105 protein-coding genes and 2 riboswitches (1 of these 107 running past the window's edge) are annotated in these 114,089 nt (G+C 68.2%); of the genes, 58 read left to right on the forward strand and 47 right to left on the reverse strand.

The features are described from left to right. Positions 1-380: 380 nt before the first annotated feature. Complete coding sequence (locus tag AB0M14_RS32430; protein ID WP_365002077.1) at positions 381-920, reverse strand: hypothetical protein; 540 nt, start codon at positions 918-920, stop codon at positions 381-383. 283 nt (positions 921-1,203) lie between these two features. Here AB0M14_RS32430 and AB0M14_RS32435 point away from each other — a divergent pair, with 283 nt between their 5' ends. Further along, positions 1,204-1,647, forward strand: a complete 444-nt coding sequence (locus AB0M14_RS32435; RefSeq protein ID WP_365002080.1) for a hypothetical protein — start codon at positions 1,204-1,206, stop codon at positions 1,645-1,647. Between the two features lie 175 nt (positions 1,648-1,822). Here the strand turns inward: AB0M14_RS32435 and AB0M14_RS32440 are convergent, their stop codons facing one another. Continuing rightward, entirely contained in the window at positions 1,823-2,293 is a 471-nt protein-coding gene (locus tag AB0M14_RS32440; RefSeq protein ID WP_365002083.1) for a hypothetical protein, read from the reverse strand. 307 nt (positions 2,294-2,600) lie between these two features. After that, complete coding sequence (locus tag AB0M14_RS32445; RefSeq protein ID WP_365002085.1) at positions 2,601-3,137, reverse strand: TetR/AcrR family transcriptional regulator; 537 nt, start codon at positions 3,135-3,137, stop codon at positions 2,601-2,603. Positions 3,138-3,292: 155 nt separating this feature from the next. Here AB0M14_RS32445 and AB0M14_RS32450 point away from each other — a divergent pair, with 155 nt between their 5' ends. Then, entirely contained in the window at positions 3,293-3,760 is a 468-nt protein-coding gene (locus AB0M14_RS32450) for a DUF4383 domain-containing protein (protein ID WP_365002087.1), read from the forward strand. 175 nt (positions 3,761-3,935) lie between these two features. On the opposite strand, the gene AB0M14_RS32455 is transcribed toward AB0M14_RS32450, so the two are convergent. The 3 genes from AB0M14_RS32455 to AB0M14_RS32465 form a co-directional block, all read right to left on the reverse strand. Next, positions 3,936-4,556: a hypothetical protein gene (locus tag AB0M14_RS32455; RefSeq protein ID WP_365002089.1), complete on the reverse strand. Its 621-nt coding sequence runs from the start codon at positions 4,554-4,556 to the stop codon at positions 3,936-3,938. Positions 4,557-5,323: 767 nt separating this feature from the next. Next, the gene (locus AB0M14_RS32460; RefSeq protein WP_365002092.1) at positions 5,324-6,244 is read right to left on the reverse strand and encodes a helix-turn-helix transcriptional regulator; all 921 of its coding nucleotides are present in this window, start codon (positions 6,242-6,244) and stop codon (positions 5,324-5,326) included. Positions 6,245-6,328: 84 nt separating this feature from the next. Continuing rightward, positions 6,329-6,643: a multidrug efflux SMR transporter gene (locus AB0M14_RS32465; RefSeq protein ID WP_365002095.1), complete on the reverse strand. Its 315-nt coding sequence runs from the start codon at positions 6,641-6,643 to the stop codon at positions 6,329-6,331. A gap of 9 nt (positions 6,644-6,652) precedes the next feature. Then, positions 6,653-6,720: riboswitch (guanidine-III (ykkC-III) riboswitch) on the reverse strand. 153 nt (positions 6,721-6,873) lie between these two features. Between AB0M14_RS32465 and AB0M14_RS32470 the strand changes: the two genes are divergently transcribed. Both AB0M14_RS32470 and AB0M14_RS32475 read left to right on the forward strand, forming a co-directional pair. Continuing rightward, positions 6,874-7,158, forward strand: a complete 285-nt coding sequence (locus AB0M14_RS32470; protein WP_365002097.1) for a hypothetical protein — start codon at positions 6,874-6,876, stop codon at positions 7,156-7,158. A gap of 114 nt (positions 7,159-7,272) precedes the next feature. Then, complete coding sequence (locus AB0M14_RS32475) at positions 7,273-8,715, forward strand: MFS transporter (protein WP_365002100.1); 1,443 nt, start codon at positions 7,273-7,275, stop codon at positions 8,713-8,715. Positions 8,716-8,745: 30 nt separating this feature from the next. Here AB0M14_RS32475 and AB0M14_RS32480 read toward each other — a convergent pair whose 3' ends face one another. Further along, the gene (locus tag AB0M14_RS32480) at positions 8,746-9,960 is read right to left on the reverse strand and encodes an MCE family protein (protein ID WP_365002103.1); all 1,215 of its coding nucleotides are present in this window, start codon (positions 9,958-9,960) and stop codon (positions 8,746-8,748) included. A gap of 102 nt (positions 9,961-10,062) precedes the next feature. Here AB0M14_RS32480 and AB0M14_RS32485 point away from each other — a divergent pair, with 102 nt between their 5' ends. The 3 genes from AB0M14_RS32485 (at position 10,063) to AB0M14_RS32495 (ending at position 12,623) form a co-directional block, all read left to right on the forward strand. Continuing rightward, the gene (locus tag AB0M14_RS32485) at positions 10,063-11,427 is read left to right on the forward strand and encodes a cytochrome P450 (protein ID WP_365002105.1); all 1,365 of its coding nucleotides are present in this window, start codon (positions 10,063-10,065) and stop codon (positions 11,425-11,427) included. Between the two features lie 100 nt (positions 11,428-11,527). Next, positions 11,528-12,013 carry a DUF1579 domain-containing protein gene (locus AB0M14_RS32490; RefSeq protein ID WP_365002109.1) on the forward strand — a complete coding sequence of 162 codons (486 nt, stop codon included), beginning with the start codon at positions 11,528-11,530 and terminating at the stop codon, positions 12,011-12,013. A gap of 136 nt (positions 12,014-12,149) precedes the next feature. After that, positions 12,150-12,623 carry a hypothetical protein gene (locus tag AB0M14_RS32495; protein ID WP_365002112.1) on the forward strand — a complete coding sequence of 158 codons (474 nt, stop codon included), beginning with the start codon at positions 12,150-12,152 and terminating at the stop codon, positions 12,621-12,623. A gap of 54 nt (positions 12,624-12,677) precedes the next feature. Here AB0M14_RS32495 and AB0M14_RS32500 read toward each other — a convergent pair whose 3' ends face one another. From AB0M14_RS32500 to AB0M14_RS32535, 8 genes are read right to left on the reverse strand one after another with little or no spacing between them, the layout of a single operon-like run. Beyond that, positions 12,678-13,904 carry a cytochrome P450 gene (locus AB0M14_RS32500; RefSeq protein WP_365002114.1) on the reverse strand — a complete coding sequence of 409 codons (1,227 nt, stop codon included), beginning with the start codon at positions 13,902-13,904 and terminating at the stop codon, positions 12,678-12,680. 35 nt (positions 13,905-13,939) lie between these two features. Beyond that, on the reverse strand, positions 13,940-15,520 hold the full coding sequence (locus AB0M14_RS32505) for a succinic semialdehyde dehydrogenase (RefSeq protein WP_365002118.1): 1,581 nt from the start codon (positions 15,518-15,520) through the stop codon (positions 13,940-13,942). A 50-nt stretch (positions 15,521-15,570) separates the two neighbouring features. Then, on the reverse strand, positions 15,571-17,154 hold the full coding sequence (locus AB0M14_RS32510; RefSeq protein WP_365002120.1) for an acyl-CoA synthetase: 1,584 nt from the start codon (positions 17,152-17,154) through the stop codon (positions 15,571-15,573). A gap of 19 nt (positions 17,155-17,173) precedes the next feature. Further along, positions 17,174-18,409, reverse strand: coding sequence for a hypothetical protein (locus AB0M14_RS32515; RefSeq protein ID WP_365002123.1), 1,236 nt, complete (start codon positions 18,407-18,409; stop codon positions 17,174-17,176). Beyond that, positions 18,403-18,951, reverse strand: a complete 549-nt coding sequence (locus AB0M14_RS32520) for a nuclear transport factor 2 family protein (RefSeq protein WP_365002126.1) — start codon at positions 18,949-18,951, stop codon at positions 18,403-18,405. Before AB0M14_RS32520 ends, AB0M14_RS32515 begins: the two co-directional genes overlap by 7 nt. Next, entirely contained in the window at positions 18,951-19,157 is a 207-nt protein-coding gene (locus AB0M14_RS32525; protein ID WP_365002129.1) for a ferredoxin, read from the reverse strand. The genes AB0M14_RS32520 and AB0M14_RS32525 overlap by 1 nt, the downstream gene beginning before the upstream one ends. 21 nt (positions 19,158-19,178) lie before the next feature. Continuing rightward, positions 19,179-19,964, reverse strand: coding sequence for an SDR family oxidoreductase (locus AB0M14_RS32530; protein WP_365002132.1), 786 nt, complete (start codon positions 19,962-19,964; stop codon positions 19,179-19,181). Further along, positions 19,965-21,170 (reverse strand): cytochrome P450, encoded by a 1,206-nt coding sequence (locus tag AB0M14_RS32535; protein WP_365002135.1) that lies wholly within the window; start codon positions 21,168-21,170, stop codon positions 19,965-19,967. It lies immediately after the preceding gene. A gap of 238 nt (positions 21,171-21,408) precedes the next feature. On the opposite strand from AB0M14_RS32535, the gene AB0M14_RS32540 reads away from it, so the two are divergent. From AB0M14_RS32540 to AB0M14_RS32565, 6 genes are read left to right on the forward strand one after another with little or no spacing between them, the layout of a single operon-like run. After that, on the forward strand, positions 21,409-22,878 hold the full coding sequence (locus AB0M14_RS32540; protein ID WP_365002138.1) for an aldehyde dehydrogenase: 1,470 nt from the start codon (positions 21,409-21,411) through the stop codon (positions 22,876-22,878). Between the two features lie 13 nt (positions 22,879-22,891). Then, positions 22,892-23,641: an SDR family oxidoreductase gene (locus AB0M14_RS32545; RefSeq protein ID WP_365002141.1), complete on the forward strand. Its 750-nt coding sequence runs from the start codon at positions 22,892-22,894 to the stop codon at positions 23,639-23,641. Next, positions 23,638-24,561: an NAD(P)-dependent oxidoreductase gene (locus tag AB0M14_RS32550; protein ID WP_365002143.1), complete on the forward strand. Its 924-nt coding sequence runs from the start codon at positions 23,638-23,640 to the stop codon at positions 24,559-24,561. Before AB0M14_RS32545 ends, AB0M14_RS32550 begins: the two co-directional genes overlap by 4 nt. After that, positions 24,558-24,989, forward strand: coding sequence for a carboxymuconolactone decarboxylase family protein (locus AB0M14_RS32555; RefSeq protein ID WP_365002145.1), 432 nt, complete (start codon positions 24,558-24,560; stop codon positions 24,987-24,989). The genes AB0M14_RS32550 and AB0M14_RS32555 overlap by 4 nt, the downstream gene beginning before the upstream one ends. Positions 24,990-25,037: 48 nt before the next feature. Next, complete coding sequence (locus AB0M14_RS32560; RefSeq protein ID WP_365002147.1) at positions 25,038-26,543, forward strand: FAD-dependent oxidoreductase; 1,506 nt, start codon at positions 25,038-25,040, stop codon at positions 26,541-26,543. A 44-nt stretch (positions 26,544-26,587) separates the two neighbouring features. Beyond that, on the forward strand, positions 26,588-27,148 hold the full coding sequence (locus AB0M14_RS32565; RefSeq protein ID WP_365003024.1) for a TetR family transcriptional regulator: 561 nt from the start codon (positions 26,588-26,590) through the stop codon (positions 27,146-27,148). Positions 27,149-27,151: 3 nt separating this feature from the next. Here AB0M14_RS32565 and AB0M14_RS32570 read toward each other — a convergent pair whose 3' ends face one another. Continuing rightward, on the reverse strand, positions 27,152-27,901 hold the full coding sequence (locus tag AB0M14_RS32570) for an SDR family oxidoreductase (RefSeq protein ID WP_365003027.1): 750 nt from the start codon (positions 27,899-27,901) through the stop codon (positions 27,152-27,154). A gap of 311 nt (positions 27,902-28,212) precedes the next feature. Next, complete coding sequence (locus tag AB0M14_RS32575; RefSeq protein WP_365002149.1) at positions 28,213-29,100, reverse strand: sigma-70 family RNA polymerase sigma factor; 888 nt, start codon at positions 29,098-29,100, stop codon at positions 28,213-28,215. A gap of 112 nt (positions 29,101-29,212) precedes the next feature. On the opposite strand from AB0M14_RS32575, the gene AB0M14_RS32580 reads away from it, so the two are divergent. After that, positions 29,213-29,560 carry a DoxX family protein gene (locus AB0M14_RS32580; protein ID WP_365002151.1) on the forward strand — a complete coding sequence of 116 codons (348 nt, stop codon included), beginning with the start codon at positions 29,213-29,215 and terminating at the stop codon, positions 29,558-29,560. A 149-nt stretch (positions 29,561-29,709) separates the two neighbouring features. Then, complete coding sequence (locus AB0M14_RS32585; protein ID WP_365002154.1) at positions 29,710-31,299, forward strand: GMC family oxidoreductase N-terminal domain-containing protein; 1,590 nt, start codon at positions 29,710-29,712, stop codon at positions 31,297-31,299. A gap of 6 nt (positions 31,300-31,305) precedes the next feature. On the opposite strand, the gene AB0M14_RS32590 is transcribed toward AB0M14_RS32585, so the two are convergent. Both AB0M14_RS32590 and AB0M14_RS32595 read right to left on the reverse strand, forming a co-directional pair. Then, positions 31,306-31,656: a DoxX family protein gene (locus AB0M14_RS32590; protein WP_365002158.1), complete on the reverse strand. Its 351-nt coding sequence runs from the start codon at positions 31,654-31,656 to the stop codon at positions 31,306-31,308. A gap of 111 nt (positions 31,657-31,767) precedes the next feature. Beyond that, positions 31,768-32,244 carry an HAD-IIIC family phosphatase gene (locus AB0M14_RS32595; RefSeq protein ID WP_365002160.1) on the reverse strand — a complete coding sequence of 159 codons (477 nt, stop codon included), beginning with the start codon at positions 32,242-32,244 and terminating at the stop codon, positions 31,768-31,770. A gap of 309 nt (positions 32,245-32,553) precedes the next feature. Between AB0M14_RS32595 and AB0M14_RS32600 the strand changes: the two genes are divergently transcribed. Next, positions 32,554-33,774 (forward strand): helix-turn-helix domain-containing protein, encoded by a 1,221-nt coding sequence (locus tag AB0M14_RS32600; protein ID WP_365002163.1) that lies wholly within the window; start codon positions 32,554-32,556, stop codon positions 33,772-33,774. A 3-nt stretch (positions 33,775-33,777) separates the two neighbouring features. Here AB0M14_RS32600 and AB0M14_RS32605 read toward each other — a convergent pair whose 3' ends face one another. Beyond that, positions 33,778-34,773 (reverse strand): alpha/beta hydrolase family protein, encoded by a 996-nt coding sequence (locus tag AB0M14_RS32605; RefSeq protein WP_365002166.1) that lies wholly within the window; start codon positions 34,771-34,773, stop codon positions 33,778-33,780. 385 nt (positions 34,774-35,158) lie between these two features. Between AB0M14_RS32605 and AB0M14_RS32610 the strand changes: the two genes are divergently transcribed. The 4 genes from AB0M14_RS32610 to AB0M14_RS32625 are packed head-to-tail and all read left to right on the forward strand — an operon-like array spanning position 35,159 to position 46,172. Next, positions 35,159-41,545: an SDR family NAD(P)-dependent oxidoreductase gene (locus AB0M14_RS32610; protein ID WP_365002169.1), complete on the forward strand. Its 6,387-nt coding sequence runs from the start codon at positions 35,159-35,161 to the stop codon at positions 41,543-41,545. A gap of 45 nt (positions 41,546-41,590) precedes the next feature. Beyond that, positions 41,591-43,174 (forward strand): MFS transporter, encoded by a 1,584-nt coding sequence (locus AB0M14_RS32615; RefSeq protein ID WP_365002172.1) that lies wholly within the window; start codon positions 41,591-41,593, stop codon positions 43,172-43,174. Beyond that, on the forward strand, positions 43,171-44,748 hold the full coding sequence (locus AB0M14_RS32620) for a glycosyltransferase family 39 protein (protein ID WP_365002175.1): 1,578 nt from the start codon (positions 43,171-43,173) through the stop codon (positions 44,746-44,748). The genes AB0M14_RS32615 and AB0M14_RS32620 overlap by 4 nt, the downstream gene beginning before the upstream one ends. Before the next feature lie 35 nt (positions 44,749-44,783). Then, positions 44,784-46,172 (forward strand): condensation domain-containing protein, encoded by a 1,389-nt coding sequence (locus tag AB0M14_RS32625; protein ID WP_365002178.1) that lies wholly within the window; start codon positions 44,784-44,786, stop codon positions 46,170-46,172. A gap of 1 nt (position 46,173) precedes the next feature. Here the strand turns inward: AB0M14_RS32625 and AB0M14_RS32630 are convergent, their stop codons facing one another. Beyond that, the gene (locus AB0M14_RS32630; protein WP_365002180.1) at positions 46,174-47,229 is read right to left on the reverse strand and encodes an alpha/beta hydrolase family protein; all 1,056 of its coding nucleotides are present in this window, start codon (positions 47,227-47,229) and stop codon (positions 46,174-46,176) included. 210 nt (positions 47,230-47,439) lie between these two features. Further along, positions 47,440-48,657, reverse strand: a complete 1,218-nt coding sequence (locus AB0M14_RS32635) for a lipase (protein ID WP_365002183.1) — start codon at positions 48,655-48,657, stop codon at positions 47,440-47,442. Between the two features lie 304 nt (positions 48,658-48,961). On the opposite strand from AB0M14_RS32635, the gene AB0M14_RS32640 reads away from it, so the two are divergent. Next, positions 48,962-49,558, forward strand: a complete 597-nt coding sequence (locus tag AB0M14_RS32640) for a YdcF family protein (protein WP_365002186.1) — start codon at positions 48,962-48,964, stop codon at positions 49,556-49,558. A gap of 14 nt (positions 49,559-49,572) precedes the next feature. After that, a complete protein-coding gene (locus AB0M14_RS32645) occupies positions 49,573-50,532 on the forward strand; it encodes a MaoC family dehydratase N-terminal domain-containing protein (RefSeq protein ID WP_365002189.1) in 960 nt (319 codons plus the stop codon). A gap of 70 nt (positions 50,533-50,602) precedes the next feature. Here AB0M14_RS32645 and AB0M14_RS32650 read toward each other — a convergent pair whose 3' ends face one another. Together AB0M14_RS32650 and AB0M14_RS32655 are read right to left on the reverse strand one after the other, a co-directional pair. Further along, positions 50,603-51,655, reverse strand: coding sequence for an alpha/beta hydrolase family protein (locus tag AB0M14_RS32650; protein WP_365002191.1), 1,053 nt, complete (start codon positions 51,653-51,655; stop codon positions 50,603-50,605). Beyond that, the gene (locus AB0M14_RS32655) at positions 51,652-52,602 is read right to left on the reverse strand and encodes an acyl-ACP desaturase (RefSeq protein WP_365002194.1); all 951 of its coding nucleotides are present in this window, start codon (positions 52,600-52,602) and stop codon (positions 51,652-51,654) included. The genes AB0M14_RS32650 and AB0M14_RS32655 overlap by 4 nt, the downstream gene beginning before the upstream one ends. 425 nt (positions 52,603-53,027) lie before the next feature. Here AB0M14_RS32655 and AB0M14_RS32660 point away from each other — a divergent pair, with 425 nt between their 5' ends. After that, entirely contained in the window at positions 53,028-54,578 is a 1,551-nt protein-coding gene (locus AB0M14_RS32660) for an acyl-CoA carboxylase subunit beta (protein ID WP_365002197.1), read from the forward strand. A 383-nt stretch (positions 54,579-54,961) separates the two neighbouring features. Here the strand turns inward: AB0M14_RS32660 and AB0M14_RS32665 are convergent, their stop codons facing one another. From AB0M14_RS32665 to AB0M14_RS32680, 4 genes are all read right to left on the reverse strand, one after another. Then, on the reverse strand, positions 54,962-55,087 hold the full coding sequence (locus tag AB0M14_RS32665) for a hypothetical protein (protein ID WP_365002199.1): 126 nt from the start codon (positions 55,085-55,087) through the stop codon (positions 54,962-54,964). A 32-nt stretch (positions 55,088-55,119) separates the two neighbouring features. Then, entirely contained in the window at positions 55,120-56,505 is a 1,386-nt protein-coding gene (locus AB0M14_RS32670) for a lipase family protein (protein ID WP_365002202.1), read from the reverse strand. A gap of 253 nt (positions 56,506-56,758) precedes the next feature. Beyond that, positions 56,759-57,916 carry a lipase family protein gene (locus AB0M14_RS32675; RefSeq protein ID WP_365003029.1) on the reverse strand — a complete coding sequence of 386 codons (1,158 nt, stop codon included), beginning with the start codon at positions 57,914-57,916 and terminating at the stop codon, positions 56,759-56,761. 237 nt (positions 57,917-58,153) lie between these two features. After that, a complete protein-coding gene (locus tag AB0M14_RS32680; protein WP_365002205.1) occupies positions 58,154-59,275 on the reverse strand; it encodes a lipase family protein in 1,122 nt (373 codons plus the stop codon). Between the two features lie 106 nt (positions 59,276-59,381). Between AB0M14_RS32680 and AB0M14_RS32685 the strand changes: the two genes are divergently transcribed. Then, the gene (locus AB0M14_RS32685; RefSeq protein ID WP_365002208.1) at positions 59,382-59,855 is read left to right on the forward strand and encodes a DUF2599 domain-containing protein; all 474 of its coding nucleotides are present in this window, start codon (positions 59,382-59,384) and stop codon (positions 59,853-59,855) included. Positions 59,856-60,334: 479 nt separating this feature from the next. Beyond that, positions 60,335-60,562, forward strand: coding sequence for a hypothetical protein (locus AB0M14_RS32690; RefSeq protein WP_365002211.1), 228 nt, complete (start codon positions 60,335-60,337; stop codon positions 60,560-60,562). 410 nt (positions 60,563-60,972) lie between these two features. Here the strand turns inward: AB0M14_RS32690 and AB0M14_RS32695 are convergent, their stop codons facing one another. Both AB0M14_RS32695 and AB0M14_RS32700 read right to left on the reverse strand, forming a co-directional pair. Then, on the reverse strand, positions 60,973-61,860 hold the full coding sequence (locus AB0M14_RS32695; RefSeq protein ID WP_365002214.1) for a helix-turn-helix transcriptional regulator: 888 nt from the start codon (positions 61,858-61,860) through the stop codon (positions 60,973-60,975). An 89-nt stretch (positions 61,861-61,949) separates the two neighbouring features. Next, a complete protein-coding gene (locus tag AB0M14_RS32700) occupies positions 61,950-62,174 on the reverse strand; it encodes a DUF397 domain-containing protein (protein WP_365002217.1) in 225 nt (74 codons plus the stop codon). 322 nt (positions 62,175-62,496) lie between these two features. On the opposite strand from AB0M14_RS32700, the gene AB0M14_RS32705 reads away from it, so the two are divergent. The 4 genes from AB0M14_RS32705 to AB0M14_RS32720 all read left to right on the forward strand — a co-directional run bounded on the left by AB0M14_RS32705 (position 62,497) and on the right by AB0M14_RS32720 (position 65,727). Next, a complete protein-coding gene (locus tag AB0M14_RS32705; RefSeq protein WP_365002219.1) occupies positions 62,497-63,294 on the forward strand; it encodes an SAM-dependent methyltransferase in 798 nt (265 codons plus the stop codon). Between the two features lie 222 nt (positions 63,295-63,516). Next, positions 63,517-63,744: a hypothetical protein gene (locus tag AB0M14_RS32710; protein WP_365002222.1), complete on the forward strand. Its 228-nt coding sequence runs from the start codon at positions 63,517-63,519 to the stop codon at positions 63,742-63,744. Between the two features lie 190 nt (positions 63,745-63,934). Beyond that, a complete protein-coding gene (locus tag AB0M14_RS32715; protein ID WP_365002224.1) occupies positions 63,935-65,194 on the forward strand; it encodes a helix-turn-helix domain-containing protein in 1,260 nt (419 codons plus the stop codon). Positions 65,195-65,292: 98 nt separating this feature from the next. After that, positions 65,293-65,727, forward strand: coding sequence for a CBS domain-containing protein (locus tag AB0M14_RS32720; RefSeq protein WP_365002226.1), 435 nt, complete (start codon positions 65,293-65,295; stop codon positions 65,725-65,727). Here the strand turns inward: AB0M14_RS32720 and AB0M14_RS32725 are convergent. Then, positions 65,724-66,155, reverse strand: a complete 432-nt coding sequence (locus tag AB0M14_RS32725; protein ID WP_365002228.1) for a pyridoxamine 5'-phosphate oxidase family protein — start codon at positions 66,153-66,155, stop codon at positions 65,724-65,726. The two genes, AB0M14_RS32720 and AB0M14_RS32725, sit on opposite strands and share 4 nt — an antisense overlap. A 112-nt stretch (positions 66,156-66,267) precedes the next feature. Here AB0M14_RS32725 and AB0M14_RS32730 point away from each other — a divergent pair, with 112 nt between their 5' ends. The 7 genes from AB0M14_RS32730 (at position 66,268) to AB0M14_RS32760 (ending at position 73,649) form a co-directional block, all read left to right on the forward strand. Continuing rightward, entirely contained in the window at positions 66,268-67,518 is a 1,251-nt protein-coding gene (locus AB0M14_RS32730; protein ID WP_365002231.1) for an aminotransferase class V-fold PLP-dependent enzyme, read from the forward strand. Continuing rightward, positions 67,515-68,780: a heavy-metal-associated domain-containing protein gene (locus AB0M14_RS32735; protein WP_365002234.1), complete on the forward strand. Its 1,266-nt coding sequence runs from the start codon at positions 67,515-67,517 to the stop codon at positions 68,778-68,780. The genes AB0M14_RS32730 and AB0M14_RS32735 overlap by 4 nt, the downstream gene beginning before the upstream one ends. Beyond that, positions 68,777-70,408 (forward strand): decarboxylase, encoded by a 1,632-nt coding sequence (locus AB0M14_RS32740; protein WP_365002237.1) that lies wholly within the window; start codon positions 68,777-68,779, stop codon positions 70,406-70,408. Before AB0M14_RS32735 ends, AB0M14_RS32740 begins: the two co-directional genes overlap by 4 nt. Then, entirely contained in the window at positions 70,408-71,730 is a 1,323-nt protein-coding gene (locus tag AB0M14_RS32745) for a pyridoxal-phosphate dependent enzyme (protein WP_365002240.1), read from the forward strand. Before AB0M14_RS32740 ends, AB0M14_RS32745 begins: the two co-directional genes overlap by 1 nt. A gap of 179 nt (positions 71,731-71,909) precedes the next feature. After that, entirely contained in the window at positions 71,910-72,317 is a 408-nt protein-coding gene (locus tag AB0M14_RS32750; protein ID WP_365002243.1) for a hypothetical protein, read from the forward strand. Between the two features lie 68 nt (positions 72,318-72,385). Continuing rightward, complete coding sequence (locus AB0M14_RS32755) at positions 72,386-73,009, forward strand: TetR/AcrR family transcriptional regulator (RefSeq protein ID WP_365002246.1); 624 nt, start codon at positions 72,386-72,388, stop codon at positions 73,007-73,009. 91 nt (positions 73,010-73,100) lie between these two features. After that, on the forward strand, positions 73,101-73,649 hold the full coding sequence (locus AB0M14_RS32760; RefSeq protein WP_365002248.1) for a hypothetical protein: 549 nt from the start codon (positions 73,101-73,103) through the stop codon (positions 73,647-73,649). Here AB0M14_RS32760 and AB0M14_RS32765 read toward each other — a convergent pair. Next, positions 73,637-74,320: a TetR/AcrR family transcriptional regulator C-terminal domain-containing protein gene (locus tag AB0M14_RS32765; RefSeq protein ID WP_365002251.1), complete on the reverse strand. Its 684-nt coding sequence runs from the start codon at positions 74,318-74,320 to the stop codon at positions 73,637-73,639. The genes AB0M14_RS32760 and AB0M14_RS32765 overlap by 13 nt on opposite strands. 86 nt (positions 74,321-74,406) lie before the next feature. After that, positions 74,407-74,577: riboswitch (M-box (ykoK) riboswitch) on the forward strand. Between the two features lie 215 nt (positions 74,578-74,792). Between AB0M14_RS32765 and AB0M14_RS32770 the strand changes: the two genes are divergently transcribed. The 5 genes from AB0M14_RS32770 to AB0M14_RS32790 all read left to right on the forward strand — a co-directional run bounded on the left by AB0M14_RS32770 (position 74,793) and on the right by AB0M14_RS32790 (position 80,451). Then, positions 74,793-75,506, forward strand: a complete 714-nt coding sequence (locus AB0M14_RS32770; protein ID WP_365002253.1) for an MgtC/SapB family protein — start codon at positions 74,793-74,795, stop codon at positions 75,504-75,506. Positions 75,507-75,508: 2 nt separating this feature from the next. Continuing rightward, entirely contained in the window at positions 75,509-77,245 is a 1,737-nt protein-coding gene (locus AB0M14_RS32775) for an ABC transporter permease subunit (RefSeq protein WP_365002254.1), read from the forward strand. 29 nt (positions 77,246-77,274) lie between these two features. After that, entirely contained in the window at positions 77,275-78,603 is a 1,329-nt protein-coding gene (locus tag AB0M14_RS32780) for a nitrate/sulfonate/bicarbonate ABC transporter ATP-binding protein (RefSeq protein ID WP_365002255.1), read from the forward strand. Positions 78,604-78,692: 89 nt separating this feature from the next. Continuing rightward, positions 78,693-79,838 (forward strand): acyl-CoA dehydrogenase family protein, encoded by a 1,146-nt coding sequence (locus AB0M14_RS32785; RefSeq protein ID WP_365002258.1) that lies wholly within the window; start codon positions 78,693-78,695, stop codon positions 79,836-79,838. Next, on the forward strand, positions 79,822-80,451 hold the full coding sequence (locus AB0M14_RS32790; protein WP_365002260.1) for a TetR/AcrR family transcriptional regulator: 630 nt from the start codon (positions 79,822-79,824) through the stop codon (positions 80,449-80,451). Before AB0M14_RS32785 ends, AB0M14_RS32790 begins: the two co-directional genes overlap by 17 nt. A gap of 1 nt (position 80,452) precedes the next feature. Here the strand turns inward: AB0M14_RS32790 and AB0M14_RS32795 are convergent, their stop codons facing one another. Then, positions 80,453-80,824, reverse strand: coding sequence for a hypothetical protein (locus AB0M14_RS32795; RefSeq protein ID WP_365002263.1), 372 nt, complete (start codon positions 80,822-80,824; stop codon positions 80,453-80,455). Between the two features lie 203 nt (positions 80,825-81,027). Here AB0M14_RS32795 and AB0M14_RS32800 point away from each other — a divergent pair, with 203 nt between their 5' ends. Then, positions 81,028-81,774, forward strand: a complete 747-nt coding sequence (locus tag AB0M14_RS32800) for a hypothetical protein (RefSeq protein ID WP_365002266.1) — start codon at positions 81,028-81,030, stop codon at positions 81,772-81,774. Here AB0M14_RS32800 and AB0M14_RS32805 read toward each other — a convergent pair. Both AB0M14_RS32805 and AB0M14_RS32810 read right to left on the reverse strand, forming a co-directional pair. After that, positions 81,771-82,829, reverse strand: coding sequence for an ATP-dependent DNA ligase (locus tag AB0M14_RS32805; RefSeq protein ID WP_365002269.1), 1,059 nt, complete (start codon positions 82,827-82,829; stop codon positions 81,771-81,773). The genes AB0M14_RS32800 and AB0M14_RS32805 overlap by 4 nt on opposite strands. Further along, on the reverse strand, positions 82,826-83,908 hold the full coding sequence (locus tag AB0M14_RS32810; protein WP_365002272.1) for an ATP-dependent DNA ligase: 1,083 nt from the start codon (positions 83,906-83,908) through the stop codon (positions 82,826-82,828). Before AB0M14_RS32810 ends, AB0M14_RS32805 begins: the two co-directional genes overlap by 4 nt. A 142-nt stretch (positions 83,909-84,050) precedes the next feature. Between AB0M14_RS32810 and AB0M14_RS32815 the strand changes: the two genes are divergently transcribed. Next, positions 84,051-84,206, forward strand: a complete 156-nt coding sequence (locus tag AB0M14_RS32815) for a hypothetical protein (RefSeq protein WP_365002274.1) — start codon at positions 84,051-84,053, stop codon at positions 84,204-84,206. A gap of 12 nt (positions 84,207-84,218) precedes the next feature. Here the strand turns inward: AB0M14_RS32815 and AB0M14_RS32820 are convergent, their stop codons facing one another. From AB0M14_RS32820 to AB0M14_RS32835, 4 genes are all read right to left on the reverse strand, one after another. Continuing rightward, complete coding sequence (locus AB0M14_RS32820; RefSeq protein WP_365002277.1) at positions 84,219-84,614, reverse strand: cold shock domain-containing protein; 396 nt, start codon at positions 84,612-84,614, stop codon at positions 84,219-84,221. A gap of 38 nt (positions 84,615-84,652) precedes the next feature. Then, positions 84,653-85,753 carry an SPFH domain-containing protein gene (locus tag AB0M14_RS32825; protein WP_365002280.1) on the reverse strand — a complete coding sequence of 367 codons (1,101 nt, stop codon included), beginning with the start codon at positions 85,751-85,753 and terminating at the stop codon, positions 84,653-84,655. An 11-nt stretch (positions 85,754-85,764) separates the two neighbouring features. After that, positions 85,765-85,992, reverse strand: a complete 228-nt coding sequence (locus AB0M14_RS32830; protein WP_194818556.1) for a hypothetical protein — start codon at positions 85,990-85,992, stop codon at positions 85,765-85,767. Positions 85,993-86,086: 94 nt separating this feature from the next. Next, positions 86,087-86,776, reverse strand: a complete 690-nt coding sequence (locus AB0M14_RS32835; RefSeq protein WP_365002283.1) for a TetR/AcrR family transcriptional regulator — start codon at positions 86,774-86,776, stop codon at positions 86,087-86,089. A 188-nt stretch (positions 86,777-86,964) separates the two neighbouring features. Between AB0M14_RS32835 and AB0M14_RS32840 the strand changes: the two genes are divergently transcribed. The 5 genes from AB0M14_RS32840 to AB0M14_RS32860 all read left to right on the forward strand — a co-directional run bounded on the left by AB0M14_RS32840 (position 86,965) and on the right by AB0M14_RS32860 (position 91,725). Beyond that, positions 86,965-87,885 carry an alpha/beta fold hydrolase gene (locus tag AB0M14_RS32840; protein WP_365002286.1) on the forward strand — a complete coding sequence of 307 codons (921 nt, stop codon included), beginning with the start codon at positions 86,965-86,967 and terminating at the stop codon, positions 87,883-87,885. Between the two features lie 146 nt (positions 87,886-88,031). Beyond that, positions 88,032-88,247 carry a hypothetical protein gene (locus AB0M14_RS32845; protein WP_365002289.1) on the forward strand — a complete coding sequence of 72 codons (216 nt, stop codon included), beginning with the start codon at positions 88,032-88,034 and terminating at the stop codon, positions 88,245-88,247. Further along, a complete protein-coding gene (locus tag AB0M14_RS32850) occupies positions 88,244-89,761 on the forward strand; it encodes a hypothetical protein (RefSeq protein WP_365002292.1) in 1,518 nt (505 codons plus the stop codon). The genes AB0M14_RS32845 and AB0M14_RS32850 overlap by 4 nt, the downstream gene beginning before the upstream one ends. Before the next feature lie 135 nt (positions 89,762-89,896). Next, a complete protein-coding gene (locus AB0M14_RS32855) occupies positions 89,897-91,327 on the forward strand; it encodes an SDR family NAD(P)-dependent oxidoreductase (RefSeq protein ID WP_365002295.1) in 1,431 nt (476 codons plus the stop codon). Between the two features lie 20 nt (positions 91,328-91,347). Next, entirely contained in the window at positions 91,348-91,725 is a 378-nt protein-coding gene (locus tag AB0M14_RS32860) for a DUF2784 domain-containing protein (RefSeq protein WP_365002298.1), read from the forward strand. A gap of 18 nt (positions 91,726-91,743) precedes the next feature. Here the strand turns inward: AB0M14_RS32860 and AB0M14_RS32865 are convergent, their stop codons facing one another. Next, positions 91,744-92,499: an alpha/beta fold hydrolase gene (locus AB0M14_RS32865; protein WP_365002301.1), complete on the reverse strand. Its 756-nt coding sequence runs from the start codon at positions 92,497-92,499 to the stop codon at positions 91,744-91,746. Between the two features lie 84 nt (positions 92,500-92,583). Here AB0M14_RS32865 and AB0M14_RS32870 point away from each other — a divergent pair, with 84 nt between their 5' ends. From AB0M14_RS32870 to AB0M14_RS32880, 3 genes are all read left to right on the forward strand, one after another. Continuing rightward, on the forward strand, positions 92,584-93,930 hold the full coding sequence (locus AB0M14_RS32870) for a CoA transferase (protein ID WP_365002303.1): 1,347 nt from the start codon (positions 92,584-92,586) through the stop codon (positions 93,928-93,930). A gap of 143 nt (positions 93,931-94,073) precedes the next feature. Then, positions 94,074-95,636, forward strand: coding sequence for an MFS transporter (locus AB0M14_RS32875; RefSeq protein ID WP_365002306.1), 1,563 nt, complete (start codon positions 94,074-94,076; stop codon positions 95,634-95,636). A 32-nt stretch (positions 95,637-95,668) separates the two neighbouring features. After that, on the forward strand, positions 95,669-96,022 hold the full coding sequence (locus tag AB0M14_RS32880) for a nuclear transport factor 2 family protein (RefSeq protein WP_365002308.1): 354 nt from the start codon (positions 95,669-95,671) through the stop codon (positions 96,020-96,022). 15 nt (positions 96,023-96,037) lie between these two features. Here AB0M14_RS32880 and AB0M14_RS32885 read toward each other — a convergent pair whose 3' ends face one another. Next, on the reverse strand, positions 96,038-96,607 hold the full coding sequence (locus tag AB0M14_RS32885) for a TetR/AcrR family transcriptional regulator (protein ID WP_365002311.1): 570 nt from the start codon (positions 96,605-96,607) through the stop codon (positions 96,038-96,040). A 60-nt stretch (positions 96,608-96,667) separates the two neighbouring features. Here AB0M14_RS32885 and AB0M14_RS32890 point away from each other — a divergent pair, with 60 nt between their 5' ends. Next, a complete protein-coding gene (locus AB0M14_RS32890; protein ID WP_365002313.1) occupies positions 96,668-97,729 on the forward strand; it encodes a nucleoside hydrolase in 1,062 nt (353 codons plus the stop codon). After that, entirely contained in the window at positions 97,726-98,610 is an 885-nt protein-coding gene (locus AB0M14_RS32895) for an amidohydrolase family protein (protein ID WP_365002316.1), read from the forward strand. The genes AB0M14_RS32890 and AB0M14_RS32895 overlap by 4 nt, the downstream gene beginning before the upstream one ends. A gap of 6 nt (positions 98,611-98,616) precedes the next feature. On the opposite strand, the gene AB0M14_RS32900 is transcribed toward AB0M14_RS32895, so the two are convergent. From AB0M14_RS32900 to recC, 4 genes are all read right to left on the reverse strand, one after another. After that, positions 98,617-99,195 (reverse strand): pyridoxamine 5'-phosphate oxidase family protein, encoded by a 579-nt coding sequence (locus AB0M14_RS32900; RefSeq protein WP_365002318.1) that lies wholly within the window; start codon positions 99,193-99,195, stop codon positions 98,617-98,619. 52 nt (positions 99,196-99,247) lie between these two features. Beyond that, positions 99,248-101,134, reverse strand: a complete 1,887-nt coding sequence (gene recD / locus AB0M14_RS32905) for an exodeoxyribonuclease V subunit alpha (protein WP_365002321.1) — start codon at positions 101,132-101,134, stop codon at positions 99,248-99,250. Further along, positions 101,131-104,607, reverse strand: a complete 3,477-nt coding sequence (locus AB0M14_RS32910) for a UvrD-helicase domain-containing protein (RefSeq protein ID WP_365002324.1) — start codon at positions 104,605-104,607, stop codon at positions 101,131-101,133. Before AB0M14_RS32910 ends, recD begins: the two co-directional genes overlap by 4 nt. A gap of 139 nt (positions 104,608-104,746) precedes the next feature. Next, positions 104,747-108,196 carry an exodeoxyribonuclease V subunit gamma gene (gene recC, locus AB0M14_RS32915; RefSeq protein ID WP_365002326.1) on the reverse strand — a complete coding sequence of 1,150 codons (3,450 nt, stop codon included), beginning with the start codon at positions 108,194-108,196 and terminating at the stop codon, positions 104,747-104,749. A gap of 248 nt (positions 108,197-108,444) precedes the next feature. Between recC and AB0M14_RS32920 the strand changes: the two genes are divergently transcribed. Both AB0M14_RS32920 and AB0M14_RS32925 read left to right on the forward strand, forming a co-directional pair. Then, positions 108,445-108,579 carry a hypothetical protein gene (locus AB0M14_RS32920; protein ID WP_365002329.1) on the forward strand — a complete coding sequence of 45 codons (135 nt, stop codon included), beginning with the start codon at positions 108,445-108,447 and terminating at the stop codon, positions 108,577-108,579. Positions 108,580-108,678: 99 nt separating this feature from the next. Then, positions 108,679-109,572 (forward strand): tat pathway signal sequence, encoded by an 894-nt coding sequence (locus tag AB0M14_RS32925; RefSeq protein WP_365002332.1) that lies wholly within the window; start codon positions 108,679-108,681, stop codon positions 109,570-109,572. Here the strand turns inward: AB0M14_RS32925 and AB0M14_RS32930 are convergent. Continuing rightward, positions 109,559-111,010, reverse strand: a complete 1,452-nt coding sequence (locus tag AB0M14_RS32930; RefSeq protein ID WP_365002334.1) for a cytochrome P450 — start codon at positions 111,008-111,010, stop codon at positions 109,559-109,561. The two genes, AB0M14_RS32925 and AB0M14_RS32930, sit on opposite strands and share 14 nt — an antisense overlap. 143 nt (positions 111,011-111,153) lie before the next feature. On the opposite strand from AB0M14_RS32930, the gene AB0M14_RS32935 reads away from it, so the two are divergent. The 3 genes from AB0M14_RS32935 (at position 111,154) to AB0M14_RS32945 (ending at position 114,071) form a co-directional block, all read left to right on the forward strand. Then, positions 111,154-112,584, forward strand: a complete 1,431-nt coding sequence (locus tag AB0M14_RS32935; protein WP_365002337.1) for an NAD(P)/FAD-dependent oxidoreductase — start codon at positions 111,154-111,156, stop codon at positions 112,582-112,584. A gap of 113 nt (positions 112,585-112,697) precedes the next feature. Beyond that, positions 112,698-113,456, forward strand: a complete 759-nt coding sequence (locus AB0M14_RS32940; RefSeq protein WP_365002340.1) for a hypothetical protein — start codon at positions 112,698-112,700, stop codon at positions 113,454-113,456. A gap of 177 nt (positions 113,457-113,633) precedes the next feature. Continuing rightward, positions 113,634-114,071, forward strand: a complete 438-nt coding sequence (locus tag AB0M14_RS32945; RefSeq protein ID WP_365002348.1) for a hypothetical protein — start codon at positions 113,634-113,636, stop codon at positions 114,069-114,071. Here AB0M14_RS32945 and AB0M14_RS32950 read toward each other — a convergent pair. Continuing rightward, a protein-coding gene (locus AB0M14_RS32950) for an urease accessory protein UreD (protein WP_365002350.1) crosses the window boundary here: on the reverse strand, positions 114,068-114,089 show its 3' portion. The gene runs 638 nt beyond the window's last position; only the last 22 of its 660 coding nucleotides appear in the window; the start codon falls outside the window, past its right edge — the gene reads right to left on this strand; its stop codon occupies positions 114,068-114,070. The genes AB0M14_RS32945 and AB0M14_RS32950 overlap by 4 nt on opposite strands.

The raw sequence follows: 114,089 nt of genomic DNA on the forward strand, positions 1-114,089 counted from the left end.
ACCCGAACACCGATCCTTCGGACAAGCCACAACCCGGACCCACCCAACAGGCTAACCCCGCACCCGCATCCACGGCTTGACAATAAAGGGGTGCCACTATCGTGCGTTCGCCGAGACCGCGATCATCTCTGCCCGTTGAGCTTCCGGCGACCGTGCTGGCCGCGGCGAACCGCGGGGTCGCGGCAGAAGCCCTCGCCGAGTCTGCCGGGCTGGCTGGCGCTGGCCCTCACTCTCGTGACGGGGACGGCCTCCGAGGCTAGCGGGAGGCCATGGACGTGAGCGGGATTCAGTTCCGTCGCCGTTTGCCGATGCCGTCGCAAGTCACGCAAGGCGCGCGCCGCCGGCCGACGGTTCAGAGTCATCGTCGTAGACATCGGTCCCTATGTGTCCAGGCTGGCACGCGCGGCACTCCACCGCTCGATGAACTCCCGGCCGTTGATCCGCGCAAGACCGGCCAGCGTTTCGGCTGGCGTGGCGACCTCGGGGTGAACTCCGTACCGCCGCTCGTAAGCGCGTACCGCATCCAGCCCGCCGTGATCCCGGGCGGCGAGTGCCTCAGTCAGCGACGTGGCAGCGGTGTAGGTCAGGTTCGGACCCACCGCCTCGATATGTCGGGCGACCCAGCCCGCCGAATCGATTTCGTCCCAACACGTGACGTCCTCGAATTGCCAAGTCACATAACGGAAACTGACAGCGATGAGGGTTCGCCATGGTGGGTCTGTCTCGACGGCATCCCACCGCTCGACGCTGGTGTAGTCCTCATCCCACGCCACCAAGGTGCCATAGCGTTCGATGTCTTCGCGCGAATCCTCGTCGCTTTCAGTGTCGCTGTCGATGTGTTCATCGTCGCGATACATGTGAAGTACGCCCGGACTGTGGCGCACGATCCGATACACCGGCTGCTCGATCCCCTCTGACATCGACACAGCCTAATCGAAGCCTGCTCGCCGGCCGGGCCCCTCGAGCCGGGCCGCGCGGGTCGCGAAACATCAACGAGCCGAGGACCTTTTGCGCCAGCCGAACGCACGTCGGCAAAGACTTGCGTTCGGCGGGCGTCAGATGTCCTTCGCCAGTCGATCTTCCCCGCGCCCGCGTTGGCCGATGCGAAACCGCGCGGCGGGTTGCGGCGGAAGAGTGCATTCGCTGTCGAAGGTCATCGCGTCGGTCGCAGGCTCACCGCTAAGGCCAGGCATGATTGGGCTCATGCCTACCGTGTCTGGCGAGCCAGAGGGAGCCGAATCCACTCCGAGTTTCGCCCCGCAGTGTCGCCTGGTAGCCGAGTCGAGCCGGTACACGTCGAAAGCGGTGCGAGATCTGCGCTACGACGGTGATCTCACCATTGCCATTCAGGGGCCCAGCTTCTCGCACGCCCATGTGGTGTTCCGTCGCCCAGTAGGTTTCCGGGTACTGGATGAAGGCGACCTCACCGAATACTGGAACACCTACAGCGAACCGCACGGCTGGTTGTGGGAAGTCCTCCGAGGCGGCTGGCTCGACCTCGAGCGGCAGCGCCCCACCTTTTGGCGGGGTGAGCAAGATGGACTTCGCGAATACTTCCTCGTGGACGAGGACTGCATCAACGTACTCACCTGGGAGCCACCCGAAATCATCGATCTTGGAACCGATCCCACGGTCACCACAGATTGATACTCGACTCGGCTGTGTGCGTTCGTGAGCCCAACCGTTGGCCAACCGAACCGCACGCCCAGCGGCCCAACCCGAGCGTCGGCGCGTCGGCAACGGCCCGTACGGCCGACCCCCGCACTCATCGGGTTCGCTCACCCTCGGCCACCCGGACAGTCCAGTGCAGAGGCTTTCTCCACTACTCGGGAGAGATAAGCAGGCCATCTCGCATCGCCCGCACCGTCACACCCGGCACCGGCTGCCCGCGATCGACAAACGATGCGGCCCACCCGTCCGGGCCGTCCAGCCAATGCAACAACCAGGTCCCCGGATGCCTCGTATCCACGACAACACCCGGCGCGCGCTGCGCGTCATGAAACGTGTAGCCCGGAAACGCTGCCCACACCGCCTGCAACACCTCCCCCGCCTGGTCCGCGGTCACCCGCCGATCCAACCCTGCGAGGAGTGCGGCCTGCTCAACATTCGTGTGCTGCGCCGACCTCCGCAGCTCCTTCCACACCGCAATCACATGATCCGGATCCAGGTCTGGCCATGCCGCACCAATCGCCGCGACAAAGGTGCGCTCCGCCGTCCGCAGCGCCTGCTCCGCCGCCTCATACGCCCGCGATGCCAGCAAGGCGTGTTCGCTCCGACGGTGTTGCTCATCCATAGCGGCAAACCTAGACGATAGGGGTGACACAGCACTGTCGCGAGCCTCGGGCATCGCCCAGTTCCGCATCAACCAAAATCCCGGCCTGGCCGCGGCTCCAGTCCATCGACCCCCAACGCGGTGCCCGCCAAAACCTCCGGGCAGCTGACACACCAGTAGCGAGATCAGCACCGGTCACGGTTCCTCTCTGGTCGGCCAGGCCTGACGAAATCGAGGGCGATCACAACTCCGGCAGGAACTCAGGGAGCTGACCCGTCACAAGCGGGCCTTGCAAGCGGAAATTCAGTTTGTTCGATCGGCCTGTTTCCTACGTGCGCAGGGCGCGTTCGAGTCCGGCGGCCACCCGGTCCAGCGGCTCGGTGGTGCCTTCGGTTCGGCACAGGACGAGTGCACCTTCCAGGCCGGCGATGAGCAGCGTCGCGAGGTTCGTCGCATCGGGTTCCTGAATGCCGTTGCGTTGCAGACAGTCCCGGAAGGGCTGTTGCCAGCGGCGGAAGACGTCACGCGCCGCGCCGAGCAGGCCGGGATCATCGGGACCTGCACCGAGGGCGATGGCGGCGATCGGACAGCCCGGCGGATAGCCGCCACCGGTCATCACCATCTTCGCTCCGGCGAGGATCGCCCGCATCGCCGGAATGGGCTCCTGGCGCGCGCACACCATCTCGATGGCTGGCCCTACCGTGGAATCGGTCAAGGCCAGAACTTCTTCGGCCAGTTCGGTCTTACCGCGCGGGAAGTGGTGATAGATGACCCCGCGCCGGGTTCCCGCACGCTCCACGATCTCGCGAAATCCGGTGGCCGCGTACCCCTGTCCACGAAACAGCAGTGCCGCGTGGCGAACCATTCGCATCCGGGTATCTCGCGCCACCACACTCCTCCGAACCACCGCCGTTTGACTAGGACAGTAGTCCTAGAACATACTCGCACCCTACTTCTAGGACGAGTGGCCTAGAACGGCGGGGAGCATTCCAGCACCCGCACCCACCGAGAGGACCCCCCTTGTCGTTCGCCGATTTCCGTGCCCTGGCCTTGCGTTATGTCAGCGCGGTCCTGGCAACCCCTTTGCAGTTCTTCGTGTTCGCGTTCGGGGCCTGGTTCACCGCCAACGGCGTCATCGCCTTCGGGATCTACCCCGACATGGCCTTCGGGGGCCACATGAACTCGTGCACGATCCAGTTCCTGGGCTTCATCCCGGTCACCGTCAACGGCTGGCACGCCCTCTTCCACCTGCTCACCGGCCTCGCCGGGCTCGCTCTCGCGCCGGTGCGCCGCGGCGCGCTCGCCTACAGCTGGTTCTGCGGGCCGTTCTACCTTCTCGTCGCCGCGCTCGGATTCGCGGGCGGTGACCACGTCTTGCACATGATGGCTGTCGACACCTTCGGCAACATCGTGCACACCGTCGAAGGTGCCCTCATACTCGCCGCCGCCGCACTCGCCACCCGCCGCATCGCCACCCAGCACGCCTGAAGACACGCCATTCGGCAAAATCGCGCGTTCGCCGGCACCAGAAGGCTTCGGCCGTTGCTCTTCCCGCACGCCCGCTCAGGCGAGTTCAAACCGCGCGGGTCGCGGCATTCTCGCTCACTCGCCCTGAATGAAAGTCAGCACACATGAGCGAGGGGTATACAACTGCCGAGTTTGCTCAATGTTCAAACAGCCGAAGCCATTCGCGGCCTATCTCGACGTCCTCGGCGGTGACCAGATGACCAACCGGCAACATGTGATGGCTCACAAGCCCTCCAACAGCACTCAGCTGCTCGGCCAGCTTCTGGCCGTCCCCGGGTGATCGGCGGGCATCCTGCGCGCCGTCGACAATCAGGACCGGAGTGCTGTCCAGGCGGCAACCAGGCTCGTGGATGAATGGTGACAGTGGTCGGAACAAGATCGCTCCAGCCAGTCGACCGGGACGGCTCAGCAGCATCGCCGCCGCCATGATTGCTCCGTTCGAAAAGCCGATGGCGAGGGGTCGTTGGGTGAGTTTGTAGTTGGTGCAAGCGGTTTCGAGGCAATCTGCCAGCACCGGAACCCGGGCCGCGATGTCCGTCTCGTCCACCCGGCGATCCGGAAGCCGATGAAAGAAGGCGTAGCCCTCGCCCATGTCGACGGTCCCGCGGATGCCGAGCCTGGTTGCGCCAGGTGCCAACTCTCTGGCAAGGGGCATGAGATCGGATTCGTGTCCATGTGAGCCATGCAGCAGAACAACCGGTGTCCGAGTCGTGTCGGCACCGACTGCAAAGCTGACGGTGTGTGCCAGTTTCGACATGACCGCAAGACTATTGGGAGCGATTCGTGCCGGCTCCTCGGCATGATGGGCGCTCGGCGGGCTGCGGCCTAACCGGTTCGGTCAGCGCGATCAGCAGCGGATGAGTGAGTTGGCCTGGCCCGCCGTGGACATTGTCGGCTGTAGGTTCAGTGCATGACGGCAGCCCAGTTCCCACGCCTGGCGGAAGAATTTCCAGATCTCGCCACTGAGATCGCCGAGCTGCTGAAACCCGAGAACACAGATCTGGCGGGGATATCGATCAGCTGGGAATCCCGACACTCGTGGCCGAGGCTTGGCGGTCGTTCAGCGGAATCTACGTGCAGCACGAACGCCTTCCCAGGTCTCTGCCCGAAGCTGCAGCCGCGCTGAAGGCATGGACGTCGATCGAAGGTTTGACCGGTGCTGACAGAGGTTTCGACTACCTGTTCGCACCGGTCACCGCAGATGGCGGGTGCCAGTCGCGGGATCGCAAAAGTGACGATGATCTCCAGGCCGCCTGCCCGGTGAAACATCGACTCGCGATGAACCGATCCGACCAGCATGGATTCCAATCACGCAGATAGCTACCCTATGTACGTTAATCACGCACCTGGCGTAGCTCTGCTCATCGGAATTCTTGTGCTCACCACCCTCGTGGTGGTGACACTTCGGTGGCGCGGCAAGTCCTGGCTCGTGGTGGTGCTCGGTGGTGCGGCCGCGGTGGTCATCGGCTACGTCGTGGGCCAGGCGGCAATCCCTCTGATTTGGTGAAGACCGTTGCCCATCGACTAGCCGGCGAGGAGTTCGGGGTGGTTGACGCGGCGGTGCTCGAGCCAGGGTTCGCCGCGGTCCTGTTCCGACATCGCCAGCAGGGTGCGCAGTTTCGTCCAGGCGGCCTCGTTGGTGGGGGTGTAGATCTGGACCCAGGAGCCCGGGACGGCGGGTAGGGACATGGAAGTGACGAACATGTCGAGGTCGCCGACGGCCAGGTTGCGGACGGTTTTCACGCGGCTGATCGGGACCGCGACATCGTTGCGGGCCCACATGGTCGCGAAATCGGGGCTCTTGGTGCAGAGTTCGTCGATGAACTCCTGCCAGCTCGGGTCGTGCAGGTTCTTGGCGTAGGCGCCGCGCAGGTAGGCGACCATGCGGCGGAGGTCGTCCCAGCTGTGGTGATAGGCGTTGCAGCACTTGGGGGTCAGGAAGACGCGCTTGGCGATGTTGACGTCGGTGATCACGTCGCCGACGGCGCGGATCGGGCACAGTGATTCGTAGGAGTCGTTGTGGGCCAGCAGGTCGTAGCGGGCGCTGAGCAGCACCGCGGGCAGTGGCGCCAGATGATCGAGGATGACCTGAAGTTCCTCGGGCAGGCCGGTTTCGGTGTGCGGGCTCGGGATCGTGGGCACGCCCGCCAGACGGTAGACATGTGAACGTTCGGCGGCGTCCAAGCCGAGCGTGCGGGCCACCGCGTCCAATACCTGCACGCTGACGTTGATTTCGCGCCCCTGCTCCAGCCAGGTATACCAAGTGACGCCCACACCCGAAAGCTGAGCGACCTCTTCCCGCCGCAGCCCGGGCGTCCGCCGTCGCGGGCCCGGCGGCAACCCGACATCCTCCGGAGTGATGCGCGCCCGCCGCGACTTCAGGAAGGCGCCCAACTCGTTTCGCTGCGCCTTATTCAAGGCCCGCGCATCTCCCACTGTCGTCACCCACCGATCGTCGCCGATCCCTCTCGGCTTATCCAGGTGCTGTCAGTACTAGTTTTGCCGGGCACCTGTTACCGGTGCCGGGCTTCAGTGGGAGAGCTTCAGGCCGAGGACGCCGCCGATGATCATGAGCAGGAAGAGGACCTTCAGCACGGACAGGGGTTCTTCGCCGGTGGCCATCGCGTAGACGACCGTGAGGACGGCGCCGATGCCGACCCAGACCGCGTAGGAAGTGCCGACGGGGAGGTCGCGCATGGCGTAGGCCAGGCCGGCCATGCTGCCGAGCAGGGCAACGCCGAACACCACGGAGGGGACGAGCTTGGTGAATGCTTCAGATTTGCCGAGGGCGGTGGCCCAGACGGCTTCGAGGACTCCGGAGAGCGCGAGAACGATCCACGACATGACTGGCCTCCTGGGCCGTCTTGTCGCACACCGGGTACAGCACCCCTCGTCCGGGAGCCCGGTGTTTCGGGCTCATTACCAACTTCTCACAGCCGCCGATGGGGGGCAATGTCAGACCGGTCACCCACACTGCCGCGTTCCAGCGCGGCCACTCACAGCCTTGTAGCAATTATCTAGCAAACAACGATATTGCGAGTAAAACTTAGAACGCACATCCCACAGGAACCACGATGACCACTCTCCCGCTTATCACCGCTTCAGCCTCGCTGCTGGCCGCCGCATCCGTGCTCGCTGGACACGGTGGCAACGTCGACGTCGGGCAGCGGCTCGACATCGCACAAGCTCAGCAGACGTGCCATTCCTCCTACGATCCGTGCGTGCCCGTCACCAGCGACGTGGACTGCGCGAATGGCAACGGGGACGGCCCTGCCTATACCGGCCCGGTGCGGGTGATCGGGCCGGATGTCTACAACCTGGACGACAACGGCAACGGGGTCGGGTGCGAAGCCGTTTAGTCAGAGGATTACGCGCTCCGTCGCTGTACGTTGTCGACTCATATCCAGGTGCTGCCAGTACTAGTTTTATTGGGCTCCTGTTACCGGTGCCGGAATCGGCACATGCTTCGAGGCATGACACAGACTTTGCCGGCGCAGCCCGTGCCGGTTCCGCTGACAGCTCCGGAGGCAGCGCCTGCTCTGGATTCACGACGTACATTCGGCATTCTGGCCATCATTCTCACCGGGCAGTTCATGGCGGTGCTCGATTCCTCGATCGTCAATGTGGCGATACCTTCGATTCGCAGTGACCTGAATACCAGTGGTTCGGCGTTGCAGTTGATTGTTGCCGGGTATGTGATCGCCTATGCGGTGCTGCTGGTGACGGGGGCTCGGCTCGGTGACCGGTTCTCGCAGCGGCGGGCGTTCGTCGCGGGGCTGGCGCTGTTCACGATCGCCTCGCTGGCGTGTGGTCTGGCCTGGGACGAGGCTTCGCTGATCGTGTTCCGGTTCGTGCAGGGTGTGGGTGCGGCGGCGATGGTGCCGCAGGTGATGACGTTGATTCAGCGCACGTTCACCGGCACCGCGCGGGCCAGGGCGCTGAGCATGTATTCGGCGATCATCTCCGGTGGCGTGGTGGTCGGGCAGGTGCTCGGCGGGTTGATCGTGTACCTGGATCTGTTCGGCAGCGGCTGGCGCGGGGTGTTTCTGGTGAATGTCCCGATCGGGGTGGCGCTGCTGGTGCTCGCGCCGCGGGTGCTGCCCGCCGGTGGGCCGCGGTTCCAGCGCAAGGTGGACGTGCCCGGGCTGGTGACGCTGACGGTGTCGGTGCTGCTGCTGGTGTTGCCGCTGGTGCTGGGGCACGAACAGGATTGGCCGTTGTGGACCTGGATTCTGCTGGGCGCCAGCGTGTTCGGGTTCGCCGGGTTCGTCGCGATCGAACGGTGGGTCGCGGCGCGCGGCGGGGCGCCGCTGTTCGCGCAGCGCGCGCTGCGGGCGCCGGGGCTGTTGCTCACGGCGGCAACGCTGTTCGTGATCATGTCGACCTTCGGCGGCTGGATGTTCGTGATGGCGATCCATTTGCAGAGCACGCTCGGATACAGCGCGCTGCACGCGGGGCTGCTGTTCATTCCGATGGGGTTGACGTTCGCGGTGGCGAGTCTGCGCTGGGATCGGATTCCGGCGCGGTTCCACGCGCCGATGATTCCCGCCGGCTTGGTGCTGGCCGCGGCTTCGATGGTGACGCTGGGGATGCTGCTGCGGGACGGGTCCGATTTCGGCCCGGTGGGCTGGATTCTGTTCGGGCTCATGGGAGTCGGCAACGGGCTGGCGTTCAGCCCGCTGATGACGCGGACGCTGGCGAAGGTGCCGATGGAATTGGCGGCCGACGCCAGCGGGATTCTGGTCACCAACGTGCAGCTCGGGGTCGTGGTCGGGATCGCGGTGTTCGGGACGGTGTTCCTGGGCTCGGCGGGGACGACCACGTTGTCGGCGGCGCACGCGCTGGGTGGGACGGCGGTCGCCGAGGGAATCGTCGTGCTCGTCGCGGCGGCCCTCGGAGCCCGCGCCGCCCGCTGACGAAGCGTTCGTGAGCTTCCGGGGGTGCGGTCAGCGCACCCCCGGAAACCCGCTGAACAGGACCTGAAACACCGTGTCCCCGTTGAGATTCACCGAGGTCGACGGAAGAAACGGCGCTCCGACATTCGTATCCGTCACCAGATAGTCCGTATGCGACCCCGGCACGAAGTCGGCAGCCCCGAAACACTGCGGCCCGCCGCTCGCGTTCACCTTCGGTAGATCCTGCGGGTATCGGTAAGGCGCGGAACCCATTTGCAGGTTCGTGTTGAACGACGCCCCGGGCCGCAGGCCGCCCATCAGCCGCTCCCCGAACGGCAAGGTCACCGCGATGCCGTTGATGACGCACGCCAGCGCCGTTCGGTACCCGCTCAGCACCGAGGTGGTCGGCCGCAAGTAGTCGAGCGCCTGCACCAGCGGCCGCTCCCCCTCCCGCAATACCGTCGCTCCGGTGTCGGCGAGCCCGATCAGACTCGCCAGTACCGCGTCCAGATCCGCCGTCCGTTCCACGATGGTCCCGCTGGTACCGGTCACATTCGCGGTGCTTCGCAACAGATCCGCCACCGTCTCCGCATACAACCGGGTCACCTCCGCGGTCGCCGCGAGATCTCGTTGCAGCGCGGGCAAGCTCGGATTCAGCTCGCGCAGTAGCGCATCCGAGCCCGTCAGCAGCTCGCCGAGTTTGTCGCCCCGCCCCTCGAGCGCGACCCGCAGTGCGGTGACAGTCGCGTTCAAATGGACCGGGTCGACCTTGGCGAGCAACGCCGTCAGATGCTCGAACACCGTATTGAACTCGACGGTCACCGATTCCGCGCGCAGCACCGCACCCGGCCGCAACGATTCCCGTGCCGGTTGTTCCGGCGCGGTCATATGCACGAACTTCGCCCCGAAGACGGTGCTCGAGCGAATGTCGACGCGGGCGTTGGCGGGCACCAGCCGCAACTGGTCCGGATCCAGCTCCAGCCGCAACCGCACCCGTCCGTCCACCCGGTCGACCGCCGCCACCCGCCCGATCTGCACACCCCGGAACGCCACTTTCGCATCGGGATTCAGCACCAGCCCACTGCGCGCGGTCTCGACGGTCACCGCGGCCGTCGGCACGAACCGTCCCGAGTACATCGACAGCACCAGCACGACCAGCGCGACGAGAAAGCACACCAACCCCGCGCCCGCGACTTTCAGGCGCAGTACCTGCCAAGTGACACGGGCGAATTCGCGCCACGTTCTGGTCTTCGCTGTCGAACCCATCGGCTCTCCTGGTGAATCACCTTGCCCGCCAATCGGACCCATAGTACTGTCCAGACAGGTGTCCATCTGTCGTTTCGGGCAGTCTTATCGGGAGGATTTCCCATGACCCTGGTCAAACCCCGCCGGGTTTCCCTGCACGACGCGTCCGGGCCGGAGCCCGAGCACGGCCACCTCGACGAATTCCGCGAGGATCCCATCGGCCTGATGCGCCGGGTGCGCGCGGAATGCGGCGATGTCGGGGCGTTCGACCTCGCCGATAAACGCGTGATCCTGCTGTCCGGCGCCGAGGCGAACGAATTCTTCTTCCGTTCCGGCGACGAGGATCTGGATCAGGGCGCGGCCTATCCGTTCATGAAGCCGATCTTCGGTGACGGGGTGGTATTCGACGCCCCACCGGAGCGCCGCAAGGAAATGCTGCACAATTCGGCGCTGCGGGCCGAGCAGATGCGCGGCCATGCCGCGACCATCGCCCGCGAGGTCGAGCAGATGCTCGGGAACTGGGGCGACGAAGGCGAAATCGACCTGCTCGACTTCTTCGCCGAGCTGACCATCTACACGTCGTCGGCGTGCCTGATCGGCAAGAAGTTCCGCGATCAGCTCGACGGCCGTTTCGCCCGGCTCTATCACGACCTGGAGCGCGGCACCGACGCCCTCGCCTACGTGGACCCGTACGCGCCGATCGAAAGCTTCCAGCGCCGCGATGCCGCCCGGATCGAGCTCGTCGCCCTGGTGCAGGAGATCATGGATGGCCGCAAAGCCAATCCGCCTGCGGGCAAGGATGATCGGGACATGCTCGACGTGCTGGTCTCGGTGCCCGGCGACGACGGCGAACCCCGGTTCAGCGCCAGCGAGATCACCGGCATCTTCATCTCGATGATGTTCGCCGGCCACCACACCACCTCCGGCACCGCCGCGTGGTCGATCATCGAACTGCTCCGCCACCCGGACTTGATGCGCACCGTGGTGACCGAATTGGACGAGCTCTACGCCGACGGCTCCGATATCAGTTTCGGCGCCCTGCGCCAGATTCCGAATCTGGAAGCGACGCTGAAGGAGACGCTGCGGCTGCATCCGCCGCTGATCATCCTGATGCGGGTGGCGCGCGGCGATTTCGAAGTGTGCGGACATCGGATCGAGGAAGGCGATCTGGTCGCGGCGACTCCCGCGGTCTCGAATCGGCTCGCCGCGGACTTCCCGGACCCCGAGAGGTTCGATCCCGGCCGCTATATCGACCCGAATCAGGAAGACCTGGTCAACCGCTGGACCTGGATCCCCTTCGGCGCGGGCCGGCACCGCTGCGTCGGGGCTGCCTTCGCGCTCATGCAGCTCAAGGCCATCTTCTCACTCCTGTTGCGCGACTGGGAGTTCGAGATGGCTCAGCCCTCGGAGAGCTACCGCAACGACCACTCCAAGATGGTGGTGCAGCTCCAGCAGCCGTGCCGGGTCAAGTACCGCCGTCGCAGGTAGGCCAGGCGTCTGCACGGCGAACGCACCTCCCGGAAACACCGAACGGGGCAGACTTGTTGGCGGCGAAACATTCCCTCTACTGCCAGCTCGGGAGGACACCGTGCACGATCACAAGCCACAGGCGGAACACGAATGGTTGCGCAAGCTCATCGGCCAGTGGACATTCGCCGGTCTCATGGAAATGGGTCCGGGCGAGGAACCTCAGACCGACACCGGGACCGAGGAATTCGCGGCGTTCGGCGAGTATTGGGTGCGCTCGAGCGGGGTCGGGCAAGGACCGGACGGGGCCCCGGCTCAGTGGAGTCTCAGCCTCGGGTTCGACCCCTGGCGGGAGAAATTCGTGGGGAACTGGGTGTCGTCGATGGGCCCGCACATGTTCGTCTATGAAGGCGTGCTCGACGCGGGTCGCACCGTGCTGACGCTGGACAGCGAGGGACCGTCCATGGTCGACGAGAACACCCTCGCACGCTATCGGGACAGCATCGAGTTCCTCGCAGACGACCATTGGGTGCTGCGCTCACAGACGCTCGGCGACGACGGAGCCTGGACCCAATTCATGGAGGGTCATTACCGGCGGACCACGTGATCGCTCCGTAGCGGAGGTGTCTCCTCCGGATTGAGGTAGCCGGCTACTCATGATCCGGAGCCTGGCCGGGCGCACCGTGGTATCAGCCGCGCGGCGTCTCCCAGGCGCGGTCCTCGCACAGAAAGGACCGACAGACATGTTCAGCACACCGACCTACTCGCTCGGACGTTTGCGTTACGCCGTGATCGTCGCCCTGGCAGGGGCCGCCGTGGCCGGATCGACGGCCGCGGTACACGCCCAGCCGCCCCCGCCCCCGCCCACCACACCGACCGTCTATCTCAGCCTGGTGAACAACACCTCGCGCCGGCTCATTCTGCGCGTAGCCAAGATCGAGAAGGGCGGCCCGTTCGTCGTCTCGCCGCCGCAGATCATCGATCGGGGCGCGCGGGCCGTGTGGCACCAGGGTTCCAGCCACAACGGATTCTTCAGTACCGGTCACGTCAATTACTCGGTGGAGAACGCCGGGCCCGCTTACGCGGATATCCAGTGGAATGTCTCCCATGGCGGCACTTTCGACGGCCGAGCCGGCGGCCTGTTCACGATGCAACGCACTGGAGTGACCCACAATTCGGCGGATTTCCGGCTCAATTGCATTGCGCCGACCTGCTGACCAGCCGGAACGTAGCGCGCCCCGACCCGGGCGCGCCACGTTCGCGGCGGGCGCTCACGCGTAGCGCACCTGCCAGCTCTTGATGCCGTTGATCCAGCCGGACCGCAAGCGCACCGGTTCGGAGACCTCGGTGATGTCGGGCATGACTTCGGCGATGGCGTTGAACATCAGATCGATCTCCAGCCGCGCCAGATTCGCGCCGACGCAGTAGTGCGCGCCGGTGCCGCCGAAACCGACGTGCGGGTTGGGGTCGCGCAGGATGTCGAAGGTGAACGGGTCGGTGAAGGCGTCCTCGTCGAAATTGGCCGAACTGTAGAACAATCCGAGCCGGTCCCCCGCCTTGACCTGCGCGCCGCCGAGTTCGACGTCCTGGGTGGCGGTGCGCTGGAAGGCGTTCACCGGTGTCGCCCAGCGCACCACTTCGTCGGCGGCGGTTCTGGGGCGCTGTTCCCGGTAGAGCTCCCATTGGTCGGGGTGGTCCACGAATGCTTTCATGCCGTGCGTCACCGCATTGCGTGTCGTTTCGTTGCCGGCGATCGCCAGCAGCACCACGAAGAAACCGAATTCGTCGGAGCCGAGCGCCTCGCCGTCCAGGCCCGCGTGCACCAGCGTGCTGACGATATCGCCGACCGGGCTGGCGCGCCGCTGCTCGGCCATGTTCCAGGCGTAACCGATGATTTCAGCGAATGCCATATTCGCGTCGCCGTACTCCGGATCATCGTAGTTCAGCGTCGAATTCGACCAGTCGAACAGTTTGCGCCGGTCCACATCGGGCACCCCCAGCAGCTCCGCGATCGCCTGGAGCGGCAGCTCGCACGCCACCTGCTGCACGAAATCGCCGCCGCCGGACTTCTTGGCCTCGTGCACGATGCGGGCGGCGCGCTCGGTCAGCGCCGCCCGCAAGCCTTCCACCGCCCGCGGCGTGAAGCCCTTGGTGACGATGCGCCGCGTCCGGGAATGCTTGGGCGGGTCCATGTTCACCAGCAGCGCGCCGGTGAGTTCCATTTGTTCCGGGGTGGTGTCGTTGGGCAGCCGGATGATCGCGCCTTTGCGCTGCGCGGAATACAGCTCCGAGTTCCGGGAGATCTCTTTCACGTCCTCGTGCCGGCTCACCACCCAGAAGCCGCCGTCCCGGAAGCCGCCCGAGGTCTCGTCGGGTTGCGCGTTCCACCACACCGGCGCGGTGCGGCGCAGCAACGCGAATTCCTCGACGGGACTTCGCTGTTCCCACAGTTCGGGGTCGGTGAAATCGAAACCGGCCGGAAAAGACGGAGCCGCCATGGCTGCCTCCTTCTAGGGCCCGGCGCACTACGGGCTCAGCGCAAGCGAGTTCGACGCATGAGCCGCAGCGACGCCAGGGTCATCTGCAACTGCTTCGGGTAGGGCATGCCGTCGCGTGCCGCCAGCACCTGGCGTTTCTGCACGCCGACGTTGATGGTGTCGGTGTATTTGAGGAGACCGTCGTCGCCGTGCCGGGCGCCGACCCCGGAGTTCTTGACCCCGCCCGACGGGGTGGCCTTGGACGCGTAGGTGGTGACGAAGCCGTCGTTGATGTTGATGTTGCCGGCTTCGAGCTGGGCGGCGATCCGCCGGGCCCGGGCCGGATCTCCGCTCCAGACGCTGGCGTTGAGCCCATAGTCGGTGTCGTTGGCGAGCCGGATCGCCTCCTGCTCGTCGGCGAACTTGTAGACGGCGGCGACCGGGCCGAAGGTCTCCGCGCGCGCGTGCGTCATCTCCGGGGTGACGCCGGTCAGCACGGTGGCCTCATAGAACGCGGGCCCGATGTCGGGGCGCGGCTTGCCGCCGGTCAGCACGGTGGCGCCCTTGGCGCGCGCGTCCTCGATGTGGGCGGCGACCCGCTCCATGTGCTGCACCGACACCAGCGACCCGAATTCGGGGGTGTAGTCGTAGCTCGCGCCGATCTTGGCGTTCAGATCGGCCGCGGCGGCGACGAATCGGCGCACGAACTCGTCGTAGCGGCTCTCGTGCACGTAGATCCGCTCGATGTGCATGCAGGCCTGCCCGGAGTTGGCGAACACCGCGAAGGTCGCACCTGGAATCACCTCGTCGAGGTTCGCGTCCGCGCACACGATCAGCGGGTTCTTGCCACCGAGTTCCAGGCTGCACCCGATCAGGTTGCGGCCCGCTCCTTCGCCCACGATGCGGCCGGTGGCGGTGGAGCCGGTGAACATCACGAAGTCGGCGTTGTCGATCAGCGTCGGCCCGACCTCCGGGCCTTCACCGCACACCACCTGGAACAGTCCCTCGGGCAGGCCCGCCCGGTAGAGCAACTCCACGCCGAACAGCGCGCAGAGCGCGGTCTTGTTGTCCGGCTTCAGCACCACCCCGTTGCCGGCGATCAGCGCGGGGATCGAATCCGACAGCGCGATCGCGAACGGGAAGTTCCACGGCGCGATCACCGCGACCACACCCTTGGGGCGATGCTCTTCGGTGGAGCTGGTCAGCACCGGCAGCGGGCCGCCGCGACGCTTGGGGCGCAGGGTCTTTCGCGCGGTCTTGAGGTAGTGGCTGATGACCATCGGCACATCGCAGGACTCCTCGACAGCCATCCGCCGGGCCTTGCCGCAGCCGACTTGGATCAAGTCGGCGGTGGTCTCGCATTCGGCGAGCAAGAGTTCGTGCGCGCGTTCGAAGACCGCGAGCCGACGCTTCACTGGCCAGGACGCCCATTCCCTTTGCGCGGCACGGGCCTTGGCGTAGGCGGCGGTGATGTCTTCCGGCGTGGACTGCGGCAGCGAGCCGACGGTCGCGCCGGTGTAGACCTCGATCATTTCGTACGGGTCGGCGTCGCTCGCGACGACCATGCCGGTGAGCCGCGCGATCAGCTCGGGCGTGACCCGAGCCGGTAGGGTGGCCGTGGTTTCGGTGGTGCTCATAGCGTTTGCCTCCATCGGGTACGCGGAAGTCGGGCGCGGATGTCCGCGGATCATTCCACCTGATAGGTCGGCTCGTGCTGTGCCGCAAAGTCTTTGGCCCAGCGATAGTCGGGTTTGCCGCTCGGGGAGCGCACGACCTCCTCGGCCAGCCAGATCCGGCGCGGCACCTTGTATCCCGCCAGATGCTTGCGCACATGCGCTTCCAGATCGCCGAATTCCACCCGCCCCGAAGCCGAGACGACCGCGGCGACCTGCTGACCCCACCGTTCGTGCGGCATACCGATCACCACCGCGTCGTAGACGGCCTCGTGCGCCTTCACCACGGCCTCGACCTCTTCGACGAACACCTTCTCCCCACCGGTATTGACCACCATGTTCCCGCGCCCCAGCAGCGTGATCGACCCGTCGGATTCCTTGCGGGCCCGGTCGTCGGTGATCACCATGCGCGCGCCGTCGACGGTCTTGAACAGCTTCTCGGTCTTGACCGGATCCTTGTAGTAGCCCAGCGGCACCGCGCCGGTCTTGCCCACCCAGCCTTCCGCCCCCGGCCCGACCGGATGACCGTCGTCGTCGACGACGACCGCCCCGCGCCCGGTCTGCACCCGCGGACCCCGACTCGGGTTGTCGTCCTTCTGCGCGACACCGATGCCGCCGAAACCGGTTTCGGAGGACCCGATGGAATCGGTGACCATCGTCGAAGGGAACATCTCCAGCAGGGTGTTCTTCACCGGCTGCGACAGCAGCGCCGCGCCGGACCCGATGGCGAGCACCGAGGATTCGACCGGGCGCACCCGGTAGGCATCGATCAGCGGCCGGGCCATGGCGTCCCCGGTGATGACAAGCACCTGTGGTTTCCGCCGTTCGATCACCTCCCAGATCCGCTGCGGATCGAATTTCGGCTCGAAGACCACCGCGTTGCCGGACCACAGCGCGGTGAAGGTGGGCATCATGGCGGCGGCGTGGATCAGCGGCGGCAGGACGAACCAGGTCATCTGGGGGTTGCCGGAACCCACTCGGGACTGCTGGAACTCGTCGGCGACGGGCTCGTTGGTGTAGAAGTCGATGCCGCCGCCGAGGACCCGCCACATGTCCTCCTGGCGCCACATCACGCCTTTGGGCAGGCCGGTGGTGCCGCCGGTGTACATCATGAACAGATCGTCGGCGCTGCGCGGCCCGAAGTCCCGGTCCGGGGCGCCGGCCGCGAGCGCGTCCGCGTACGGCGTTGTCCCGCCGCTGCTTTCGCCGACGACGATCAGCTCGCGCAGCGACTCGACCTGGGCGGCGGCCGGGCGCACCGCGGCCTCGTAGGTGTCGTGGTAGACGAGCACCTCGAGGTCGGCGTTGTCGTAGACGTAGCGCAGTTCGTCCGCGCCGTACCGGTAGTTGATGTTGATCGGGACCGCCCGGATCTTGAAGCAGGCGATCAGCGTCTCCAGGGTGGCGATGCCGTTGTGCATCTGGAAGCCGACGTGTGTGCCGGCCCGCACGCCGGTCGAGGCCAAATAGTGCGCGAGCCGGTTGGCGTTGGCGTCGAGTTCGGCGAAGCTGACCTGCCGGTCCCCTTCGATCACGGCCACCCGGTCCGGCATCGCGTCGGCGGAGTGCTCGTACAGGTCGGCGAAATTATTGGCCATGGTTCTTCCTTGTCGTGCGTTACCGCACGGTCAGCGGCAACGGAATGCCGCGATCGGTGAAAGTGAAGGCGGCCCCCTTGCTGAACCGGGTGATCGCCACCTCTGTAGCTTCCCGGAAAGGCGCTGTCCCGAGGGCAATTTCGACGCTCCAGCCGAACTCGTCGGCCTCGACCGCACGGACGTAGGCGCACGGGTTCACCCCGCGCACCATCGCCTCCAGCGGTTGCAGGTGGCCGGGGTCGAGCAGGGCGGGCCACACCCCGTCCGATTGCGCGCCGCTGCGGCGCGGCAGCCGGATCGATACCGAGTCGGGGGTGTCGGTAATCTGGATACCGGTGTAGGACAGCGGATTCCACGCCGGATGCACGCGCAGCACAGTGGCAAGCCCGGCGGTGTCGTCACCCAGATCCAGTGCGGCGCGCAGTCGTTCGGAGGTGATCCCGGCGATGCCGGTGAACTGTTTGCGGCCGATCTCGGCCGCACGGTCGGTGCGGGCGCGGACCGCGATGAGAAAGCCCAGGGCCAGCAGGTGCTGCTGCAGGCAGACCTCGTCGGCCAGGCGAATCAGCGCCGATCGGGAGAAGTCCGCGAAACGCAGATCGCTGAGCAGCGGGCCCGCATAGTCGGACCGCCCCTCGTCCTCCGGATCGATATCGGGCAGTTCCAGCTGCGCCGCAAACGAATTCGCGACCTGATCGGAGTTCGCCGGCACCGGCGGCGGTTCGTGCGCCGGATCGATGGTGACCCGCCAGGCGCACATCGGATGCCGGTCGGCCGGGGTCCGCGGCGGCCGATGGATCGGCCGGACCTGGGCGTGCGGATTGGTCGCCAGCGCGGTCGCGTCGAAGGTCGGGTCCTCCATGTCGTGGCACATCGCGACCACGAACTCCTCGCCCATCGGCTCCACATCGAGCAGCGCCCCGCAGTGGTCGAGCCAGAATTCGCCGTGATCGTGGTCCTCGACGCGATACCGGAAGTCCATGAACTGCGGTGGCGCGCCGATGTCGAGCTGCAGGCCCTTGAAGATCGTCTCGACCCCGTCGCCTTCGATACGCAGGGCGCGGCGCATCCGCCGGGTGTAGACCGGGCTGGCCACCTGCCATTCCTCGATCGCGACCGCGGTCATGCCGGGCCGGCCGAACGCGGCGATGCAGTGCGCCATGCCGGACCGGTCGATGAGGTGCCCGCACAGCAGCAGCTCCGGGACCAGGCGTGCGAGAGTGGCCCGGTCGAGCTGGCCAAAACTACTCACCACAGCGGCGCCGGTCCTTCGCCGACCGGATACCAGCCGGGCAGCGGCCCGGCGACCGAGCGCTGGATGCGTTTCTGCATGCCATCCGAGAGCGCGTTGTTCTGGATCATCTCCAAGAACATCGCCGAGACGTTGCCGAAGTCGAAGAAGTCACGCTGCCAGGACCATTGGAAGTCGCCGCCGTAGCGGAACCAGCTGCCGCCGATGCCCTGCGGTGAGTAGTGCGAACCGTCCGGGCGGGTGCGTTCGCTGATCTGCTTCCACAGGCCGATGACGGTGCCGCTGCGTTCGTCGACCACGAACTCCTGATAGGGGTAGGTCCAGCCCTCCAGGCCGAACATCTCCTGGCCGAGGGCGAGCTCGCGGATCTCCGCGCGCCCGACCGCCATGAACTCCTGGGTCGGCCCGTAGTTCCAGCCGTAGGTGGCGTCCTCGGTGTACATCTCGGCGAGCGGTTTCCAGTCGCCCTTCTCCTCGCAGCGCTGGTTCTCCACCAGCCAGCGCTGCACCATGTCGTCGAGTTCGGTGCGGGGGTAACCGGTCATCACCGGGCTCCTTCGGTTCGGTTCTCGGTCACGATCGAGAGCGCTTGGGTCGGGCAGTACCGGACCGCGCGCTGCACGTCGGCGGAATCGGCTGCGGGGTCGGCGATTTCGACCTTGCCGCGCTTGGGGACGCTGAAGACATCGGGCGCTTCGTCCTGGCACACCGCATGCCCCTGGCACAGATCCAGATCAGCGACGATCTTCATGGCTGGTTCCTCCCACGGGGATCAGGCGTCCGCCGGCCGCAGCGGCGCTTCGGGCTGGACTTCGACGAGCACCAGGTGCGCGCCGCGGGGGACGCTGACCACCGCGACCACCGCGGCCGCCAGATCCTGGGCGCGCAGCATGTAGGCGTGGCGGGCGAATCCCCACTCCTTCCAGGCCTCGAGCATCGGGCCGACCACCTCGGGGGTCGAATTCATGCCCATGCCGGTCAGGGTCGGGCCCGGCCGCACCAGCGACGCCCGCACGCCGGTGCCTTCGAGTTCCATGCGCATTTGCAGAGCCATCGCCTCGAGGCCGGATTTCGCGGCGCTGTAGGCACCGGTCCGCGGCCGGGGTTCGGGGGCGCAGTCGGAGCTGATGAGCACGACATCGCCCCGCTGCCTGGCGATCATGCCCGGGAGCACGCGATGGGCTAGACGATGCGCGCCGCCCAAATGCACGGCGATCTGGTGCAGGAACCGCTCAGGATCCATCTCGTGCACCGGGCCGAACTCGATATCGCCCGCGCCGGAGACCAGGATCTCGGTGGGGCCCAGTGCTTTTTCGGCGGCGCTGACGAAGGCGTCGACCGACTCCGCGTCGGTGACATCGAGGCGGTGCGCGAACGCCGTTCCGCCGTCGGCTTCGATCTTCTCGGCCAGTTCCGCGCACTTGTCGACCCGGCGGGCGCCGAGGGCGACCGGATGTCCGAGTTCGGCGAGCGCGACCGCGGTGGCCGCGCCGATACCGGAGGAGGCGCCTGCGACGAGGGCGGGCCGGCGATCCGGGTTGGGTTCGAAACGGGGCATTTACCGGACCTCCACGGTGATGGGTAGTTTCGCGAATCCGCGGACATTGCTGGAGTGCACGCGTTCGATCCCGGCGTCGGCCACGTCGTAGGCGCGGACCCGCGCGGCGAATTCCCGCAGAGCGACATTGGTTTCCAGGCGGGCCAGGTGCGCGCCGAGGCAGAAGTGCACGCCCGCACCGAAACTCGTCAGCGCCGCCTTGTCGGTGCGTTCGATCCGGTAGGCGTCGCCGTCGGCGAAGACCTCGGGATCGCGGTTGGCCGAGCCGATCAGCAGCAGCACCTTCGACCCGGCGGGGATCGTGCCGTACGGGTAGTCGATATCGGTGGTGGCGGTGCGGGCCAGGATCTGGCTGGAGGTGTCGTAGCGCAGGGTCTCCTCGACCCAGTCCGGGACCAGATGGTCCTCGGCGGCCACCTTGGCGTACTCCCCCGGGTGCTTCGCACCCCAATACAGCGCGTTGCCAAGCAGTTTCGTGGTGGTCTCGTTGCCCGCGACGACCATCAGGAACATGAACCCGATGATCTCCTCTTCGGTGAGGTGGTCGCCGTCGGCTTCGGCGCTCAGCAGGGCGGAGGTCAGATCGTCGGCGGGGGTGCGGCGGCGTTCGGCGACCATGTCGGCGTAGTAGCCGATCAGGGTCATCGAGGCTTTGGCGGCGGCCATGGGGATGTCGAGGACGCCGTCTTCGCGGTGCACGACCAGGTCGGCGAGGCGGCGGATCTCGGCGCGGTCCGCGACGGGGACGCCCATCAGTTCCGAGATCACGTCCATCGGGAGTTTGCCCGCGACCTCGTCGATCCAGTCGAAGGACCCGCGCTCGAGCGCGGGTTCCAGATAGGACAGCGTGAGTTCCCTGATGCGGCCTTCCATTTCGGCGACCCGCTTGGGCGTGAAGCCTTTGAAGACCAGCCGGCGCAGCCGCAGATGCCGCGGATCGTCCATCGCCAGGAACGACATCACCCGGTGGGCGTGCGGGCCGTAGGCGGCCGGATCCAGGGAGACGCCGTTGGCGCTCGACAACCGCGCCGCGTCACGAAAACCGTTGGCGACGTCCACATGTCGCGACAAGGCCCAGAAGCCGAGTTCCGGGTTGTGATACAGCGGCGCCTCGGTGCGCAGGCGCTGGTAGGTCGGGTACGGATCCTCGTGGAAGCGATAGTCGTACGGATCGAAGATCAACGGCTCCACCGACGCGGTTGTCATTGCGCGCACCCCACTTTCGAGAACACGTTCTCGCTTATCGACAGGCTCTGACCGCTAGTGGGAGACACATAGCTGGACATGTGTCTGGACGGTACCAGCGGGCCTAGGCTTCGACAACGATTCGACCGGATTCTCAGAAGAATTCGCAGCCGAGACCTGTTTCTGCAACTCGTTCTTGCGCCATTTCCGCAGTCCGGACTATATTCCGTACACATGTCCAGACAGGATCGGAGTGTGCATGAGCAACCTGCTCCCCGCCGGGGGTGCGCCACTGCTGGTCGGCGGCAAGCTGATCGACGGCGGCAACGGCGTTTTCGCCACGACCAACCCCGCCACCGAGGAGGTGCTCGGCCAGGCCGCTGACGGGAACGCCGCCGACCTCGACGCCGCGATCTCCGCCGCGCGCACCGCCTTCGACGACACCGACTGGTCTCGCGAGCACGCCTTCCGCGCGCACTGCCTGCGCCAGCTGCGCACCGCGCTGGAGGCGAATATCGAAGAGCTGCGGTCGATCACGGTCGCCGAGGCGGGCGCACCGCTGATGTTCACCCGCGGCCCGCAGCTGGAAGGACCGGTCGCGGACCTGGAGTACGCGGCCGGACTCGCCGAAACCTACAGCTGGGAAACCGATCTCGGCACCGCGACCCCGATGGGCATCCAGAGCCACCGGGTGCTGCGCCGGGAGCCGGTCGGCGTGGTCGGGGCGATCACGCCGTGGAACTTCCCGCACCAGATCAATTTCGCCAAGCTCGGGCCCGCGCTCGCGGCCGGAAACACGGTGGTGCTCAAGCCCGCTCCGGATACGCCGTGGTGCGCGGCGGCGGTCGGCGCGATCATCGCCGAGCACACCGATATCCCGGCCGGCGTGGTGAACATCGTGACCTCGGCCAACCACGCGCTCGGATCGATCCTCACCGAGGACCCGCGGGTCGACATGATCAGCTTCACCGGGTCCACCCAGACCGGGCGGGCGGTCATGCGGGGCGCGGCGGCGAACCTGAAGAAGGCCTTCCTCGAGCTCGGCGGAAAGTCCGCGGCCATCGTGCTGGACGACGCGAATCTCGCCGCCGCAGTCGGGGTTACGGCATTCTCGGTGAGTGTGCACGCCGGACAGGGCTGCGCGCTGAGCACCCGGCTGCTGGTGCCGCGCGCGGTCTACGACGAGGCGATCGAGGTGGCCGCCACGACCTTGCGCGGCATCGTGCCCGGCGACCCGAGCTCGCCGGGCACGGTCTGCGGGCCGCTCATCTCCGAACGCCAGCGCACCCGGGTCGAGCGGTATCTGCAGATCGCGCGCGCCGAAGGCGGCCGGATCGTGGTGGGCGGCGGCAGGCCCGCCGGACAGGACCGCGGCTTCTTCCTCGAACCCACCCTCATCGCGGACGTCCCGAACAGTGCGACGGTGGCGCGCGAGGAGATCTTCGGGCCGGTGCTGGTCATCATCCCGCACGACGGCGACGACGACGCCATCCGCATCGCCAACGACTCTCCCTACGGCCTGTCCGGTTCGGTGTGGGGCACCGATCCCGCACGCCTGCGCCACGTCACCGACCGGGTGCGCACCGGGACGCTCAGCGTCAACGGCGGCGTCTGGTACTCCGCCGACGCGCCGTTCGGCGGCTACAAACAGTCCGGCATCGGACGCGAGATGGGCATCGCCGGGTTCGAGGAGTACCTGGAAACCAAGCTGATTTCGACCGCAGGATAAGGGAGTACCGCTCATGGCCCGATTTACCGGGAGATCCGCCATCGTCACCGGCGCCGCGCAGGGCATCGGCGCGGCCTACGCCGCCGCCCTGGCGGCCGAGGGCGCGAAAGTCGTTGTCGCCGACCTGAATGCCGAGCGCGGACAGGCGACGGTGGAGAAGATCACCGCCGACGGCGGGACGGCGGTGTTCGCGCGCTGCGACGTCGCCGATCCCGATTCCGCCAAGGAGCTGGCGGAGTTCACCGTCGCCGAATTCGGCGGCATCGACCACGTGGTCAACAATGCCGCTATCTACGGCGACATGAAGCTCAATCTGTTGCTCACCGTGCCGTGGGACTACTACAAGAAGTTCATGTCGGTGAACATGGACGGCGCACTGAACGTGACCCGCGCGGTATGGCCGCACATGCGCAAGAAGGGCGGCTCGATCGTCAACCAATCCTCCACGGCCGCTTGGACATACTCCAGCTTCTACGGGCTGGCCAAGGTCGGGGTGAACGGCCTGACCCAGCAGCTGGCTTTCGAACTCGGCGGCAACAACATCCGGATCAACGCCATCGCGCCCGGACCGATCGACACCGAGGCCACCAAAGCCGTGACCCCGGAACAGATCGTCACCGACATGGTGAGCCGGTTGCCGCTCAAGCGGATGGGCACGCCCCAGGATCTGGTCGGAGCCTGCCTGTACCTGCTCTCCGACGAAGCGAGCTGGGTGACCGGTCAGATCTTCAATATCGATGGCGGACAGGTGTTCCGGGCATGACCGACCGAGTGGGATTCATCGGACTGGGCAATATGGGCGCGCCCATGGCCGAGCGCCTGCTGGGGTGGCGCGGCGGGCTGACGGTCAGCGATGCCCGAGCCGAGACGATGCGGAAATTCGCCGATTCCGGTGCGGCGACGGCGTTCTCCGGCGCACAGCTGGCCGAGCAGTGTCAGGTCATCTCGATCGCGGTGGTCAACGACGAGCAGGTGCGGGCGGTGCTCACCGGACCCGACGGCGTGCTGGACACCGCGAAACCGGGCAGCGTCGTCGCGGTGCACTCGACGATCAGCGACCGGACCGCCGAGCAACTCGCCACCGAATGCGCCGCGCACAGTGTCGAATTCGTGGACGCGCCGATCAGCGGCGGTGCACCCGGGGCGGCCAGCGGGCGGCTGGCGGTCATGGTCGGCGGCAGCGACGGCGCGTTCCAGCGGATCCGGGAACCGTTCGGCGCGTTCGCCGACCTGATCGTGCACGCCGGACCGGTGGGTGCGGGCACCCGGATGAAGCTGGCGCGCAACCTGTTGCACTTCATCGCCTTCACGGCCACTACGGAGGCGCAGCGCCTGGCCGAGGCCGCCGGGCTGGATATCACCGAGCTCGGCAAAGTAGTCCGGCATTCCGATGCAGTCACCGGCGGGCCGGGCGCGATCATGTTGCGCGACAGCACCGCCCCCATCGAGCCCGGCGATTTCTGGCTGCCGATTCTCCAGCACGTCCGCGACCTCGGCGAGAAAGACCTCGCCCTCGCCCTGGAGCTCGGCGCCCGCCTCGGCACCGAACTTCCGCTCGCCGCGCTCGCCCTCGGGCAGCTCGGCACCGGCCTCGGCGTCGGCCCAGGCTCGGCCCCCAGCCCCACCGGCATACCGGCGAACGCCGGAAGCCAGCCGACACCGCACGAAGGCGAACTGTCATGAGCGACAACAGCAACGGGACCTCCGACGCGATCCGCCGGCGCGGCCTGGCCAAGATGGCCGAGGTCTACGGCACCGAATTCCAGAACTTTCCCGGCGACCACTTCGCCATGACCGCCGATCATCTGTTCGCCGACGTCTGGTCCCGGGAGGGCCTCAGTATCCGGGACCGCAGGCTGCTGCTCCTGGGCGCGCTCACCGCGCAGAACCTGATGGACACCGCGGGCATCCAGATCGGCGCCGCCCTGCGCAACAACGAGCTCACCGAGGCCGAACTCCACGAAATCGCCTTGTTCCTGTGCCACTACGTGGGATGGCCCAGCGGCACCAAGCTCGACATTCTGGTAGGCACCATTGTGGGCCAGCAAAAGAAGGCGGCACGGAAAGAGCAGGCCGAACGCGAGGCGAGCTCCGAGACCGAAACCGCCTGACCGGCCCGGTACACCGCGCATCGCACCGACAGTAAGGATTCACCGATCATGGTCGATACCACCACCATTCGCCCCCTGCGCGCCGCCGAGGTCACCGACTGGGATCTGCGGGCCGATGTGGTGATCGCCGGCTACGGCATCGCCGGAGTCTGCGCCGCCATCGAAGCGGCCCGCGCCGGCGCCGACGTGCTGCTGCTGGAGCGCACCGGCGGCTGGGGTGGTGCGGCCGCGATGGCGGGCGGGCACATCTATCTCGGCGGCGGCACCCCGTTGCAGCAGGCACTGGGATTCGAGGACTCTCCGGAGAACATGGAGAAGTTCCTGCTGGCCGCGATCGGCCCCGGCGTCGACAAGGCCCGCATCGCCGACTACTGCAACGGCAGCGTCGAGCATTACAACTGGCTCGTCGCGGCCGGAGTGCCGTTCCGCGAGGCCTTCTGGGGTGAGCCCGGCTGGGAGCCGCCGCACGATGAGGGTCTCAACTACTCCGGCGGCGAGAACGCCGCGCCGTTCAACGCGATCGCCACCCCCGCGCCGCGCGGGCACGTCCCGCAGATGACCGACAAGCGGGTCGGGCAGCGCAGCGGCGGCTACATGCTGATGAAGCCGCTGGCCGAGACCGCCGAATCGCTCGGTGTGCGAGCCGAATACGACACCCGGCTGCGCAGGCTGATCGTCGACGAGACCGATCGCGTGGTGGGCGTGCTCGCCACCCAGTTCGGCAAGGAGGTCACGATCCGCGCCGAACGCGGCGTCGTGCTGGCCACCGGCAGCTTCGCCTACCACCAGCAGATGGTCGAGCAGTACGCACCGCGGCTGATCGGCCGGCCCGCCGCCTCGATCGAGGAACACGACGGCATCGGCATCCGGCTGGCCCAAGCCCTCGGCGCGGACCTGGCGAACATGGACGCCACCGAAGTCGCGTTCTTCGGCGACCCGCAGATGATGGCGCGCGGCCTGCTCGTGAACGCGCGCGGTCAGCGCTATGTCCCCGAGGACACCTACGGCGGGCGCATCGGTCAGCTCACCCTCATCCAGCAGGACAATCAGGCCTACCTCATCCTCGACGAAGCCGCCTACGAGGCCGCGCTGGCCACGGTCACCGCTACCCCGTTCTTCCGCCAGCCCCCGAAGTGGGCCGCCGAGACCGTCGCCGAGCTCGAATCCGACATGGGGCTGCCCGAGCGGTCGTTGCAGTCGACCGTCGACACCTACAACCTGCACGCCGCCCAGGGCGCCGACCCCCTGCTCGGCAAGAAGCCGGAATGGGTTCGGCCACTGAGCGGTTCGCTCGCCGCCTGGGACATGCGCGGCTTCACCGGCGGTTTCACCCTCGGCGGGTTGCGCACCGACCTCGACGCGCGCGTCCTGCACGTGTCCGGCGCACCCATCGCGGGGCTGTTCGCCGCCGGTCGCTGCACCACCGGCATCTGTACCGGCGGCTACGTCAGCGGCGCCTCACTCGGCGACGGCAGCTTCTACGGGCGGCGGGCGGGGCGCGCCGCGGCCGGTGCGGCGCCGAGCAGTGTCCATTCCGAAAACCCGACCGAGTAGGATTCAGGCACATGTCCGAAGCGCAGTCCATCGACGGTACCCCCATGATCATGGAGGCCACCCGCCGCCGCCTCACCGGCAAGCAGGCCGACACCGTCGACAAGCTGACTCGCTCGGCCGTGGAAGTGCTTGCCCGCGAAGGGTTCGCGGGCATGACCATTCGTCTGGTAGCGGCCGCCGCCGGCGTCGGCACGGCGACGGCCTACACCTACTTCTCCTCCAAGGAACACCTGGTCGCCGAAATCTTCTGGCGCCGCCTGGTGTCCAACCCGTCCCCCGCCAGCGAGGACCCGGACCCCACCGTCCGGGTCGTCGCCGAGCTGCGCACCATCGCCATGCTCGTCGCCGACGAACAGGAACTCTCCGGCGCCGTCACCAGCGCCCTGCTCGGGCGCGATCCCGACGTCGAGCACCTTCGCACCCGCATCGGCACCGAGATCCGCAAACGACTCATCCGCGCCCTCGGCCCCGATCCCGATCTCGACATCGTCGAATCCCTGGAACTCATCTACGCCGGCGCCCTGGTCCGCGCCGGCATGGGTTACGCCTCGTACTCCGAAATCGCCGACCTCATCGAGAAATCCGCGCTCCAGATCCTGCGGTAGGTCTCACCGCCCGCCCGCGACATCGATGAACGTGCCGGTCACGTACGAGGCCTGCGCCGACAACAGCCACACGATCGCCTCGGCCACCTCCTCGGGCCGCCCGCCCCGCCCCATCGGCAGACTCGGCGCGATCCGATCGACCCGCCCCGGCTCCCCGCCGTCGGCATGCATTTCGGTATAGATGAACCCCGGCCGCACCGAGTTCACCCGGATCCCCTCCCCGGCGACCTCCAACGCCAGCCCCCGCGTAAACGTATCCAGCGCACCCTTACTCGCCGCGTAATCCACATACTCACCCGGCGACCCGAGCCGCGCCGCAGCCGACGACACGTTCACGATCGCACCCCCCGCACCGCCATGCTTCGTCGACATCCGCCGCACCGCATTTCGCGCGCACAACATCGGCCCGATCACGTTCACCGCCATCACCCGCCGCAGCCGCTCGACTTCCAGTTCCTCAGCCCGGCACTGCTTCTCGAGTATCGCCGCATTGTTCACCAGCCCCCGCAACCCCCCGAACTCCGCATCGACAGCGGCGAACACCCCCTCGATATCCCCCTCCTCCCCCATATCGGCCCGCACCGCCAACGCCACACCCCCACCTCTCCTGATCTCCCCGCAAACCTCCTCCGCCGCCCCCGCATCCCGCCGATACGTCACACAAACGGCCTCCCCCCGCCGCCCCAACTCCACCGCGACCGCCGCCCCGATCCCCCGACTCCCACCGGTAACCACCACACACCCCGAACCCACCACAAACCTCTCTATCCACCGACAAATTCGCACGCCACGCTACCTCCGCCACCCAACCCCCAACCGCTTTTCCCGCCGTCCTTGATCTTCTTTAAGACTCCAGCGTCCAATTCGCCGTCCCTACCCACTGATGCAGGCACATAGCTAGATGCGCATATCTACACTCTGGGATGTCTATTGAGCCCTGCTGGATGACGCCAGCCATTCGTGGCTGCACAGACTGAGTCGTCACCAAACAGCGGCGATCACGCGGGTGTACTCACCTTCAGCGCTGTAATCAGCTCCGCAACAGCTCTGTCCGCGACCCGCGTCTAAACCTCAGCGGACTCTGGGACCACCGCGATGTCGAGGCTGCGCAGGCGTTCGGGGTCGGCGATGACTTCATAGGCGCCGATCTGGTTGCCGGCGAGGGTGACTCGCAGGGCCAGCAGGAGTTTGCCGCGGGGTGCGACCAGGATGCCGACCGCGCCGTCGACGAGGGCGACTGTGGCGACCCGCGAACGGCGTTGCAGGACAACGGTTTCCTTCGCCACGGCCTGGGCGCCCCGAACCACGAGCGCCATCCCGGCGGGGAGGGCGGCCGGGTCGGCGGTGCGGACGACATCCGGGGCGAGGACGGCCAGCAGAGCGGCCAGATCGCCTTCGCGGGCGGCGGCGAGGAACGCCTCCACGACCTCGCGCTGCCGGGTGAGTTCGGAGCCGGGCGTGCTGGATTCGCCGTGCGCGCGCAGGCGGGCCCGGCTGGCGAGTTTCTTGGTGGTCGCGGTGCTGCGGCCGACGATCGGCGCGATCTCGTCGAAGGGGACGGCGAACATGTCGTGCAGGACGAAGGCGACGCGCTCGTCGGGGCCGAGGGTGTCGAGGACGACGAGCAGAGCGCGGCCGACCGAATCGATCAGCACCGCTTCATGTTCCGGGTCGTTGTCGTAGGCGGCCTCCCCCGGCCCGGTCTGATCGAGCGGGTCCTCGCGCCGCGACGCCCGCGAGCGCAGCATGTCCAGGCAGATCCGGGACACCACCGTGGTCAGCCAGCCCCCGAGATTCTCGATCTCCTCAGCGTCCGTTTTCACGAGCCGGAACCAGGCCTCCTGGATCGCGTCGTCGGCTTCGGTCGCCGACCCGAGCATGCGGTAGGCGACAGTCCGCAAGTGCTCGCGCTGCTCCTGAAACCGCCGCGCCAATAATTCCTGCTCGCTCACCTGTCACCTATCGCCGTCGGTATCCGTCATTCCCTATGAGCGGCCATCACCGTGTCCACGCCGGCCGCGTTCACCATCCCAGAAGCCAGCCAGACCGAACCCGGAGGGTCCCATGCACACCGCCTACCTCGTCGTCACCGTCGCAGCGGCGCTATTCGCCGCTGTGGCCGCCTTCATCGATGTCTTTCGCGCCCAGTGGGTTCGGGACAACATGAAGCAGTACGGAATCCCCGAATGGTCCCTTGTCCCCCTCGCCGTCATCAAAGCCGCCGGCGCGATCGGCCTGCTCGCCGGACTCGCCTTCCCTCCCCTGGCATTGGCCGCCGCCCTGGGCCTGACGACCTACTTCCTGCTGGCCGTGGCAACGATCCTGCGCGCACGCTTCTACTCCCACCTCGGCTACCCGATGCCTTACCTGCTCACCGCCGCCGCGTCCGCCGCGCTCTTCGCCGCGGCCTGATCCAAGATCATCCGGAACTGGCTGCGGCTACTCGGCCGACAGATCGCCATGCCCGCCGCACGCTGTCCGCGATTGTTTTGGAGAAACCCGGGCTGCGAGCGGGAGGGGCTCGTATGTTGGGAAGGCGCGGTGCGGATTGGAGTCAGGCTATGACCACGGAGCTAGCTGCGGATTATGTGATCGTGGGGGCCGGGTCGGCGGGGGCGGTGCTCGCGAACCGGCTCAGCGCGGACCACGGGACGAAAGTGGTGCTGCTGGAGGCGGGGCCGCCGGACAAGAACAAGTTCGCGCATATTCCGGCGGCCTTCTCGAAACTGTTTCGCTCCGAGGTGGATTGGGATTATCTGACCGAGCCGCAACCGGAGCTGGACCACCGGCAGATCTATTGGCCGCGCGGGAAGATGTTCGGCGGCTCCTCCTCGATGAACGCGATGATGTGGGTGCGCGGTTTCCGCGCCGACTACGACGAGTGGGGGTTGCTCGCCGGCGACGAGTGGGGGTTCGCGGCGGCGATCGAGCAGTTCCGGCGGATCGAGAACGTCCAGGACGCGCAGTATCCGGACGAGGGCGCGACCGGTCCGCTGCATGTTTCGAAGCAGCGCAGTCCACGGGCCTCGACGGCGGCGTACCTCACCGCGGTGCGAGAAGCGGGGTATTCGGTCGAGTCGCCGAACCGCCCGCAGCCCGACGGGTTCAGCCAGACCATGGTGACCCAGCGCCGCGGCCGCCGCTGGAGCACCGCCGACGCCTACCTGAAACCGGCCATGCGCCGGGCGAACCTCACGGTGCTCCCCGAGGCGCTGGCGACCCGGGTGCTGTTCGACGGGAAACGGGCGGTCGGCGTCGAATACCGCCGAGGCCCCGAGACTTTCACGGTGACCGCCCGCCGCGAGGTGGTGCTGTGCGGCGGCGCGATCAACAGCCCGCAGTTGCTGATGCTGTCGGGCATCGGGGACATGGTGGAGCTCGGCCGCCACGGCATCGCGACCGTCCAGCACAACTCCGAGGTCGGCGCGAACCTACAGGACCACTTGGTCGCGGGCATCGGCTACGGCGTCCCCGCCGACTCCCTCTTCGATGCCGAGAAGCCCCGACAGCTGCTCGATTTCCTGATCCGCCACCGCGGGATGCTCACCTCCAATGTCGGTGAGGCGTACGGTTTCGTGCGGTCCCGGCCGGACCTCGAGCTACCCGATCTGGAGCTGATCTACGCGCCCGCACCGTTCTTCTACGAAGGACTCCAGGACCCGACCGAGCACGGCGTGATCCTGGCGACCGTCCTGCTCCGCCCCTACAGCCGCGGCCGAATCGGTTTGGCCGCGGCCGATCCCACCACCAAACCGGTGATCGATCCCGGTTACCTCACCGACAGCGAAGGCGCGGACCGCGCCGCGATCATGTCGGGCCTGCGCGTCTGCGCGAACATCGCCGCGGCTCCGGCCATGCAGGCGGTCCTCGGCCCGCTGATCTACCCGCCGAAAGCCCCGCCGGAACTCGAAGCCACCCTGGAACTCACCCTCAACGGCTACTCGCACACCCTTTACCACCCGGTCGGCACCTGCCGGATGGGCACCGACCCGGCCAGCGTCGTCGACCCGCACCTGAAAGTCCGCGGCGTCGAAGCCCTCCGAGTCGCCGACGCCTCGGTCATGCCCTTCCTCATCCGCGGCCACACCCACGCCCCCGCTGTCTTCATCGGCGAGCAAGCCGCCAAGTTCCTCCTCGGCGGGGCCGGCTGACCGTGCTCACAGGGTGAGCAGGCGCAGGACCAGCGCGGCGACGGCCAGGGCGAGGATGATGGCCGGCGGGCCCATGGTCTTGTAGTCCTTGGCTTTGGCGTGGTAGCCCAGCGCGCCGAGGAAGTAGAGGATCAGCCCGACGGCGGCGGCGATGCCCAGCGGCGGCCACCAGAGGCCGATGAGCAGACCCGCCGCGCCGGCCAGCAGTGCGGCGGCCAACGGGTTGAGCCAGCTTTCCGGGACGCCGAGGCTCTTGTAGGCCTCGACGAATTCCGGTTTGCGCGAGATCTTGAAGTAAGCCGAGGGGATCAGGCCCACGGCCAGCAGGACAGTCACGATGACGGTTGCGACGAACATAGCGTCTCCTCGAGTGCCACCCCCGTTGACTGTTCCAATGTAGAACGCCACGACCGGCCGAGGGAACGAATCGCCCGGGAATCGGGCTCGGTCACAACGGGTTACGCGTGGCTACAGCGCGGGCACCCGGTCGAATCCGATCGGCGGGGTCGGCGTCGGCCGCGAGTGCAGCACGGGCCGGAAGTCGGGCAGGGCCGTCAGCACGTCGACGTTGCGGGCCGCGTAGCAACGCACCCGCGGCAGCGCCTGGGCGACTTCGGCGCGTTCGATCGGTTCGGCGTCGACGAAGGCGATGGCCTCCAACGGCAGGCCCAGTGTCTGGGCGATCCGGATGATCGCGGAAGACTTCCGGCCCCAGCCGATTTCGACGGCGGAGAACATGTCGTAGAGGCCGTGCCGGTAGAGCGCGTCGAGGGTGAGGGTGCGATCGCTGCGGCTGGCGACGGCATGCCAGATGCCGCGGTCGCTGAGCGCGCGCAACGTGCGCAGCGCGTCCGGCTTCGGCGTGGTGCCGGTGGCGTCGCAGATGACGCCGTCCCACAGGGTGTTGTCCAGTTCCCAGACAAGACATCTCAGAGCCGGTCGCATACGCCTGCCCCCATCCGTTCGTCGCACCACTCCGCTTCCCACCTTGGCTGCCCAGCACATGTTGGGCAAGCCCCCGGTTTTCGGGGTGCCGGCCCGCCGTGGGCGATACTACCGGCACCGGCAGCCGAACGGTCGACTCGAAAACCCCGGGTACCCCGGCTGATTACTCGCAACCTGTGCAAGCTCACAAATTCGCCTGGTGGGCGGCTATTCGATCGCACATTGCCCGCGGATTCGATCCGTGCCAGGCATACTGCGGTTAGTGTGAATGCTTTACACAGCAATCTCGGGGGTGGAAGGAAGTCGCCAATGACTGTCGACAGTTCGGCTCGACCGAGCCTGACTTTGTCCGGCAAACCGATGTCGTCCTCGCTGAAGGACGTCCGCTCACTGTCCCGGCAGATGGTCGGTCACTTCGTGGAGAACGTGGTGCCGTGCGGGACACTACCCGGCGACGCCATCTCCGGTGACGTCACCACGATCACCCGGGTCTGCCTGGAGTTCGCGGTGAGCATGCTGGACGGCAACGACATACCGGCCAAACTCGCCCGGTTGCAGGAGGCCGCGGCGGGCTGGGCCCGGGAGGGCGTGCCGATCGACACCATCCACCACTCCATCCACGAGGGCTTCAAGATCGGGCTGGATCTGGTGGTGTCCAACGCCGGGATCAAGGACTACGACAACCTCGTCGACGGCGCCAAGATGGTGCTGGAGATGCTGGACCAGATCACCTCCGCCATCTCGGTCGCCTACGTGCGGGAGCTGCGCTCGGTGGTCAGCGAACATCACACCGCCGTGCACACCCTGACCTCGGCGCTGCTCGGCGGCCACAGCACCTCGACCATGGCCCGCGAGTGCGGCATCACCGTCGCCCCGTCGTACGACGTTGTGGCCGTGGCGATTCCGCCGCACCGGGAGGAGGCCAACCCGGCCGTGGACAGTCAGGTGGTGGCGCGGCGCAAACTGCGGCGGGTGCAGGCCGAGCTGGCCACGCGCTGTCACAACAACGCGCTCTCGCTGCTCAGCGTGGACGGCGGCACGGTGCTGATTCCCGCGGGCATGTTCGCGAGCGCCGAGCTGGACGCACTGGTGGTGCAGCTGTCCCAGGCCGGGCAGGTCGGCGTCACCGCGACGCTGGTGCAGGCGACGCCGGATCTGATCCCCGACGCCGCCGACCAGGCCCACGAGCTGCTGGACATGGTGCAGCGCCTGCAAGCGGTGCCGGGCCTCTACCGGTTCGACGAACTCGCCCTGGAATACCAGCTGACCCGGCCGGGCCCGGGCCGGGAGTACCTCGGTTCCCTGCTGGACCCGCTCGACGAGCATCCCGAGCTGCTGGAAACCCTGCGGCGCCATATCGCCAACAACCTCAACCGCCAGCGCACCGCCCGGGTGCTGCACGTGCACACCAACACCGTCGACTACCGGCTCAAGCGCATCGCCCAGCTCACCGGTTTCGATCCGGCCCAGCCCTCCGGATTGTGGTATCTGCGTTCGGCTTTGGTGGCCCGCTCCTACCGCGCGGCCTGACCGCTACTCGGGCAGCCCGAGTCCGCGCGCCAGCACCGGCCACGAATCCTTCAGTGCCTGCTGCCAATAGCCCCAGGAGTGCGTCCCGGTGGGCTGGAAATCGAAGGTGGCGGGGATGCCGAGCCGGTCGAGCTTGTCGCGCAGGTTGTGCGTGCACCAGTTCACCGCGGCCTCGATCACCCCGCCCAGCAGCACCTGGTTGACGAAACCCCGTGGCCCGGGCTGCATGTGGGTGCCGTTGTAGACGTCGTACATGCCGGGGACACCGGTTCCGGTGGAGACGTAGAGTTCGGTGCCGCGCAGCTGCTCGGCGTGCAGATACGGGTCGTTGGCGGCCCACATCGGATCATCCGGCGGCCCATACATGTTCACGGTGTTGCCGCCGCCCCAGCTCTCCACCGCCAGCTTGATGAACTCCCGCCCGACCGGGTCGCTGGTCTGCGCGCAGCCGCTGTAGGCGGCGATCGCCCGGTACAGCCCGGGCTTCGCGATCGGCAGTTGCAGCACCGAGGTGCCCGAGGTCGACAGGCCCGCGATCGCGTTCACGCCGGTGGCGCCGAACTCGGCGTCGATGAGCGGCGGCAGCTCCTCGGTGAGGAACGTTTTCCATTTGTAGAGCCCGAGTCTCGGGTCCGGCGACCGCCAGTCGGTGTAGTAGCTCCATTTGCCGCCGACCGGCTGCACCACATTCACCTGCTTGCCCGCCAGGAAGGCGAGCGCGTCGGTGTTCTTCTGCCAGGTCGCCGAATCCTGCCCGCCGCCACCGCCGTTCAGCAGATACAGCGTGGGGCTGGACGCCGACCGATCGGCCGGTCGCAGCACGTCGACCATGATGTCCTGGCGCATGGCGGCGGAGTAGACGCGCAGTTGCACGGTGCGCTCGTCCTTGGGCCAGGCGCCGGTGATCGCGGCCCGGTCCGGTTCGGCGACGGCGGGCGGCGCCACGATCACCGAAGCGGCGACCACCGCGAACACCTGCACCCATGTGCGAACCTTCATCGGAAACTCCTTGCGCGGGGATCGATCGTCTTCCCTCGATAATTCGGGCAACGGACGGCGCGGCCGACAGTACCGATACCACCGGTATTTACCGTCGGCTTACTCGAACCTTCGCCAGGCACACAAGAGCGCCCGCCGTTGAGCTGTGAAATCCCACTAGCCGGGTACGCGAACGCGAACCTCCGGCAATTTGGTGCGATTCACAGCCCGGCCCGGGAACCGCTGTGTACTGCCAAAATCTTGCGGCACAAGAGTTCTCGGGTTTCCCGTCCGTGCGTACCGTGTACCGGATCCGGCCGTCCCGCAATTGCGGGCAGCCATTTACCGGTCTCAACGTCAGCGCTGCGTTGCTGAATTTCCCTTGCCCGAGTTCGGAAGGAACTTCGTGTCGGACATCGCTATTGTCGGTATCGGCTGCCGTTTTGCCGGAGGTATCGATTCGCCGGAGAGTTTCTGGCAGTTCGTCGTCGGCAAACAGGACGCGGTCGTCGAAATTCCGGCGGACCGCTGGGACTATCGCCGCTACTACGACCCCGACCGGCGCACCCCGGGCCGCGCCTACACCAAGCGCGGCGCGTTCCTGACGACCGATCCCTGGGAGTTCGATCCGGACTTCTTCGGCATCTCCCCGCGCGAGGCGACGGGGCTGGACCCGCAACAGCGCCTGCTGCTGGAAGTGACCTGGGAGGCGCTGGACGACGCCGGTATCGCCGGCGCCGCGCCGGGCGCGCCCGTGGGCGTCTATGTCGGCGGTTTCGTGGTCGACCAGTCGGTGGTCGGCGTCGTCGGCCCCGCACTCGCCCATGTCGACATGCACACCGCCGCCAGCGCGTCCTACACCATGCTGTCGAACCGAATCGCCTACGCGCTCAACCTGACCGGGCCCGCCATCACCGTCGACACCGCGTGCTCGTCCTCGCTGGTCGCCCTGCATCTGGCCTGCCAGGCGCTGGACAACGGCGACTGCTCGGTGGCGCTGGCCGGCGGCGTGAACGTCATGCTGCAGCCGGAGACGTTCGTCATGATGTGCAAGGGCGGCTTCCTCGCCACCGACGGCCGCTGCAAGTCCTTCGACGCCGCCGGTGACGGCTACGGCCGCGGCGAGGGCGGCGGCATGGTCGTGCTGAAGAAGCTCGACGACGCGGTGCGCGACGGCGACCGGATCTACGCCGTGGTCAAGGCGACCGGCTCCAACCAGGACGGGCGCACCACCGCCATCACGGTGCCCAACGCCGTCTCGCAGGAATCGCTGGCTCGGGAGGTGTGCACCCGGGCGGGCCTGTCCCCCGACGCCATCACCTATGTGGAGGCGCACGGCACCGGCACGCCGGTGGGCGACCCCATCGAGATCCGGGCGCTCGGCCGGGCCTATGGCGCGGTCGGCCGGCGTTCGGGCACCCTCGGCGTCGGCTCGCTGAAAGCCACACTGGGACATACCGAAGCGGCGTCCGGCATCGCGAGCGTCATCAAATCCGCGCTCGCCATCCGGCATCGCACCATCCCGCCGCAGGGCTGGCTCGACGAGGCCAACCCGGACATTCCGTTCGCCGATCTGGGCCTGCACATCCAACTCGAGCCGGAACCCGTCGCCGCCGAGGTCGACCGAATGACCATCGCGGTCAACGGTTTCGGCTACGGCGGCACCAACGCGCACGCCATCCTCCAGGAGTTCCACCAGGCGCCCGCGGCGTCCACCGAGCCGCCCCGGCACTACGGCGTGCTGCCGCTCTCGGCGCGCAGCGCACCCGCCGTGCGCGCCATGGCCGATCGCTTCGCCGACTTGCTCACCGCGGGCGCCGATCCCGGCCGCCTGGCCGAGGCGGCCTGGACCCGGATGGCGCATCACCCGTTCCGCACCGGCGTCCTGCTCGGCGACACCGGCGAATTGATCCGGCAACTGCGGCATTTCGCCTCCGGGGAAGGGCGTGACGCGACCCGGACCGTCGCCCCCCGCACCGCCGAACCGGTCTTCGTCTTCTCCGGCATGGGCCCGCAGTGGTGGGGCATGGCGCGCGAACTGCTCAGCGCCGAAGGCGCTTTCGCCGAGACCGCGCGCCGGATCGACACCGAATTCCAGGTGATCGCCGGCTGGTCGATCATCGAAGAGCTCATGATGCGGGGCGAGGCCGACTCGCGGGTGAGCTCAACCGAGGTCGCCCAGCCCGCCAACTTCCTGGTGCAGGTGGCGCTCGTCGCCGAGCTGGCCGAGTTCGGCATCCATCCGGCCGCGGTCGTCGGCCACAGCGTCGGCGAGGTCTCGGCCGCCTACGTCACGGGCATGCTGTCGCTGCGAGACGCGGTGCGGGTGGCGTATCACCGCGCCCGGTTGCAGGCCACGACCGCCGGGTCCGGCGGCATGCTGGCGGCCGGCCTCACGCTGGATCAGGCTCGCGCCCTGCTGGCCGAGGAGTCCGCCGTCGATATCGCCGCGATCAACAGCGGCAGCGCCCTCACCTTGTCCGGGGATGCGGATCGACTGGACGAGATCGCCGAGACACTCACCGAGCAGGGCGCTTTCGCGCGCCGCCTGCGCGTCGAGGTGCCCTATCACAGCGCGCTGATGGATCCGATCCTCGACGAGCTGCGCACCGCGCTGGCCGAGCTGTCCCCGCGGCGTCCTCGAATCCCGCTGTACTCCACCGTGACCGGCGCGCCGGTCACCGAGGCGGACTGGGATGCCGAGTACTGGTGCGCCAACGTGCGCCAGCCCGTGCGCTTCGCCGACGCCCTCACCGCGCTGATCGGCGCGGGCAGCCGGGTGTTCCTCGAGGTGGGCCCGCACCCGGTGCTCTCGGGCAATATTCGCGAAATCCTGCTGGACACCGGCGAAACCGGTGCCACGGTCGCGACCCTGGACCGCAAACAACCCGACTCCGAGAGCATCCGCAAGACCCTCGCGGGCCTGTTCAGCGCCGGTGTCCTCGACCTCGAGGCGCTCTTCCCGCCCGATCGCCCGCCGACCGCGCACCAGCCGTTGCCGCGCTACCCGTGGCAACGGACCCGATTGCACGCTCCCCTACCGCTTTTCGAGCAGCTGAAGATGGGGACCCCCGGCGGCTACGCCATGCTCGGCGACCCGGACCTGGAAGGCCGCCCCGGCTGGCTACTCCAGATCGGCACCGAGATCCTGCCGTGGATCACCGATCACGTGGTGGGCGGCGTCCGGATCCTGCCGGGCGCGGCGTATCTGGACGCGGCGCTCAGCGCCGCCGCCAGCCGCATGCCGGACAAGCGGGTCGCCTTGGAGCAGGTGCGGTTCGTCGCGCCGCTGCTCATGAGCGGTCCCGACGTGCCGCTGCTGGAGTTCAGCGTCGAGGATTCCAGCGGCCGGTTCCTGATCCGGTCCCGGTCCGCGACCGGGTCGGTGTGGACGGTGCACGCCGTCGGACGGCTGCTGACCGGCAGCTACGAGACGACGAAAGTCGCGGTGCCCGAACTGGAGTCGGCGGTCGAGTTCTCCCCCGAGCTGTTCTACTCCGCGCTCGGCTCCCGCGGCCTGCAATACGGACCGGCCTTCCAGCGGGTGACCGCGGTGCGGGCCGGCGCCGATACCGCGGTCGCCACCGTCGACGGCGGCATCGCCGCCGGCTCCGGGCATCTCGCGCACCCCGCGGTGGTCGACGCGGCCATGCAGACCGTGGCGCTACTGTTCGCCGACGCCGCCCTCGCCGAGGGCGCGATGGTGCCGGTGGCGGTGTCCGCGGTGCGCATGTTCGGGCCGCTGCCGGAGCAGATCACCGTGGTCGCGCGCCGCGATCCGGCGCAGCGGCTGCGCGCGGACGTCGATCTGCTCGACGCCGATCAGAACCTGTGCCTGCAACTGGTCGGCGTGCAGGTCGGCCCGCTCACTCCCGGTGTCAGCCCGCTGCACCGCATGGCCGATTTCTATTACACCGAAACCATCGAGGAGCGCGCGCCGATCGATCCGAGCGCGCTGCCGGGCGCGGACGTCACCACCGTCATCCTGGCGATCGGCGACACCGACGAGCGCGCGCGGCAGCTCGGCGCGGCCCTGCCCGGTTCGGTGCTGCATCCGGTCGGTCCCGACCTGGAGGCCGAACTCGCCGAGGTGCTGCGAACCGCGGCGTCCTCGCCCCGTTTCGAGCGCCTGCACGTCTGTGTGGTCGCGGGCGAGGGCGACGATCTGGCCGCCCTGTGGACGCTGAAGCAGATCGCCGTCGCCGTGGATCACTTCGTCGAGGGGACGACCACCGAGACCTTGCCCGGCGTGGGTGACGGCTCCTGCCACCTCACCCTGGTCACCGAACGCGCCTTCACCCTGCCCGACAGCCCGATCGCGCCGAATCCGCCGCACGCCGCACTCGCGGGCGCGCGGCGGGTGCTGCTCAACGAGCAGACCCGGCTGCGCTGGCGGCTGATCGACGTGGAACCGGCCACCCCCACCGCCCAGCTGGTCACCGAACTCGCGGTGCCCGGGGCGTTTTCCTACGACAACTCCGATGAGGTGCTGTTGCGGGCGGACAAGCGCTGGGTTCCGGTCGTCACCCGGCCGCTCCAGGAACGCATCGACGAACTCGACACCCCGCGGCCGCTGACCGACCCCGAGGCCGACTTCGCGCTGGAGGTGCCCAAATCCCGGCTGTTGTCCGCGCTGACCTGGCGGAGTGCGACCCGCCGCGACCCGGGTCCCGGTGAGGTCGAGGTCCGGATGCGGCTCATCGGCCTGAACTACAAGGACCCGCTCAAGGTCATGGGACTGCTCGGCGAACGAGAGCTCGCCGGAACGTTTTTCGGGACCTCGCCCGGCATGGAAGGGGTCGGCACCGTGGTGCGGCTCGGGTCCGGCGTGACCGGCGTGGCCGTGGGCGACTCGGTCGCGGTGGCCGCCAAGGGCATGATGCGGCGCTACCACGTCGTCGAGCAGCAGTATCTGGTACCGATGCCCGAGGGCGCGGAACCCGGACTCTGCACCAGCACCACCGCTTTCGCGACCGCCGAGTACGCCCTGATCGACCTGGCCCAGGTGCGGCCCGGGGAAACGGTGCTGATCCACGGCGCCGCCGGCGGCGTCGGTTCGGCGGCGATCCAGGTCGCGAAGGCGGCCGGTGCGCGGATCATCGGCACCGCGGGGACCGATGAGCGGCGCGCGCACATTCTGGAGCTCGGCGCCGATCACGCGCTGAATTCGCGGTCCCTCAACTTCGCCGACGACGTGCTCGCGCGCACCGGCGGCGTGGGCGTCGACGTGGTGGTCAGCACCGCACCCGGCGAGATTCTGCGCCAGAACTTCCATGCGGTAAGAGAATTCGGCCGCATCGTCGAAGTCGGGAAAGCCGACGTCTATACCGGCGGGCTGCTGGAGCTGGCCAACTTCGACAAGAATTTGACCTACTTCTCGATCGACCTGGACCGGATGTGCGCGGTCCGCCCGCTACAGCTCGCGGAACTGCTGCGCCGGGTCTACGACAAGATCATCGCGAGCGTCTACCGTCCGCTGCCGTATGAGGTGTTCGAAACCCACGAGGTGGCCAAGGCTTTCGACGAGGTCATCCGGTCCCAGCGGATCGGGCGGGTGGCGCTCAGCATGGAGGAGAACGCGCCACCCGTCCGGCCGCAGTTGCCCGAACTCGAGATTCACAGCGCCGCGACGTATCTGATCACCGGTGGATTCGGCGGGTTCGGACTGGCCACCGGGCGCTGGCTGGTGAGCAAGGGCGCGCGGCGGCTGGTGCTGGTCGGCCGCAGCGGAGCGAGCACCGAGTCGGCCGTGCAGCAGCTCGCGGCGTGGCGGGCCAAGGGCGTCGAGGTGGTCAAGCAGCGGGCCGACATCGCCGACGCCGACGCGGTGGCCGAGGTAGTCGCCACCGCGCATACCGGGACCCATCCCTTGCGCGGGATCTTCCACGCGGCGGGCACGGTCGCCGACAATCGCGTAGCCGCAATGGATCTCGACCAGCTGAGCCGCGTGTATCGCCCCAAGGTGGACGGAGCGCGCGCCCTGCGCGCAGCTGTGCGCGCGGCGGATATCGAACTCGACATGTTCGTGCTGTACTCCTCGGGCGGTTCGATGTTCGGCATCTTCGGGCAGTACAACTACTGCGCCGCCAATGTCGCGGTCGAAGCACTCGCCGAGCAATGGTCCCGCGAAGGCGACCGCGTGCTCTGCGTCGGCTGGGGCCACATGTCCGGCGCGACCGGCGGCATGGCCAACGACGAGAAGGTCGCCAAGTACCTGGAAGTGGCCGGGTTCGGCCCCATCGACATGGCCGACGGCACCGCCTATTTGGAGCAGGCACTCCGACTGGGCGTGACCCGGGCCGCGATCATCCCCACCGACTGGAACCGACTCACCGCCGCCTTCCCCTCCCTGACCCGCACCGGCCGCCTCACCGCGCTCATCGCCGCGTCGGTGGAAGACAACTCCGCCGCCGCGCAGATGCGGGCCGAACTCGCCGCGCTGGACGAGAGCAAACGCGGGCATGCGGTGGCACGCATGCTCGCCGACCAGCTGGCGGTGGTCATGGGCGTCGCCCCGGAGTCGATCGACCTGACAGTGCCGGTCCCGGAATTGGGGTTGGACTCACTGATGGCCGTCGAATTCGGCGCACGGGTCGGCAAACAACTCGGAATCGAGTTGATGTCGCTACAGATGGGACGCTCGTTCAGCCTGGAGCAGGCAGGCCCGAAGGTAGCCGAACTGATCCTGGCATCGGACCTCGGAGCTGGCCCATCGCCCGCCTTAGAGGAGCCCGAACCCACTGTGGGAGAGCAGGATTCATCGGCGCCGCAACTCCAGCCGGTCGGTGTCTGAGGTGGACAGCGAGGTCGTGGATTCCGGCCGGAAGCGTGTGCCGCGGTGACGAAGAAGACTCACGACGCCGTGGTGACGGACAAGACGCACAGCGCCGGCCCGGCAACCAGCACGCACGACGCCGGTCCGGCAACCAGCACGCATGACGCCGAGGCGGCAGAGGGGTCAGGCGACGCCGGAGTCACGACAGAAACCCGTGGTGCCCGCATGCCGAAGTGGGCCGACCGTGGCGGGGCCCTGGGGCGGCTGCCGTGGCCGGCGAAGGATGAGCTGGCGGCGTGGCTGGCCTTCACCGGGTGCCTGGTCGCGGTGTTCATGCAGATGATCGATGTGACGATCGTTAATACCGCGTTGCCGACAATCACCTCGGATCTGCGAGCTTCGGCGTCGGCGCAGCTGTTGATCGTGTCCGGTTACTCGCTGGCGTTCGCGTGTACCTTGCTCACGGCGGCGCGGCTGGGTGAGCGGGTAGGGCGGCGGCGGATGTTCCTGCTCTCGGTGGTCGCGTTCACCGCGGCCTCGGTGTGGTGTGGAATTTCCACCAGCGCAGTAGAACTGGTTACGGCGCGGGTCGTGCAAGGGGTGACCGGCGCGGGGATGGCGGCGCAGACCATCGCCATTCTCACGGCGAGCTTTCCGCGGGAACGGCATCCGCTGGTGTTCGCGCTATACGGCGGGGTGGCGGGGTTCGCGGGGATGCTCGGCCCGATCGTCGGCGGGGTGCTGGTCACCGCCGATATCGCGGGGACGGGGTGGCATTCGGTGTTCCTGATCAATGTGCCGCTCGGTGTGTTTGCGTTCGGGCTGGCATTCCGGTTCCTGCGGCTCGGCAAACCCGCTCAGCGGGCACCGTTCGATCTGCGTGGGGTGGCGCTGTCGACGATCAGTTTGTTCGGATTGCTCTACGCCCTGGCCGATATTCACCAATACGGCTGGCGGCCGGGGCCTTTGGCGGTGATCGTGGCGTCCGTCGGGCTGGCCCTGCTGTTCCTGCGTTCGGAACGGCGCAGCGCCGGCCCGTTGGTCCGGCTCGATCTGTTCGCCGATCGCGGCTTCGCCGTCGGCGCGCTGCTGGTGGCCTCGTTCTTCGGCCTGTTCACCGCTTTCGTCTTCGCCGTGTCGATCACCCTCCAGGACGAGTTGCACTTCTCCCCGCTGCGCACCGGCCTGGCGATGACGCCGTTCGCGCTCGGCGCGGGCGCGGGCGCGCTCGCCTCGCCGTGGCTCGTGCAGCGCTGGGGGGTACGGACTCTGGCCGTGGGTATCGCCGCCTACGGCGTCTGCGTCGCCATCGGCGCGGCGTATCTGCAGATCACCGGCGGCGTGGTCGACCTGCGGCTCGCGGCCGGGCCGATCTTCCTGTCCGGACTCGGCGTCGGACTGTTCGGTGTGCAACTGCAACCGCTGATGCTCGCAGGGCTGAGTCAACGCCAGATGGACGCGGCGTCCGGCCTGTTGCCGACCATCGAACAGATCGGCAACGGCGTCGGGCTGGCTCTGCTCAGCGCCGTGTTCTTCCGCTCGCACACCCTCTCCGGCAGCATCACCATGTTCGCGGCGATCGCGGTCGTCGCCCTGGCCATGGGTGCGCTCACGCTCGCGCTGCCCGCGCAGGCCGAACCCCGATGAGGAAGGGCGCGGCTCCCTGGCAGGGGCGGTTGTCCGGCGCCGGTCGCCACCGCGCCGCCGACCGCCTGCCCGCGTTCGCCTGGTGGGAGGTTTCGGCGATCGTCCTGGTCACCGGGTCGCTGCTGTTCGTACGCCTCGATCGCTACGACTTCATCGCCGACGAGCTGTATTTCATCGCCGCGGGCCAGCGCCCAGCCGTGAGCTACGCCGATCAGGGGCCGGCGACGCCGCTGCTGGCGGCGTTCGCGGACCAGCTCGCGCCGGGATCCACGGTGGCGGTGCGCCTGCCCGCACTCCTGATGACCCTGGCCGCGATCGTGCTCAGTGCGCTGATCGCCCGCGAGTTCGGCGGCGCGCGAGGCCCGCAGACCCTGGCCGCACTGGCCTACGCCGTGACACCCGCGGCCGTCACACAGTCGGCGATGCTGAGCACCTACGCGCTCGAGGCCACCCTCACCGCACTGATCAGCTGGCTGCTCATCCGCTGGGTCCGCACCCACAGCGACTATCTGCTGGTGCTCGCGGGCGCCGTCGCGGCCCTGGACTTCCAGGTGAAATGGCTGATCCCGCTGGTGTGGGCGGCCTTCGCCCTCGGCTTCGCGCTGCTGGGCCCGCGCGCGGTATTCCGCAGGCCCGCATGGTGGCTGGGCTCGGGCCTGCTCGCCGCCTCCGCCGTTCCGGCCGTGCTCTGGCAGCACGACAACGACTGGCCGCAAGTGGCGATGGGCGCGGTCGTGCGTGACGAGCAGTCGGCCGTCGCCGGGTTGACCGCCATACCGTGGGAGGTCGCCCTCCTGACTGGACCGATCGGCGTGCTGCTCCTGGCGAGCCTGTGGGCGGGCTTCCGGTCACCGCGAATCCAGCCCTACCGCTTCCTGATTCCGGTGGTGGTCGCCGGGCTGGCGGCGATCATCGGCGGTGGGCTGCGGCCCTACTACGTGGTATCGGCGTTTCCCGGCCTGTTCGCCGCGGGCGCGGTCTATCTCGCCGAGGTGGGTGTACCGCGGCCGATCCGGACGACCGGGGTCGTGCTGACCGCCGCCGCCACCGCGCTCTGCGTCACCGCCGTCGTCGCGCTGCCGCTCCCCCAGTCCGGAATGCGCCAGCCCACCGACCAGTACTCCCAAATCGACTGGCGGGTCCGCCTATACGGACCGAGCGGCTGGAACGAACTGGTCGAAGGCGTCGACGACGCCTATCGGCAGGTGCCGGCCGAGCAGTTGCCGGGGCTGGTGCTGGTCACCCAGAACTATTGGCAGGCAGCCGCTCTGGACCACTACGGCCCGCCTCTGGGTTTGCCGGCGGTCTACAGCCCCAACCGCGGCTTCGCCTATTTCGGCGCGCCACCGGACACCGCGACCACGATCCTCTATGTCGGGACCGACCACCCCGAGACCGCGCTCGGACTCGATTTCGCCGAGACCGCCGAGCTCGTCCGACTGGACGACCGGCTCGGCTACCCAGGCGTGAATCGCTTTGTCTCGGTGTGGAAGTGCCGACATCCCGGCACGCTCTGGTCGGCGGCGTGGCCGGGTATGCGCCGGCTGCTGGTGGTCGACGGCACCACGCACTGACACCAGCCCGCACATCAACGAATCGAGGTACACCCGTGGTCAGTTTCGGCCTGATCGAAGAATGGGAACCGGCCCCGGGCCGGCTGGTCAGCTGGCACGCGTCCGCGGCGTCGGTGGCGCGGGCCGCGCGGGCCCCGGCGCACCCCGCGCCGCCGTCGCATCAGCAGGAGGCCTACCTGCGGCTGGCCGATCGCCATGCCGGAGCGGATTTCCGCTACTCCGGGCTGTGCGTGGTCACCGCCGAGGTGCCCGACCGCCTGGACCGGGCCGCCATGACCCGGGCGATCACCGCGTTCCTGTTGCGGCACGACACCTTTCGCACGTGGTTCGCCCTTGAGTCCGGCGGGACGGTGCAGCGGCACCTGGTGCCGCCGGCGGACGTCGAATTCACCTCGGCGGAGCACGGCGAGGTCGACAACGCGGAGGGTCTGCGCCAGCACGTGCAGAAGACCACCCCGGGACCGTTCCAGTGGGACTGCTTCAGCTTCGGCGCGATCGAGCACGACTCCTCGACCACGGTCTACCTCGCGGTCGATCACCTGCACACCGACGGCGTCGCCCAATACCTCTCGTGTTTCGACCTCGCCCACCTCTACGGCCGCGAGATGGGCTGGGACGACATTCCCGAGCTCCCCGCACCCGCCAGCTACCTCGACTACTGCGCCCGCGAACGCCGGCACTCCGCCGCCCTGACCCCCGCCACGCCCGCGGTCCGCAAATGGCTCGAGCTGCTCCGCGGCAACGACGGCGAATTGCCTGCCTTCCCATTGGATCTCGGCAAACGCACGGACGGCTACAACCGCAGCGCGCACCTGACGATCCCGCTGTTCGACGCGGACGCCGCCCAACGCTTCGAGGACCTCTGCCGGGAGCACGGCGCCGAATTCCCCGGCGGCATCTTCGCGGCCGCGGCCCTGGCCGAACGCGAACTCACCGGCAGCGACTACTACTTCGGCATGACCCCGATCAGCACCCGGAGCTCCGTCGCGGAGATCGCCTCGGTCGGCTGGTACGTCACGCTCGTCCCGATCGGCTTCCCGGTGGGCGCCACCGCGCCCTTCGCCCGCACCCTGGCCGGGGCACAACGCGCCTACACCACCGGGTTACGGCTGCTGACGGTCTCGCACCACCGCATCCTGGAACTGGCCCCCGAAGCCGGGATCGAGCTCAGCCCGGACTGGTCCACCCCGATGATCTCCTACGTCGATGCCCGCGACTTCGACGGCAACGAGTTCTTCGACATCGCGCGCGGCGGCGTCTACGCCAACCGCGCCGCCACCGAGGAAGTGCTGATGTGGATCAACCGCTTCCCTTCGGGCACCTCGCTCAGCGTGATCTTCCCCGACACTCCGGTCGCGCACGAATCGGTACGCCGTTACGTCGCGACCTTGAAGTCGGTCTTCCTGGACAGCATCGGCGAGTAGGTCACGCGTCCAGCGCGGCGGCGAACAGCGGCCAGGAGTTGTGCAGATCCTGCTGCCAGTAGCCCCAGGAATGCGTGCCGGCGGGACGGAAGTCGAAGGTGGCCGGAATCGCCAACTCCGCGAAGCGATCTCGCAGCTGCTCGGTGCAGCGCTGGGTCACCGCGTCCAGTACACCGCCGATCAGCAACTGATCGACCAGCTCGAGGGGGTTGAAGTCGATGCCGGGTGCGCCCAAGGTGTCGAGCGGGCCGGGCAGGCCGCTGCTGGTGCTCACGTAGATCGTTGTGCCGCGCAGTTTCCCGGCGTGCAGGTAGGGGTCGTTCGCGGCCCAGGCGGGGTGGGCGGGCGGCCCCCACAGGTTCACCGCGTTGCCCAGGCGCGCGGCGACCACGGCCTGCACCATCGCCTGACCGCGCGCATCGCTGGTGCGGATACAGCCGCTGTAGGACCCGATCGCGCGGTACAACCCCGGCGCGGCCAGCGCGAGCCGGAACCCGGCTCCGCTCGCCATCGACAATCCCGCAACGGCGTTCGCGCCGGTGCCGCTGAACGCGGTGTCGACGATGGGCGGCAGCTCCCGGGTCAGGAAGGTCGTCCAGCGTTGCCGGCCGAGCGCCGGGTCGTCGGCCAGCCAGTCCGCGTAGAAGCTGGCCTGCCCGCCCATCAGGATCACCACGGTGACCTGCTTGTCGGAGAAGAACTGCGCCGCATCGGTTTTGGTGAGCCAGTTGCTGCCCCGGGGCCAGTAGCCGTCGTCGGTGCCGCCGTCGACGCCGTTGAGCAGATACAGCACCGGTGCGGGCCGGGACGGGTCCGCCGCGGGCAGCACCGCCACCGTCACCGGCCGCGCCATCGCGGCCGAGTGCACGGTCAGATCGACCACCCGTCCTTTCCCCTGCGCCGCGGAGATCAGATGTGAGCCGTTCGGCGCGGGCCGAGCGGCCGAGAACGCCCGCGCCGGAATGGGTTCGGCGGGCTCACCGGGCGTCGCGACCCCGGCGCCCTGCGCACTGGCCAGCAGGGCAATCGAAACGGCAGCGACCGCAATGGCTCGCATCGCCTACTCCTAATCTCCGAGAACGAAACAACGCCGGAACCCACCGAGCGGGGAATGTGTGCGGATTCCGCTCGGTGGGCCGGCCGCCGGGATCGTGCGTCCGGAACAGGCGCGAGGGGCAGCCCTGTCCGAGTGCGGCATCCGGCGTCTGGTGCTGCCGCGCAACCCTCGGGGAGTCAGGGTCGATGGAAGCGCGGCGGGCACCGGTCTTTACAGGGAGCCACCACCCCCGATCAGCCACGGGTTGAACGTGCACGTCAGCTGCGGGTGACCCGCCGGGTCGATGGCCCGCAGCGCGATGGACAGCGCCCGCGGCGAGTACATCACCGTGAGGTGGTCGGACAGATCCTGCTCGCAGCCGTCCTGCAGCAGGATGTTGTTGACCGTCGCCCCTGGACCCGGCTTCAGGAAGGTCAGGTCGTAGGGGTTGGTGACCTCGTCGTACCGGGTGGCGACCACGGTGTAGTCGACCCCGGGAACGGTGTCGCCGTTGGCATTGAGCTGGTTCACGAAATCCGAGCCGATGGTCTGCTGGATGCCCGCGTGCCCGACGAAGATCTCGATGAAGCCGAGAATGTCGATGCCGAGATTGTTGATCATCCGGCCGAGCCCGCCGATGCCGATCAGGCTGGTGCCGTGGTGCGTGGCGCCGTAGGTGACGAGGTTCTTCACCTTAGCCGCGCCGCCCTCGAACTTGGTGTACCAGTTCGACATCGAGCCGCCCTGCGAGTGCGCGACGATGTCGACCTCATCCGAGCCGGTCGCGGCCAGCACCCGATCCACGAAGGTGGCCAGTTGCTTGGCCGAATCCTGGATGTAGCCGGTGCCCATCACGCCGGGCAGCACCGAGCCCAGGCCGCCGCCCTCGAGCAGGTTGGAGCGGCCGTAGTTGAAGGTGAACACGCACAAGCCCGCGTCCTTCATCGGCTGGCCCATGTAGGCGAAGCCGTTGTAGGCGTTCATCCAGGTGCCGTGCACCGCGATGACCGGCCGCGGATTGGCCGCGGTGGGCTTGCAATTCCAGTCGTTGGTGCCCGGCGGGGCGACGTCGGGGTTGAGCAACCCGTAGCCGAACGCCGCCAGCCACGAGGACTGCGCCGGGCCGAAACCGACTGTGTCGCTGGAATATCCGCCGGCCGAGCCGGAGCTGGAGCCGGAACCGCCGTAGCAGTCGCCGGACCCGTTGCCCGAGCCGGCGCCGCTGCCGGAGTTGCAGGACGAACCGAGACCGCTGCCCGAATCGGCGACGGGCTGCACCTTCAGACCCGCCTGGATGTATTCGGCCAATGTCTGCTCGGTGGGCGCGGGTTCCGGCTCGGCTTGCGCCGGAACGCCGGCAAAGCTCATGGCGAGGACGGAAACGCCCATCACCACCGCGGCGCCGGTCCCTTTCCAACGGGCCGAGCGGCCGCAGGTACTTCGTTTCATAACTAGCCTTCCTGTGAACGACTGCGGAAGACGCTAGAACTCGGCCACCCGGAAAACGATGTAACAGATCTGTATCTGGACACCTCACGAAGCGGCTCGAGCCGAAACAGGGATCGGGCACAGTCCCGGTTCTGAAGCACCGTTTCTCCGCATATGCGGACGGTCCCAAAACCGATGTCCCGCAACGGTGAATTCTCCTCATATCCGAAAAAGCCGGGTCAACTTCGGCCTGCCCGGCGCAATCATGGGAGCAGTAATTCCTCAGCCATCGCGGCCACTCGGTGGCTAATCAACGGAGATCGCCATGCTCGACTCGTTCACCCTGCGCAACCACCCGGCGCTGTGCGTCGCCGCCGGCCTGGCCGGCGCGACCGCGGTACTGCTGAGCGCCCCGGCCACCTACGCCGAGAACTCCGGTTCCGCGATCACCGATCCCGCGCCGGCCACCACGACCCAGCTCGGGTTCCGCGGGCCCGGCACCGCGATCGTCGTCCTGGGCTACGGCCTGCTGCCCGACGGCGCGATGCGCCCGGAGCTGGTCGCCCGCCTGCACACCGGATTCGTGCAGGCCCTGCTCGCGCCGGCGGCGCCGATCATCGTCACCGGCGGCAACCCGCGCAACGGCGTCACCGAGGCGGGCGCGATGGCCGACTGGCTGATCGCCCACGGCATTCCGGCCGACCGGATCCACCGTGAACCCGACGCCACCTGCACCCTCGAGAACGCCGAGCACTCCGCGCGGATCATGCGCGAGATCGGCGCCCGGGACGCGGTGGTGGTGACCTCCGCCGACCACATCGATCGCGCGGCCGGGGATTTCACCGCCGCCGGGGTCGCGGTGAGCGGCACCCTGACGCCCGAGCAGATCCCGATGCTTGCCCTGCCCTTCGGCCCGGCCTGAAAGAGGAGCAAATAATGAGTGATCTCGCCGCGGCTTTTGCGCATGCGGGCGCACCCGTGACCCTGCGTAACTTCCCCGCCGCCAGCTACCAGGTGACCCGGGAACGTATTCGCGAATTCGCCCTCGCAGTTCATGATTTCCATCCGGCGCATTGGCGCGACAGCGCCGCGTCCGCCCTCGGTTTCCCGGCGCTGATCGCGCCGCCGACTTTCGGGTCGGTCATTCTGACCCAAGCCCAGCGCGAAATTCTGGACTCCCTGGTGCCCGGTTACGACCCGGATCGAATTCTGCACGCCGATCAGGTTCTCGATCCGGTACGGCCGCTGGTCGCGGGCGACCGGCTCACCTGCCGCGCCTATTTCGAATCCTTCCGGCATTTCGCCGCCTACGACGTGCTGGCGATCAAGACCGTGCTCACCGATCAGCGCGGCGCCGTGGTGCAGACCGGTTCCACGGCGCTGCTCGCCCGGACCGGAGACGGCAATCCGGGCCCGGCCCGGCGGGCCGCCCTGGATCCGGTGCGCCCGGCCACCCTCGCACGACCCGTCTCGCTCCGAATGCCTCGCACCACAGTGGATTTCGACGCCCTGTCGGTCGGCTGCGAACTACCCGCCCAGATCATCGACCTGACCCGCACCGACCTGAATCGCTACGCGCGCGTCCTCGGCGGGCCCGGAGATCGCCCCGCCGTGATAGCCCCCGGCATGCTCAAACTCGGTCTCGCGGCCGGATATCTGAGCGCCTGGTCCGGCGATCCGTCGGCGGTACTGCGCTTTCGCGCCCAGTTCGCGCATTACACGCACGCTTTGCGGGTCTCGGTGGAGCAGCCCTGCCCGATCGAGTTCCGCGGCCGGATCACCTCGAAGGATCCGCGCCGCCGCAAGGCCACCGTGTCCCTCGACGCCCGGGCCGAAGGACGCCGGCTCTTCGGGTACGCGGCCGCGGAGATGCGCTTCCCCGCGGCGCAGCTATAGGCCGAGCGTTATGGCGCAGCTACAGCCCGAGCGCCGGGGCACAGCCACAAGCCCGAGCGCCGGGCCACAGCTACAGACCGAGCGCTGTGGCGAGCACCCGCCAGGCGCGTGGCAACTGCGCTTCGAAATCCGGCCAGGTGTGCATGCCCTGCGGCGAATACTCAACGGTCGCAGGGATTTCCAGTTCGCTCAGCCGACCCGCGAACCGCTCGGTGCACTGGCGCGCGCCGGCTTCGAGTGCGGTACCGCCACCCGCCATGCGCAGCGCGTCGACTACCGATGGCGCGTTCGCGATGGCGACCAGATCGGCGGCGGTGGGCGCGCCGCTTGCGGCCGAGAGGTAGATCGCTGTGCCGCGCAGGTTTTCGGCGCCGAGCACCGAATCGTGGGCCGCCCACTCCGGGGAAGTCGGTGGGCCCCAGAGGTTTTCCACGTTGCCGCCGCGGGAGGCGACGGTGATCGTGGTGACAGCGTGGCCCAGTGGATCCGCGGTGGAATAGCAGCCGCTCATCCCGGCGACCGCTCCGTACAGGCCCGGATGACGCTGAGTCAGCATCATCGCGGCCTGCGCGCCCATCGAGACACCGGCGATCGCGCGCTTCCCGTTGGAGCGCAGCAGGGATTCGACGATCGGCGGTAGCTCCTCGGTGAGGAAGGTCTCCCACCGGTTCAATCCGAGCGCCGTGTCGTGGCGCACCCAGTCGGAGTACATGCTGCCGGTGCCGCCGCTGGTCAGCACCACGTCGACGGGTTTGTCGGCGAAGAATTCCGCGGCCCCGCCCTTGGTGATCCAGCCGGAGGTGGGGTCGCCGTCGACGCCGTCGAGCAGGTAGAGCACCGGGCGAGGTGCTGCACCGCTGCCGCGCAGCACGTCGACGGTGATTTCCCGTCGCATCGCCGCCGAAGCGATGTGCAGGCGTTCCCGGCGCGGGCCGACCGGTTCGGTGCGCAGCAGGCCGGTGCGGGTCATCTTGGGGTCGACGGTCGGCGGCGGGGTGGGGGTCGTGATCTGGTCCAGGATCGGATTGTTCGGCTGCGCACCGACTTCCGCGATCACCGGCACGGCGGCAACCGCGGCGATGGCTACGATCGCCGCGGCTGCTCGGGGTAGTCGTCTGTTCATACGCTCGCGGTAGCCCGCTGTTTCTCTCGGGCGGCGGCGCGGTCGCGCTGCTCCTCGAACCGGCGCGCCTTGAGGTCCAGTTCTTCCAGGTAGGCGTGCAGTTCGTCGCGGGCGCGCGCACCGTCATCGGTGAGATCGTTGCGCTCGAAGACATCCCAGGCTCGCAGCACCGGGCGCACCACCACGTCCAGGTGCTGGCGCAGATCGTAGATGCCGTGCTTGGCCAGCAGGACAGCGTGGCGGCGGAAGTTGGGCTGGGTGAGCCCGGGCATCTGGAAGCGCGTGACGATATCGGTGATCGCGCGCAGCATCTCGTTCGGTTGCAGGTCCAGCGCGGCGGCGCTTAGGTTCCGGTAGAAGATCATATGCAAGTTTTCGTCGGCGGCGATCCGCTGCAGCATAGCTTCGGCGACGGGTTCGGCGCAGGCGGTTCCGGTATTGCGGTGACTGATTCGAGTTGCCAACTCCTGCAACGTCACATAGGCCACCGAGCGCAGAAACTGCGGCCCTTTCTCGGGTTTCGCGACGCCGGTGGTCATATGCGCCATGCGCGCCTGCTCCAGGGCTACCGGATCGACCGCGCGGGTGACCACCAGATAGTCCCGCATGACGATCCCGTGACGATTTTCCTCGGCGGTCCAGCGGCCGACCCAGGTACCCCAGACGCCGTCCAGGGAAAACGATTCCGAGATCTCCCGGTGATAGGACGGCAGGTTGTCCTCGGTGAGCAGATTCGTCACCATCGCGACCCGCGCCACCTCCGACAATTGCGATTGCTCCGGCTCCCAATCGCTGCCGCCGAGGGCAGCGAAATTACGCCCGTCATCCCAGGGTACATAGTCGTGCGGATTCCAGGCCTTGGCCTTGCGCAGGTGATCCTCGAGCAGACGTTCCGCGGCTGGTTCGAGTTCGCGCAAGATGTCCAGGTCGGTCAAGCTAGCAGGCACCGAGTAACTCCTTTGTCCCCCGCAGGCTTTCAGGGTGGATCCGAGGCTAGGCCGAATCGCGCCGGACGCCGCCGGTTCGACGCCGGAATCAGGCATGTCACCAGCCGACTTCCCGCGCGTTGGGCGAAATCACAAGCAGATCACGATGATTCACCGGTGCAGAATTACGGATAATGACGCAGCGCCGGCCGCGCAATTCCCGGCGCTGCGTCGCGGACAGACTAAGCCCGCCGACCACGGCCGAGCCGAAATCAGTGGTATCCCCTCACCACGGGCCCGTAACGCTGTGAAGTTCTCCTACGACATCCTTCGAATCCCCGTGCCGGACCCCGGCACACCGCTAGCATCGAGCGGCGCACCCTGGGTTACCGTCGACTCGGCAGCACAGGCGGGCCACCGAGAGTTCGAAGGGCTACACAGAGCACATGAGCGTTACGCGCGACAAGCTGGATCATCTCCGGGACATCCTGGAGCTCGCCGCCGAACCCGCGGGCGAGACCGGCATCGCGAAACGCAAGTCCAAAGGCATACCCAGTGCCCGCGAACGGGTGCAGATGCTGCTCGACCCCGGCTCCTTCATCGAACTCGGCGCGCTGGTGCGCAAGCCCGGCGGCGGTGAGGCCATGTACGGCGACGGCGTGGTCACCGGCCGCGGCGCTATCGACGGCCGCCCGGTGGTGGTGATCTCGCACGATCAGACCGTCTACGGCGGCTCGGTCAGCGAGATGTTCGGCCGCAAGGTCGAGGCCGCCATGGCGTTCGCCTTCAACAACGCCTGCCCCGTGGTCTGCGTCAACGACTCCGGCGGCGCCCGCATCCAGGACGGCGTCACGTCGCTGGCCTGGTACGCGAACATGTGCCGCTGGCAGGAGGACCTCTCCGGCTACGTGCCGATGGTCGCGATCATGCTCGGCAAATGCGCCGCGGGCTCGGTCTACGGGCCCATCAACATGGACGTCCTGGTCGCCACCAAGGATTCCTACATGTTCGTGACCGGCCCGGAGGTGATCCGGGCCGTCACCGGCTCCGAGGTCACCGCCGAGGAGCTCGGCGGCGCCGAGGCGTTGCAGGCCAACGGCACGGTGCACCACGTCGCCGAGACCGAGGAGGCCGCCTTCGCCTGGGCCCGCGACTACCTGAGCTACCTGCCGACCAGCTGCCTGGAGCAGCCGCCGGTGCTCAACCCCGGCCTCGAACCCGAGCTCACCGACTCCGATCGTGAACTGGACCGGTTCATGCCGGACTCGGACAAGGTCGGCTACGACATGCACGACATCCTGCTGCGCATCTTCGACGACGGCGCGTTCCACGAACTCGGCGCCGGCAGCGCGCAGAACCTGATCACCGGATTCGCGCGCGTGGACGGCCGCCCGGTCGGCGTGGTCGCCAACCAGCCGCTGGTGCTCGGCGGCGCGCTGGACGCCGCCTGCTCGGACAAGGCCGCCCACTTCATCCGGCTGTGCGACGCCTTCCACGTCCCGCTGATCTACGTGGTCGACACCCCCGGAGTGCTGCCGGGCGTCGACGAGGAACGCAACCACGTCATCAAGCGCGGCGGCCGGATGTTCCGCGCGCTGATCGAGGCGACCGTGCCGATCGTGACCGTCGTGACGCGCAAGGCCTACGGCGGCGGCTACGCGGTGATGGGCTGCAAGCAGCTCGGCGCGGACATCAGCTTCGCCTGGCCCACCGCCCGGCTGGCGGTGATGGGCGCGGAATCCATGGTGAGCATCGTGGGCCGCAAGCAGCTGGCGGTGACGCCGCCGGACCAGCGGGCGGCGGTGCGCGGTCAGATGATCGACTTCTACAACGCGACCGTGGCGACCCCCTGGACGGCGGCCGAGCGCGGCTACATCGACGCCGTCATCGAGCCGTCGCAGACCCGGCTCGAGATTCGGAAGGCGCTGCGGCTCCTACGCGACAAGACCTCGACCCGGCGGTCGAACCCGCGCAAGCACAATCTGTTTCCGATGTGAACCGAACGAACTGTGGCTGATCACAACGCCGTCGCGGCGGCGTGAGGGAATCTCCGATTTCCCGCCCTCGATCTGCCGAATCCGTTGTGCGTCGCTTACTTTCGTAGTCGAGCCCGATCCTTCGTTCGCCGCGTAGGGGTCGGGCCGGTGGCGGGTCCGCCGCGTTTGTTCCCTACCCAATACTCGGATGGACCCGCCACACCCTGAACCGTTGTTCGCTTTCACGATTCGCCCGATTCGGCGTTGTGACACCGACGCAAACCACTGTGATCCACAGCACAAAAGGTTAAAGTCACCTACTGTCGAAATATGAGTGAAGGAGACGAGCCGGCCACGGTCGTCAGGGAGATTCTGAATTACTTCGGCAAGTGCCCCGCCTGTGGCTATCCGGCGCGGGCGGCCGAGGTCCGCGCACCGTCCGCCAGGAACAGCGGCGAGATCGTGGTGACCGTGTCGGCCACCTGCGACTTACCCTGCGGCTGGTCCGGCCCCGTCCAGCGCACTGTCATGACCAGACAGTGACACACGGCCGCACCGGCTTTCAGCACTCACTGGTGGCGGGAACTCCGCGCATCCGCTCATCGAGCCAGGCGACCGCCTCCGGATAGCCGAGCACCGCGCCGACGATGTGCTCACCGAACACGCTGCGGTACACGGCGTTCGCGCCGAGGGCGCACTGCTCGCGATACAGGTTGCGCGCGCCTTCCGCCGGGATCCAGAACTCCTGCTCGCCGTTGTAGATGTAGAGCGGCACAGCGGATTTCATCCCCTCCATGCGCGTCACCCGAAAGATCTCGGCGGCGAACTCGGAGTTCAGCGGGTCCGGGAAGTTGGCCGCGATGTCGATCGGCAGCATGAACACCCCGGCCGCGCCGAAGATGCTGGCGCACAGGTCCTTCGCCGGGGAGGTGGACACCCACTGCGCGAAATTGTTCATCCGGCCCAGGATCTCGGGGCGTTCCCGGGCCACCCCGAAGGCGCCGGCGATGAACACCGCCGAGGCCAGGTTCGCGTTCATGCTGCGCGCCAGGATCTCGTAGTCGGCGGGCACGCCGCCCAGCGCCGCGCCGGCCACCACCCCGACCAGCTCCGGCGCGTAGCCGGCCAGCAGCTTCACCGCGCCGTGCGTCGCGATGGCGCCGCCGGAGTAGCCGAGCATGCCGAATGCGCTGTCCCCGAACTCGTTCGGCATCCGGCCGCGCACGGCCCGGATTCCGTCGAGAATCGCGTGCCCGGCGACGTACGGTTCGGCGTAGGCCATCCACGGACCCTGATGGTCCGGAATCAGCGCCGCGTAACCGCGCAGCAACGCCAATTGCGTTGTCGGCGGGAGATAGTCGGTCACGCTGATCTCGGCGGCCAAGCCGTGCGCCAGGCTGTAGCCCGGCGTGCAGTCCCGGCCGAGGGCGTCGATCGGCAGATTGTTCACCACCACGGGCCGATCCCCCGGCCCGGTCCAGGCGCCGTGCGGGATCACCAGCGTCGCGGTGGCGAAGGAGGGCCGCCCGTGCGCGTCGGTGGTGCGATACTTCAGCAGCAGCGCCTGCCGGAACGGCACCAGCACCAGTACGCCCGCGGTCGCGGTGACATCACGGACCTCGATCACCTCGCCGGGCGCGTAGTCGGCCAGACCCGGCGGCCACGCGTCGAACATCGCGTCGCCGACGTTACTGGGCAGCGTCGCCTGCCACAGCGCCGCGAGTCCCGGTGCGCCACCGGCGGATTCGACCAGCTCCGGCGCGTTCGGCTGCGGCACCGGATTGATGGGCGGGGGCGGGATGACCTGATCGATCCACTGCTGGATCCCGGGTAGCAAGCCACCGGAGAGATCGGGTATCGGCGGGGCCGGCGGTTGCGCCGCCGCGGGAGCGGCGAACAGCGGGCACAACAACAGCGCTGCGAAAAGCAGTGCGCGCGTACTTTTCATGGCACAAGCCCCTGGGGTGCGACGTCGATGTCCCTGTACCCCGGAACGTCGCGGCCTTCGGATATCTGTGCGGTGCCAGTCCCCCGAAATGCCCCTGCGGAACCGGGCACAGGAAACTCAGGCTAGCGGCAAGAGCTCGCTCGCACAGGCGTTTACACCCCAGTTGGCGTCGCCATGACGCCGAATCGCAACAATGCCACTCGAATCCCGCACACTACGAACGGGATTCGAGCGCCATCGACGCGTTGGTGACTCAGCAGTTACTCGGTGCGGGCTCCCCTCGGAAACGTGCGTCCAGCCAGCCCAGCGCCGCCGGGATACCCAGCACCGCGGCCGTCAGATGATCAGGCACCGGGATCTGCTCGGCCTGGACTTTCGCCCCGCCCGCGCACCAGTGCCTGTTGGTGTTCACGATCGCGTCCACCGGCACCAGGCCGTCGATCGGCGAATGCCATTCGAAGATCGGCGTTTTCGGCACCCCGTCATACAGTTCGAGGCTGTTCTCCTCGACCACCGCGCGCGCCTCGGCGTCGTTGATCATCGACGTGGTCTTCGCGAAGTCCATCGCCCCGCGCCCCGCGCCGGTGGCGATGATGTCGTTGGTGCAGCTGTTGGCGATCGCGGCGCGCGCGGCCAAACCGCGGTCGTTGAGCTGCTCGCTGAGCGGGAACCGCTTCGGGTACTCCCGTTCCAGCCCGAGCCCGGCGGCCAGCGCCAGCCCGAACACCGGATGCGCGCCGAGGCCGAGGCCCTCCATCATCTTCACCAGATTCATCGGCACCCCGCCCATGGCGGCGCCGGCGATCTCCAGTTCGGGTGCGTACTTCGGCTGTAGCGCCGCCGCCCACGCGGTCGCCATGCCGCCGCCGGAGTAGCCGATCATCGTGGTCGGGCTCTTGGCCACCCGCAGCTCGTCCACCCGCTTGACCGCGCGAATGCCGTCCAGGGTGATCTGACCACCCAGTTTGGCCGCGCCGTAGGCGAAGTTCGGGCCGAGGTGATCGGGCAGCGCCACGCTCCAGCCGCGCTGTAGCAGCACGTTCCAGCCGGGCGCCTCGCGCACCAGCAGGTTCGGGTCACTGGTGTAGAGCACCCGCGAGACCGAGCATTCCGCGCCCAGTCCGTTGATGATGTGCTGGAACGACAACAGCGGCCCGTCGGGCTGATGCGAGCGCGGGGTCAGCACCGTGGTGGTGGCCGCGATCGGCTTGCCCTCGGAGTTGGTCGACCGGAATCGCACCAGCGTCACGGTGGTGTCCGGGAAGACCAGCAGCGGCGGCATCGCCCGCACGCCCAGCACGTCACCAGGCTTCTTCTCGGCCAGATCCGCCGGCGTGGCATAGAACGGGTCCGGATCGGGCTCCGGATACAGCGGTGCGCCGTGTGAACCGGCGGCGGTGGCCAGCACCATGACAATCCCCAGCACCAGCGCGCCCACCACCCGCGTCAGTGCTCTCTTTTCCGAACGTAGGGCATACCCCATCGACGTAAGCCTCTCCCATGGTCCGACGATCGAGATCATCCTCGACGACGGTCACCGCCGAGCGGCAGGGTATGGCGGGAATATGTTGGCAATTCACAAGTTTGGCGGATTCGGTCTGTGTACTCGGACCACGCGGTCTCGGAACAGTCCCCTATCGACAGCCGATCAGGGCTGATCGAGCACACGATGCAGGAAGGCCAGGGCGTCCGGGAAGGCTTGCCGGGCCGCGCCGAGATGATCACCCGGGTAGACGCCGACCCGCAGGTCCGCCCCCGCCAGTTCCAGTTCGGCGATCAGTTTGGCGCTCAGCGGCGCCGGCACCTCCAGGTCCGCGACGCCCTGACCGATGAACAGCGGAACGGAATACCCCTCGACGGGGATCCGCAGCATCGAGTGGACGGCCGCGATCAGCGCCGGGTCCAGCAGCGGCCGGTTCAGCATGTCCCCGATCGCCACGTTGCGCACCTGCTCGTCGGCCTCGGTCACACAATTCGACTCGACCACGTCCAGCACCGCGCGTCCGGCGTCGGTCAGGTAACTGTCGACGTCGAGTTCCGGTGCGGTCGCGCGCAGTCCGGCCACGATCATGGCGAAGTACGCGGTCGTCATCCGCAGCGGCAGGCGCGGCACCCACGGGCCCAGCAGCGGCGCGATGAGTTCCAGATTCGACGGCGGCCCGGTGGCCGCGGCCCCGCGCAATTGCAGCTCCGGCGCGTCGGTGGGTGCGAGGTGCGCGGCGAACAGCGCGGATTGCCCACCCTGGGACTGACCGAGCACCGCCCATCGAGTACTCAGCTCCGCAGCCACGGCGCGGGCCGCGCGGACGCCATCGATCACACTGCGCGCCTGTGACGGGCCGTCGAGATAGGGGTGGGTGCCCGGAGTACCGAGTCCGACGTAGTCGGAGACCACCACCGCGAACCCGGCGCGCAGCAGCTGCGGGTACACCTCGGCGAGGTAGTAGTCGCGCGGTTGCAGGGTGAACGCGCATTGATCGGCGATGCCGACGCTGCCGTGCGCGTACGCGACCACCGGCCAGCCGCCCGGCGGCGGTGGACCCGGGGGCAGATACACCATTCCCGTGCTCTGCATCGGCCCGCGCGGCCCGCGCGACCAATAGGTGATCCGCTGCGCCGAAGCCGCCGCGGCCAGCCGCACCCGTTCCGGCGCGGTTACCACCTCGGTCACCGTGCCCGGAGCCGTGGACTGTGCCGAAGCAGGCGGCGCCAAGGCGACGGCGAGAGCGATCACGACGCCCGCCGCACCCGTCATGATCTGAGTCCGCATCACCGACTGACTATTGCCAGGTTCGGCGTGGCCGATCAAGACACCACAATCGGTGGCGTCAAGGCGTGACTACGCTCGGATGTTCGAGCGACAGAAAGGCCGACCCGTGCCCGAACATCTGTGGCCGCGCCTCGCGGGCCTGGCCGGCGTCCTCGCGCTGGCAGGTTGCGGCCCCGGCCCGCAACCGGTCTCCGCGCCGGAAACGACGACCGTTCCGCCGGTGACTACCGCGCCGAGCAGCAGCGCCACCCCCGTCGTCGATCCCTACGCCGGACTCCCCTTGATCGATCGCACCGAGTGGACCGCTGCCCTCGACGGCGACCGGCTGCTCGTCTTCCCGACTGTGGCGGGACGGCAGACCAGCGCTCCCGGATCCGACGAACGCGCCTGGCAGGAGGTGGTCACCGCGACGCCGGACGCCGATTCTCCAGGCATGCGTGATCAGTTCATTTGCCACTGGGTGTGGGCTCGCCTGGTCCAGCCGAACAAACCGAGCTGGAATCTCGAACCGTGGCGACCGGCCGTCGGTTATCAAGCGACGGTTGACGCCTCGTGCAATCCGGGCGGACCGGAGCGATAAATTAACTATTCGATAGCCAGTTAACTTACTGCCAAGTTGGATTGACGCATTCCCTCGAACAACGGGCTCGAACACGTTCAGCGGTATCGACAACCAAGCCCGTGTGACCGGTTTCCGCCCTGGTCAGCAAGGCCATCGCCGACCTAGTCACAAATTCGTCTCGTGGTCTCGGCAACGTCAACAAAACCACCCGGTCGGGACTGTGCGTAAAGCGCCTGGAATCGTGAAAAACGCGTAGTGCGAATGCAATCGATAGTGCAGATGTACTTGCATCTGAAAGGCCGCCAGCCCTAAACTCAGTCTCGCAGGGCTTTACAGGGGACAACCAGGGGAGGCCGCGTGAGCGAGCCGATGGTGATGTTGCCAAAGGTTTGCTGCCGCCAGACCAAAGGGGCGTTCGAATGAACCAACCACACTACGGCGGCCGGCTCGGCTTCGCCGATGCCGCATTGGCCGACCAGCCAGCGAACGGTACAACCATGAGCACATCGTCGGCCCGTAGCGGCCACCGGAAAGCACCATATTCGCGCGATACCGCAGTCGCGTTCGTCATCGATGCCGTCGAGTCCACCGGCGCGGCCACCAGGAACGATTTCGATATCGATCGGATCGTCTCCACGGCCCACGCCATGGCCGACGACTGGGACATGAACGTCCTGCAGCCGTCGGCCTTCTGGCGCATCGCGTCCAGCTGCATCAAGCAGTAGCACGTCGGCTGCGGCACAGCGGACCGAATACCGCTGTGCCACAGTAACTATCGGGTGTACCCGCGCTCACCAGCGCGGGCTGCCACACCCGAGGGACACTTTCGCCGCCGGTACCGTCCACCAGCACAGGTGCCTTTCGGCGGCCCAGTCCGGATCCAGCGCGACGCGACCCGCTCCGGCGGGCGCCGCGGCCGATTCGCTTGGAATAACGGACAATTCACCCGCTCTGCGGTGCCGGTCTCGGCGGCCGGTAGGCGTGCCCTGCGGATCCGGCAGTCAGCCAGACGAATTCGGCCGCGTTGCGGCCCCGCTCACCCATCCCAGCAACACAGCAGTGCGGGCGACCGAATCGGTCGCCCGCACTGTTGCGTTTGTACGGTTTGCGTTGCCACGGGGAGGTTACAGCCCCCTCAGAGCGCCGCCGCGTAGTCGGTGATCAGATCGATGGACTTGTCCGGCGGTAGGGACTGCACGCTCAGCCTGTCCATCACCGTCAGATACATCTCGAGATCCTGCCGGCGGTCCAAATACAGAGCGCTGGTGAGGTGTTCGAGGTAGACGATGTCGGGCAGTTCGCGCTCGGAGAAGCGCAGAATGCTGAACGAGCTACCCGCGGCGGCGTGTTCGCCGGCCGCGTACGGCAGCACCTGGACGGTGACGTTCGGCAGCAGCGCGAGCTTGCACAGGTGCCGCATCTGATCGCGATGCACGCCGGGACCGCCGACCGGCCGATGCAGCGCGGCCTCATCGATCACGGCCCACAGCACCGGCGGATCCACGCGGTACAACAATTCTTGGCGATGCTGCCGCACGGCGACGCGTCGATCGGTGTCGGCGTCGTCGCTGCCGAGCGACAGCACGGCCCGCGCATAGTCGGGCGTCTGTAACAGCCCAGGCACCAAATGCGCTTCGTAGGTACGGATCTTGCTGGCCGCCTGCTCCAAGCCGAGGTAGGTGCCGAACCACGACGGCAGCAGGTCACTGTAGCGATGCCACCAGCCGGGCTCGTTGGCCCGCCTGGCCAGATCCAGGAATCGCTCGCGTTCATCGGGATCGGTGATCCCGTAGAGCGTCAGCAGGTCTCGGATGTCTCGTTCTTTGAAGCCGGTGCGGCCCAACTCGAGACGACTGATTTTGGCGTGCGACCCGCGGATCGCATCGCCCGCGGCCTCCCGGGTGATGTTGCAACTCTCCCGGAGTTTGCGTAACTGTCCGCCGAGCGCGATCCGAAGCACAGTCGGACCACGTTCCGCGACAACCGATTGCACACGACCGTCGTCATCGGGTTCTGCGATCATGGAGTTCGTCTCCGATACTCGAGGTTGCCCACCAGTGTGTCACAAACGCGCCGTCTAGAGACACACCGCACCGACCGCAATGTTACCGCTCAGCAAGTCAGATCGTCGAATTCTCCTGCCTTCGCGCCGCGGACGAACGCGTCGATCTCCGGACGGGTGTAGAAGATCATCGCACCCTCGGGGTCACGCGAATTACGCATGGCCACCAGGCCGCCGGAGGCTTGCGCCAGTTCGACGCAGTTGCCGCCGCTGGGGCCGCTGAACGAGCTCTTACGCCAAGCAGTTTCGATCTTGCGTGCAGTGGTGTCGGACATTTCCCCACTCCTCGGTTCCGCAGTGTAGAGATCCATAGAAGGCCGGTTTTGCAGATGCACTCTCAAATGTTCTTGCATTTGCACCGACATTCGAACGGTAGCACGAAGTTCACCATGGCGCACAAGGAGTTTCATACCTACTGGTCGGCTTTATTGGCACCATTCCCGACACGCCCGAAAAAGCCGTGTTCAGCTCGGCCATCCGCCCCGCTTCGGGAAGCCGAATCTTGTACTGTCACAGTGCACATCGGATGCACCAGCCATTCGCGGCACCCGTTCTCGGCGTGCCGCGGTTACACCGCTCGCTGAGGAGTCAGCCGCCATGCCTGAAGACCACGCCCCACTGATCCGGACCGATATCCCGCATTCGGCCCGAATCTGGAACTACTGGATGGGGGGCAAGGACTATTACGAAATCGATCGAATCGCGGGCGACGCCGGCCTCGAAGTAGATCCCGACATCAGCACCATGGCCGTGCAGTCCCGGCAGTTCCTCATCAGAGCGGTGAAGTTCCTGGCGCAGGAGCACGGAATCTCGCAGTTCCTCGACATCGGCACCGGCCTGCCGACCATGCAGAACACCCACGAAGTGGCCCAAAGCGTCACTCCCACAGCGAAAATCGTCTACGTCGACAACGACCCGCTGGTGCTGACCCACGCGCGCGCGCTACTGACCAGCACCACCGCCGAGGGCGTCACCACCTATATAGACGCCGACTACCACTACCCCGAGCAGATCATCGCCGACGCCAAGAACGTGCTGAATTTCGAAGAGCCGATCGGCGTCATGTTCATGGGCGTGCTCGGCCACGCCCGCACCTACGAGGATCTGCGGCGCATCGTGGACACCGTGATCGGGTCGGTGCCCTCCGGCAGTTATCTGGTGCTGTGGGACGGCACCGACGACAGCAAGGCCTACGTGACGCTCTGCGAGAACTACACGGGCACCGGTGGGACGCCGTATATCCCGCGTCCGCAGGAACAGATCCGCGCGGCCTTCGACGGCTTGGAAATGGTCGAGCCCGGGTTCGTCTCCATCACCCAGTGGCGGGCGGACGCGACCGACATCGGCGAGATCCGGCCGATCTCCGCCTATGGCGGGGTGGCGCGCAAGCGGTAATCGGTATTCCCGAAAAGACAGTTCCGACCAACTGGTCGGAACTGTCTTTTGTTGTGGGCCAGTAAATGTTCAGCGGAGTTGGTCGAGCGTGCAAATGTACTTGCATCTGCAAGGTGCAGACGCATAAACTCGAATGCAGTTAACCGGGGAGGTACGCAGGGAGTTCGCGCCGGCGTTGCCACCGAAATCGCCTCCCCATCGCCAGACGCGAGGGCGGTCGAGATGAACCAGGCATGCAGAACTCCCCACCGGATCGCCACCGCGAGCGCGACGGGTCTTCAAACCCGGCGCCCCGCAGTAGGCTTCGACGCCGAATGCGGAGACGAACCGGGCAGTCTCACTTACCGGCGGGCCCGCGAGATCCTCTACGCCCACGAGGTGCACGGCCCCGCCTGCCGCCAGTGGCTGGCCGCGGCGGCCTACCTGTCCGCGGGACTGGACGACGAGTAGCTTCGTAATCGCTTGGTGCCCTTGACAACCGATAGCCAGGGCTTTTCCCGCTCGTTCGGGTCCCGCACAGTGGGTTTGCGGAGCAATGGATCTGACTGAAGCTTCCCCGGGTTCATAACTTTTTCGTATAGTGATGCAACGATTCGGGCGCAGTTCTATTACGTCCGATGTGGCATTGGAAGCGACACCTATGACCTTCTCCGCGTTGGATCTGACCACCGAACTACCCGCTGCGGCACTGGAAATCGGCGGCCGGCCCGCCTCGGTACCACTGCAGAACACCGATCGGGTGGCCTCGCGAATGGTCGGCTACTTCGCCACCTGTATGGCGCCGTGCCGCACGCTGCCCGGCGAGCAACTGCGCGGCGATGTCACCAAACTGACCCGCAGCGTGCTCACGCTGGCCGCCGAGATGTTCGACCGCCGGGCCGTTCCCGACGACGAACGGCTCACCGAGATCCGCGAGGCCGCCACCCAATGGGCCCGGGAGGCCGTGCCGCTGGGCACCATCCTGCGGGCCTATCACGAAGGCATCCGCATCGCGCTGGGTCTGGTGACCGCACAGGCCAAGGCCGACGACGTCGACGAACTACTGGTCGCCACCGACCTGATGCTGGAACTGCTCGAAGCCATCACCGTCGCGGTCTCCGACGCCTACGTCGAGGAACAGCACCTCGTCGCCCGCGAACATCAGACCGCCGCACAGACTCTCGCCTCGGCCCTGCTCAGCGGGCGCGGCAGTTCGGCGCTGGCACGGCAGGCCGGAATGCCGGTCGCCGAGTCGTATCACGTGGTGGCCCTGTCGGTTCCGCAGCATCCCGACGAGCGCGATCCCCGCGTCGACTCCGAGGTGGCCGCGCGGCGCAAGCTGCGCCGACTACAGTCCGCGCTGGCCACCGTGTTCGAATCCCAGGCGCTGGCGTTGCTCTCCACCAAGGGCGGCACCCTGCTCATCCCGAACGGTGACGACGCGCCCGCGCTCGACTCCGGCACCCTGGATCGTCTGGCCCAGGCCGCCGAGGTCCCGCTCACCGCGACCCTCGTCACCAGCGACACCGATCAGATTCCCGACGCCGCCGACCAGGCGCACGAACTGCTGAATCTGGTCCGGGTCGGCGGCCGTTCGGCCGGCCTCTATCAAATGGCCGACCTGGCCGTGGAATACCAGCTGACCCGTGGCGGCCCGGCGACCCGGCGCATCGCCACCATCCTGGATCCGCTGGACGCCCATCCCGAACTCTTCGACACCATGCGCGCCTACCTCGGCAACGACATGAACCGGCAGCTGACCGCGCGTCAGCTCTATGTGCACCCCAATACCGTCGACTACCGGTTGCGCCGCATCGCCCAGCTCACCTCCATCGATCTGGCGACCTCCGCGGGCATCTCGCAGGCTTCGATCGCACTGCTGGCCCGCGACCTCGATCGCACCGTCGCACGCCGCCTTTAAGCGTCCGCGCGAATCTGTTGTGCAGTCGATGCGCGGAACCGTAGGTCTCGGGCACCTGAACGCGAGATCCTGAAATCCCCGGCCATCTGGAGGAAATGATGCGCATTGCGGAGATCTTGCGGCGCAAGGGCAACGACGTCGCCACGGTCACACCCGAAACCACGGTTCGCACCCTGCTCGGCATTCTGGCTCAGCACAATATCGGGGCGGTGGTGGTCTCCCCCGACGATGCCGCGATCGCGGGCATCGTCTCCGAGCGAGACGTGGTGCGCCGGCTGCACGAATACGGCGCGCAGGTGCTCGACAGCCCGGTGTCGGCCATCATGACCCACGAAGTGCGCACCTGCACGCCCGCCGACCGGGTCGACGGGCTGCGCAAGACGATGACCGAGCACCGGATCCGGCATCTGCCGGTGGTGCAGGAGGGTCGCCTGGTGGGCATCGTGAGCATCGGCGACGTGGTCAAGAGCGCGATCTCCGAACTCGCGACCGAACGTCAGCGCCTCACCGAATACATTCAGGGCCGGTACTAATACTGGTCGCCGCCGCCGAGGTCGGCCGAGAGCCAATGCTCCGGTCGCATGCGCACGGTGACCATGGCGCCGAAAGCCTCGGCCACCTTCAGGTATCCGTCCACCTGTTCGGCGGGCAGATAGCGCGCGGCCATCTCGCGATGCTCGGCTTCGGACATCTCACCGATGCGCAGGATCGGGCCCTCCGCGGACACATAGCGCACGGTCGGCTCGAGCCGCTGCACCAGCATGGTGAACCGGCCGGCCGACCGCAGCGCCCTGATCTTCTGTGAGTCCGCGCCGGTCACGATCCAGAGATCGCCGCCCGGTTCGTACTGATACCAGATCGGCACGGTGAGTGGGCCACGGCCGGGCCCAACGTGCACGGACAGCGCCCCGATATGCGGCTGGGCGAGAAACTCTTGTCGTTCTGCGGGTTTCAGCGGCATGCCAACCAGGCTAGTCACATGAAAGTTATTGTCCACCAGAAACCTTCGAACGACACGCCGGAAGTGCGTATCGTTGGTTGGGTCCACGCGCAACCTGCGAAGGGAGCGTTCGTTGCCCCCATCCGCGCCCGCCCGAGCGCACCGGATTCCGGAATCCGTCCGCACGCTGTTCCCGGCGCTGGCCGAATCCAGCGAGGTCTATCTCGACAGCGCGGCGACCACGCAGAAACCGCGTCCGGTGATCGACACCATCGAGCGCTACCACGCCTCCCGCACCGCCAATGCCGGCCGCGGCACCTACCCGTGGGCCACCGGCCTGAGCACCCGGCTGTCCCGGGTCCGCGCCCGCGCCGCCACTTTCCTCGGCGCCGAGCACCCCGACGAAGTGGTCTTCACCAGCGGCGCGACCGCGGCGCTCAACGCCGTCGCGCTGTCCTGGGGGCTGGCCGAACTCGGCGACGGCGACCAGATCCTCTACAACCCGCGCGACCACGCCTCCAATGTGTATCCGTGGCATCATCTGCGGCAGCTGCTGGCCCGCTTCGGCCGCCACATCGAGCTGGTCGGCTACCGGACCACCGCCACCGGGGAAGCCGACACCGCCGACATCCTCGCCAAGCTGACCCCGCGCACCCGCCTCATCACCACCAGCCATCTGCATCATGTGTTCGGCGGTCTGACCACCCTGGAGGAACTGCGCGGCCGGATCGATCCGGAAGTCCTGCTGTGTTTCGACTGCAGCCAGAGCGGCGGGCATCTGCCGGTGGACGTCACCGAGCTCGGCGCGGACTTCGCGGTCTTCGCCGCGCACAAGATGTTCGGCACGCCCGGCACCGGAATCCTCTACTGCCACCGCCGGGTTCATGACCGGCTGCTGCCGTTCCTGCCGGGCGGCAACTCCGGGGTGCGGCTCACCGAGACCGGGCTCACGCAGTCGGGCATGCCGGAGCTGCTGGAGGGCGGCACCCAGAACATTCCCGGAATCCTCGCCCTCGGCAGCGCGCTGGAGGTGCTCGAGTCCTTCGACATGGCGGTGGTCGCCGCGCACAATCGCGAGCTGACGCTGCGCCTGATCGACGGCTTGCGCCGGGTGCCCGGCTGCGAGTTCCTGCCGGGCCCGGCGTACGCGCCGTGCGCGGTCGGCTACGGCATCGTCTCGTTCACGCTGCCCGGAATCACCGCCACCGACCTGGGTTTCGTGCTCAGCGAGCTCGGCTTCCTGGTGCGCACCGGACTGCACTGTACGACCGCCGAAGGTGCCGACGCCGACTCCGTTCGGGTCAGCACGCACATCTACAACACCTTCGACGAGATCGACCGCTTCACCGCGTGCGTCGAGACGATTGCCGAGGAGGTTTCGTGACCACCGATGTGCCGCGCTACGACCGGCGGGCCGCGTCCCGGGTCCTGGCCTGCCTGGCCCAGCCCGGGCTGTTCGACACCCCGTTGCGGACGCCCGAGCAGCTCCGGGTCGAATACACCAGCGCCGCACTGCGCACCGAGCCGAACAGTCATCTCACCTATTCGCAACGGCTGTACCTTGAGCGGTTCATGCGCCCGTGCCGGCCGTATCAGGTCACCAGCGCCACGCACCGGATCACCTGGACCGACAGCGACGGCGTCCCCAATACCGGGCATTACCGCTCCGACGGGCTGGGGCCGATCATGCCGATCGCGGTGCGCGAGGCCGCGCTCGTGCTCTGGCACGCCATTGCGGCGAATACCGAACTGGCGCGGCGCGTCAGCGCGCTCGGCCCGCGCGATCACGCGGTCCTCAATGGCACCACCACCGATCACGAACCGTTCGAGATCTTCCGGGTGGGCATCGAGGCCACCGGGCGCGCGCTGGCCCAGCACGCGTTGCTGGCCCGGCAGACGCCCTACCGCAGTCCGGCCGAATTCGCCCAGGGCATGCATGATTCCGGCATTTTCGCCGCCGTCGCGACGCGCTGGTACTGGGAACTGCAAGCCTCCACCTATCGGCGCGGGATGATCCCGGTGACGCTGGCATCCCAGCCGGACGGCACCGTGCGCTACACCGCCGAGACCGTGGCGACGCTGCGCGCGATGAAGGACGCCACCATCGACGACGCGCACCTGGTGATGCGCCGCGCCACCACCTCCGAGGGTCTGTCCAGCGCCGAGGCGATCGCCAAGTATCACGAGGAGCTGGACCTCATCTCGCGCCAGTACGCGCTGCTGCCCGCCGGAACTCGTCCCGCCTGCCTGGCCGCCATGCCGCATCAGCTCGACGGCGCGCATTACAGCCTGCTGCCGCTGGTGGTGGATCAGTTCGTCGCGGTCTTCGACCGGATCGCCGCCCGCTGCGAGCTGGTCGAGGTCCCCGGCGACCTCGACGAGCTCACCGCCGACGACCCGGCCTCGGCCGAGGATCAGGTGTTCTACGTCCCGGACATGAACTGCAAGCACTGTGTCCGCACCATCACCGGGGTGCTGGAGAACATGGGCATCAAGGTCGCCGAGATCGATTTGATCAGCAAGCGCGTGGTGGCCGAGTTCCGCAGCCCGCGCAACCGGGCGCGGGCCTTCGAGGCGATCCGCGACGGCGGTTACAACCCGGTGGCCGACAAGCCCGCCCAGCAGCCGACGGAATCCGCGGTATGACCGGTCCGCCCGCGCTGCCGCCGAAGATCCACCCACTGGTCCGCGCCTTCCTCGACACCCGCGACGCTGTGGACGAGACGCTCGTCCGGTTCGGCTCCCCCGTGCATCTGGTGTTCCCGCAGGTCTACGCCGAGAATTTGAAGCGCTTGCGCTCGGTGCTGGAGCGGGAAGTACCTCGCCATCGAATCTGCTATGCGCACAAGGTGAACCGGTCTCGCGCTTTCGTCCGTACCGCAGAGCACGCGGGCGCGTCGGTCGACGTCGCCTCGCCGCAGGAGCTGGCCAGCGCCGTCGGCGCGGGGTTCGGGACCATGCGGATCGAGGCGACCGGCCCCAAAGGCGAGGTGTTCCTGCGCGATCTCATCGATTGCGGCGCGACCATCAACGTCGACAACCTGTGGGAGTTGCGCCGCATCGCGGAGCTGGCCGGCGAGCATGCGCGGGTCCCGGTGTTGCTGCGGGTCTCGGGCTTTCTCGGGACACCGGTCAGCCGATTCGGCGTCCCGCTGCCGCACCTGGACCGCGCCTTCGACCTGCTTTCCGCACATCGAAGCCGGATCTCCTTGCTGGGCTTCGCTTTTCACATCGATTCGGGCGAGACCGCGGAGCGGGTGCGGGCCATCGACGCCTGCCTGGCGCTCATCGAGCAGGCCTACGGTTACGGTCTGAGCCCCACGGTGCTCGATATCGGCGGCGGCTTCCGACAGGTGTTCACCGCCGACGCCGCCGCCTTCGACGGCTACGTGCACGCGCTGCGCGAGGCGCTGCTGGGCCGCGGCGAACCGATGACATGGTCCAGCAACACCTTCGGCTATCACCTCGACGGCGGCGTGGTGCACGGCACGCCGGTCTTCCACAAGTACGCCAATACCGTTGCGGCACATCGGATGTTGTCCGACGTGCTGACCGCGCCGCTGGAGCGGCACGGCGGTCGCACGGTCGCCCAGGTCGCCGCCGACAACCTGCTCGACCTCTGGATCGAACCCGGCAAGGCTCTGGTCGACCACGCCGGGGTGACGGTGGCGCGGGTGGTGTTCGTCAAGGAGCTCGCCGACGGCACCGTGCTGGTGAATCTGGATCTCAGCCGGGATTCGGTGACCCCTGCCGATCAGGAGGTGATGGTCGATCCGGTGATCCTCGCGGGTAGCGCACGTGCCCGGGGACCCGCGCCCCGCGCGAACGCGCACCTCCCCGGGACGGCCCATCCCGGCGGAGCTACCGTCACCCCGTTGCGCGCGTCCTCCGATACCTCGCCCGTGCTCACCCCGGTGGCCGAATCCGGCCCCGTTGGCGTGTATTTCGCGGGCCGGTTGTGCCTGGAACGCGACATGATCACCAATCACAAGGTGTGGCTGCCCGAATGCCCGCACCCCGGCGATCTGGTGATCTTCCCCAATACCGCCGCGTACCACACCGATCTGTCCGCCGCACCGGCCTCCATGCATCCGCTGCCCGCCAAACTCGCGGTCGTGTTGCGGGCGGGCAGTTTTCAGGTGTGCCGCGACGGCGACTACGAGCCGCACCGCAGCGCTCCCCCACCGCAGCGCCGGGTCCCGCCGCGCGCACCCCGGGTGCCGCAACCACCGAGCGGACGGCAGGCGCCACGACGGCCCACCGGTGCGCCGTAATGCCCTACAACCACATCACCGAATTGATCGGTAACACGCCACTGCTGCGCCTGGACCCGGCCGTGCACCGCCTCGCGGGTGTCGAGCTGTACGCGAAATTGGAGTCGCACAACCCTTTCGGCTCGGTCAAAGACCGGGTCGCCTGGGCCATGATCCGGGATGAGGTCGACCGGCTCGGCCCGGCGGGCCGGCGCCTCATCGAAGCCTCCAGCGGCAATACCGCCAAGGCGCTGCGCGTACTCGGCGCGCTGCACGGCATCGGGCTGCGGGCGGTGACCAACCGGATCAAGGTCGCCGAGGTCCGTGATCTCCTGCAACTGCTCGGCACCGAGATCGTGGAGCTCCCTGGGCTTTCCGAATGCCCGGACCCGACCACGCCCAATGATGTCTACTCGGTGATCGCCTCGACCATGGCGGCCGAACCGGGCGCGTATCACCATCCCTCGCAGTACACCAACGAGAAGAACGTGGAGGCGCACTGTCAGGGCACCGGGCGGGAGATCCACGAGGATCTGGCCGCCGACGGCATCACCCGCGTCGACTATCTGATCGGTGGTCTCGGCACCACCGGATCCAGCCGGGGCGCGGCCACCTATCTACGCAAGCACAATCCCGAATTACGCACCATCGCAGTGGTTTCCGAGCGCTCGGACTTCATTCCCGGGATCCGCTCGGAGACCGAGATGTGGGATGTCGGCCTGTTCCAGCCGGATTTCTATGATCACATCGTCACCGTCGAGGCGGGCCGGGCGGTGGACTCGACCATGGCCCTGGTCGACGGCTACGGCGTGCTGGCCGGTCCGACCAGTGGCGCCGCCTACGCCGCGGCCTTGGAAACACTGGGCGCACTGGATCTTTCGGACCGTGAGCAGCCGGTCATCGCTGTCGTCATCGTCTGCGACCGGCTCGAACCGTACCTGTCCTACATCAAGAAGCGCCGTCCCGAACTGTTCGGCCGCACTGACCGCCGCCCGCCCGCCACCGCGGCGGAACTCGCCGCGGTACCGGCCGTCTCACCCGACGGGCTCGCCGAGCTCGACGCCACCGGCCGCCCCGTCATCGTCGACACCCGCGGCGCGATGGCCTATCGGATCGGGCATGTGCCGGGCGCGTTGAACATTCGCGACGACCAGCTCGACGACATGCTCGCCCAGGGCATGCCGTTCCCGCGGTCCCGGCCGGTGGTGTTCGTGTGCCCGGTCGGCGAGGTGTCGCGCCGCTTCGCCGCCCTCGCGCGCCGCGACGGCTACGACGCGGCGAACCTGGCGGGCGGCATCACCGCCTGGCGCGACGCCGGGCTGCCTTTGGAAAGCGGTGCGTAAGCGGGACTTTCAGGCGCCGTTTCCAGCGTGTCATCGCGGCTATACGCGCAGACTATGAGTACCGGCGGCGGCGCTGCCGTCCGGTCCAGGCCCGCGAGGGCTGATCCCGGCGTCGGGGTGTGCGCCAGATTCCCACCGTGATCGGTACCGACCTGCTGGCGCGAGAGGGATGATCCGTGATGTTTCGATCCAAGCGCTCGGCCGCGGCCGCGGCAACCACATTCGGCGCCATGGCGGCGGCACTCGTGCTCACCGCGCCCACTGCACCCGCCCTGGTCTCCAGCATCAACGTGTCGCAGGGGCTCAGCTTCGGCAGTTCGACCGTCTACGGCACCGGGTGCAGCTACACCGTCACCGCTACCGCGAGCAACGGTGAAGCCGTGTTGTTCTGGGACTTCAACGGCGGCGTCTTCGACCCGCCCGGGGTCATCTGGGTGGGCAGCTCCGGCACCGCCGTCGCACAGTGGACGCCCCTGACCAAGGGCACCCACACCTTGATCGCCTGGGGCGCGTTCAACGATCGGCAAACCCAGATCACCGTCGGCACCGGATTCAAGCTCGGCAACGTCTGCCTGGTGACCTCCTGACCCGGTGCGGGGCCCGCATCTCCCCCGGTGATGCGGGCCCCGCACGACCGGGGCATTACTGTGGTGCGGTGCAAACAGGCCAGGAATCAGCCGACGGCGGCCCCCGCATCTGGGGTGGGACGACGCTCAACGAGCGACGGGAGGCGCGTCGCGCCACGTTGCTGGAGGCCGCACTGGACCTGATCGGCGAGTCCGGCGCCGCCGGGGTGACCATGCGCGCGGTGTGCCGGCGCGCGAATCTCACCGACCGTTACTTCTACGAGAGCTTCGGCAGCCGCGACGAACTCCTGGACGTGCTCTACCGCCAGGTCGCCGACGAATTCCTCGGCCCGATGACCACTTTCGCCGAGGCCAACGATCCGGCCCGGGACCGCGAGCTCTCCAACGTGCTCGTCGACAAAGTGCTCGAGGATCCACGCAAATCCCGGCTGTTCCTGGTCGAGCCCTACTCCAGCACCGGCCTGGGCCAGACCACCATCGCCGTCATGCCTGCCTTCACCCGCCTGATCCAGGATCACCTCTTCGCCTACATCGACGACCCGGTCCGCCGCCGCCTCGCCGCCGTCACCATGGCCAGCGGCAACGCGGGCATGTTCTCGGCCTGGCTGAACGGTTCGCTACGCGCGACCCGCGAACAGATCGTCGACCACATCGTCGCCACCATCACCGTCTACCGGTCCGTCTACAAGTAGGCCGAGCAGCTCCCCACACTGTTGAACAAAGATAAAATACCCGCTAGCCTGGATTTTACCTTAGTTCAAATGTTGATTTGGAGATGTTGCCGTGCCGATCCCTGTCGCCCTCGCCGCGCTGTTGCAACTGCTGCTGGCCGGGTTGTTCGTCCTCATGCTTGCCGCCTATCGGACGGCCGGGCCGCGCGCGCAGCGGGCCGCCGAGGCGGAGGTAGCGCAGCAAGGCGCGGAACCCGGCGTGCTCGCCGAGCACGGCATCGAACTGACCGAGGGCCGCTGGGGGTTCGTCGCCGGATACGCGATCGCCGCCGTCCTCACGGCGCTGGCCGCACTCAATCTGACCGGCAGCGAGATCGGGCGGGTATCGACCTGGATCGTGCAGCCGCTGATCCTCCTCGGCGTGGGCTATGTGACCACCATTCAGGTCTTCGCGATTCCGATCACCGCGGCAGCGTTCGCCAAGCTCGACGATCCGCGGACGCGGAGCCTCGATATCCGGGCCGTCCTGCGCGCCGCCGTCACAGCATTGCCGTCGTGGTATCGACCGGCGACGGTGCTGCGCTGGCTGATCGCGACCGTGGGCTCGCTGGCCGTGATCGGCCTGCTCACGCTGCCCGCCGCGGGCAGCTACTTCTCCTGAGCGACCGCCAGCCGCGCTTGCAGACCATCCAGCACGGTGCGCAGCCCGAATTCGAAACCGCTACTGCCGGGCAGGATCTCGACCGCATCCGGTGATTCCAGACGGGCCCGCAGCCGGGGGAACTGCCGAGCCGCTTCGGTGACGAAAGCGAGCACATCGGATTGCCGCGCCGCGATATCACCGCCGTCGCGGCGCAGCCGCGCCTCCCAGGCCCGCTCGGCGGCGGAGCCCTGCGCCGCGCCGATCACATACATCAGCACGGTGGCCGCGGCTCGGTCCGCATCACGTCCGGCGAAACCCGCGCGCTCGAAAATGCCCAGACCGCACTCGTCGAAACGCGCTTTGCCCGGCCCGTAGATCACGTGCGTACTCATCGCCGCCAGCAACCAGAAATGCCGGCCGATCATCGCGTATACCTCGTGCGCCAAAACGGTTGCGGCCGAACGCCAATCATCACCACCCGAGTAGGGCAGCTCGATTTCGTGCCACACCAGGTCGGCGGCCGAGGTGACCAGCTCGTCCTTGTTCTTGACGTAGTAGTACGTCGCCGTCGACGCGACGCCCAGCTGCGCGCCGAGCCGGCGCATGTTCAGCCCCGCCACGCCCTCGGCATCGAGCACCTCCACCGCGGCGCGCAGGATCTGCTCCTTGGTCAACGTCTCTCGTGGCACCTCGCCACCGTACCCAGCGCGCGATCGTGATCCACAACTATCCGGGTTGCGTTCGGCCCGCATCCGAGGTTAACTGGCAACCGCAAGGTGCCGATCGTTCGCTGAGGCTCCTTCACGGATATAGGCCAGCGACCCCGAACGTCGAGAGACGCCCCGGGTCAGGACAGGTCTCCCCGGCTTAAGGGGTGATCCCGATTGGCTCCCAGTTTTCTGGGTTCACGCCGTGAAGTGCCAAAGGTCTTACGAGGAGAGGGCCCCACCGGCGGGTTTGCCGGATTCCCCCACCGCGCTCTGCAACGATTAGCCCATGCGGCGCGTGCTTCGGCGTGCGCGTACAGCCGAAGGAGGTGAGCCGGATGCCCGGCGGTAATAGTCCGAGTTCGCAGATAGCTAGTTATTCGCTCGACCTCACCTTCAGGGCAGCCCCCTAGCCGCTGTTCGATGGTGCGCTCGACTCATTCAGGAGTGCGTGATGTCAACAGTAGAGATGATCGTCCGGCTGGTAGCCGGCGTCGGCCTCGGCGCCGCGATCGGCTTCGAACGCCAATTCCGGGCCCGGGAAGCGGGCCTGCGCACCAATGCCCTCGTCGCCGCCGGATCCACCCTGTTCGTGCTGCTGTCGGCCAACGGCTTCCACGGTGAAGTCGCCGACCCCACCAGGGTCGCCGCCCAGATCGTCTCCGGCATCGGGTTCCTCGGCGCCGGCGTCATCATCCGCGACGGGTTGAACGTGCGCGGCCTCAATACCGCTGCGACACTGTGGTGTTCGGCCGCCGTCGGGGCGCTGGCCGGCGCGGGCATGCTGACCACGGCGGTCATCGGCACGGTCGCGGTGGTCGCGGTCAACGTCGCGCTGCGCGCCGCCGCCCGCGCGGTGGACAAGCGGCCCGAGGCCACCGAGGAGCAGCCCGCCACCTACTCCTTCGCCGCGGTCACCGACGACGAACACGAAGCACACGTGCGCGTGCTGCTGGTCCAAGCGCTGACCCGCACCGACTTCCGGCTCATCTCGGTCTCCAGTGCCAATACCGAGGTGCCCGGCCGGGTGGAAGTGCGCGCCGAACTCACCGGTGATCGGCGCGACGACCGGCAGATGGAATCCGCGGTCAGCCGCATCGGCCTGGAGCCCTCGGTCACCAGCGCCGGCTGGCAGATCACCCTCGACAATGTGGCAGGGCGGGCCTAGCGATGACTGTTCTCGGCTTCCCCACCAGGGACGCGGCCCTGGAACGGCCCCGCAGCCCGCTCGCCGACGTGGTGGTGTTCGTCGGCGCCGCTGTCCTGATCTGGTCACTGGTGCAGCTCTCGCACACCGTCGACGTGCCCTTCGACGAAACCACCGCGCCCGCCGCGATTTCCACCGATCCGGGGCACCTGCCCTATTACGCGGCCAGGTCGCTGCTGCGGATGTTCCTCGCCCTGGCGGCGTCGGTCGTGTTCACCTTCGTCTTCGCGACCGCCGCGGCGCGGCTGCGCCGGGCCCGGATGGTGCTGCTGCCCGCGTTCGACATTCTGCAGTCGATCCCGGTGCTCGGGTTCCTCTCCTTCACCGTCACCGGCTTCATCGCGTTGTTTCCCGGCTCCGAACTCGGGCTCGAATCCGCCGCCATTTTCGCCATCTTCACCGCCCAGGTCTGGAACATGGCGTTCAGCTTCTACGCCAGCCTCAGCGCGCAACCGCCGGAGCTGGACGAGGCGGCCCGCAACCTGAGACTGTCGCGCTGGCAGCGGTTCTGGCGGCTGGACGTGCCCAGCGGCATGATCCCGCTGGTCTGGAACGGCATGATGAGCTTCGGCGGCAGCTGGTTCTTCCTGGTGGCCTCCGAGGCGATCTCGGTGCACAACCGGGAGTACGCGCTGCCCGGCATCGGGTCCTATGTGGCCGCCGCGACCGCCGAGCAGGACCTGTCGAAGGTGCTGCTCGCGGTCGGGGTCATGGTCCTGCTGGTGATCGGCGTGAACTTCCTGTTCTGGCGGCCGATGACGGCCTGGGCCGAACGGTTCCGGATCGGCGACTCCAAGGGCGCCGAGGCCCCGCGCAGCCTGGTGCTGAACCTGTTGCGGCGCTCGCACATTCCCGCACTGCTCGGGCGCCTCTTCGGCCCGCTGGTCGCGCCGCTGGACCGGGTCATGAGCGTCTTCGGGTTGGCCGAGTACCCGCTGCGGACCTCGCTCCCGCGCCGCCGCGCGGGCGACTGGCTCTTCGGCGCGGTCGTGGCCGCGGCCGTCGCCTACGGCGGCTACCGGGTGTGGCAGTACATCGACTCGACGGTCGGCTTCGGCGAAGTGGGGCACGCCTTCGGGCTCGGATCCCTCACGCTGCTGCGCGTGCTCGTGCTGCTGGTGCTCGCCACCCTCATCTGGGTGCCGATCGGCGTGTGGATCGGGCTCAACCCCAAGGTTTCCCGGCTCGCGCAGCCGATCGTGCAGGTGCTGGCCAGCTTCCCGGCCAACTTCCTGTTCCCGATGGTCACCGCCGTCCTGGTCGCCACCGGCATCAGCCTGAACTGGGCCGCCATCCTGCTGATGGCCCTGGGCTCACAGTGGTACATCCTGTTCAACGTGATCGCCGGCGCCAGCGCCGTGCCCAACGACCTGCGCGAGGCCGCGGCCAATCTGCAACTGCCGCGCAAACTGTGGTGGCGCAAGCTGATTCTGCCCGCCATCTTCCCCAGCTATGTGACCGGCGGCCTCACCGCGGCGGGCGGGGCCTGGAACGCCTCCATCGTCTCCGAGATCGTCGAATACGGCTCCACCACCCTGGTCGCCGCCGGTCTGGGCGCCTACATCGCCCAGGCCACCAGCGCCGGTGACTCGCCTCGCGTCCTCATCGGCATTCTCGTCATGAGCGTCTACGTGGTCCTGCTCAACCGGCTGTTCTGGCGGCGCCTCTACGCCCTGGCCGAACGGCGGTACTCGCTGTGAGCCACACACTGTCGACAGGAGATCTTCCGATGACCCACAACGACGTCTTGCTGGACATCCGAGGTGTCAGCAAGTCCTTCACCGGTACCGCGGGCGACGAACTGCGCGTGCTCGACGGTATCGATCTGCAATTGCGCGAGGGCGAAGTCGTTGCGCTGCTGGGCCGTTCGGGGTCCGGCAAGTCCACCCTGCTGCGCATCATCGCCGGGCTGATCGGGCCGAGCAGCGGCACGGTCCGCTACCGTGGCGCGCCGATCAACGGCGCGAATCCCGGTGCGGCGCTGGTCTTCCAGTCCTTCGCGCTGATGCCGTGGCTGACCGTGCAGGACAATGTCGAACTCGGCCTGGCCGCGCGCAACGTCGCACCCGCCGAGCGCAGCAAGCGCGCCCTCGCGGCGATCGACATGATCGGGCTGGACGGCTTCGAAAGCGCCTACCCCAAAGAGCTTTCCGGCGGTATGCGCCAGCGCGTCGGGTTCGCCCGGGCCTTGGTGCTGGAACCCGACCTGCTGCTCATGGACGAGCCGTTCTCGGCCCTGGACGTGCTCACCGCGGAGAATCTGCGCACCGAGCTGGTCAACCTGTGGGCGGGTGACTCGTTCCCGTCCAAGGCGGTCTGCCTGGTCACCCACAACATCGAGGAAGCCGTGCTGCTGGCCGACCGGGTCCTGGTGCTCGGCGCCAATCCGGGACACCTCATCGCCGAGATCCCGATCCCCCAGCCCCGCCCGCGCGACAAGAAATCCGCCGCCTTCGACGCGCTGGTCGATCACATCTACGGTCTGCTCACCGGCCGCGACACCGAACCCGCGGCGCCGGAACCGGATCTCGCCACCCCGACCGCGCGGCCGCTGCCCGACGCCTCGCCCGGCGGCCTGGCCGGTCTGGTGGAACTCGTCTACGCCGCGGGCGGCCGGGCCGACCTGCCGGTCGTCGCCGACGAACTCAACTTCGAGCTCGACGACCTGCTGCCCCTGGTCGATGCCGCCGCGTTGCTCGACTTGGCCACCGTCGAATCCGGCGACGTCGAACTCACCGAGATCGGCCGCCGCTTCACCACCGCCGACATCCAGGAGTCCAAGCAAATCTTCGCCGAGCAGGCCCGGCACCGCGCGCCCCTGGTCCGCACCATCTGCAAAGGGCTGGCCGGCAGCCGCGACGGCTCGCTCAAGGCCGGCTTCTTCCTGGACCTGCTGCGCCGCGGCTTCTCCCCCGACGACGCCCGCCGCCAGCTCGATCTGGCCATCGATTGGGGCCGCTACGCCGAGCTCTACGACTACGAGAAGGACACCGACCGGATCACCGCCGACCCGGCCGCGGAGGTGTACCAGGCGGTGCGCGGCGCCTGGTCCGCCTGACCGGTTTGTTGACAGGCTGCCAATAGAGGTGGAACCTTTGTCATAGACCGGCATCGAGGCCGGCGCAGTCGAGCAGAGGATCGAACACAATGGCACGCGCGGTGTGGAGTGACGACGAGGTCGAGGCGGTACGGGAACTCGCTCGGACGTTCTTCGAAAAAGAGGTCGTCCCGCACGAGGAGAAGTTCGTCGCCCAGGGCCATCCGGATCGCCGGCTCTACAACCGGGCCGGCGAGCTGGGCCTGTTGTGCCCGTCCATCCCGGCCGAATACGGCGGCGGCGGTGGCACCTTCGCGCACGAGGCGGCCGTCATCGAGGCGCAGACCGCCGCCGGCGACGGTTCGCTCGGCATGTCGGTGCACAGCGGCATCATCGCGCCCTACCTGCACCACTTCGGGTCCGAGGAGCTCAAGCGGCGGGTGCTGCCCAAGGCCGCCAGCGGCGAGATGGTGCTCTCCATCGGCATGACCGAACCGGGCACCGGATCGGACCTGCAAGCCATCAAGACCCGCGCCGTGCGCGAAGGCGACGAGTACGTCATCACCGGCTCGAAGATCTTCATCTCCAACGGCTGGCTCTGTGACGGCATCATCCTCGCGGTCAAGACCGATCCGACCAAGGGCGCCGCCGGCGTCTCGCTGATCTTCGCCGAGGTCGGCGACGACACCCCCGGCTTCAAGCGCGGCCGCATCCTCAGCAAGATCGGCGGCAAGGGGCAGGACACCGCGGAGCTGTTCTTCGACGGCCTGCGCGTGCCGGTCTCGAATCTGCTCGGCGCGGCCGAGGGCCAGGGCTTCTATCAGATGATGCAGATGCTGGCCCAGGAACGCCTGGTCACCGGCATTCTCGCGGTCAGCATGATGGAGAAGGCGGTCGCGCTGACCGTCGAATACACCAAGGGCCGTGAGGCTTTCGGCAAGCCGCTGTTCGCCATGCAGAACACCAAGTTCGAGCTCGCCGAATGCGCCACCCTCGCCAAAGTCAGCCGGGTTTTCCTGGACGACTGCATCGGCAAGCATCTGCGTGGCGAACTCGATATCCCCACCGCCGCCATGTCGAAGTACTGGTTGACCGACCAGCTCGGTATCGTTGTCGACCGCTGCCTGCAACTGTTCGGCGGCTACGGCTACATGACGGAGTACCCCATTTCGCAGCTCTACACCGGCGCCCGCGTCCTGCGTATCCTCGCGGGCAGCAACGAGGTCATGAAGGATCTCATTGCCCGGGCTCTCTGACACCGCTCCCGCGTCGCGCCGCCGCCGCCTCGAACCCGACGAGCGGCGCGCGCAGATCTTGGCGTGCGCCATCGACATGTTCGGCGAGCGGCCGTACGCGGCGGTGTCGACCGCCGAGCTGGCCCAGCGGGCCGGGGTGGCCCGCGGCCTGATCAACCACTATTTCGGCAACAAGCGGGACCTCTACCTCGCGGTCGTGCGCCGGATGGTGACGCTGCCGCGCCCGGAGGCCCTGACCGCGCCGACCGGCAGCACCCGGCAGCGCGTGGACGCGAGCGTGCAGTGGCTGCTGGACACCATCTCAGAGCACGGCAGCACCTGGGTGAAGGTGACCAGTCTCGAGGGCGTCGGCAACGACCCCGAGGTGCAGCAGATCCTGGACGAGGCCGACGACGCGGCCGCCGAACGCATGCTGATCATGGTCGGCCTGGCCGATTCGGCACACAGTGCACAATTGCAGGCGCTGGTCCGCGCCTACGGCGGACTGGTGAAAGTGGCGGGGCGCGAATGGATCGTGCGCGGCACGCTTGACCGTCTCCAGGTGCACCAGCTGCTCGCGGACATGCTGATGACCCTGGTCACCGAAACGATGCCCAAGGTCGGCGACGCCTGAATCACCGGTAGGAGCGCCAGTTCTGCTGGTATCGCACCCGCGTCGCGTTGTAGCGCCGGGAGTAGAGCGAATCGGCCGGATGACCGAGCCGTTCGTGTTCGATCTCCATGCGCCCGTGGCGGCGGTGCTCCAAGGTGAGGATGGCGAGCCCGGCCAGCCACAGGGCCACCGCGAGGATGCCGCACATCATCGCCCAGCCTTCGTACCCGTAGCCGGCCGCGGTCAGCGCACAGGCGACGGACACGATGCCCAGGGCGCACAGCACCACACCGGGAACGTTGTGGTTATCGCCCAGCAGATCACCCGCCTGCGCATGCCAGCGCTGCCCCGTCAGCTGGTGTTCTTCCTCCGTATAACTGCGATCACCCCACATGGCGCCCTCCTACGGGATTTGGCAAATGATCGGCAATACCAGGTTAGGCCGCCCGCGCCGGATTGCGCGCGCTGTTACCGAGTTCGTTATTTCCCGCTTCCGCTGAAGTCGTTGCCTTGGGCACCTATTGTGGGTCGAAATCGGGGCGGGGTTCGGTTTAGCCCGAGGCACCTGCGCGAATGGTTCATGCGAGAGGGACCTTGATGGCACGGACACAAGAGTGGCAGCGCGAGCGGCGACGGCAGGAGCTACCGGAGGAGGACCGTTGGGAGCGCGACGCGGCGGCAGCCCGCGCCGACCAGCGCTGGCCGCAGGTGCAGCCCGAGGATCTGGAGTTCGGCGAGGAGCGCCGCCCGGTCGTCAATCCGTATGCCATCGTCGCTCTGGTCGCGGCGCTGCTGCTGTTGTTCCCGGTGGCGATCGTGTTCGGCATGATCGCGTTCACCCACCCCAAGGGCAAGAGCATGGCGACCTTCGCCCTGCTGCTCGGGTTCGCCGAAGCGGCGGCGGTGGCGAGCGTGGTGTTCATGGGGGGAAACACCTTGGACGACTTGATGTCCAAGACCGAGAGTCCCGCCGTCACCCAGTCGATGACGGCGGCGCAGAGCAGCGCCGTGCCGCAGAGCACGGCGGCGCCGGCGACCACCGCACCCACCATCGCGCCGTCGAGCGCTCCGGCGACCACGCCCGCGGTGGTGCGCAAGGGTGCGTCCTGCTCGGAGTCGCAGGCCGGGATGATCGGCGCGAGCTCGGACGGGGGCACGCTGCTGTGCCTGGCCAAGTCGGGCAAGCACGAATGGTCGGGCCCGTACAACGTCGGCACCGGCCGCTACACCGAGGGCGAGACCTGCGATCCGTCCCTCGCCAAGACCGGCCGTAGCGCCGAAGGCCGCGCACTGGTCTGCGAGGCGAGCGGCGACGCGGGCGCGTGGGCCCGCTGGACGTCCTAGGCCTCTTTCTTCGCCTTGCTGGGCTGCACCCGGGGCGGCTCGTTCGGCATCTTCGGGTAGACCGGCGGCCACGGCGCGTCCATGAGACCGGCGGCCATATCTCGCTCCGACATCTCCAGCAGCGGCGCGAGGGATTGCGGTTTCCGGTCGGCCCAGGGGTCACCCCGTTCGGCCAATCGGGCGGGCACGGTGGCGATGGTCAGGTCTTCGGGCACCACGTCCGCCAGATCGGACCAGGCGAGCGGGGTGGAGACCTGCGCGCCGACCTTGGGACGTACGCACCAGGCGCCGAAAACCGTACGGTGCGGGGCGTTCTGGTTGAAGTCGACGAACACCCGGTTGCCGCGCTCTTCTTTCCACCAGGCCGCGGTGATCCGCTCGGTGTGCCGGCGCTCCAATTCCCGGGCGAGGGCCACCGCGGCCGCGCGCACCTGGTAGCCGTCCCACTGCGGTTCCAGCAGGGCATAGATGTGCAGGCCGCGCGACCCCGAGGTTTTGACCCGGGAGTCGATGCCGAGTTCGGCGAGTAGGTCGCGGGTGGCGACGGCCGCGAATCTCAGGTCGTCGAAGGTGATTCCGGGCGACGGGTCCAGGTCGATGCGCAGCTCGTCGGTGACGCCGGTGGGCGGCAGTTCGGTCCCGGCGGCGTCGAAAACCGGCGGGGCCGTGCTCTCCGCAGCCGCGGCGGCGTGTGTCGGCCACACGTGAAAACCCAAGCAGCCCTGGTTGACCGCCCACAGGATGTGCGCGAGATCGTGGGCGACCAGCGCGTCGCTGGTGGTGCCGTTCGGAGTGGATACCTCGACGGTGTGCAGCCAGTCCGGCGCCGTCTTCGGCACGCGCTTCTGGAACCACGACTTGCCCGAGGCGCCGTCGGGGTAGCGCTCCAGCAGTAGCGGCCGGTCTCGCACGATGCCGAGGAACGGCTCGGCGACTGCCTGGTAGTAGCGCACCAGATCCAGCTTGGTCTCACCGCGTTTGGTGAAGTACACCTTGTCCGGGTTGGAGATGGTGACGGTCCGGCCGTCGGCGTCGATCTCGACCGAAGCACTCATTTTCGGGCCTCACTGAAGATGGCGCTCAGCTCGGCGGGCGCGACCTCTTCGAGCTGGGCGTAGGTGCACGATTCGGGGGTGCGGTCGGTGCGGAAGCGCACCAGCCGGCCGCCGTGCCGTAATCGGCCCGACTGCACGTGCTCGTAGCGGACCTCGGCGACCAGTTCGGTGCGCACCGCTTCCCAGGACAGGTCCTTGCCGCCGGTCCAGCGGCTCACTCCGCCGGGCATCTTGCCGTCGGCCTTGGCCTGTGCGGCCATGTCGGCCCAGGTACGCCACGGATGGTTTTCCAAAGCGTTCTCGCGCAACGGTTTCAGCTCGTCGACGAGTTCGGCGCGGCGGGCCTTGGTGAAGCTGCTGGCGACGCCGACGTGGTGCAGGGTGCCCTCCTCGTCGAACAGGCCGAGCAGCAGCGACCCCACGCCCTCGCCGTCTTTGTGCCAGCGGAATCCGGCGACCACGCAGTCGGCGGTGCGTTCGTGTTTCACCTTGAGCATGACGCGCTTGTCCTGCAGATACGCCTCGTCGTCGGCCTTGACCATCACGCCGTCGAAGCCCGCGCCCTCGAACCGGGTGAACCAGTCCTGGGCGACCGCCGGATCCTGGGTGATCGGCGTCAGGTGCACCCGGGCCGGTTCGGTGTCGAGAATCGTCTCCAGTAGCCTTCTGCGCTCGGTGAACGGCTCCTCGGTCAGATCTTTGTCGCCGAGGGCGAGCAGGTCGAAGGCGACGAAGCTGGCGGGCGTCTCGACGGCCAGCTTGGCGACCCGCGAGGCGGCGGGATGCAGCCGGTTCTGCAAGGTGTCGAAATCCAGGCCCGCCTCGGTGACCACCACGATTTCGCCGTCCACCACGCACTTCTCCGGCAGTGCCTGCTTCAGCAGCTCGGCGACCTCCGGGAAATACCGGGTGAGCGGGCGGTCGTTGCGGGAGCCGAGTTCGACCTCGTCGCCGTCGCGGAACACGATGCAGCGGAAACCGTCCCATTTCGGCTCATAACTGAAGCCCGGGCCGTCCGGCACCGACGGCGCGGACTTGGACAACATCGGTTTCACTGGTGGCATCACCGGCAGGTCCACGCGCTCCTCCTCGGATTCGGTGCGTTCGTCTCGATCGTATGTGCCGGGTCCGACACCTGCGACGGAACGTGGTTACCCTGGACGGCGGCAGTACTCCAGAACTCGTCGAAATGCGCGGCAACGCGCGGAGAGGTGGTTCGGAATGTCGCACAACAAGTCGGGGATGTTCAGCACCGCGCTACGCACCCTCGCGGTCACCGGGATCGCGGCGGCGGCCACGAAGTTCTTCAAGAAACGGCAGGCGGAACAGCGCGCCGCCGAACGGCAGGCCTACTCCCGGGCCGCGGCGTCCACCTGACCCCGGAGCGGCTCAGTCCAGCCAGCCGTGCTGGTCGGCGAAGGCGGTCAATCGATCCCGGATGGTGAGGATCTCCCCCGCGGTCAACGCGGGGCTCGCATCCAGCAACAGTTCGGTGATCAGGCGTTTGTGTTCGGCGGCAGTCAGACCCCCGGTGACCGTACGGTCTTTCTTATGGCGGGGAGCGGGGGTAACGGGCTGCCCGCCGACCGCGCTGAGATTGACCGCTTTCGGCCCCCGGTCACCTTCGGTGACATCGAATTCGAATACCCGGCCTTGGCGCAGCTCGTCTTCGTCGAGGCCGATGTCGTTCACATGCACGAACACATCCGGGCCGCCGTCTTCCGGCCGGATGAAACCGAAACCCCGAGAACTGTCGAACGACACCAATTTCCCGATGGACACCAAAACACCCGCTCCTCGCCGCCGTGAACTACCCGGCCACTTTAGCTCCGTTTTTCCTCGTCGTTGTTCGAAAGCGCCTTTTGCAGGGAGTTGAAGACCGTCAATCCCTGGCCGACCATTCCGTTCACCATTTCGCTGACACCGTCCGGTCCGTTCAGCACCGTGAGATTGGCGTTCGACAATCCGACTGAAGCCTGCTTCACAATTTCCGGCAACTGTTCGATCAGCAGCTGATCGAGCGCGATGCGGTTGTTCGACGCCGCCGCCTCGGCCTGAATCCGGGTGCGATCAGCCTCGGCCACCGCCAGAATGCGCACCCGCTCGGCTTCCGCCTCGGCGGGTTTCACGATTTCGGCCTGCAACTGCTGCTCGCGCAGTTCCGCCTCTTTCCGCGCCTGCGCGGCTTTCGCGGTGAGCACCTCTTGCAGTGCGATGGCCTGCGCCAGCGGGCCGGCCTGCGCGGCTTCGGCATTCGCCTTGTCGATATCGCGCTGGTACTGCGCTTTGAGCACCGCGGTTTCGCGTGCGTATTCGGCCTGGCGGCGCTGCGATTCCTGTTCGGCTTCGGCGGCGCGCTGCGCGGCCTGCGCCTGGGCGATCTGCGCGTCGCGCTGCACGGCCGCGTTGTGCGGGGCGGCCAGCGCGTTGATGTAGCCGAGGTTGCCGTCGTCGATGGACTGGATCTGGAACGAATCGACCCACAGGCCGATATTGCTCATCTCCACCTTCGAGGCGACCAGCACCTCGTCGGCCAGCTTCTGGCGCTCCCGGATGATCTCCTCGACCGTCATCGAGCCGACGATGGAACGCAGATGGCCGGAGAAGATGCGGCCCGTCAGCACCGACATCTCCTGCTCCTGCTCGGAGAGGAAGCGTTGCGCCGCGTTCACGATGGATTGCGTGTCGTTGGCGACCTTGAACGCGATCACCGCGCGCACATCGAGCTGGATGGCCTGTTTGGTGACGCAGCGCTCCCGGATCTCGGACTCGAACATCGCCAGCGACAGATACCGCACCTTGCGGAACAGCGGAATCACCCAGGTGCCCCGCCCGATGATCACCCTGAACGGCGCGTTGTCCTTGACCTTGGCGCCGCTGACCAGCATCGCCTCGTCCGGATCCGGCACGTGATAGCCCAGCACCCAAGTCTCCCTTATATTTCCGGTTTCGAACCCAGCTCGATCCAGGGCACCACGTCGACGATGCGCCCAGGATTGACCGAAATGATGAGCACGGTGGCCCCCGCCGGAATCGGCTCGGTAGCCCGCGCGATGTACAGTTCCGTCCCCCCGCGAATCGCCACCAGGACTTCACCCAGCATTCCGGCTCCCCGGATCGGCGATGTCAGCGTACCCGTCAAACCCGCCACGGGGTCGTTCATCGCAGTGAACTCCTCGACTCGACACCAAAAGGCCAGCGTACGTGCGCCCCACGGGTTTTCGATACGAGATTCGGCAGAACCGCCGGGCCCCGGATCAGCCCGCGGACCGGTCGACCGCGTTGAGCACGGTGAGGATCGGGGTGTCCGGATCGGCCGCGATGCCTTGGCGGCGCAGGAAGCCGTCGACCAGGCCCCAGACGAATTCGCCTGCCTGCTCGACGAATTCGGCGGTGCGCTCGGGGCCGGGGCGGCCGGCGTCGCCGAGCCACAGGTCGGTGATCGCCACGACGACGCCCACGACGGCGCGCGCCAAGTAGTCGATACCCGAGGTGTCGATGGCCAGGGATTCGGCGATCTCGCGGGCCTGCGCGGAGAAGCGGCCGGCGGCGGCGCGGCCCAGATCGAATTGCAGCACCGAGCCGTCGGACTGCTGGGTGACCTGCGCCTGCCCCAGGAAGCGGAAGACGTTGGGGTGGGCCAGGATGCTGTCGGCGTAGGCGGTGAGCACGCGGCCCAGCGCGACCCGGGGCGGTTGCAGGATCAAGGTCAGGTCGCTGCCCGCGGCGTTGGCGGCGGATTTGGCCAGCCGGTTGCCGATTTCGGTGTAGAGGTCGGCCTTGTCGGCGAATTGGCGGTACAGGCGCGGTTTGGTGATGCGGGCCTCGCGGGCGATGTCGTCCATGCTCGGGCGCGGGCCGTCGCGGTCGATCACGCGGATCGCGGCGTCGACGATCTCCGAGCGGGTGATGGTGCTCGGTGCGGATCGGGCGGTGGAGCGGGGCACGAGCGGAGCATACACGTACCGGCAGTACGCGATGCTGGACAGCGGACGGGGCGCAGGTCCAGCGGGTGACTCAGGTCATAGCCTTCGACCGGCTTTCCTCTTGATTCCGGGGAATACGTACTGTCAGTATCAACGAACGTACCGGCGGTACGCACGGACCGCACCGGCTCATCGATCGAGGCAAGAACATGACCCAACCGCAGGGCACGATTCGCCCGCAGCGACAGACCCTGGTGCCCGCGGCGGGCGGCGAGCTCGCCGTCTTCGAATGGGGCGATCCAGCCGGTGAACCTCTGGTGCTCGTGCACGGGCTTTCCGACACCCATCTGCTCTGGGCCGAGGTCGCGGCCCTGCTCGCCGACCGGTTCCGCGTCATCGCCTACGACGTGCGCGGGCACGGCCGATCGCCGAAACCCGCTGCGCTGCGCGATTATCGACTGGATCAGCTGGCCGCGGATTTCTTCGCGGTGATCGACGCGGTCAGCCCCGGACGGCCGGTGCACGTCTGCGGACACGGCTGGGGCGCGGTCCAGGCGTGGGAGGCGATCTGCGACGACCGCGCCAACACCCGCATCGCCTCGTTCACCGCGATCTCCGGCCCGAATCTCGACCATGTCGGAATGACGCTGCGCGAGTTGATCTCCCAGCCGGCCCGCGCCGCCCAGCTGATCACCGACCGCAAATTCTGGCGGCACGGCCCCGCCTCGGCCCAGACCGCCGCCCGCCGCATCGCGTACCCGCCCCGGGTCCGGACCTGGCTGATCGAACACCTCGGCGGCATCCCCCGCACTTCCTCCCCGATCGCCCCCACCCTCCGCGCCGATCTCGCCGCGGGCGTCCGCATCGCCCGCGCCAACTTGGCCCATCACCTCCTGCACCCCCGGGTGCGCCGCACGGCGGTCCCGGTCCAACTGGTCGTCGACACCACCGACGTCCTGGTCCCGCCCTTCCTCTACTACAACAGCGCCCAATGGGTGGACCGCCTGTGGCGCTTCGGCATTCCCGCCGACCACTGGCTCCCGTCCACCGAACCTCTGCTGGTCGCCGAGGCCCTCGCCAACTTCATCGACGACCTCCACGACAGCGACGCACCCATCTCCCAGTCCTGAACCTTGTCGCCCGGGCTCCCATCCGGACGTAGTTCCGCAGCCGGCCAGGCTCACCGCTATCCGCAGTTCGGCACACCAGTCGTCCCGAGGCCGGCCCGTCATCCCGGCGCGTTCAGCCGAGATCCACAGCAGAAGGAAATCCGCCTATGTCCGATGCAGCACAGACGCTCTCGAAGACCCTGGGCGCACCCTTGCCCGAGGAGTTCGACCGGCTCACCGACGCCGACCTGACTGCGCTCGACGGTCTGCTCCGCGAAGCTCTGACCGGGCGAGCGCAACGGCTCGAATCGGCGACGGAGGCTTCGTTGCAGTTGATTCCGCGGCTGCTTCGCCCGGCCGTGAAGAAGGTGCTCGGACTATGACAGCGCCGTTGCTGGTTCGCGCTGAGACCACGAAACTGGCACGCCTGCTGGATGTTTCGGATCCGGCGCGGTTGGAGTTCCTGAGCGGGCTTTCCCCCGCCGCGATCCGGGCGTTCCGGGAGCGCGCCACCGATCTGCTCTTCGACCGTGACGCTCAGCGTTTGCAAAGGGTGGCGGCCGCCAGCAAGCTGGTGCCGACGGCGATCAGCGCCAAGGCGGCCGAGCGGGCGTTCGGGCCGGTGCTGTGCGCGGCGGTAGCCGGTTCGGTGGAACCCGCGCAGGCGATCTCGATCGCGAAGGCGCTGCCCGCGCAGTTCCTCGCCGAGACCGCTGTGCAGTTGGATCCGCGCCGGACTGCCGCGGTCATCGCCGAGGTGCCGCCCCGGCTCGTCGCCGCGGTGGCGAAAGAATTGTTCGCGTGTGGCGACCACGTCACGATGGGCCGGTTCGTCGGTGTAGTCCCCGAAGCCTCGATGCGCGCGGCGCTGCCGGAAGCCTCCGACGCCGATCTGCTGCGAATCGGGTTCCTCCTGGAGGACAAGTCCACGATGGACACCCTGCTCGGCATCGTCGAGGACCGCATCCCCGGCGTCATCCGAGCCGCCGGCGAGCACAACCTCTGGGCCGAGGCCATCGACCTGCTCGACACCGTCGACCACGCGAACCGCGCCAAGATCGGCGACGTCGCCGCGAGCCTCGGCGACGACGTCCTCGACGCTCTGATCGAAGCGGTCCGCGAACTGAACGCATGGTCCACCCTGCTCCCGGTCACCAGCGCGATGAACCACGACAGCCTGCGCGCGCTCGCCGCCCGCCCCGTGGTCCACACCGAAGCGGTGCTCGCCCCGATCATGGACGTCGCCTTGGATCACGGCCTCTGGCTGGACCTGCTGCCGCTTTCGGCCCACCTGCCCGCAGCTCCCCTGGCTTTCCTCGCCACCCGCGTCGCCGAAAAACCGGACGACGAACTCGCCGACCTGATCCGCCAGGCCGACACCGCCGGTCGCTGGGACGCCCTGCTCCCGCTCGCCCTGGCCATGTCCGACACCGACCGCCGCCGCATGGCCGGCCTGCCGATAATGCGCGAACCGGAAGTCCTGCGTGCCGTCATCAACACCATCGCCGCCCACGAATTGTGGTCCCAGGGCCTGCCTTTGGTCGACGCCCTCCCCGAATCCACCAAGCCCATCCTCGCCACCTGCATCGGCGACCTGACCCGCGAACAACTGCTCGCAGCACTCCAAACCGCCGCCCGCAGCGCCACCATCGACACCCTCGTCGACATCGCACTCGCCCAAGAACCGGAAGGTCGCGCCCGAGTCCTGGAAATCATCGACCGCATGGACGACCTCGCCGACTTCCTCGAAGCACTGACCCCCGAAACACCAGAGGTCGTCTGGCACGGCCTCATCCAAGTCCGCGACGAAATCCCCGCCCGCCTCCGTGTCCAACTCGCCGACCGAGCAACAACCTGTGGCCACGGCGCGGTCGCCGACCAGCTACACGCCATCTAGCGCTCAGACCCGCGCATCCGGGTGATCTTCGTCATCGGGGCCCGGTCACGGGGTGGGCGGGCAGGCAGTGGTTCGGGTGGGTTTGCGAGAATGGGGGGTCGATTGCCCAGCTCACGAAGGACTCCCTTAACCGCGATGGCCGAAAGCAGTATCGATTCCACCGAGCTCGCTACCTGTTTGCGGGTGCTCGAGCAAGCCGGGCAGCTCGAGAAGGACCATCCGGATTCGCTGGCGGTGCAGCGGGCGGTCGGGCATATGTTCAAGAAGCTGAAGCAGCGGCGGCGGACCGAGGCGCGGGCGGCGGTGTCGGAGGCCGATCGGGCGGTGGTCGCGGCGACGGCGACCGGGTCACCGAATCGGATCGATGACGAGACCGCGGGTATTCCGTTGAGCTCCAATGCCGCCGGCGCGAGCGCGGGTGAGCTGATCCGGGCCCGGCCTTGCTACATCTGCAAGGACAGATACACCCGGGTCGACGCGTTCTATCACCAGCTCTGCCCGGCGTGCGCGGCCGACAGTCATGCCAAGCGGGACGCCCGCACCGATCTGTCCGGCAAGCGCGCGCTGCTGACCGGCGGGCGCGCCAAGATCGGCATGTACATCGCGCTGCGGCTGCTGCGCGACGGGGCGCACACCACCATCACCACGCGGTTCCCGAATGACGCCATCCGCCGGTTCGCCGCGATGGACGACAGCGGCGACTGGATGCACCGGCTGCGCATCGTCGGCATCGATCTCCGGGACCCGGCGCAGGTGGTCGCGCTGGCCGACGACGTCGCCGCGCAGGGGCCGCTCGACATTCTGATCAACAACGCCGCGCAGACCGTGCGCCGCTCCCCCGGCGCCTACAGCGCGCTGGTCGACGCGGAGAGCGGTCCACTGCCGGTGGGCGCGCTGCCCGAGATGGTGACCTTCGGCAAGACCATGCAGGCGCACCCTACCGCGCTGACCGCCTCGCTCGCCCCGGCGCTGACCGCCGCCGAGGTGGCCGAACTCGCGCTGGTCGCGGGATCGGCCACGCCGGAACGGATTTCGGCCGGTATCGCGATCGACGCGGGCGGCCTGGTGCCGGATCTGGCGCACACCAACAGCTGGGTGCAGACGGTCGCGGAGGTGGATCCGACCGAACTGCTCGAGGTGCAGCTGTGCAACTCGGTGGCGCCGTTCATCCTGGTGTCGCGGCTGCGTCCGGCGCTGGCCGCCGCGCCGGCGCGGCGCAAGTACATCGTCAATGTCTCCGCCATGGAGGGCCAGTTCTCGCGCGCCTACAAGGGGCCGGGCCATCCGCACACGAATATGGCCAAGGCCGCGCTGAACATGCTGACCCGCACCAGCGCCAAGGAAATGTTCGACGAGGACAACATCCTGATGACCGCCGTCGACACCGGCTGGATCACCGACGAGCGCCCGCACTACACGAAGATGCGCTTGGCCGAGGAGGGTTTCCACGCGCCGCTGGACCTGGTCGACGGCGCCGCCCGCGTCTACGACCCGATCGTGCAGGGCGAGCACGGCAACGACCTCTTCGGCGTGTTCCTCAAGGACTACCGGCCCTCGCCCTGGTGAAACCCGCATAAACTGGTGCCGTGCTGTACCGGCTGTTGGCCGACGCCACCGCGGCCGTGCACTTCGCGTTCGTGGCCTATGTGGTGGTCGGCGGGTTCTTGGCGTGGCGCTGGCCGCGCACCATCTGGCTGCATTTGATCGCGTTCGGGTGGGGCTTCGGCACGATACTGATCGGATACGACTGCCCGCTCACCCATGTGGAGAATTGGGCGCGGCGCGAAGCCGGGCAGGAGGGGCTGCCGCCGAGCGGGTTCATCGATCACTATCTGACGGGCGTGATCTACCCGGATTCCGCGATCGGGCTGGTGCGCGCGGCGGTCGCGGTCTGCGTCCTGGTCTCGTGGGTGGGATATGCGCGGCGGCTACGAGGAACCCGCACGCCGGCGGGTTCCGCCTGACGGGCCTTGCGGCACAGCTCATCCCAGCGCACCGGCGATCACCTTGGCGACCGCCGCGGATTGCTCGTCGAGATAGAAATGCCCGCCCGAGAAGGTGTGCAGGCGGTATCCGCCGCTGGTGTGCTCGCGCCACTCGGCGGCCTGATCCGGGTGCACCGTCGGGTCACCGGTGCTGACCAGAACCTCGATGTCGCAGTGCAGCGGATCCGCCGAGCGGTGGACATAGGTTTCCACGGCCTGATAGTCGGTCCGCACCGTCGGCAGCACCAGTTCCGCGAGACTCGGTTCCGACCGCAGGATCGCGACCGAAGCCGGATCGTTGGCGAGCCGTTCCAGATCGCCGATGAGCTCGTCGTCGGAACCCAGATGGAATCGCCCGGGTTCGGCGAAGGTCGGTGCGGGACGGCCGGAGACGAACAGGGTGCCCAGCGGTTGCCCGCCGCGTTCGAGGCGGACGGCGGTCTCGTAGGCGACCGTCGCGCCCATGCTGTGCCCGAACAGCGACAGGCCGGCGAGCGGCGCTTGCCGGAGCAGTTCCGCCGCAATGTGATCGGCGAGGTCATGCAGGTCGCCGAGGGCCGGGTCGCCGACCCGGTCCTGGCGGCCGGGCGGCTGCACGGCGGCGATGGTGACGCCGGAACCGAAGTGGCGGGCCAACTCTCGATAGGCGGTTGCCGAACCGCCGCCGGGCGGGAAGCAAACCAGTTGATGGCGCGCTGCCGGATCGGCTCGCAACACCCGCAGCCAGTCCGTGCCGGTGATCGCCTTGTCCACGTCCGAGTCCTCCTGTTCAAGAAAGTAACACGCAAGCATTTCACCAACCCCCGACAGACGCGCGGCACGACTAGTGTCGACCAGGTGATCGCGCACGCACGACTGGTCAACGACTATGAAACCGGAATCGGGGTACCCGGCTCCACTATCGCTCCCGCCCCCGATCCTGGCAGCAATCTCGCTGCGACACTTCCGGTCTGGGCCCTCGCCGCCGGATCGGTGGCCGCGCTGACCGCGGCCGCCAACCGGCACCGGCAGGCGAACCGGCTCGCCCCGGTGCCGCACCGGATCGATCCGGGGCGCATCAACGCCGCCTTCCGCAGCGACCAATTGTTACGGGTCGACGGCCGGCAGGTACCCATGTTCGGCGACCTGTCCGGTTTCTTCCCGACGTTCGACGGCTGGGTCCGCACCCACGCCAACTACCCGCATCACCGCGCCCGCCTGCTGGCCGCCCTCGGCTTGCCGCCCGAGGCGCCGGAGGACCTCGCGGTCGCCATGCTGGCCATGACCCGGGCCGCCGACATCGAGGAGAACGCCGCCGCGGCCGGCGCGATCGCGGTGCGGGTGCGCACCGAAGCGGAATGGGCGGTGGAGCCGCAAGCCCAAGCCGCCGCGGCCGGGCCGCTGGTCGCGATCGATGCGCGCACCGATCGGGCCGCGCCGCGGTACCGCTCGGATCCCACGCCGTTCCAGCCGTTGCGCGGTGTCCGCGTCCTGGATCTGACGCGCGTCATCGCCGGACCGGTCGCGACCCGGGCGCTGGCGCTGCTCGGCGCGGAGGTGCTGCGCATCGATCCCCCGCAGCTGCCCGAAATCCCGTGGCAGTACCTCGATACCTGCCAGGGCAAGCGGTCGGCGCTGCTGGACGTGCGCGCCCAGTGGTCCGCGTTCGACGAACTGCTCGGCTCCGCCGACGTGCTGGTCACCGGCTACCGCCCGGGCGCGCTCGAAGCGGCCGGGCTCAACACCGAGGTCCGGCCCGGCCTGATCCATGGCCGTATCTGCGCCTGGGGTGAATCGGGTCCCTGGGCCGAGCGCCGCGGCTTCGACAGCATCGTGCAGGCGGCCACCGGCATCGCGATCACCGAGGGCGCTCCGTCCGTTCCGGGCTCGCTGCCCGCTCAGGCGCTCGACCACGCGTCGGGCTACCTGCTCGCCGCGGGCATCATCGACGCTCTGGTCGCCCGCGTGTTCGACGGCGTCGGCCGCGACGTCCGGGTCTCCTTGGCGCGCACCGCCTCCTGGCTGCTGACCTCCCCCGAGCGCACACCGAATCATCCGAACCCGACGCCGCCGAGCCCGGCCTCGGCCGTCTACCGCGGTAACACGATCACGGCCGCGCCGGCCCTCGCCGAGTACCCGGACTACCTCTGGGCCGCGCCGGAATACGGAGGTGACGAAGCCGCCTGGCCGGTGTACAGCCGCTGACCGCGGGCCTGGCAAGCGGGGGCAGGGGTGGCGGGGTGGAAAAATGCTTTGCGGAACTTGTCGGTGGGCGATGAGATGGTGGTCCGGAGTTCGTCAGAACAACCGTGAGCCTCATCGATAACCGTCCAGCGGAGGGAATCCTCGTGTCCACCACCAGCGATCGCATTTCCGGTGACGCGGTGGTCGCGCCGCTGGCCGGACGCAAGGAATGGATCGGGCTGTCGGTGCTCGCGCTGGCCTGCCTGGTGTACGCGATGGACATGACGGTGCTGCATTTGGCGGTGCCGATGCTCAGTTCCGATCTGCATCCGACGAGTTCGCAGTTGCTCTGGATCATCGACATCTACGGGTTCATGGTGGCGGGGCTGCTGATCACCATGGGCACGCTCGGCGATCGGATCGGGCGGCGGCGGATGCTGCTGTTCGGGGCCGCCCTGTTCGCGGTGGTGTCGATCGTGGCGGCGTTCGCGCCGAGCGCGGAGACGCTGATCGTCTGCCGGGCGCTGCTCGGCATCGCGGGGGCCACGGTCGCGCCGTCCACGTTGTCGTTGATCTTCAACATGTTTCGTGACTCCCGGCAGCGCTCGGTCGCGGTCGGTGTGTGGGTCGGCGCGTATTCGACCGGCGGCGCGGTGGGCCCGATCTTCGGCGGGTTCCTGCTGGAGAACTTCTGGTGGGGTTCGGTCTTCCTGCTCGCGGTGCCGGTGATGGTGCTGCTGTTGATACTGGGACCGAAAGTGCTGCCCGAATTCCGGGATCCGGAAGTCGGCAAACTCGACCCGGTGAGTGCGGCGCTGTGCGTGCTGACGATGATCACGCTGGTCTTCGGGATGAAGGCGTTCGCACAGGACGGGGTCAGCTGGTCGGCGGTCGGCGCGGTGGCCGGTGGCCTCGCGGTCGGCGCGCTGTTCGTGCGACGCCAGCTCACCCATGACGATCCGATGCTGGATCTGCGGCTGTTCCGGTTGAGCACGTTCCGGATCGCCTTGCTGATCAACATGATCGGGATCTTCGTCGCGTTCGGATACTTCCTGTTCGTCGCGCAGTACTTCCAGTTGGTGCTCGGGATGACACCGCTGGCGACCGGTTTGGTGATGGCGCCCTCGGGTATCGGGTTTATCGTCGGTTCGCAGCTGACGCCGCGCCTGGTCCGGGTGGTGCGCCCGGCCTACCTGATCGGCGGCGGGATGGCGCTGGCCGGCATCGGCTTGCTGATGATGACGCTGCTGACCGCCGACGGCGGATACGGGATGGCGCTGGCCGCCTCCGTCATCTGCTCGCTGGGTCTCGCGCCGGTGTTCGGCATCACCACCGAGATCGTCGTCGGTTCCGCGCCGCCGGAGCAGGCGGGTGCGGCCTCCGGCGTCTCCGAGACCGGCGCCGAGCTCGGCGGCGCGCTGGGTATCTCGATCCTGGGAAGCATCAGCATCGCCATCTATCGCGGCGATCTCGCGTCGACTCTGCCGCCGGACGTGCCCGCCGACGCGGCCGTCTCCGCCCGCGACACCTTGGGCGCGGCGGTCGACGTGGCGGCCGGTCTGCCTGGTGTGGTGGGCGATTCGGTCCTGCAAGCGGCACGGGACGCATTCCTGCACGGCGTGCACATCACCGCGGGCATCGCCGGAATCGCCTCGCTGGTGATCGCGGTGATCGCGTTCCGGCGGCTGTGGTCCCTCCCGCCCGGGGATTACAGCAGCGAAGACTGACGCCCGCCGGTGTCCCGTGGCATGCTCGTCGTATGGCAGGCCAACGGGAACCCGCAAGGGAGCCAGGCGATCTCGGACGCTTCTTCGTCGAACGGGCGAACCAGGGTGACATCGAGGGAGTGGTCGCCCTCTATGAACCCGACGCGGTCATGGCCCTGCCCGACGGCGGTAAAGCCGTCGGGCACCAGGCCATCCACGATTTCCTGACCGAGGCGCTCGCCGACCGCTCCCCACTGCCACCCGGCGACCCGCGACCTACGCTGCGGACTGGAGACCTGGCACTGACCTCTACGCGCCTCGCCACCGGCGACCTCACCGCCGAGGTCGCGCGCAGGCAGCCGGACGGCAACTGGCTCTGGGCGATCGACCAACCCAACCTCCGCTAGTCGTCCGCGCTACCTCTACTGGGCAGCCAGCGCGGTCATGGCCGCGACCAGTTGGGTGCCGCCGGGCATGGCGTTGCCGTCGCTCATCACCCACAGCACCGAGAGTCCCTGGGTCATGGTGAAGTACATGCCCGCAAGGGCTTCTGCTTGGTCGGCGGTCAGGCCGGGGTGCGTATCGGTGAGGGATTGGGCGATGTCGCGGTAGGCGTTCGGCAGGTTGTCGGCCATGAACGCCTGCGACTCCGCGGAGCGGGCGACTCGCAGCATGTTCTCCATGCTCGCCAGGATCGCTTCGCGATTGTCGGCGAAGACCGCGGGCAGGCCGTCGACCATGGCGGCGAACGCTTCCGGGAGCGGACGCCCGGCGGTCTGGCGGATCAGCGCCTCCATCGCGTCGCCGATACCGGTGCCCAGCGCCTCGGCGAGCGCCTCGGTGATCAGGCGCTCCTTGGATCCGAAGTGGTAGCCGATGGCCGCCAGGCTCACACCGGCCGCGGCGGCGATATCGCGGGCCGTGGTTTTCGCGACGCCGCGCTCCATGATCGCCTTGCGCGCGCCCGCCAGTAGATCTTCCCGGTTTCCCATCCGCTCACCCTACTACAGGTCTGAGACATTCGTCCAAGACGTCTGTGCTAGGCTCGCGGGGTGCCGCAGAAGATCATCGTGGATGTCGACACCGGAATCGACGACTCGCTGGCACTGCTGTATCTGCTGGCCTCCCCCGAGGCCGAGATCGCCGGGATCGCGTCGAGCGCCGGAAACGTCTCCGCCGCGCAGGTGGCCGCGAACAATCTCGCCTGGCTGGACGTGTGCCGGGCGCCGCGGATCGAAGTCGCGCTCGGCGCCGCCGAACCCCTCGCGATCCCGTTGCGCACCACCGAGGATACGCACGGCCCGCAAGGCATCGGATACGCCGTCCTGCCGGATTCCGCACGGCCGCTCTCGGATCGGCCGGCCGCGCACCTGTGGGTCGACCTCGCGCGGGCCCATCCCGGCGAGATCGTCGGGCTGTGCACCGGACCGCTGACGAATCTCGCACTGGCACTGCGCCTCGAACCGGACCTGCCGCGCCTGCTGCGGCGTCTGGTGATCATGGGCGGCGCGTTCAACCATCCGGGCAACACCACCCCGACCAACGAGTGGAACGTGCACGTCGACCCGGAGGCGGCCAAGGAGGTGTTCGACGCGTTCAGCGCGGCGCCGGCCCGCCCGATCGTGTGCGCGCTCGATATCACCGAGACCATCGAGATGCGCCCGGAACATCTCGCGCTGCTGGCCGAACGCGCGGGCAGCGTGCCGCCGGAGATCGTGTCCGAGACCGATCCGGACGGCGTCCGGTCGGCGGCGTCGAATCCGATCGTGCGGCACGTCAGCGACGCGGTGCGGTTCTACTTCGAGTTCCATCGGCTCTATGACCAGGGCTATATCGCGCACATGCACGACCCCTTCGCCGCCGCCGTGGCGCTCGACCCGAGCCTGGCCGTGCTGCGGCCCGCGACCGTCGACGTGGAGCTCACCGGCACTCTCACCCGCGCCACCACCGTCGCCGATTGGGCGGGCATGTGGGGCCGGGAACCCAACGCCGATATCGTGATCGGCACCGATCAGGAGCTGTTCTTCGATCGTCTCGTCACCCGGGTCGCCGATTTCGCCCGGACGCTCTACCCAGCCGGCGGGACTTCCCGCCCCGCAGAGGAGGTTCGGTGACCGCCGACAACGAGGACAACTACCTCCCCGAGCTCCGATCCCGCCTCGGGCTGCCCGGATTCGTCGACGTGCACACGCATTTCATGCCGGAGCAGGTCCTGCGCAAGGTGTGGGCGTACTTCGATTCCGCGGGCCCGCTGACCGGGCGCGCATGGCCGATCACCTACCGCGACGACGAGCAGGTGCGCCTGAAGACGTTGCGCGGCTTCGGCGTTCGCGCGTTCACCGCACTGGTGTATCCGCACAAACCGGATATGGCGGCCTGGCTCAACGAGTGGACCGCCGACTTCGCCGCCCGGACTCCGGACTGCCTGCACACCGCCACCTTCTACCCGGAGCACGGCGCGGACTCCTATACCGAGGTCGCGATCGAGGCGGGTGCGCGAATCTTCAAGGTGCACGTGCAGGTCGGCGACTTCCATCCCGGTGACCCGCTGCTGCGACCGGTGTGGGGCCTGCTCGCGGAGGCCGGGATCCCGGCCCTGATCCACTGCGGATCCGGACCGGCGCCGGGTTCGTTCACCGGCCCCGAGCCCATTGCCGCACTGCTGCAGCGCTTCCCGGGCCTCCGGTTGATCATCGCGCACATGGGCAACTCCGAGTACGCCGAATTCCTCGACCTGGCCGAGCGGTACGAAGGCGTACACCTCGACACCACCATGGTCTGGACCGACTTCAGTGAGAACGACGCCCCCTACCCGGTGTCGGAACTTCCGCGCGTGCGCGACCTGGGCGAGCGAATCCTGTTCGGCAGCGACTTCCCGAACATCCCCTACCCGTACGCGCATCAGGTCTACGCCTTGGAGCGCCTCGGCCTCGGCGACGCCTGGTTGCGCAACGTTCTGCACGACAACGGCGTCCGGCTGTTCGACCTGAGCTGACCGGCGTTACCTCGGGATCGCCGAGGGCAGCGGATGGTCGGACTCGAGCGCGGGCAGCCCGTCGATGCTGGCCGCGTTGACGCCGGCGATCCGCTCGGCGAAGTCGTCCTCGGTGCGGCGGGCGTGCAGCGCGTCGAGCACCGGGCGTTCGTCGACGAGTTCGAGGTAGGGCACCGAGTAGCCGCAGGAATCGGCGATCCGGTCGACCGTGACGACGATGGCCGCCCGCAGACCGGGGTGCTGCAAGCCGAAATGCGGTCGCAGCGCGTCGAATTCGGCGGAATCCGGGCGGACCATGCGGCCGGTGCCGAAGAGCCGCAGGATCTTCGACGTGCGGGTGAAGGAGCAGAACATGATGGTGATGCGTCCGTTGTCCCGCAGGTGCGCGATGGTTTCCGCGCCGCTGCCGTACAGGTCCAGGTAGGCGAAGGTGTTGTCGTCGATGACGGCGAAGGTGTCGCGGTAGCCCTTCGGGGACAGGTTGACGCGGCCGCCTTCGGAGGGCGCGGTCGCGACGAAGAACATCGACTGGGCGTCGATGAAAGCCCGCAGCGAGTCGTCGAGATGCGTGAAGACCTTGGCCATAGTGGTCAGCGTAGTGCCGGGGCACACGGCCGACGCGCGGCTGAGTGCGAATTCACTGCCCGGATTTCCGCGACAGGCCGCTGGCGCGCAGGACCCGGCGGGCGATGGCGGCGCGGATCGACTCGTCGGTGCCGATGATGCGGACGTGGCGGCGGGCGCGGGTAATGGCGGTGTAGAGCAGTTCCCTGGTGAGCAGGGTGGACTCGGGTTCGGGGAGGACGACCGAGACGGTGTCGTACTGGCTGCCCTGGCTGCGGTGGATGGTCATCGCGAAGACCGTGACCACGGCCGGGAACTGGGTGGGGTGCACCAGGTACGGTTCGCTGCCGCGCTGCAAGGCGGCGCGCAGGGAGCCGTCGGGGAGCCGGACGATGACGCCGGTGTCGCCGTTGTAGATGCGGGCCTCGTGGTCGTTGGCGGTGACCAGCAGCGGCTGGCCGGGATACCAGGGGACGAGCGGGGACTCGGGTCCCGCGCCCCCGGCCGCCGCCCAGTCCGCGGCCATCCGGTCCCAGCGTTCGACGCCGAACGGACCTTGCCGGTGGGCGCAGAGCAGGCGATGCGATTCCAGGGCGGCGAGCGCGCCGGCGGCGTCGCCCGCCAGGGCCGCGTCGGTGACCGCGCGGGCCGCGGTGATCACCTCCGCGCGGACCGGCTTGGTGTCTTCCGGTGTGCACAAGGACAATTCGGGGCCGCCCGCGCGGAGCAGCTCCAGTGCGGTGTCGGCGTCACCGGCGCGGACCGCGACCGCGAGGTCGGCGATCTTGCCGCCGAAGCGGCGACCGCGGGTGAGGCGGACGATGCCGCCGCGCAGCCGGGTGCGTTCCAGCGCGGTCAGCGATTCCGCGTGCGGCTCGGGCGAATCCGCGCCCAGGATCTGTTCCAGCACCGGATTCGGCGCGCCCGCGACGGGTCCCGCGACGAGGTCGGCGAGCACCGCGCCCGCGTCGACCGAGGCCAGCTGGTCCGGGTCGCCGACCAGTACCAGGCGGGTGTCAGGGCGCAGGGCGGCCAGCAGGCTGCTCATCATGGTCAGCGACACCATCGAGGTTTCGTCGACCACGATCACGTCGTAGGGCAGCCGGTTGAACTCGTGGAATTTGAATCGGGTGCTGCGGCTGCGCTGCCAGCCGAGCAGGCGGTGCAGGGTGGAAGCGGTGAGCTCGGGCAGCCCGAGCGGTTCGGCCTGCTCGCGCACGGCTTCCTGCAGGCGGGCCGCCGCCTTGCCCGTCGGGGCGGCGAGCGCGATGCGCAGGGCGGGCAGTTTGGGGTGCGCCTTCTGGTGGGCGTCCAGCAGCGCCAGGATCCGCGCGATCGTGTGTGTCTTGCCGGTGCCGGGGCCGCCCGCCACCACGGTCGTCCAGTGCGTGGCGGCGAGTGCCGCGGCCAGCCGCTGCCGGTCCGGCGCGACACCGGCCGGGCCGTCGAAGAGCCGATCGAGTTCGTGGCGCACCAGCGCGGGGTCGACCACCGGGTGTCCGGCCGACCGTTCGGTCAGCACCCGCCGGATCGTCTGCTCCTGCTGGAAGTACCGATCCAGGTACAGCAGCGGGCCGCCGTCTTTGTCCCCCGGGACCAGCCGCAGCGGACGCAACGGACCGGCCTGGCCGCCGACCACCAGCGGACTCGCCGTCAACGCGGCGACCACCGCCGCGATGTCCGGCCACGGCAGCGTCGCGGGATCGATCCCGGTCCCGGTATCCCAGCGCTCGTCGGCGTCGACGCCGATCTCGCGCATCCGATCCAATTCCAGGCAGACCGACCCGGAGCGCACCGCGCGCACCGCGAGCGCGGCAGCGAACAGCACATGCTCGGACTCTTCCCGCCCGAGCCGGCCCAGACGGACGGCGACGTGGACGTCCGCCGCGGACAGCACACCCGCCTCGTTGAAGGTGCGCAGCAGGCCGGTGCCCCGCTGAGCGAGCTGAATCGACGTCACCGGTTCGTTTCTCCCGCGAGCAGGTCCGACAGGGCGATGATCAGGGCAGATGGCGGGGTCCAGTCGAAGACGCCGCGGCCCGGAGGGGTTTCGGGCCCGATCATGCCGCGGACGAAGAGGTAGGCGCAGCCGCCGAGGTGCTGGGCGGGGTCGTAGGACGGGAGCCGCCAGCGCAGGTAGCGGTGCAGGGCAACGGAGTACAGCAGCGCCTGCAACGGGTAGTGCGAGCGTTGCATCTCGGCGGACATGCGGTCGCGGGTGTAGTGGTCGACGGTGAGGTCGCCGAGACCGAGGCGGTTGGTCTTGTAGTCGACGATGACGAAACGTGGAGCGGCGGTGGGGGTATCGGTGACGCGCAGGACGGCGTCGATGCTGCCGGTGAGATAGCCGCGCAGCGGGATGTCGTCGAGGGCGGCCAAATGGTCCGCGTAGGAGCGGAATTCGTCGTCCGGCGCGAGGTGTTCGCGCAGCAGGCCGGCGATTTCCCGCAGGGTGGCGGTGTGCGCCGCGGGGGTGTCGCCGCCGGAGAGGGGCAGTTCGAACTCCAGCTCGTTGAGCTGGTCGCCGCCGGAAATACCGGCGAGGGTGCCGAATCCGAGCGGGGTGCGCAGCACCGCGAGGAGGGCGGCGCTCAGCAGGGACGGATCGATGTCGGCCAGCAGTTCGTCGATGGCGGCGCGGCTGCGGGCGTGCACCTCGGCGGCGAGGTCGGGGGCGTCGCGGTCGATCAGCTCGAGGACGCCGTGGACGAGGGTGCCGAATTCCGCGCCGTAGGGCAGGGCGTTCATCAATGAGGGTGCGGCGGTAGGCAGTTCGGTGTCGTCGAGGAGCGGGGTGGTGGGTTCGTCGACGGTGGTCTGCTCGTCCTCCGGTTCGATGCCGGTGGCGATGTCGTGGGCTCCGGCGGTGAGGGCCGAGTACGAGGTGCGCCGCCACTGCTGATCCAAGGTGCGGGCGAAGTGGGCGGCGGCGAGGTCACCGGTGCTCGAGTCTTTGCGGACGCGGCGCGGTTCGACCGCTTCGGCGGTGTCGACCGCGGTGACCGTGATGGCCTCGGGGGCAGACGCCGCCCAGGCCGCGATGTTCTGGACCGCGACCGTGTCCGCGGGCACCGAGGCGCGGTTCGGGACGATGTCGCCGCCGTCGGGGCGGCCGAGGATCATGCGGTGCAGCGGCGCGGCGGCCGTGGTGATCGCGGGCGCCCACCAGGCGACGACCTGGCACATGGCGCGGGTCAGCGCGACGTAGAGCAGGCGCAGCTCCTCCCCGGCTTCCTCGGCCTCGCTGCGCACCTTGCGTTCGGCGTAACCGGTTGCCTCCTGGCCGCCGACATCGAGCACGCGAGCGCCGGTGTCGTCGTGGAACAGCAGCGTCGCCGGGTACGGGTTCTTCGCGCTGTCCCACGCGAAAGGCAGGTAGACGACCGGGAATTCGAGGCCCTTGCTCGCGTGCACGGTAGCGATCTGCACGGCGGCGGCGTCCCGGTCCAGGCGGCGACTGCGGTCGGCCACACTGCCGGAGGCGGGGTCGCGCACTCGATCGGTGAGCCAGCGGGTCAACGCCGTCAGGCCCAGCGCCTCGGTCAGCGCCACCTGATCCAGCAGCTGGGCGATGTGACGCAGGTCGGTGAGCTCGCGCTCCCCGTTCTCGACGGTCAGCAGCCGCTGCGCCAGACCCGTTTCCGCCGAGAGCTTTTCGAAGACGGCAGCGAACCCGGCGCGGATGAACAGCCGCGCCGCGTCGCGCAGTTGTGCGCTGATCCGGCCGACGAGATCGGCACCGCCATTGTCGATTTCGGCGGCGGTGACTCCGAACAGCGGCGTGCAGGCGGCCAGTCGCACTCGATCGGAGCGGTGCGGCTGTTCCAGCGCGCGCAGCACCCACAACCAATCGGTGGCGCTCGCGGTCGCGAACACACTGGTGCCGCCCGCTAGCACGGAGGCGACGCCGACTTTGTCCAAAGCGGCACGCACCACGTCGATCTGCGACCGAGTCCGCACCAGCACCGCGATATCGCCAGGACCGAGCAGGCGATGCCGGGCCCCACTCGACTCCGACAGCCCGGTTGAGCCGGATTCGGCTGTGCCTGGGTAATTGTCGGCGATCGTAGTGCCCGATTCCGCTGTGTCCGGGTGGTTGTCGGCGATCGCAGTGCCGGATTCGGCTGTGCCCAGGTGGTTGTCGGCGATCGAGGTGCCGGATTCGAGCACGCGGACGATGTCGGCGGCGAGGTCTTCGGCGACCTTGGCGCGGAGGCGGCCGACGGCCGGGAAGCCGGACTTGTTGAGCGGGCCCGCGCCGGTGCGGGGCAGGCAGCGCATCCGCAGCGGGGTGATGAGTTCGCCGGGACCGGACAAGCGTGTCCAGGGTCGGGTCGCGGCCACGGGGTAAACGGTGATTTCCTTGTGCCCCAGGGCTGCTTCGCCGTGCAGGTGGTCCAGGGCGGCGAGGAGACCGGCGTCACTGCGCCAGTTGGTGTCGAGTTCGCAGCGGGTGTCGGCGTGCGCGACCGCGTCGAGGTAACTGAGTACCTCCGCGCCGCGGAAGGCGTAGATGGCTTGCTTCGGGTCGCCGACCAGGACCATCGTGGTGTGGCCATGGAATGCGAGGCGCAGGATGTCCCATTGCAAGGGGTCGGTGTCCTGGAATTCGTCGACCAGCGCTACCCGGTAGCGGTCGCGGATGCGCGCGCAAGCCCGGGGGCCGTGTTCCGGATCCGCGAGCACGTCGTGCAGCAGGACCAGCAGATCGTCGAAATCGCGCAATCCCGAAAGTCGTTTGCGGCGTTCGGTTTCGGTGCGCACCGCCGCCGCGAAGGCGACCCGCTGCCCGGCTGCCCCATCGCCCTCGGGAACCAAGCGCGCGTGCCGATCCCGGACCGCCGCCAAGGCGAGCGTATGCGCTTCCTTCACCGAGAACGGCGGTTCGGTCCGGGCGTACCGATGCAGGTACAGATCGTCCGCGACGGTCAGCACTACCTCGTCGACGGTCTCGACGAGCCGTGCCCCGGGATCGTGCTCGCCCGCCAGCCCGAGCTCATCGAGCATCCGCTGACAGAAGCTGTGCGTCGTGACGATCGTGCCCGCGTCGAAATCCGACAGTGCGACCAGCAACCGCTCCCGCCGCAGCCGCACCTCCGCCGAATCCGCTTGCGCCAGATGCCGAACCAGCTCATCACTGTGCGCCCGCGCCAACTCCGGATCCGCCAGCGCCGCCGCCACCACGACGAACCGATCCCGCGCCCGCTCCCGCAGTTCCTGGGTCGCCGCCCGGCTGAACGTCACCAGCAGCAGCTGCGAGACATCGATCCCGACCTCGGCCACATACCGCACCGCCAGCCCCACGATGGCATGCGTCTTCCCGGTGCCCGCACTGGCTTCCAGCACAGTCGTCCCGGTGGGCAGCGCCCCGAACGCGTCGAACCGCCCCGGCTCCGCCAATTCCTCGGCGAACGCCAAATCCTGCACGGTCATCGACGACACCGTCCCGAATCCCGCATGGGCAAACCCACTTCCCGCTCGGCAACGCACAACCCACACCGATCGAACCACTCACGCCCCCACAGACCGGGAACCCCCGCCCGCGTGTCCGTATTGATCATGTGCGGGGCCGTCACGGTTGGCCCTGGGTTTCGGCCGCGAGGAGGGGGGTCCAGAGGCGGCGGGCGAGCGCGCCGAAGCGGGTGGTTTCGGCGGCTTCGCCCGCCGGGGCCGGGGCGGACATGAGGTCGTCGAGGCGGGGGGCCGGGCCCCAGATGTAGCGGAGGTGGCGGTCGGTGTGGTCGCCGAAAGCGCCGGGGCCGTTCGGGCCGCCGTTGAAATCGCGTTCGGCGGAGGTGAAAGCTTCCTCGGCCGAGGAACCGCGCAGGCGGCGTTCGGCGTAAGTGGCGGTTGCTGTGGGAGTGATGGGCAGCGGTTCGCACAAGCCCGCGTCGCGGAGTTTGACGAGATCGCGCAGGACGGTGAGGGCGGCGGGGCGGTCGGGGGCGTTGAGCACCGAACGCCAAGCGGGGCGGTGGAATTGGCCGCGACCGGTGGTGACGGCACGCCAGGAGCGATCTTCGGTGGCGGCGAGGGCGAGCAGCGACACCCAGGCGGTGAGGCGATGTTTCGGTGCGAGGCGGGAGAACGTGGTGCGGACCAGGGTCTCGCCGTGCACTTCCGGGACGGTGCCGGTGAGGCGGCGGCCGCCGCCGAGGTCGATCGCGATATCGACTGCGCGCGCAGGGCTTTGGTATTCCGGGAGCGCGGCGCGCACCAGTTTGTCGACGGTGTGTTCGACCTCGTCGAGAACCGCCCCGCCCAGGCCGAAGGGCGGGAGGGTACCGCGACGCCATTCGGCGGCGCGCAGACCGGCCGGGTCGGCGCCGGTGAGGCGGGCGGTCAGCATGCGTTCGCCGAGGTCCCATTTCGCCAGACCGTCGAGTTCGATGGGCAGGCGGTCGGCGATGTCCTCGTCATGTTCGGGAACGCGCAGGCCCAGACGCTGCCACAGGAACGCGCGGATCGGGTGCTCGGCGAAGGACATCAGGTCGGTCAGCGCGACGTCACCGAGCTCGGGAGTGGGCAGGGGTTCCGGCAGGAACACCGGGCGTGGATTCGGGGGCGCGGCGGCGGCCACCGCGCCCGCCAAGGCGACGGTGTCGAAGCTGAACGGCTTGTCCGCGTGGAAGTTCCGGCGGTCGAAGCCCTGGAGCGGGTGCCTGGTCACCACCGCGTCGGCGGCGTCGCCGAGGTAGCCGCGGACGGCGTCGAGAATCTCGGCGACCGGGATGGCGGGCGGGCGCTTGGTCCCGGTGACGGGGTCCGCGCCGGTGTGGAACAGCAGCAGCTTGTCTTGCGCCGCCATGATCGCGTCCAGCAGCAGCTGGCGGTCCTCGCTGCGCGGATCGCGCTCGCCCAGGAGCGGATCGCGGGCCAGTACGTCGTCGCCGTCGATGCCGCCGGCGCGAGGGAACACATCGTCGTCGAGGCCGAGCAGCACCACCACCCGGTGCGGCACCGACCGCATCGGCGTCATGGTGGCGACGGTCAGCTCGCCGGTGCGGAAGTTCGCGCGGGTGGGGCGGGCGGCGAGCCGATTCGCCAGCAGCACAGCGACATCGGGCAGTCGCAACTGCGCGTCCCCGGCGTGCTCGGTGGCGGCGGTCAGTTCGCGGCGCGCTTCCGCGCGAATCCAGGAGTCGCGGTCCGGCACGTCGGTGAGTAGATCCAGGGCACGCGCCAGCACCGCCGCCCACTCGCTCGCGGGGCGCGGCCCGCGCAGATCGCGCAGGCACACCGCGAGCCGGTCGACGAATTCGGCGAACCGCCCCGCCAAGTCGACATCCCCGGAGTCCACATCGCCGAGCGGCAACGCCAAATCCAGCCAGTCGTCGGCGGATTCGTCGGCGGTGACACCGAGCAGAATCCGGTCGACCGCGGCGTTCAGGGTGTTCTGCGCGAAATCGGCCAGCCCGAATGCCTGCCGCTGCCGCTGTCCGATCCCCCAGCGCGCCCCCGATTCGGCAGCCCACTCCCGCAATCGCTCGATCGCGTCGTCGTCGAAACCGCAACGGCGACAGACGGTTTCCGACGCGGCCAGGTCCAGCACCTGCGTCACGGTGACCCGCCCGTCGGCCAACTCCAGCAGTGTCGCGATCACCGCGAGCATCGGATTGGTGACCCCACGCCCCCGATCGGCCAGCCGCACCCGAAGCAGATGCGCCGGATGCGCCGAATCCCGCGCCCCCTCAGTCGCTCCCGTCGCCCCGAAGGCCGCCCGCACCAGCGGCGCGTACGCCTCCACCTCCGGGCACATGATCAGCACGTCCCGCGGCTCCAGGGTCGGATCGGCCGCGAACAACCCGAGCAAGCTTTCCCGCAGCACCTCCACCTGTCGCGTCGGACCATGACACGCGTGCACCTGGACGCTGCCGTCCACGACATGCGCACCGGGGGCAGGCGGCCACTGGTCATCGCGGATCCCCGCCTGAATCGAGGCCAGCAGCGTCTGCCCGGCAGAGCGCGCGTCGGCAGTTCCGACCGCGACGCCCGGCATCGGAGATCGGCGGTGCAGCGCGCCGTCACCGTCCGCGACGGAGAGGCTCACAAGATCCATCGCTGTGTCGGTAGCGGCGGCAGGTGAGTCCGTCACGTGGGTGTCGGCGACCGCGTGCAAGCGCTGTTGCAACTCCCGCACATCGCGGGCCAGGCCGGCCAGCAGGGGGTGGCGGACCGCGGTGGTCGTGGTGTCGGCCGACCGGGAGGTCGCCGGGGACAGGTTAGCCAGGGTCGACCACATCGCCGGGCTGGGGTGGGCCAGCCACAGGTGAACCTCGCGTCCTTCGCCCAGCGCGGCCAGGATGGCGAGCTGGTCGGCAGGCAGGCGCGTCGCGCCGAAGACCGAAAGGCGTTGTGGCAGTGCGACGGCGGCCGGTTCGGCGCGCAAGCGGGCGCAGGCGGCGTCCAGGCGCTCCGCGGGACTCGGCGCGTCCACCGCGGCCCGGAGGCGACGCCAGAGCTCCGGCTGCCACAGCAGATCGCCGGGAACCGGGTGCCCCGCGCCGTCGGTGTCCGAGCCCGCCGCCCAGGCGTTGATCAGAGCCGGGCGCTGCGCGGCATAACTGTCGAAGAGAGCGGCGAGCCGGGCGGCGGTGGCGTAGCGCCGGCCCGCCCGATAGTCGCGACCGGCCGGTTCCGACGCGCCGAGGTGCCGCGCCAGCACCGCGCACCACGGTTCCGGCAGCGCCGCGTCGATCACGCCCAGCAGCGTCCACACCACACGCTCGCCGGCCCACGGATCGTCCTCGGCCCGCACCCCGCCCGCCGCGGCGAGCACCTCGGCCACCAGCGCGGCAGGCGAAGGGAACCGGATATTGGCCGCCACACCGTCGACGGAACCCCGCGCCCCCGACACCCCCAGCACCGTCGAGAGTCGTTGCGTCACCCAGCGTTCCACGCCTTTGGCCGGGACCGCCACCACTTCCGCGGTGAACGGATCGTCCAGCGGCGTCGCCAGCACCGCGGCGAGCGAATCGGCCAGGATGTCGGCGCGCTCGGCACGGTGGATGTGCAGCGGCATTGGTCGTTTATACGCCAGCGACTCCCCCGCAACCACACCGGCCCACGCCACGCGAGTGAATTAAGCCACACGCGAACGCTTTTCTCGGCCGTGTCACGGCCGTTCGCGCGAATCGATGTGCGACAGTGCTCAACCGGGGAGGACGGGAAGCTGGATCGAAAGGCTGGTTCGCGTCAATGGCAGCGAAGGTGATTCCCCTGGTTCCGAGAGCCGGATTCACAGTCCGCCGAGTCGGTGCTCACTGGGAGTTGGTCAACTCACGTTTCTACGGCCGTACCGTCGTCCTGCACACCTGGCCACGGGACCGGCACACCGAGGCTTTCGAGCACTGCTATCGCCTCAACGGCCGCACCGTCGAAGAGCTGCTGGCCGCCTTCCGCTGAATTCGGCTCGGCCCGAACCGGATTGCCGGATCGTTGGTCTCGCAAATAACACAGCGCCGCGCCGAGCTCAAGACGTGCGTCCAACGGGGCGATGTGCCAATGTGTTCCCTCGTGCGTTACCCCTTGGCCGGCACCGGTGCACTTCCCCGCGTGGCCGCATCAGCTTGTGTCCTCGCCGCCGCGGCGGTACTGATCCCCACCGCGCCCGCGCTGGCGCCCGGCGCCAATGCCGCGCCGCCCGCGCTGACCCGGGCCATTCCCGGTTTCGACGCCGATCTGAGCAACCGCATCGATCGCGTCGACGCCTACCTCAAGTCCCGCCCCGGCGTCACCGGCTACATCATCCGGGATCGCGTCACCGGCGGCGTCTACGCCAACGAACACGCGGAGGACTCGGTCTGGACCGCCTCCACCATCAAGCTCGCCATCGCGGTCGACCTGCTCAATCGCGCCCGCGTCGGCGCGATCGCGCTCGGCCCGGACGACCGCGGCCTGATGGAATCCATGCTGGCCACCTCCAACGACACCGCCACCAACATCCTGTGGCAGAAGTACTCCGGCTTCGACCGGATGGCGTTCAACAACGCCTTCCGCGCCAACGGCATGGTCGGCCTGGTGCCGCAGCCGACCACCACCGCGATGTTCCCGGACTGGTCGTTTCAGAAGTGCACCGTCGCCGACCTCGATCGCCTGATGGATTACGCGCTCACCCGCATGCATCCCGACGACCGCGAATACCTGCTGGACCGGATGCGCTCGGTCGACTTCAACCAGCACTGGGGTGTCTGGGGCGCGGGCGCGAAGATGCGGCCGGGCCTGAAGAACGGCTGGTCCGCCGAACAGGGCGGCTGGGTGGTCAACTCGGTCGGCTTCGCCGGCCCGGAGGAGCGCTACACCCTCGCGATCATGAGCTCGCTCGGCGCGGACGGCGGCTACACCGAGGGCGCCGACACCGACACCAAGGTCGCGGAGATGCTGCTCAAGGGGCGGTAGCCCGTCGGCGCAGCGTCAGGGGCGCGTCGTCGCGCGGGAACGGAATCGTGGTGAACCCCCACGGCATTCGATAGTCCGCGGGCAGGCTCCACTCGTAGGCGCGCACCATTTCGGCGATGAGCGTTTTCACCTCGAACGTTCCGAAGTGCATGCCGATGCATTTGTGCGCCCCGGCCCCGAACGGCACCCAGGCCAGCCGATGCGATTTGTCCTCGCGCCGGTCCGGGGCGAACCGTTCGGGGTCGAACCTTTCCGGGCTCGTCCACAGCTCGGGCAGCAGGTGGTTGACGTGGTAAGCCAGGTCGACCGGGGTCCCAGCGGGAATGTAGTGGCCGAGGATCTCGGTGTCGCGCACCGCGCGCCGCGGGAAACCGGGCACCGGCGGCATCAACCGCAGGCTCTCCTTGATCACCAGGTCCAGGTCCGGCATCCGGTCCAGTCCCGCGATCGTCGCCGGGCCGTCGGCGGCCAGTACCTCGGCCCGCACCCGCTGCTGCCACTCCGGGTGTTTGCCCAGGTAATAGGCGACGGCGGTGGCGGTGGTCGTGGTGGTGTCGTGTGCGGCCAGCATCAGGAAGATCATGTGGTTGACCACGTCGTCGTCGCTGAACACCGCCCCTTCGTCGCTGCGGGCCTGGCACAGGCCGGAGAAGAAGTCGGGCGAATCGCTGCGCCGTTTGTCCGGCAGCATTTCGGCGAAGTACTGCTCGAGCACCTTCCGCCCGCGTAACCCGGCCCGCCACCGTCCGCCCGGCACCGGATGCCGGATCGTGGCAAGCCCCGCATGTGTGCACGCGATGAACGCCTCGATGAGGTCGCGTCGGCGCGCGCCGACGTCGACGGCCATGAACGTCTCCCCCGCGATCTCCAGGGTCAGGTCTTTGATCGTCGGGTACAGCCGCACGGTCGCGCCGGCCAAGCCGGCCGGCACCCACTGCGCGACGGCAGCGCGTGCCACCGGCGTGAGCGCGCCCAAATGCGCCTCCAGCCGCTCCCGGGTGAAGGCCTGCTGCATGATCCGCCGGTGGAACATGTGCTCGTCGAATTCGAGCAGCAGCAGACCGCGCCAGAAGAACGGGCCGATGAAATAGTTCCAGCCCTGCCCGAAATCCCGCCGCCGCATGCCGAGCACCTGGTCGATGCCCTCGGGCCCGGTGACCAGCACCCGTTCCACGCCCAGCGACCGGGACATCGTCACCGGGCCGTAGCGGCGATGCCGGTCCATCATCTCGGCCGGGCCCCAGCGCAGGTATTGCAGCGAACGGCCCAGGTACGGGAGCCCGATATCGCCGTGTACGGCGGTGGTGTCGCTGGCCCGCGGCGGCGAGGCCAGCACGCGCGGCCGCTCCGGAATGCGGCGCAGCACGCGATCGATCAGATGTTCGCCCGGGATGTCGATGAGCGATGTGTTCTCCGAGACACGAGCGTCCGCGACCATGACAAACCTCCAGGAACGAGGGGGTTCATCGTATTCTGTTCAAGCGCCCAGTGGATCGGGTTCACGCACAACCGACTACGGTTGGGCTTGGTCACTAACCGTTCGCGGGGGACGAACCCCAGGTCTTTCGAGGAGCACCGGCGATGAGCACAGAAGCTGTCGAGAACCGTCGTCACAAGGTGGTGGTGATCGGTTCGGGCTTCGGTGGCCTGTTCGGCACCAAGCACCTCAAGCGTGCCGACGTCGACGTCACCCTGATCTCCAAGACCTCCACCCACCTGTTCCAGCCGCTGCTGTACCAGGTGGCCACCGGCATCCTGTCGGTCGGCGAGATCGCCCCCGCCACCCGCTTGGTGCTGCGCAAGCAGCGCAACGCGCAGGTGCTGCTCGGCGACGTCGTCGATATCGATCTGCAGAACAAGACCGTCACCTCCAATCTGCTGAACCAGGCGACGGTCACCCCGTTCGACAGCCTGATCGTCGCGACCGGCGCCCAGCAGTCCTACTTCGGCAACGACCAGTTCGCCACCTACGCGCCGGGCATGAAGACCATCGACGACGCGCTCGAACTACGCGGCCGCATCCTGGGCGCCTTCGAAGGCGCCGAGCTGGCCACCACCCAGGAGATGCGGGACCGGCTGCTCACCTTCGTGGTGATCGGCGCCGGCCCCACCGGCGTCGAATTGGCCGGTCAGATCGCCGAACTCGCCGACCGCACGCTGGAAGGAACCTTCCGCAACATCGATCCGCGCGACGCCCGGGTCATCCTGGTCGAGGGCGCCGGCGCGGTGCTCGGGCCGATGGGCCCCAAGCTCGGCGGCCAGGCCCAGCGCAAGCTGGAGAAGATGGGCGTGGAGATCCAGCTCAACGCCATGGTCACCGATGTCGACGCGCACGGCGTGACGGTGAAGGATTCCGACGGGACCATTCGCCGCATCGAGTCCTCGACCAAGGTGTGGTCGGCCGGTGTGCAGGGCAGCCCGCTGGGCAAGATGCTCGCCGAGCGTTCCGAGGGCACGCAGGTGGACCGCGCGGGCCGCGTCATCGTCGAGCCCGACCTCACCATCAAGGGCCACCCCAACGTCTTCGTCGTCGGCGATCTGATGTCGGTGCCCGATGTGCCCGGCATGGCCCAGGGCGCGATCCAGGGCGCCACCTACGCGGCCAAAGCGATCAACGCCGGGCTCAAAGGCGCACGGCCCGAGGACCGTAAGCCGTTCAAGTACTTCAACAAGGGCTCCATGGCGACGATCTCGCGGTTCAACGCCGTGTGCCAGGTCGGCAAGCTGGAGTTCGGCGGATTCCTGGCCTGGCTGGCCTGGCTGGGCCTGCACCTGTACTACCTGGTCGGCTACCGCAGCCGCCTGATCACCGTGATCCAGTGGTTCGTCTCCTTCCTCGGCCGCACTCGCGGCCAGATGGCGGCGACCGAGCAGTGGGTGTTCGCGCGCCTCGCGCTGGAACAGGTCAACTCCGACGAGGAAGAGGCCGACGAACTCGCGGCCGCGCTCGGAGCGCCGCCGGGCAACGGCCGGGCGCCCGGCCGCGCGACGGCGGAACGCCAAGTCGGCTAGCAAATGCGTGGCAAAGCCACGCTCGAAATCCGCTTCTAGATCGACCAATCCGTGGGCCGAGCTGATCCGAATGTGGGACGTCGAACATGCACGTCTCTCAGGAAAGGTGATTGATGCCCACAGGCAAACACAGAGCTCCGGCCCCGCCGTCCAAGATCGGCCCGGCAGTCGCCGCGGGCGCGGTTCCGCTGGTGCTCGCGCTGGTCGGTTCCGGTACCGCGAACGCCGCGCCCACCGAGGCCGGCACCACGCAGAACGCGCAGTGGCCCGCGGCCGATGTCCCGAATGCGACGCCGTACGAGGGCCTCGACATCCCGGACAACACCCGCAGCTCGCTGCAGTGGTCGCGCCCGATGCCGGACAAGCGGTACCTCGCGCCCGTGGGCGTGCTGCACCCGCCGGTCCCGGTGGCACCCGTGCCGCCGATCGCGCCGCCGCCCGGGCAGTTCCGGTTCGGTGACGTCACGGTGCCCGCGCCGGATTGGATCAACGAAGAACAAGCGATTCAGATCAACGACAACTCGGCCGTGGCCGAGGCGAACATCGCGACGTTCCTCGATTCGATCGGCATGGAACGCAGCCGTTCGGACCGGATCGCCGGTCAGACGGTCGGCACCGCGGCGGTCGGCGCGCTCGCCGGCGCTACCGCGGCGGCTCCGTTCGCGCTCACCTCCGCGCTCGTCGGCGGTGTTGCCGGCCTGGTGGTCGGCGCACCGTTCGTCCCGGTCGGGATCTTCGCCGGTCCGGCGCTCGGCGCCGCGATGGGCGCGGCCGTGATCACCGTTCCAGCGGCGATGGTCGGTGCCGCGGCCGGTGGCGTGGTCGGTGCGGTCAACGCGTTCAACGCTCCGTCGCGGGTCGTCGGCGACTGAGCGAGTTCTACGGCTCGGCTGGTTACAACACAAGTGGTGGGCATCCGACAACGGGGTCGGATCCCACCTTTTGTGTTTGTGCGCAAAGGCGATTCGAGCAAAACCCAAATGTGAAACATGATCGTTCGTTACTGTGCGGCTACCCACGAGGGCTGTGGGTAGACAAGGGAAGACAGCATGAACGCACAGACGAACGGTACGCGCCGGATCGGCATGGGACTCACCGCATTCGGCGCCATGGCCGCCACCATGGTGCTCGCCGCCCCGCAAGCCGGGGCGTGGGTCGGCAACCTCGAAGTATCCGGCAAAGACCACAAAACGGGATGTTCCTACACCCTCACGGCCTCGGTCGAAGTCGACCGGGTGAGCACGGTGAAGTTCACCGACAACGGCGCGGACATCCCCGGCAGCCCGGTGTCACCCTCGCTGCTGAGCAACAAGGTCACCATCAAATGGACGCCCTCGACGCCGGGCGCGCACAAGCTCGAAGCACGGCAGCTGTTGATAAGCGATTCGGTCACCGTGCAGGTCACGGCATCCGGCGGTGGCTCCGGCAGCGCGTCGGGCAGCGCCTGCGGCGGTCTCGGCGGGTTGATCCCGAGTCTGTCGGGCTAGACGAGCTCTGCGGCCAGG

Origin of the sequence: Nocardia sp. NPDC051832 (genome assembly GCF_040681285.1) — a bacterium.
Classification (GTDB): domain Bacteria; phylum Actinomycetota; class Actinomycetes; order Mycobacteriales; family Mycobacteriaceae; genus Nocardia.

Bases quoted from the DNA above. Each gene is read 5' to 3' on its own strand.
- AB0M14_RS32850 (WP_365002292.1), top strand. From the start codon at position 88,244: ATGACAGCGCCGTTGCTGGTTCGCGCTGAGACCACGAAACTGGCACGC.
- AB0M14_RS32680 (WP_365002205.1), bottom strand. From the start codon at position 59,275: ATGCGGACTCAGATCATGACGGGTGCGGCGGGCGTCGTGATCGCTCTC.
- recC (WP_365002326.1), bottom strand. From the start codon at position 108,196: ATGCCGCTGCACATCCACCGTGCCGAGCGCGCCGACATCCTGGCCGAT.
- AB0M14_RS32940 (WP_365002340.1), top strand. From the start codon at position 112,698: ATGCCCACAGGCAAACACAGAGCTCCGGCCCCGCCGTCCAAGATCGGC.
- AB0M14_RS32925 (WP_365002332.1), top strand. From the start codon at position 108,679: ATGTGTTCCCTCGTGCGTTACCCCTTGGCCGGCACCGGTGCACTTCCC.
- AB0M14_RS32555 (WP_365002145.1), top strand. From the start codon at position 24,558: ATGAGCGACAACAGCAACGGGACCTCCGACGCGATCCGCCGGCGCGGC.
- AB0M14_RS32585 (WP_365002154.1), top strand. From the start codon at position 29,710: ATGACCACGGAGCTAGCTGCGGATTATGTGATCGTGGGGGCCGGGTCG.
- AB0M14_RS32910 (WP_365002324.1), bottom strand. From the start codon at position 104,607: ATGACCGTGCAGGATTTGGCGTTCGCCGAGGAATTGGCGGAGCCGGGG.
- AB0M14_RS32660 (WP_365002197.1), top strand. From the start codon at position 53,028: ATGAGCGTTACGCGCGACAAGCTGGATCATCTCCGGGACATCCTGGAG.
- AB0M14_RS32545 (WP_365002141.1), top strand. From the start codon at position 22,892: ATGGCCCGATTTACCGGGAGATCCGCCATCGTCACCGGCGCCGCGCAG.
- AB0M14_RS32605 (WP_365002166.1), bottom strand. From the start codon at position 34,773: ATGAAGGTTCGCACATGGGTGCAGGTGTTCGCGGTGGTCGCCGCTTCG.
- AB0M14_RS32800 (WP_365002266.1), top strand. From the start codon at position 81,028: ATGGCACGGACACAAGAGTGGCAGCGCGAGCGGCGACGGCAGGAGCTA.
- AB0M14_RS32665 (WP_365002199.1), bottom strand. From the start codon at position 55,087: ATGACAGTGCGCTGGACGGGGCCGGACCAGCCGCAGGGTAAGTCGCAG.
- AB0M14_RS32630 (WP_365002180.1), bottom strand. From the start codon at position 47,229: ATGCGAGCCATTGCGGTCGCTGCCGTTTCGATTGCCCTGCTGGCCAGT.
- AB0M14_RS32530 (WP_365002132.1), bottom strand. From the start codon at position 19,964: ATGCCCCGTTTCGAACCCAACCCGGATCGCCGGCCCGCCCTCGTCGCA.
- AB0M14_RS32540 (WP_365002138.1), top strand. From the start codon at position 21,409: ATGAGCAACCTGCTCCCCGCCGGGGGTGCGCCACTGCTGGTCGGCGGC.
- AB0M14_RS32475 (WP_365002100.1), top strand. From the start codon at position 7,273: ATGACACAGACTTTGCCGGCGCAGCCCGTGCCGGTTCCGCTGACAGCT.
- AB0M14_RS32930 (WP_365002334.1), bottom strand. From the start codon at position 111,010: ATGGTCGCGGACGCTCGTGTCTCGGAGAACACATCGCTCATCGACATC.
- AB0M14_RS32780 (WP_365002255.1), top strand. From the start codon at position 77,275: ATGACCCACAACGACGTCTTGCTGGACATCCGAGGTGTCAGCAAGTCC.
- AB0M14_RS32885 (WP_365002311.1), bottom strand. From the start codon at position 96,607: ATGGGAAACCGGGAAGATCTACTGGCGGGCGCGCGCAAGGCGATCATG.
- AB0M14_RS32695 (WP_365002214.1), bottom strand. From the start codon at position 61,860: ATGATCGCAGAACCCGATGACGACGGTCGTGTGCAATCGGTTGTCGCG.
- AB0M14_RS32720 (WP_365002226.1), top strand. From the start codon at position 65,293: ATGCGCATTGCGGAGATCTTGCGGCGCAAGGGCAACGACGTCGCCACG.
- AB0M14_RS32700 (WP_365002217.1), bottom strand. From the start codon at position 62,174: ATGTCCGACACCACTGCACGCAAGATCGAAACTGCTTGGCGTAAGAGC.
- AB0M14_RS32470 (WP_365002097.1), top strand. From the start codon at position 6,874: ATGACCACTCTCCCGCTTATCACCGCTTCAGCCTCGCTGCTGGCCGCC.
- AB0M14_RS32900 (WP_365002318.1), bottom strand. From the start codon at position 99,195: ATGGCCAAGGTCTTCACGCATCTCGACGACTCGCTGCGGGCTTTCATC.
- AB0M14_RS32510 (WP_365002120.1), bottom strand. From the start codon at position 17,154: ATGGCCAATAATTTCGCCGACCTGTACGAGCACTCCGCCGACGCGATG.
- AB0M14_RS32740 (WP_365002237.1), top strand. From the start codon at position 68,777: ATGACCGGTCCGCCCGCGCTGCCGCCGAAGATCCACCCACTGGTCCGC.
- AB0M14_RS32590 (WP_365002158.1), bottom strand. From the start codon at position 31,656: ATGTTCGTCGCAACCGTCATCGTGACTGTCCTGCTGGCCGTGGGCCTG.
- AB0M14_RS32650 (WP_365002191.1), bottom strand. From the start codon at position 51,655: ATGAACAGACGACTACCCCGAGCAGCCGCGGCGATCGTAGCCATCGCC.
- AB0M14_RS32770 (WP_365002253.1), top strand. From the start codon at position 74,793: ATGTCAACAGTAGAGATGATCGTCCGGCTGGTAGCCGGCGTCGGCCTC.
- AB0M14_RS32785 (WP_365002258.1), top strand. From the start codon at position 78,693: ATGGCACGCGCGGTGTGGAGTGACGACGAGGTCGAGGCGGTACGGGAA.
- AB0M14_RS32620 (WP_365002175.1), top strand. From the start codon at position 43,171: ATGAGGAAGGGCGCGGCTCCCTGGCAGGGGCGGTTGTCCGGCGCCGGT.
- AB0M14_RS32465 (WP_365002095.1), bottom strand. From the start codon at position 6,643: ATGTCGTGGATCGTTCTCGCGCTCTCCGGAGTCCTCGAAGCCGTCTGG.
- AB0M14_RS32675 (WP_365003029.1), bottom strand. From the start codon at position 57,916: ATGGTGCTGGCCACCGCCGCCGGTTCACACGGCGCACCGCTGTATCCG.
- AB0M14_RS32690 (WP_365002211.1), top strand. From the start codon at position 60,335: ATGAGCACATCGTCGGCCCGTAGCGGCCACCGGAAAGCACCATATTCG.
- AB0M14_RS32480 (WP_365002103.1), bottom strand. From the start codon at position 9,960: ATGGGTTCGACAGCGAAGACCAGAACGTGGCGCGAATTCGCCCGTGTC.
- AB0M14_RS32500 (WP_365002114.1), bottom strand. From the start codon at position 13,904: ATGGCGGCTCCGTCTTTTCCGGCCGGTTTCGATTTCACCGACCCCGAA.
- AB0M14_RS32565 (WP_365003024.1), top strand. From the start codon at position 26,588: ATGATCATGGAGGCCACCCGCCGCCGCCTCACCGGCAAGCAGGCCGAC.
- AB0M14_RS32745 (WP_365002240.1), top strand. From the start codon at position 70,408: ATGCCCTACAACCACATCACCGAATTGATCGGTAACACGCCACTGCTG.
- AB0M14_RS32635 (WP_365002183.1), bottom strand. From the start codon at position 48,657: ATGAAACGAAGTACCTGCGGCCGCTCGGCCCGTTGGAAAGGGACCGGC.
- AB0M14_RS32435 (WP_365002080.1), top strand. From the start codon at position 1,204: ATGCCTACCGTGTCTGGCGAGCCAGAGGGAGCCGAATCCACTCCGAGT.
- AB0M14_RS32485 (WP_365002105.1), top strand. From the start codon at position 10,063: ATGACCCTGGTCAAACCCCGCCGGGTTTCCCTGCACGACGCGTCCGGG.
- AB0M14_RS32550 (WP_365002143.1), top strand. From the start codon at position 23,638: ATGACCGACCGAGTGGGATTCATCGGACTGGGCAATATGGGCGCGCCC.
- AB0M14_RS32805 (WP_365002269.1), bottom strand. From the start codon at position 82,829: ATGAGTGCTTCGGTCGAGATCGACGCCGACGGCCGGACCGTCACCATC.
- AB0M14_RS32455 (WP_365002089.1), bottom strand. From the start codon at position 4,556: ATGTCGAAACTGGCACACACCGTCAGCTTTGCAGTCGGTGCCGACACG.
- AB0M14_RS32600 (WP_365002163.1), top strand. From the start codon at position 32,554: ATGACTGTCGACAGTTCGGCTCGACCGAGCCTGACTTTGTCCGGCAAA.
- AB0M14_RS32445 (WP_365002085.1), bottom strand. From the start codon at position 3,137: ATGGTTCGCCACGCGGCACTGCTGTTTCGTGGACAGGGGTACGCGGCC.
- AB0M14_RS32535 (WP_365002135.1), bottom strand. From the start codon at position 21,170: ATGACAACCGCGTCGGTGGAGCCGTTGATCTTCGATCCGTACGACTAT.
- AB0M14_RS32830 (WP_194818556.1), bottom strand. From the start codon at position 85,992: ATGAACGACCCCGTGGCGGGTTTGACGGGTACGCTGACATCGCCGATC.
- AB0M14_RS32505 (WP_365002118.1), bottom strand. From the start codon at position 15,520: ATGAGCACCACCGAAACCACGGCCACCCTACCGGCTCGGGTCACGCCC.
- AB0M14_RS32640 (WP_365002186.1), top strand. From the start codon at position 48,962: ATGCTCGACTCGTTCACCCTGCGCAACCACCCGGCGCTGTGCGTCGCC.
- AB0M14_RS32840 (WP_365002286.1), top strand. From the start codon at position 86,965: ATGACCCAACCGCAGGGCACGATTCGCCCGCAGCGACAGACCCTGGTG.
- AB0M14_RS32440 (WP_365002083.1), bottom strand. From the start codon at position 2,293: ATGGATGAGCAACACCGTCGGAGCGAACACGCCTTGCTGGCATCGCGG.
- AB0M14_RS32815 (WP_365002274.1), top strand. From the start codon at position 84,051: ATGTCGCACAACAAGTCGGGGATGTTCAGCACCGCGCTACGCACCCTC.
- AB0M14_RS32525 (WP_365002129.1), bottom strand. From the start codon at position 19,157: ATGAAGATCGTCGCTGATCTGGATCTGTGCCAGGGGCATGCGGTGTGC.
- AB0M14_RS32775 (WP_365002254.1), top strand. From the start codon at position 75,509: ATGACTGTTCTCGGCTTCCCCACCAGGGACGCGGCCCTGGAACGGCCC.
- AB0M14_RS32795 (WP_365002263.1), bottom strand. From the start codon at position 80,824: ATGTGGGGTGATCGCAGTTATACGGAGGAAGAACACCAGCTGACGGGG.
- AB0M14_RS32715 (WP_365002224.1), top strand. From the start codon at position 63,935: ATGACCTTCTCCGCGTTGGATCTGACCACCGAACTACCCGCTGCGGCA.
- AB0M14_RS32945 (WP_365002348.1), top strand. From the start codon at position 113,634: ATGAACGCACAGACGAACGGTACGCGCCGGATCGGCATGGGACTCACC.
- AB0M14_RS32935 (WP_365002337.1), top strand. From the start codon at position 111,154: ATGAGCACAGAAGCTGTCGAGAACCGTCGTCACAAGGTGGTGGTGATC.
- AB0M14_RS32495 (WP_365002112.1), top strand. From the start codon at position 12,150: ATGTTCAGCACACCGACCTACTCGCTCGGACGTTTGCGTTACGCCGTG.
- AB0M14_RS32560 (WP_365002147.1), top strand. From the start codon at position 25,038: ATGGTCGATACCACCACCATTCGCCCCCTGCGCGCCGCCGAGGTCACC.
- AB0M14_RS32710 (WP_365002222.1), top strand. From the start codon at position 63,517: ATGAACCAGGCATGCAGAACTCCCCACCGGATCGCCACCGCGAGCGCG.
- AB0M14_RS32880 (WP_365002308.1), top strand. From the start codon at position 95,669: ATGGCAGGCCAACGGGAACCCGCAAGGGAGCCAGGCGATCTCGGACGC.
- AB0M14_RS32670 (WP_365002202.1), bottom strand. From the start codon at position 56,505: ATGAAAAGTACGCGCGCACTGCTTTTCGCAGCGCTGTTGTTGTGCCCG.
- AB0M14_RS32580 (WP_365002151.1), top strand. From the start codon at position 29,213: ATGCACACCGCCTACCTCGTCGTCACCGTCGCAGCGGCGCTATTCGCC.
- AB0M14_RS32705 (WP_365002219.1), top strand. From the start codon at position 62,497: ATGCCTGAAGACCACGCCCCACTGATCCGGACCGATATCCCGCATTCG.
- AB0M14_RS32520 (WP_365002126.1), bottom strand. From the start codon at position 18,951: ATGACCGGTTACCCCCGCACCGAACTCGACGACATGGTGCAGCGCTGG.
- AB0M14_RS32855 (WP_365002295.1), top strand. From the start codon at position 89,897: ATGGCCGAAAGCAGTATCGATTCCACCGAGCTCGCTACCTGTTTGCGG.
- AB0M14_RS32750 (WP_365002243.1), top strand. From the start codon at position 71,910: ATGTTTCGATCCAAGCGCTCGGCCGCGGCCGCGGCAACCACATTCGGC.
- AB0M14_RS32430 (WP_365002077.1), bottom strand. From the start codon at position 920: ATGTCAGAGGGGATCGAGCAGCCGGTGTATCGGATCGTGCGCCACAGT.
- AB0M14_RS32725 (WP_365002228.1), bottom strand. From the start codon at position 66,155: ATGCCGCTGAAACCCGCAGAACGACAAGAGTTTCTCGCCCAGCCGCAT.
- AB0M14_RS32645 (WP_365002189.1), top strand. From the start codon at position 49,573: ATGAGTGATCTCGCCGCGGCTTTTGCGCATGCGGGCGCACCCGTGACC.
- AB0M14_RS32595 (WP_365002160.1), bottom strand. From the start codon at position 32,244: ATGCGACCGGCTCTGAGATGTCTTGTCTGGGAACTGGACAACACCCTG.
- AB0M14_RS32845 (WP_365002289.1), top strand. From the start codon at position 88,032: ATGTCCGATGCAGCACAGACGCTCTCGAAGACCCTGGGCGCACCCTTG.